Source organism: Streptomyces sp. NPDC002773 (assembly GCF_040295605.1).
In the GTDB taxonomy this organism is placed as follows: Bacteria; Actinomycetota; Actinomycetes; order Streptomycetales; family Streptomycetaceae; genus Streptomyces.
Genome location: NZ_JBEOVO010000024.1, coordinates 1 through 114,374 on the forward strand (window position 1 = coordinate 1; position 114,374 = coordinate 114,374).

Sequence of the window (114,374 nt, forward strand, 5' to 3'; positions counted from 1 at the left end):
CGTGGGGGGGGGCCGCCGGGCCACCCCCCACCCCCCCCCCCCGGGCCGGCGCGGGGGCGCGGGGGGCCCCCCCCCGCCGGGGGGGGGGGGGGGCCCCCCCCCGGGGGGGGGGGGCGGGCCCCCCGCGGCGGTGAGGGACGGCGGCCTCAGTCCTCGTCGTCGTCGGCGGGGTGGTTGCTGCCCAGGTGGACGACCTCGTTGATCCAGCGGCGGGCCTGCTCGCCGAAGTCCACCCGGCCGACCTCGTGGTGGGCGGCGGTGAAGCGGCGGGCCGGGGGCTTCTCCCTCCAGTACCGCTCGTCCAGGGCGGCCTCGCGGAGGAAGATCTCGCAGCCGACGGCGTTGGTGTGGAAGTGCAGCTCCAGCTTCCGGGGGCGCTCCTGGTCGCTCAACTGGTCGACGAGCAGGAGGCCCTGCCGGCGGTAGACGTGGTACTCGGTGCGGGGGATGTTCCCCGTGTGGATCCGGGAGGTCTCCAGGGCGTAGCCCTCGGCGGCGAAGGCGTCGAGGACGGCCTCGTGCAGGGGCAGTGCGGTGATGTGCACGAGGTCGTCGTCGGTCTGGGCCTTGATCCCCTCGGCGTCGACCTCGGTGTGCAGACCCAGGTGGACCCCGAGCTTCTGCCCCTTCACCTCGGTCAGCGGGGTCTCCCACTTCAGGCGGTGGCGGATCGGGAGCCGCTTCTCCTCGCCCTTCTCCAGGGTGAAGTAGCCGCTCACGCTCGGGTAGTCGAAGGTGTCACCGCTGTGGCCGTCGCCATCGCCCTTGTGCGCGACGGGGGCGTCGGTGACGAGCTTCAGGTAGATCGACTTCAGTTCGACACGGCGCTCGGGCGCGCGCGGCTATGGTCCGGGCCCGCGTCAGCTGACGTGTTCGTACTTCCAGCCCGACGCGATCTTGACGCGGGCGGTGAACGTGGCGGTGCCGCGGAGGCCGGTGGCCGTGTAGCGGTACACGTCGCCGCCCGGTGTGACGGCGACCAGGTCGGAGCGGCCGTCGCCGTTCATGTCACCGGGCGAGGCCAGGTGCGCGTACGCGTCCCAGCCCTTGCCGATCAGGACGCGCGCCGCGAACGGCGCGGTGGCCGAGCCGGTGCCCGGGTGTACGTACAGGTTGACGCCGTCCCGGGAGACCAGGTCGGGGCGGCCGTCGCCGGTGACGTCGCCGGTGCCGACGAGGGTGTCCAGCTGCCAGCCCGTGGCGACCTTCACGGCCGGTCCGACGCGCGGGTAGTACTGGTGCTTGAGACCGGAGTGGAGGAACAGGTTGCCCCACACATTCAGGCCGAGGACGTCGGCCTCGCCGTCGTTGGTGACGTCACCGACCGACACCGTCTCGGCGTAGTACTGGTAGAAGGCCGCGCTGTTGGAGACCTCGCCGGTGCGGTCGCTCATCAGACCGGGGTTGTACGAGGTCAGAACGGTGGCCTGGTCGGTGTCGTCGAGCGCGTGGGTGTTGGTCATCCGCCAGTGCGAGCTGTTCGTCCCGGCCTCGCCGTACTGCCTGGCCGCGGCGAGCCCGCCGTTCGCCATCGCCCGGTACGTGAAGGCGGTGCCCGCCGCGTTCACGGTGAAGAGGTTGTGCTTGCCGGAGGCGGGGACGCCGCCCTGGCCGAGGAAGTACGAGAGGTCCTGGCCGCCTCCCCCGTGGTACGTCCGCGCCGCGAACTTCCCGCCGCCGATGGAGAGGTACTTGTAGAACGCGCCGGCGTGCGTGCGGGCCAGCAGGTCGGCCCTGCCGTCGCCGTTCAGGTCGTCGGAGCCGACGATCTGGTTGTACGCGTTCCAGCCGCCGCCCACCTTGACGCGGGCCTTGAACGGTGTGGAGGCGGAGCCGGTGCCCTTGTAGAAGTAGAGGTCGCCCGTCGGCGTCTTGGCGACGAGGTCGGCCATCGCGTCGCCGTCGAGGTCGTTGGTGCCGACGAGCTGGTCGTAACCCTGCCACCCGCCGCCGACCGACACGCGTGTCCTGAACGGGCCCGTGTAGTCCACGCTTCCCTTGCCGGGATACAGGTAGAGCGCGCCCGACGGGGTACGGGCCAGCATGTCCTGGAGGCCGTCCTTGGTCAGGTCCCCGGGAGCGATGAGCTTGTTGTAGACCTGCCAGCCCTGCCCCTGCCAGACGGTCGCGATGTCGGTGGCGGTGGGGCTCACGGTGGCGTGCAGCTGGAGCGTGCCGTCGGAGCGGAGGCTCAGCAGGTCCGGGGCGTCGGTGCCGTACAGGTTGTCCGTCGGCAGGATTTCCACGCTGACGGCGCCGTTGTGGTCGTCGGCGCCGATCGTGAACGGTACGCCGGCCCCTGTCTTCGACAGGACGATCGTCAGCTTGCCGGTGGCGGCCGACCGGTAGATCCGGTCGCTCCGGCCGTCTCCGTCCCGGTCGAACCGGGGCTTCGCGGCGGCGGTGGCTCCGGCCGGGGCCGCGACGGCGGCGGCGACCGGGCCGGCGGACACCAGGCCCACGGCGAGCGCGAAGGCCGTGCAGGCCGCGAGGCGGTGGCCTCGGTGCCGGTGGTCCGTGTGGTGCGTGCGGTGCAAAGTCCCTCCTGGGACGTGGCAGTGGAACGGCGGCCGGGAGCGTCGGGCAGGGGGGTCCCGGGATCGTCCGGATCGTAAGGCCCGCGGGGAGCGGAAAAGAAGATCGGCCGCGTACAACCTCCCACGGCAAGCGCGACCTGTACCCCGACCCGTACACCGGGATCTCGACCACGTACTACAAGTCCGGTGGCTCGGCCGTGAGCGTCCGCCTCGGCTACAGCATGAACGGCTCCACGACGTACTCGTCCTACTTCACCATCAGCTCCGGACAGACGGTGACGAAGTCCTGGCAGAAGTTCGGTACCGACTGGCTGTGCTACAACAGCGTCGGCATCCTCAACTACAGCGGTGGCAACTTCCAGACGCCCGCTGCTCACTGCTGAACCAGCACGCTGGGCCCCGCCTCCTGAAGGCGGGGCCCAGCGGCGTCGTGTTGTCCTGACTCTGGCAAGGAACCGCCCGTGTTTACCGCGATTTTCCAAGACCGCTACGGCTACCTAGCCGTCTGTGTGGTCGTCGCCCTCATCATCGGGGGTGCGGCCTGGCTACTCGCCCGCCGTATCGGCAGCCCCTACGGCCTATGGTTTGCCGGTCTTGCCGCCACGGCCACGGTTGTGCTGGGTGTCACGTTCATGGGCAGCGGCCCGGCTGGTGGCCAATGTGTCATCAACCATGACGCCGTTGAGCCGTTTCGGACCACTCAGGGCCTGTGGAATCTGATCATGACGGTGCCGCTGGGCTTCTTCGCGCTGATGGCAGTGAGGCGCCCGCTGCCCGTCCTTGTCGGTGTTGTCGCCTTCCCCCTGGCCATAGAGTTCACTCAGGCCGAAGTGGATGGCCTCGGACGAGTATGCGACAGTGCCGATGCGCAGATGAACATTCTCGGCGGTCTTATTGGGCTTGCTGTCGCCGCACTGGTACTCGTAAAGCGCGGCTCGATCGTGTGGCAGGGTGCGGCCAAGGCATCTCTGATCGCAGCCGCGGTAATTCTGTTGCTGGGGGCTGGTGTAGCGCGACCTTTGGTGGCCTTTACCCACGTGGACGGCACAGGACTGTCGGATGCGAACTCAGTTCAGCGACAAGCCGTGGAACAGGCTGTTCGGGAGGCGTTCGGCAACCGCTATGAGTTGGGACGCGTGTACGACCAACCTTGCGTCGGAGCGCCCTGCAGGAACGTTGTCTTCACGCTCCTGAGCCGCGACAAAGCCCACCCGGAGGCCTTCGGTAACGGCACCCTGTCGTGGCCGGACAAGAACCGTCTCAACATGTTGCTGGAAGACAGCGACCGCCCCAGCGTGATGGGTTACCCCGTCGTCGGAGCCAAGACGCCGGCCAGCGACAAGGACGCATTCCAGGTCGCACGGATATACATGGAAAAGCACTACCCATGGGGAGCGGACGCCGTCGCTCACAAGACCTACCCCATTGGCGAGAAGGCCGAACTTGGTTGGATAACAAGTTGGCGGTGGGTCGACAAGGGCGTCCTCATGCCCAGTATGTTGGACGTGCAGGTTAATAGGACCGGACGCGTTTCACAGGTAAATGTGACACTCGGTCCCAAACGTCTGAACCTTGAGCCGGCAAAGCTGAATGCCAATCAGGCCGAGTCGCTGGTGCGGGACGCGATGACCAACCAGTTCGCCGATCGGGGTGGGATTCCGAATGATCTCCAGCTCAAGGCGTTCACCCTCAAGGCCGTGGAGAGAGATGGCGCGTGGCGGCCCATGTGGCTCGTGAGCATCTCAACAGGACCGGTAGGCCCAGAACTTGAGGCGGATCCCACCGGAATGTCCGACCTCTGGCGCGTGGATGCCGTGAGCGGACAGGTGTACAACAGTGCCGACGAGCCCATCAAGACCAGGTGACGTGACCCCACGAGCGGCAAGTCCCTGATCCGCTTGATGCAAAGGCAGATCCTCCTCATCGCAGCCGCTGAAAAACCGATCGCTGAAAAATTGCAAGGAGCCGTGATGATTGCACCAATTCGACGCCTGTCCATGGGGGCAGCGGCCCTCGCACTGGCCGCCGCCGCAGCACTCACGGGGTCCAGTCCGGCAGGGGCCGTAGACACCGCCCCCGCCAGCACCCAGGCTCAGTCAGTGCGTGCTGCAGCCCTGTAAAAGGGTGAGCACAAGCTGAGCAGCGGCGAGATCGCCCTGCTTGGATCCGGGAAGGAACTGACGTACGTCCAGGATGCGGCTACCGGCGAACTCATCTCGGTGACGGAATCTTCCAGCGTCATCTCTCCCGCGATCACCCAGGACAACGTGTGCAGCCCCGGCGACGGCTGTTTCGTGAGCGGTCAGACCCCGTACGCGCACCAGGGCTTCTCCGGGACTCCCGGCAAGAGGACAGGTAGCTGGCCGTACCGGTCGTCCTACAAGAGCGGTAACTACACCATCCAGGCTTGCTGGGCCTCTGCGTGCAGCCCGTACAAGTTCCCGCCGGGCGGCACTATCGTCCTCACCAGCATGGTTACGGGGACCTCGTCCCAGATCTTCTAAGAAGTCGTCTCACTTGGTGCGGACCTCACATGCCGCGCTCTGGGCCGTATGTCTGGCGGGTGCGTTCTCCCGGTCCTGTGGGCAGGTACTCCAGCTGGACGGGGCCGGGGTAGAAGGTCGCGCTGTCCCAGCCGGCCATCTCCTCGCCGATCAGATAGCGATACAGCCACTCGGCGAAGGTCATGGGGTGGCCGGCCCATTCTCCCTCTGACCCCTGAACGACCACGCCGTCAGGAAATCCGTGGACTTCTGGGGGGAGGAAGATGGCGGCTCCCTGGTCCGTGCCGGCGAGTGGGATGAGGCCGTCGGGGGTGCCGAAGGCGATCTGCGGGCGGTTGCAGATCACACGGGGGTCCTCGTCGGGAGCCAGGTCGTAGAACTCCCACCGGCTCTCCGCCCAGACTCTCGACGTCGACCGGATCTTCTTGCCCAGCTCCCTTCCTGCGCAAGCCGGATGAGCCGAGAGGTAGAGGTGGCCGTTGAGTTGGACGGGCGCGTAGGCGTCGACGATTGCCTTGTAGTCCGTGGGGAGTTCTCTGCCGAGCTCCTGCTCCAGGCGAAGCCACGCGGCAGGGTCGGCATATCGGTTCTCCGCCGGGCCGAGCATGTCGAAGATGGCTTGCAGGTAGTCGGTCATGGTTCCTCAAGGATGCTGTCGGGCAACGTCTCGGACAGCATCGACCACATCTCATGACTCCGGTCAGCCGGGTCCCTCGTTGTGGTGGCATGGAGATGATGCAGCGGCTGGTGCCGGACAAGTTGTGGGAACTCTTCCTGCGAGTGCTGCCTGAGGCACCGGTCCGTCCCCAAGGAGGTGGACGTCGCAGAGCTGACGACCGTGGTGTTCTGGCCGCGATCCTGTTCGTCGCCACCTCCGGCTGCACGTGGCGGCAGCTTCCACCAGTCTTCGGGGCTTCCTGGCAGACGGTCCATCGCCGGTTCTCTCAGTGGACCGAAGCCCGTGTCTGGGCGAAGCTTCACCGGGTGATCCTCGACGAGCTCGGTTCCGACGGCATCCTCGACTGGTCTCGATGCGCCATCGACTCAGTCAGTCTCCGGGCTCTCAAAGGGGGGCCCTAACGGGACCGAATCCGACCGATCGAGGCAAGATGGGATCCAAGATCCACCTGCTGACCGATCGCAACGGACTGCCTCTCTCAGTCGGCATCTCCGGGGCGAACACCCATGACAGCCAAGGACTCAAGCCCCTGATCCAGGGCATTCCGCCGATTCGCTCGCGTCGTGGACCATGCCGACGCCGTCCTGCGAAGCTTCACGGAGACAAGGGCTACGACTATCCCCACCTTCGACGATGGCTACGAGACCGGAACATCACGCCTCGTATCGCACGCAAGGGCATCGAGTCATCGGAGCGACTCGGCCGGCACCGCTGGGTGGTTGAGCGGACCGTGGCCTGGATGAACGGCTTCCGTCGCCTACATCGCCGCTATGAACGTATGTCAGATCACTTTCTTGGCTTCGTCGGCATCGCCGCAGCACTCATCTGCTACCGCCGAATCACCAACTAAGACGTCCTCTAAGGGGCCCTCAATACCTGAGGCGCCATCATCAGCGCGACCTCCACTGTGGGGCGGGCTCGGTCAGAGGAAACTTCCATCTGAACGAACCCGCCCCACAGTCGGATGGGCCCGGACCTCGCTGCCGGCGGGGGAACGTACTCGTGCGGCACCACCGCCCCGAACGTCGGCAGCATCCGCTGCTCCCGCTGGAACAACTATGTCCCCATCAGCGCCATCCTGAACACCTGGGGCGTCTCGCTCGAAACCGGGTGACCTCACGCACCCAGAGCTGAGCCTGCGTCATCGGAGCGCACCGCCGCCCGCGCGACGGTGCGGTCCGCGTCCCACCGGAAAAGTAGTGCCTGGACTGACGACATCACCGAAGGAGTCGGATGCGATGCCCGAGAACCGCGATCGACACGCCGAGGCAGCCCACGACACGTGGGGGGCGGGACAGAGGCGAAGCCCCGTACTCCGTGGCATCACTGCCTTCGCGGGTTCCCTGCTCCTCGCTGCCGTGATCACCGCGTGCGGAGGAACCGGCACGGAGGGCAAGAAGGCGGAAGACCCCGCACCGGTGAAGGCAGCGAGCGCAGACTCGCCGGTCGCCGCGAACGAGAAGTCCGCCGCAAAGATCATCACGCGCGGTGCGAGTGACAAGTTCCCCGGCCTCTACGCCCACCTCTCAGGGACTCTCGTCGTCACGGACGACAACTGCATCGCAGTGGCCACCGTCAAGAGCGACAAGCCGACAGCCATTGCCTGGGGTCACGGCTGGTCGGTCCGCGAGGCGAACGGCAAGGCCGCCGTGTACGACACCGACGGCAAACTCTTCGCCCGGGAAGGCGACAAGGTCGGGCTGGGCGGAGGAGACTCCGACCGGTTCGACGGCAAGCCGTGTGCCACCGGCACGGTCTTCGAAGCCAACGACGCTCAAGCTGCCTCGTAGGGGGCGAGAAGTCTCACCGAGATCTCCCAGTGCCGAACCAGGCGAGGCGAGCAGTACCTTGCTCGCTGATCGCTTCAGGATGAGTTGAGCTACGGGCGCCTCACGCCCGACGGTCTCGGTCGGCAGAGTGTCCGTCGTGCGTGCTGATCTTGTTCCTGACGACCTGTGGGAGCGGGTGGCCCCGCTGCTGCCGCCCGCCCCCGAACGCCACCGTCGCCACCCCGGGCGGCTGCGTGTCTCCGACCGAGTGGCACTCGCTGGCGTCGTGCTGCGAACCGGTGCCGCGTAGCGGGATGTCCCCTCGGAGACCGCCGGCTGCTCCGGGGTGACAGCCTGGCGCCTGCTCGCTGGCCTGCAGCCTGATATGCCTCCGCCGCCTGCGAACCTCATTCTGAAACGATCGGTCGTTCCACCCTGACGAGAGACGTCTCAACTGTCTTCGTTTCGGGGGCAGATACGTCTGGGCCGGGATGTCAAGGTGGAGCCATTCCGGAGCACGCCCCACAAGGAGGGAGCAGCCGATGAGCACGTCGCCGACTGCGCCGCGCACGCGCCGCAGATCCGCCCCGTGAGCACCGTCGGAGCGGCGGCTCCACCCCCCACCCCAGTAGCTCAGTCAGGTAGAGCCCAACGGCGGAGCACCAACGGCTTCCCGTCGCACGCCGTTGGAGGCCCCGGATCGACTCCGGGCATGGGGGCTCGGCCTCCGGTTTCGGGGATGGCCGTTCCGAGCACCACCCAACCGAAGGAGCAACCACCATGTCGGGTAAGCAGGGCGGCGGTTCGGGCAGCGGCTCCGGCGGCAGTCAGCAGGACGACGGCAGCAGCGGCCGGGGGCACGGCGGCGGCGGCTCGGAGACGAGCGGCGGCAACTCCTCCGACGGCTCCGGCCCCGCGAAGAAGTAAGAGGCGTAGGTGAACACACGAGTAGAGGAGGTGGGCCCCGAGGGGCTCGCCTCCGCGCTCGTCGCATCGGGCGCTCTGCCGGGGGCGGAGTGGCTCCGGTAACTGCCTCGAACACGACGAAACCATGCAGGCGTGCTTGATTGTTTTGGTGGAGTACTGCCAGGGTCTCCCCAAGCCGTACCGGCACGCGCGATCCTGGCGACCACCTTTCACCGCTCAGGCTCAGGGGGCAACGCATGGTGTTCCGCAGTGAGTACGAGAACGTGTCCGCCGTCTCCCTCCCCATCTACGACGTGGTGCTCGGGCGCGCCGCCGAGCGCGGCGACACGCCCGCGCTGATCGACGGGACCGGGGAGTTCACCCTCACGTACGGACAGGTCGACGCCTTCCACCGGCGGGTGGCCGCCGGGCTCGCGGAGGCCGGGGTGCGGAAGGGGGACGTCCTCGCGCTGCACAGCCCCAACACCGTGCTGTTCCCCGTCGCCTTCTACGCCGCCACGCGCGCGGGTGCGTCCGTCACGACCGTGCACCCGCTCGCCACGCCCGAGGAGTTCGCCAAGCAGCTCCGGGACTCCGCCGCGCGCTGGATCGTGACGGTGTCGCCGCTGCTCGCCTCCGCCCGCGCGGCGGCCGAACTCGCGGGCGGCATCGAGGAGATCTTCGTCTGCGACCAGGCGCCGGAGGGGCCCGAGGGTGACGGTCCCCACGGCGGGCGCATACGGTCGTTGCAGGCCTTCCTCGGCTCCACCGGGCCCGTGCCCGAGACCGGCGTCGACCCCGACCGGGACATCGCCGCCCTCCCGTACTCCTCCGGCACCACGGGCGTCCCCAAGGGCGTGATGCTGACGCACACCTCCATCGCCACCAACCTGGCCCAGCTGGAGCCGCTCATCCCGATGGGGCCGGGTGACCGGATTCTCGCGATCCTCCCGTTCTTTCACATCTACGGGCTCACGGCTCTCATGAACGCGCCCCTCCGCCAGGGCGCCACCGTCGTCGTCCTTCCCCGCTTCGAGCTCGACACCTTCCTCGGCGCCATCCAGAAGCACCGCATCAACGGCCTGTACGTGGCCCCGCCGATCGTGCTCGCGCTCGCCAAGCACCCGGCCGTCGCCGACTACGACCTGTCCTCCCTGACGTACATCGTCAGCGCCGCCGCCCCGCTCGACGCCGCCCTCGCCGAGGCCTGTTCGGCGCGGCTCGGGCTGCCGCCGGTCCTCCAGGCGTACGGCATGACGGAGCTGTCCCCGGGCACCCACGTCGTCCCGCTCGCCGCCGAGAACCCCCCGCCCGGCACCGTCGGCAAACTGCTGCCCTCCACCGAGATGCGCATCCTGTCCCTCGACGACCCGTCGAAGGACGCCGCCCCCGGCGAGGACGGCGAGGTCGCCATCCGCGGTCCGCAGGTCATGAAGGGGTACCTGGGCCGTCCCGACGCCACCGCCGCCATGATCGACGCCGACGGCTGGGTGCACACCGGCGACATCGGGCGGGTCGACGCCGACGGCTGGCTGTTCGTCGTCGACCGCGTCAAGGAACTCATCAAGTACAAGGGGTTCCAGGTCGCCCCCGCCGAACTCGAAGCGCTCCTCCTCACCCACGAGGGCGTGGCCGACGCCGCCGTCATCGGCGTCACCGACGCGGACGGCACCGAGATACCCAAGGCCTTCGTCGTACGCCAGCCGGCCGCGCCCGGCCTCACCGCCGAGGACGTCATGGCGTACGTCGCCGCCCGGGTCGCCCCGTACAAGAAGATCCGCGCCGTCGAGTTCATCGACGGCGTCCCGCGGGCAGCGTCCGGGAAGATCCTCCGAAGGGAACTGAGGGACCGCACATGACCCTGGTCGCCATCACCGAGGAGCGGGGCGTCACCACGCTCGCCCTGGACTCCCCGGCCACCCGCAACGCGCTCTCCGCGCCGCTCGTCGCCGAACTCGCCGACGCCCTCACCGCCTGCGGCAAGGACCCCTTGGTCCGGGCCGTGGTCCTCACCCACACCGGCGGCACGTTCAGCGCGGGCGCCGACCTGAAGGCGCCACCGAGCCCATACGCCTTCGTCGACCTGCTCCGGCAGGTCGTCGAGCTGCCGAAGCCGGTCGTCGGGCACGTGACAGGACACGTACGGGCCGGTGGCCTCGGCCTGCTCGGCGCCTGCGACATCGTCGTGGCGGGGGAGGCGGCGGACTTCGCCCTCACCGAGGTACGGATCGGGGTCGCGCCCGCCGTCATCTCCCTCACCCTCCTTCCGAGGCTGGAACCGCGCGCGGCGGCCCGGCACTATCTGACGGGCGAGCGGTTCGGCGTCCCCGAGGCGGTCGCCATGGGCCTGGTCACGGCCCCCGACGCCGAACTCGACGGCATCGTCGACGCGCTGCGCGCCGCGTCCCCGCAGGGCCTGCGGGAGGCGAAGCGCCTGGTCACCGCTAAAGTCCTGGAGACCTTCGAACGGGACGCGGAGGACCTCGTGCAGAGGTCGGCCACGCTCTTCGCCTCCGCCGAGGCGCGCGAGGGGATGACGGCCTTCCTCGAACGACGGGACCCCGCATGGCGGCTGTGACCGCACCCAAGCCGGACCGGAACCCGAAGCAGGACCGGAGCCGCGCCACCCGGCAGCGGCTCCTGGAGGCGGCCGTGGCCTGCCTGGCCGAGCACGGCTGGGCGGGTTCCACGGTCACCGTCGTCGCGGAACGGGCCGGCGTCTCCCGGGGCGCCGCCCAGCACCACTTCCCGACCCGCGAGGACCTGTTCACGGCGGCGGTCGAGTACGTCGCCGAGGAACGCTCCCAGGCGCTGCGGGCCCTGCCGTCCCGCGACCGCCACGAGGCCGTCGCCGCCCTCGTCGACCTGTACACCGGGCCCCTCTTCCGGGCCGCGCTCCACCTGTGGGTGGCCGCCGCCAACGAGGACCAGCTCCGCGACCGGGTCGCCGACCTGGAGGCCCGCGTCGGCCGCGAGTCCCACCGCGTCGCCGTCGAGGTTCTGGGCGCCGACGAGTCACGCCCCGGCGTCCGCGAGACCGTCCAGGGCCTCCTGGACATGGCCCGCGGCCTCGGCCTCGCCACCCTCCTGTCGGACGACCGCGCCCGCCGGGAGCGGGTGGTGGCGCAGTGGGCGCGGCTCCTCGACGAGGCGCTGGCCTAGGGGCTTGCACCGGCCCGGCATGTGACCCGGGCCACAGTAGTTCCGCGTCCGCCGCAGTACGCTGGTCGCATGCCTACGCTCGTACGCCGTCGCCACGTGGACTTCGTCCGCGTCACGAGCATGAGCTGTCGCCGCTCCGCCTGACCCTCCCGGGCCCCACCACAGCCCCCCAGGGTCCCTCGTCAGAGCCCAAGCCGACCGGCACCCGTGGCCCCCGCCCCACCCCTGGCGGCCGCCCCGGGCACCCGTAGACCCCGCGGACGCATCCATGGCAAGCACCACCAGCTTCAGGACCGGCACCACGACCCGTACCGGCGCCGACACCACGACCCGTACCGGCGCCGACACCGGCTCCTACCCCTCGCAGCTCCCCATCGTCGACCTCTCCGCCGCCGACCGGGGCCCCCAGGCGCGCCGGCTGCTGCACGCGCAGCTCCACTCGGCCGCCCATGACGTCGGGTTCTTCCAGCTCGTCGGGCACGGTGTGACCGAGGCCGAGACCCGGGCCCTCACCTCCGCGATGCGCGCCTTCTTCGCGCTGCCGGAGGCCGACCGGCTCGCCCTCGACAACATCAACTCGCCGCACTTCCGCGGCTACACCCGCACCGGCGACGAGCGCACGGCCGGCGCGCGCGACTGGCGCGACCAGCTCGACATCGGCGCCGAGCACCCCGCGCACACCCCCGCGCCCTGGGAAGCCCCGTACTGGTGGCTCGAAGGCCCCAACCAGTGGCCGACCGCGCTGCCCGAGCTGCGGACGGCCGCCCTGCACTGGATCGAGCGGCTCAGCGGTGTCGCCGAGCGGCTGCTGCACGAGCTGCTCGCCTCGATCGGCGCGCCCGCGGACTTCTACGACGGCATCTTCGGCCCGCGCGCCCACCCGCAGCTCAAGCTGGTGCGGTACCCGGGCAGCAGCGGCGAGGGCGACGACCAGGGCGTCGGCGCGCACAAGGACTACGGCTTCCTCACGCTGCTGCTCCAGGACCAGGTGGGCGGGCTCCAGGTGCAGCGGGAGGACGGGAGGTTCCACGACGTGCCGCCGCTGCCGGGCGCGTTCGTCGTGAACCTGGGCGAGCTCCTTGAGGTGGCCACGAACGGCTACCTGCTGGCGACGAACCACCGGGTGGTGTCCCCGCCCGGGGCGACGGAACGGTTCTCCGTGCCCTTCTTCTACAACCCGCGGCTCGACGCCCGGATCGCGCCGCTGGAGTTCCCGTACGCGGCGACGGCGCCCGGCGTCACGCACGACCCGGCGAACCCGCTGTTCGCCGAGTACGGTTTCAACGCCTTGAAGGGGAAGCTCCGCGCGCATCCGCTCGTGGCGGCACGCCATCACGCGGAGCTCCTCCTCCACCCGGAGGCTCAGCCGGCGATGTCGGCGTAACCCTCGATGTCGCGCGGGTCCCGCTTGCCGGGGCCCGTGTAGCGGGCGGACGGGCGGACGAGCCGTCCGGTGCGCTTCTGTTCCAGGATGTGCGCCGACCAGCCGGCCGTACGGGCGCAGCTGAACATCGACGTGAACATGTGCGCGGGGACCTCGGCGAAGTCGAGGACGATGGCCGCCCAGAACTCCACGTTCGTCGCCAGGATCCGGTCGGGGCGCCGGCTGTGCAGCTCCTCGAGGGCGGCCTTCTCCAGGGCGGCGGCGACCTCGTAACGGGGGGCGTCCAGCTCCTTGGCCGTGCGGCGCAGCACGCGCGCGCGGGGGTCCTCGGCGCGGTAGACGCGGTGGCCGAAGCCCATGAGGCGCTCGCCCTTGTCGAGGGCCTGCTTGACGTACGCGGTGGCGTCGCCGGTCCGCTCGATCTCCTCGATCATGCCGAGGACGCGGGAGGGCGCGCCGCCGTGCAGCGGGCCCGACATGGCGCCGACGGCGCCGGAGAGGGAGGCGGCCACGTCGGCGCCGGTGGAGGCGATCACGCGCGCGGTGAACGTGGACGCGTTCATGCCGTGCTCGGCGGCGGAGGTCCAGTAGGCGTCGACGGCCTTGACGTGCTTCGGGTCGGGCTCGCCGCGCCAGCGGATCATGAAGCGCTCGACGACGGACTCGGCCTTGTCGATCTCGCTCTGCGGGACCATGGGCTGGCCCTGGCCGCGGGCGGACTGGGCGACGTACGAGAGGGCCATCACGGCGGCGCGGGCGAGGTCGTCGCGGGCCTGCTCGACGGAGATGTCGAGGAGCGGTTTGAGGCCCCACACGGGCGCGAGCATGGCGAGCGCGGACTGGACGTCGACGCGGATGTCGCCGGAGTGCACCGGGATGGGGAACGGCTCGGCGGCGGGCAGGCCGGGGTTGAAGGCGCCGTCGACGAGCAGGCCCCAGACGTTGCCGAACGAGACGTGACCGACGAGGTCCTCGATGTCGACGCCGCGGTAGCGGAGGGCGCCGCCTTCCTTGTCGGGTTCGGCGATCTCCGTCTCGAACGCGACGACTCCCTCGAGCCCGGGTACGAAGTCGGACATCAGGCGGCTCCTCTATCGATGATCGATCAACCGAGTGGTGGTCGATGGTGGGGTTTCAACAGTCGTCCAGCCCAAGAGTCTGTACGGTTCCGATGATGCGGGGAAGCGTGACATCCGGCACACTCCGCCGATCCGGCGACTCAGGGTTGGCGGCACGCGGTGCCGGGCAAACTGAGGCGCTGCGGCAGGATGGCCCTGTGACCGATCCCGCGACCGATCCCGCGAACGATTCTGTGACCGATCCCGTGAACGAGGGCCTGGATCCCGCCGACATGCGCGAGCAGTACCGCACCACGGAGCTCTCGGCGGCCGAACTGGCGCCGGAGCCGATCGCGCAGTTCGCCCGCTGGTTCAAGGAGACCGCCGCGAGCCCGGCGATCCACGAGCCGAACGCGATGATCGTCTCCACGGCCACCCCCGACGGCCGGCCGTCCTCCCGGACGGTCCTCCTCAAGCACTACGACCGGGCCGGCTTCGTCTTCTTCACCAACTACGACTCCCGCAAGGGCGCGGAGCTCGCGGCCAACCCGTACGCCTCGCTGCTCTTCCCCTGGCACCCGCTGGCCCGCCAGGTCGTCGTCACGGGCCGTGCCGAGCGCGTCGGCCGGGACGAGACGGTCGCCTACTTCCGTACCCGCCCGCACGGCTCGCAGCTCGGCGCCTGGGCCAGCCGCCAGTCCTCGGTGATCGCCTCCCGCGCCGAGCTCCTCGCCCGTTACGAGGAGCTGGCCGCCCGCTACCCGGCGGACGCCCAGGTCCCGGTCCCCCCGGAGTGGGGTGGGATCCGGGTCGTCCCGTACGCGGTCGAGTTCTGGCAGGGACACGAGAACCGCCTCCACGACCGGCTCCGCTACGTCCGTGAAGAGGCCCGTGAAGAGGCCCGTGAGGTGGGGGAGGACGGCGGGGAGGGCGAGACCTGGCGGGTGGAGCGCCTGGCTCCGTGACCCTGTGGCCGGACGCGTCTGTTTCCGCGATGCAACATTTTCGGCGAAGGTGATGTGCTCTGCGTCACGTTCCAGTTGAATGGCCGCAGCATGGGGGGTGCCGGGATGAGTGCTTTCACGGAGTCCGCGAGCGAGACCGCTTCCGTTTCCGGGGCGGGAGCCGATCTGCTGGCCGCGCTGCTCGACGGGATGGACGCGGCGCTCTGCGCCTTGGACGCCGACGGGACGATCACGCACTGGAACCGCGAGGCCGAGCGGATCCTCGGCTGGTCCGCGGAGGAGGCCGTCGGGCGGCGCGGCTTCGAGGGGTGGGCCGCGCGCACCGCCGACGCCGAGGAGACGCTGCGCCGGGTGATGGGCGCCATGACCGGTTCCGGCCGGCAGGTCCACGAGCTGGCGCTGCTCCGCAAGGACGGCGGCCGGGTGCTCGTACGGAGCCAGGCCGCGGGGGTACGGGGGGCGGACGGGGGCCCGGCCGGCGTGTACTGCGCGTTCAGCGAGGTGCACGTCCAGCTCGATCTGGAGCGGTCGGTGGCCCTCAGCGAGGCCCTGTTCGACGACGCCTCCTGGGGGGTCGTCCTCGTGGACGCCGATCTGCGTCCCGCCATGGTCAACGGCCACGCGGCCCGTGCCTTCGGGACGGCCCGTACGGCGCTGCTCGGGCGCCCGCTCGGCGATGTCGTCGTGCAGGGCGCGGAGGACCTGGAGGCCGCTCTCCAGCACGTCCTCGCGGAGGGCAGCCCGCCCGCGCCGGTGGAGGTGTGGGTCACGCTCCGGACGGCCGCGGGGGAGCGGCGCCGGTGCTGGAGCAGCGGTTTCCTGCTGCTGTCGTCGCCGATGGCGGAGGAGCCGGTGCCGCTGGGTGTGGCCTGGCTGTTCCAGGACGTGACGGAGGAGCGCCTTGCGGCGCGGGAGGCGGACCGGCTGCGGTTCCGCTGGAGTCAGCTGCACCGGGCGGGTGCGGCGGCGGCGGAGTGCGAGGATCCGGCGGAGGCGGCGGCGGTGCTGCTCGACTTCGCGCTCGCCGGGTTCGCCGACCACGCCCTGGTCGACCGGATCGCGGGCGAGCGGCGCCTGACCCGGGCCCTGGCCACACCGGCGGGCGCCCCGGGGCCCGCCTCGCCGGTCGTGGGCGGTGGCATCCCGCTGCGGTACGGCCCGAGGCACCCGGCGCTCCAGGCCTGGGACCGGGTGGGCACGGTACGGGCGAGCGCGGGCCGGACCGCCGAGGTGTGGGCGGAGGCCCACCAGTGGCCGGGCGACGCGGCGCACGCGGTGTGCGTGGTGCTGCGTTCCCGTGGCCGGACCCTCGGCGTCCTGACCTTCCTGCGGGCCGCCTGCCGCGCGCCCTTCGAGCGGGAGGACGTGGTGTTCGCGGAGGCGGTGGCGTCGCGGGTGGCGGCGGCCCTGGACCTGGGGGACCGCCCGGAGACCCCGTAGGGGTCCTAGTAGGGGTCCTAGTGCCGGTAGAAGATCCGGTCGCCGTACTCCGTCATCACGCGGCCGTTCCACTCGTGCCCGCCGTCGACGTTCCCGGAGCGCAGCAGCGGCGGCTCGATGCCGCGCTGGACGAGTTCCTCGGCGGCGGCGGCCATCATGGCCTGCATGAGGGCGCTGGTGACGACGGTGGAGGCGGGCGCGAACGGGGCCTCGATGCCGTCGTGGGTGAGTTCGGCGTCGCCGACGGCGATACGGGAGTCGAGGACGATGTCGCAGTGGTCCTTGAGGTACGTCCCCGACACGTGCCGGGACTTCGTCTCCGTCGCGTACGCCACGGAGGTGACGCCGATGACGGTGAGGCCGAGCGCGCGGGCGTTCATCGCCATCTCGACGGGCAGGGCGTTGCGTCCGGAGAGGGAGACGATGACCAGGACGTCCCCGGCCTTGGCGGGGGAGGAGTCGAGGACCGCCGCGGCGAGGCCGTCGACGCGCTCGAGGGCGGAGCCGAGCGTCGCGGGCATGACGTCGACGCCGACGACGCCGGGGACGGCGAGCAGGTTCATGAGGGCGAATCCGCCGGCCCGGTAGACGACGTCCTGGGCGGCGAGGGAGGAGTGGCCCGCGCCGAACGCGAAGAGCCGGTTGCCGGCCGCGACGGCCCCGGCGATCGCGGCGCCCGCCGCGGCGATCTCGGCGGAGTCGCCGTCGCGGACCTGCTTGAGCAGGTCGATCGCGGCGTCGAAGAACTGTCCGGCCAGCTTGCTCTCGCCCGCGCTGTCGCCCATTCCAGAAGCTCCTTCTCGTCGCCGTCGTGTCGTGGTCGTGCCCTGGTCGCCGATCACGGTGCGGTCTGGACCATTGCTCTGTCAATACCGCCCTTCGGTCGGTGAGGCCCGGTTGTCCGCCCGATGCGTCAGTATTGGTGCAGGGCCAGCGCACGACTCATCGAGGGGCACGTATGTCCGGACTGATCGACACAACGGAGATGTATCTCCGCACCATCCTCGAGCTTGAGGAGGAAGGTGTGGTCCCCATGCGTGCCCGGATCGCCGAGCGGCTCGACCAGAGCGGTCCGACGGTGAGCCAGACGGTGGCCCGGATGGAGCGCGACGGTCTGGTGGCCGTCGCCAGCGACCGGCACCTGGAGCTCACGGACGAGGGCCGCCGCCTCGCCACCCGCGTCATGCGCAAGCACCGCCTCGCGGAGTGCCTGCTCGTCGACGTGATCGGCCTGGAGTGGGAGCAGGTGCACGCGGAGGCCTGCCGCTGGGAGCACGTGATGAGCGAGGCCGTGGAGCGGCGGGTCCTGGAGCTGCTGCGCCACCCGACGGAGTCGCCGTACGGAAACCCGATCCCGGGGCTTGAGGAGCTCGGCGAGAAGGCGGAGGCGGAGGCCTTCCTCGACGACTCGATGGTGTCGCTGGCGGAGCTGGACGCGTCCGGCGGCAAGACGGTGGTCGTGCGCCGGATCGGCGAGCCGATCCAGACGGACGCCCAGCTGATGTACACGCTGCGGAGGGCGGGCGTGCAGCCCGGCTCCGTGGTGTCGGTGACCGAGTCGGCCGGCGGCATCCTGGTGGGCAGCAGCGGCGAGGCCGCCGAGCTGGACGCGGACGTCGCGGCCCACGTGTTCGTCGCGAAGCGCTGACGCTGCCCGCAGCGGGCACGGAGCAGGGAGTACGGAGTGAGGGGCGCCCGGTCGGGCGCCCCTCACGCGTTTCGGGCGGGGGCGCCGTCCGCCAGATGTACGCAGCGAGGACTCCCCGCAGCCCCAGCGCGAGGATCGCGAGCGAGATGCCCCCGCCGAAGAGGAACAACGGGTGCGGTGACCCTCGTGCGCCCCGTTTACGCCGGAATGGCCACGCGCGCGCCCTCGCCGTGCCACGCTGGGCTGAGCGGGGCGCGAGCGCGGGGAGGGTGGGGTCATGCGGCGGAGATGCGGAGAGCCCCGGCGCCCGAGGGCGCCGGGGCCTGACCTCCCCAGTTCCGACCTGGAGCCCCGAGCTCTCAAGGTCGTCCCCGTCGGACCGATTTCCCCGAGCGGTCCGCCTCCCGTTGAAGATCTCCCCTCGGCAACGGGAGTCAATCCTTGAGCCCTGTCACTCGAACGAGGGGTGTTGGGTGGCAGGAGAGTATTTTCGAATACGAGTTCGATAGTCTGGCGTGGTTCGACGGGAAGCAGAGGGGGTGCCAGGGATGGCGCGACGACTCGACGTCACCGGGGCCGGCGGCGTACGGCTGGCGGCCTGGGACTTCACGCCCGGCCCCGGGCCGACCGCACCCCCGAGGATCGCCCGCCAGGCACCTCCGGGCACGCCCCAGGCCCTCGTACCGCAGCCCCCCGGGCAGCCGGCCAGGCAGAGCGCGGGCCCAGCCGCCGTACCGCGCCCGCCCGCGCCGCCGACAGCCGGTTCCGCCGCCGTACCGCCGCCCGCCCGGCAGGCCGCCGGCCCGGGCCCGGGACCGCTCGCGGCCTCCCAGGCCCCCGGCCCCGGCCCCGTACCGCCCCCGGCCCCGCAGGCCGCCGTCCCCGGTGTCTTACTCCTCCACGGTCTGATGGGTCATGCCGGGCACTGGGCCCCCGCCGTACGCAGGCTCACCGGCGGGCACCGGGTCGTCGCGCTCGACCAGCGCGGGCACGGCGCGAGCGGGAAGCCCCCGGCGGGCTCCTTCACCCGCGAGGCGTACGTCGCCGACGCCGCGGCCGCCATCGAGCAGCTCGGCCTCGGCCCGGTCACCCTCGTCGGCCACTCCATGGGCGCCCTCACCGCCTGGCAGCTCGCCGCCGACCGCCCCGACCTGGTCCGGGCCCTCGTCATCTGCGACATGCGGGCCTCCGCCCTCGGCGCCGCCTCCCAGCGCGCCTGGCAGGACTGGTTCCGCAGCTGGCCCGCCCCCTTCCCGTCCCTCGACGCCGTCCGCCGCTGGTTCGGCGAGGAGGACGCGTGGGTGGAGCGCCCCAACCCCGCCAGGGGTGCCTTCTTCGCCGAGGTCATGACCGCGCACGCCGACGGCTGGCGCCCGGTCTTCGACCCGGCGCAGATGCTGACCTCCCGCGAGACCTGGGTGCACGACGCCCACTGGGACTCCCTCGCCCAGGTCCGCTGCCCGACCCTCGTCGTCCGGGGCCTCGACGGCGAACTGGGCCGCGCCGAGGCCCAGGAGATGGTCCGGGTGCTGCCCCACGGGGCGTACGCGGAGATCCCCGACGCCGGCCACCTCCTCCACTACGAGCACCCGGAGGCCTGGGCGGAAGCCGTGGAGCCCTTCCTGAACGGCGTCCTGACGCCGTAGCCGGCCGGTGCGGCGACCGGGCATCCCAAGGAGCGGGCAAGCGGGCACCCCAGCCAGCGGGGTAGCGGGCAAAGCGGGCCGGAGTCCAGCATTCCGGGCGACGGGTGCCCCCGGTGCGGGCGTGCGCCCCGTGGCCGGATACGGTCTCCCTCTCGCGGCGCGTCCGAGGTCTTCTCCGCGCCGCCTCAGAGAGGAATTGCATGCGCACATCCATGCTGCGGCGCCTGGCCACGGTAGCCACCGCGCTGGGGCTCACGTCGGCCGGCTTTCTCGGTGCGGGCGCGCCCGCGCAGGCTGCGATCAGCGACTGCCCGTCGGGCTACTTCTGCGCCTGGAAGACCGACAACGGCACCGGCACGATGTACAAGACGAACGTGAACGCTCCGACGCTCGGGACCTGGGACAACACGTTCCGCTCGGTCGTCAACCGCACGACCAAGGTCGCCTGCCTCTACGACGGCGCGAACTACGACGACGAGTACGCGGGCGCCAGCGTGATCCCCGCCAACCCCTCGGGCAGCGAGTGGGGCGGCCCCGGCAGCAACTCGATCAGCTCGCTGAAGTTCGTCTCCACCGACCGCGAGTGCGTCCTGCCCGCGTACCCGGAGTGGCACGCCACGACCGCCCCCAAGGCGGCGGGCTTCGGCGACATGAACGCCGACAAGAAGTCGGACGTCCTCGTCCGTGACCAGGCCGGGCGCCTCTGGTTCCTGCCCGGCGACGGCTCGGGCACGCTCGTCGGCGCGGGCGGCTGGAACGTCATGAACGCCCTCACCCGGCACGGCGACCTCACCGGCGACGCCCGCGAGGACGTCATAGCCCGCGAGGCGGCCACCGGCAAGCTGTGGCTGTACCCGGGCACGGGTACGGGTGCCCTCGGCGCCCGCAAGCTCATCGGCAGCGGCGGCTGGAACGCCATGGACAAGATCACCGCCTTCGGTGACCTGTCCGGCGACGGCCGCGCGGACCTCCTCGCCGTCGAGAAGGCCACCGGCAAGCTGTGGCTGTACCCGGCCACGACGACGGGCACCCTCGGCGCCCGCAAGCTGATCGGCAGCGGCGGCTGGAACATCATGAACACGCTGGTCGCGACCGGCGACATGAACGGCGACGGCCGGGCCGACCTGACCGCCCGCGAGGGCGCCACCGGCAAGCTGTGGTTCTACCCGGCCACGAGCACCGGTGGCCTCGGCGCCCGCGTGCTGATCGGCGCCGGCGGCTGGAACGTCATGGCCACGATCCTCGCGGTCGGTGACATCAACGCCGACGGCCGCAACGACGTGGCGACGATCACCGGCCCCAGCTACTCCTCCGCCGAGTGCGAGGGCGAAGGCTGCCTGCTCCTCTACCCGGGCAAGGGCACGGGCGCGCTCTACCCGGGCTCGCTGGCGGACCCCAACTGGTGGGACCTGAACGGCGCGTTCTGACCCCGCTGGAGCGGTAAGTGAAGTGAGGGCCTCCACCCAGGACGGGTGGGGGCCCTCACGCCGTCACACGGCAGAGACGAAGACGGCCCAGGCGGTACACGCCTGAGGGGTACGGCTCAGGGGCTCGCCCGGCCGTTCGACGCGATACCCGTTGTGCTGCATTCCGTGGGATGGGCGCATCCATACCGCGCCCGTGGGCCTTGCTCGCAGAGGGGCTCCGTGTCCGGGGCCCCCTGTGCGAAGGGGAAACGCGTGCGTATCACTGACATCCAAGCGTGCGAGGTCCGGCCCGGACGGCTCGTCGAGTGGACGCTGAGCCCGGCCGCCGTGAAGGCGGCGGCGCGGACGGAGGACGCCCGGCCGCCGGCGTACATCCAGGAGATGCACATCCGCAGGGCCAAAAGGCTGCGGGACAAGGGACTGTTCGTACCGACGTGGATCGGCATCGTCTTCGACATGGACGGCCCCGTCGACCTCGACGTGCTCCAGGAGGCGCTGCGGGCCTGGACCGCGCGGCACGAGACGCTGCGCAGCGGGTTCCGCTGGGCCGGTGAGTCGGGAGACGAGCTGCGCCGGTTCACGCTCGACGCCGGCGAGGTGGCCCTGCACCGCGAGGACGCCGGGGACTTCCCTGACGGAGGCAGGCTGTCGCGGCATCTGGAGAACCGCTTCCACACGGTCGCGGACGCACTGCGCTGGCCGAACCTGATCTACGCGGCGGTCCTCCGGGACGACTCGACCAGCGTGTACATGGCCTTCGACCACAGCAACGTCGACGCCTACTCCCTCTTCCGGCTCCCCGCCGACGTACACGAGCTGTACACGGCCGGGCTTGAGGGACGGTCGCCGCAGGAGCCCGCCCCGGTCGCGAGCTACGTCGACTTCTGCGAGCTGGAACGGGCCGACGCGGACCGGGTCGACGACGGGCACCCCGCCGTGTCGCACTGGAGGGAGTTCATCCGGCGGTGCGGCGGGCAGCTGCCGGGCTTCCCGTTGGACCTCGGACTGACGGCGGGCGCCCCGCCGGCCCGGCAGCGGGTGCTGTGCGAACCGCTCGCGGGCCCGTCGGAGGCGGCGGCGTTCGAGGCGTACTGCCGGCCGTACGGCGGCAGCCTGGCCGGGGTGCTCGCAGCGACCGCCCGGATCGTCGGTGAACTCGGCGGGCCCCAGGTGTACCGGACGGTGGTGCCGTTCCACACGCGGACGAAGTCGCGGTGGAGCGAGTCGGTGGGCTGGTACGTGGGAGGCGTCCCGATCGAGGTGGAGACCGACCTCTGCCGCAGCTTCCCCGACGCGCTCCGGACGGTGCGCGCCGAGCTCAAGGCCCACCGGGCGCTCGCGGGTGTTCCCATGAACCGGGTGCTGAACCTGCTCGGTGCGGACCGGTCGACCGACCCGGACCTGTTCTCGTCCGTCTCCTACATCGACACCCGTGCGATTCCGGGCGCCGACCGGTGGTCCGAGCAGCGGGCCCACGGCCTGATCCGGCCGTCCCACAGCGACCAGGTGTTCATGTGGGCGAACCGGCTGCCCGACGGGATCTGGCTGACGAGCCGCTTCCCGGACACCGATGTGGCGGACAAGGTGATGCGGCTGTACACCGAGCGGTTGCGCGACCACATCACCTCGACGCTCTGACGCCCTGCGTCGGGCGACGCCCCTCCTGGCCGCGACCCGCCGCACACGCTCCTCGATGCCGTGCTCAGGCCTTGCGGGCGAGGAGCTGGACCTCCTGGAACTGCCGGCGGTCGGTCGGTTCGGGCTCGCGGACCAGCCGGGCCACCTCGGCCAGGCCGGACTCGCGCAGCAGCGAGGCGAGGTGGTCGGGCGACCAGCGGTAGGCCGTCGCGACGGTGTGGTCGAAGGCCTGCGTCGGGTGGGACGGGCCGTCGGTCGCCGAGAAGCAGATCAGAAGATGGCCGCCGGGCGCCAGGACGCGGTGGAACTCCACCAGGATCGGCGGGAGTTCGTGCGGCGGGGTGTGGATGACGGACCAGCGCGAGAGTACGCCGCCCAGCTCGCCGTCGGCGATGTCCAGCGCGGCCATCGAGCCCACGTCGAACCGCAGGCCGGGGTGGTCCCGCCGGGCCGACGCGATCATCACCGGAGAGGCGTCGACCCCGAAGGCCGACAGACCGAGCTCGGCCAGATGGGCCGTGATGTGGCCGGGCCCGCACCCCAGGTCCGCGACCCGACCGCCCCCCTCCGCCCGCACGACCTCGGCGAAGGCGGCCAGGATCGCGCGGTCCAGTGGCCGGTCCCGCAGCGTGTCGCGGAACATGTCCACATACGTCGCGGCGACGGCGTCATAGGCCTCGGAGGTGGCGCGGAGAGCATCGTGTTCGACCATGCCCGCGACAGTAGTTCCCGGCACGGGGCGAGGCGACCCGCCCCCGGTCGTCCGGGCTCCGGCCGGCTCATCCTGCGGCCGGAAGAGCACCCCGCCCTCACGTCACCCCGTCAGGTCCGCCGCCCGCAGGTACCAGACCTGTACCTCTCCCGTCTCGGCCGGGGCGAGGGCCTCGGCGGGGCGACGGGTGCCCTTGGTGAAGCCGAGGCGGGCGGCGACGGCGCCGCTGTTGACGTTCGCCGGGTCGTGGACGATCTCGACGCAGGTGATCCCGGGGAGGCGGAAGGCCTGCTCGGCCATGGCACGGGCGGCCCGGGTGGCGACGCCGCGGCCGGTGGCGGCGGGGTGCAGCCAGTAGCCGATCTCGCGGGTGTCGGCGGGGGTGTCCTCGTACCGGAGCAGCCCGCAGGCGCCGACGACGGCGCCGTCGAGGACGATCGCGTAGCTGTACTCCTCCCCGCTCGCCCACCGCCCGGCGCGGCCGGCCAGGAACTCGGTGGTGCGGTCGAAGTCGTGCTGGGCGACCCACGGCATCCAGGGGCGCAGGTGCGCGCACGACTCCTCGATGACCCGGAAGAGCTCCGGCAGGTCCGCCTCGGCGTCCCACGCGCGGAGCGTGAGGCCGTCGTCGAGGGTGATCACGCGCTGCGGCTGTGCGAGAGGGAGGGTCATGGAAGGGAGGATCGTACGCACCGGCCGCGCGGAGCAAGGGAATTCCGCCCCCGCGCCGACGACTCCCGCCCCCTCCGGCCTTCCGGCCCTCCGTGACGCAGGTCACGTTCCCCCCATGTCACATCGCGGCGGCCCCGTTCCGTCCTGGGTGTGTAACCGAGCACCGCCGACCACGATGGAGGAGCCCGCCATGAGCGCTCGCCTGAACATGTTCGAGAACCAGATCGCCGGCAAGGTCTGGAAGCACATCATCGCGGCCGGCAAGGCCCTTGAGGGTTCGTCCCTGCCCGTCGCGACGCAGGAGCTCGTGAAGATCCGCGCGAGCCAGATCAACGGCTGCGGCTTCTGCCTCGACATGCACACCAAGGACGCCACCGCCGCCGGCGAGAGCCCCCAGCGCCTCCACATGGTCGCCGCCTGGCGCGAGGCCACCGTCTTCACCGACGCCGAGCGGGCGGCCCTCGAACTGACCGAGCAGGGCACCCGCATCGCCGACGGCGGCCGGGTCACGGACGAGGCCTGGGCGGACGCCGCCAAGCACTACGACGACGAGCAGCTCGCCGCCCTCGTCGCCGCGATCGCCATCATCAACGCCTTCAACCGGGGCAACGTCATGATCCAGATGCCCGGCGGCGACTACAAGCCCGGCCAGTTCCACTGATCGCGCCCCCCACCCCGTAACCGCCCTACGCCGCAAAGGACCGTGCCATGAACCTCGCCCTGTGGATCGTCACCGGACTGCTCGCCCTCGCCTTCCTGGCCGGTGGCGGCTACAAGGTGGTCACGCCGAAGGCGAAGATCGCCGCCGCCGGGGCAAGCGGGCGGTGGGTGGAGGACTTCAGCGCCGGGAGCGTCAAGGCCATCGGAGCCCTGGAGGCCCTCGCCGCCATAGGCCTGGTCCTGCCCGCCGTGCTCGACATCGCACCGGGCCTGGTACCGGTGGCGGCCCTCGGACTGCTGCTCATCATGGTGGGCGCGGCGATCACCCGGATCCGGCGGCACGAGCTGAACCTCGTGGGGGTGGACGTCGTCTACATCGTCCTGATCGGCTTCGTGGTGTGGGGCCGCTTCGGCCCCGAGTCGTTCACCGGCTGAGGCACGGTGCTGGGGGACGGCGGTACGCGCGCGCGTACCGCCGCCCTCATTCCTACCCCTTGCTCACCGCCGCCAGGATCTCCGGCAGCCGCCTCGCCGTGCGCGGAGCCGCCACCTTCAGGCCCGCCCACATGAGGAGCGCGCCGTACAGCGTCCCGGCCGGGAAGAGCAGCCAGAGCTGCGCCTGCTGGTCGGAGAGGTGCAGGTACACCGTCCCGCCGATCAGCGGCGCGCACAGCAGCGGGGCCGTGAGCATGCCGCCGAGGATCGAGATCCAGGCGAGCCCGGCCTGCCCCGGCGCCACGTTCTTGTAGCCGCTGTCCTGCGGGATCGAGTACGGGAAGTAGGCCGAGGCCACCGCACCCGTCGCCAGCATCGCGCCGAGCAGGGCGAACGCGAGACCCATGGCCTCCGCGAGCCGCGACCAGTCACCCAGGACGGCCGTCGTGAGCACCGTGACGAGCGCCGCGTACGGCAGGGTGATGGCGAGCAGCGCCAGGGCACGCGCGCGGAGTTCGGCGTACGCGTCGGCCGTCGTCGAGAGGGTCTGGGCGACCATCCAGAACGCCGAGGAGTCCTGGCCGAACTGGTTGTACATCAGCATGCCGAGCATGCCGGACGCGAAGCACGCCCAGTAGATCGAGCCCGTGCCCTGGAAGGCGTTGAACAGCGGCACGATCAGGCCGAGGGCGAGCGAGGTCACCCACGAGGCCTTCGTCTTCGGGTCGCGCCACATGTAGCGCAGGCTGCGCTCCATGACGGCGCCGTCCCGCCCGGCCGGCAGCATCCGGGCGAGCCGCCCCGTACCGGCGGACTTCTCGCGCGCCTCGGACGCCGCGCCGATCGTCGAGCCGTCCGGCTCGACCATCAGCCGCACCAGGCTCCGCCGCCACCAGTACATGAGCGCCACGAACACGCCGGCGGTGAGCAGCAGCCGCGCCGCCGCCGACACGTGGTCGCCCTCGCTCGCCGCGTCGACCGCGCCGATCGCAGCGGCGGGCGGCAGCCAGTCGACGACGGCCGCCGCCGGTTCGAGCGCGGTGAGGCCGCCGGGCCGGGAGAGGCGCTGGGCGCCGAAGTTCACGACCTGCATGCCGACCGCGATGACGAGGCCGCTGAGCAGCGCCAGGTCCCGGCCCTTGCGGGAGGTGAGCAGCCGGATGTTGGCGGCGGCCACGGCCCGCGACAGGGCCACGCACACGGCGACCGTGAGCGGGACGGCGACGACGGCGGCGACCGCTCCGGCCGCGCCGTGCGCGACGGAGAGCGCCGCGCCGAACGCCAGGAACAGGGTGAGGACGGGGCCGACGCCGACGAGGGAGGCCACGAACAGGGCCCGGATCAGCGGCCGGGGCCGCAGCGGCAGCATCACGAGCCGCGACGGGTCGAGGGTCTCGTCGCCGCCGGGCACGAACAGCGGCATCACCGCCCACGCGAGCGCGGTCATCCCCGTCATGAGGACCGCGATGGTGTCGGCGGAGGCACTGCCCCGCAGCAGGACGAAGGACAGCACCATTCCCGCGACGAACAGCAGCCCGAACACGATCGAGACGATGTACGCGGCGGTCCGCCCGCCCGACTGCCGCAGCCCGTTCCGCAGCAGCGACAGCTTGAGCCGTACGAAGACGGACGTGAGCGACGGTACGGGGGAGGCGGCGGCGGTCGTCGGGGTGGTCGTCACGGCGCTCATCGCTGCGCCCCGCCGCCCAGCCAGTCCAGCGAGTCCCCGGCCGCCTCGCGCCCGTTCGCGCCGACCAGTTCCAGGAACGCCGCCTGGAGCGAGGGCGCCTCGCCCCGTACCTCGGCGAGCGGCCCCTGCGCCCGGATCTGGCCCGCCGCCATCACGGCGACCCAGTCGCACAGCGACTCGACCAGTTCCATGACGTGGCTGGAGAACACGACGGTCGCGCCGGAGGCGGTGTACCGCTCCAGGACGCCGCGGATGGTCTGCGCCGAGATCGGGTCGACGCCCTCGAAGGGCTCGTCGAGGAAGAGGACCTCGGGGTTGTGGAGCAGCGCCGCCGCGAGCCCGATCTTCTTCCGCATGCCGGTCGAGTAGTCGACGACCAGCTTGTTCTGCGAACCGGTCAGGTCGAGGACGTCGAGGAGCTGGGCGGCCCGCTTGTCGACCTCGGCGCCGGGAAGGCCCCGCAGGCGGCCGCTGTACGCGAGGAGTTCACGGCCCGAGAGGCGCTCGAAGAGCCGCAGTCCCTCCGGCAGGATGCCGATCCGGGCCTTGACCTGGGCGACCGACTCGGGGTCGGCCCACACGTCGTGCCCGGCGACCAGGATGCGGCCCTGGTCGGGGCGGAGCAGTCCGGTGATCATCGAGAGGGTGGTGGTCTTGCCGGCGCCGTTGGGCCCGACGAGGCCGATGAACCGGCCTGCGGGCAGGACCAGGTCGATCCCGTTCACCGCGATCTGCTGCCCGAACCGCTTCCACAAACCCTCGACGCGCACGGCGGGCGCCGCACCGTCCGCCGGTGCGGCGCCCGCCTTGTCGAACGCTCCGTCAAATGCCTGGTCAGGCATGGTCTTGTCAACCCCTAGGTCGTCCCCGTGTGTACGGGCCCCACCCTAAGGGCGGGCCCGCCGGGGGCCCAGGGTCACGCCGGCGTCCCCAGGTCCGGGGGACCCGGCGTCACTGCGCGGTCCGGCTTCGCGCCTCCGCCGCCTCCCGGCCGCACGCGTACGCGAGGGCGCTGATCAGCTCCTCCGCGTCGGGCAGCCAGCGGTTCGCCGGGGTGGGGCGACGGGCCCACTGCACCGCGCCGCAGCCGCCGATCCGGGTGGGCGGGGCCGCCACGTAGTGCCCCTCGCCGCGCGTGACGAGATCGATGGAGGCGGGGACCCAGCCCAGCTTCCGGACGAGGTCCGGCACCTTCGCGGCCGCGCCGGGCAGCACGAAGAAGTACATCCGGCGGTCCGGGGTGCAGGTCACCGGGCCGAGCGTCAGCTCCATCCGCTCCATCCGGGCGAGCGCCAGGAAACCGGCCGACTCGGGCACCTCGATCGCGTCGAACGTGCGGCCCGTCGGCAGCAGGATCGACGACTTCGGCTGCTTCGTCCACATGCGGCGCGCCCCGACCCCGCTGCCGGTCGCCTGGGTCGACCAGTCGGGCCTGACCGCGTGGGCGCCGGGCACGGCGCACGCGTCCGCGCCGCAGGAGCAGCGCTCCCTGCCCTCGACGGCCTCCAACCAGGTCCCGGGAAACACGTCCCAGTGCCGCTCTTCCGCGTACCGCACGGCGCTGTCCAGCAGCTGCTCGCCCCGCTGCTTGGGGATCTGTGCGGCTTCCGTGACTCCGATGGTCTCTTCCACGGTGAACACAACTTCCCGCGCCACCTGGGGTTACGGGCGGGGCGCCGAGCGGTGTGAGGCATCGATCCTGCACGCGGGGCGCATCGGTGCACGAGCGGGGGCGCGCGGGGAGCCGGGGAGCGGGGGTGGGTACGCACAGGTGGGGGCGCCGGCGGTGAACTCGCGGCCGACGTGTCCGGTTTCGCGTGTTCACATCGGCATTGACCGGATATTCACCGGGCAGTGATCACTTCTCGTGATCACTGCTCGGCCTCAGGGGGCACTCATGGCAGCCAGGCCACTCATCCCGCGTCAGCTCAACGAACGGCTCCAAGCACTCATCCAGGAGGCGGCCTGTTCCAACGCCGGCCTCGCCCGCAGGGTCAACATGGTCGGCGCGGAGCGCGGCCTCGACCTGCGGTACGACAAGACGTCCGTGGCGCGCTGGCTGCGCGGGCAGCAGCCGCGCGGGCGCGCCCCGGGCATCATCGCCGAGGCACTCGGCCGCAAGCTGGGCCGCACCGTCACGATCGACGAGGTCGGCATGGCCAACGGGCGCAACCTCGCCGCGGGCGTGGGGCTCCAGTTCGCGCCGACCGTGCCCGGGGCGATCGAGCAGGTCTGCGAGCTGTGGCGCAGCGACGTCGGCCGCCGCGACTTCCTCGCCGGCTCCACGGTCGCGGCGTCCGCGCTCGTCGAGCCCAGCAGGGACTGGCTGATCACCGGCCCGGACCCGCATGTGGCACGGATGGCGGGGGCCCGCGTCGGGGTCGCGGACGTGGCGGCCGTACGGGAGATGACGGCCGCGCTCGTCGACCTCGACCGGCGGTTCGGCAGCGGGCACGTACGCCCGGTGGTCGTCCACTACCTCAACAGCGTCGTCTCGGGCATGCTGTCCGGTTCCTACCGGGAGGCGATCGGCCGCCAGCTCTTCGCCGCGGTCGCCCGACTCACCGAACTCGCCGGGTACATGGCGGTGGACACCGGCGAACCGGGGCTCGCCCAGCGGTACTACATCCAGGCGCTGAGACTCACGCAGGCGGCCGGGGACCGGGGCTACGGCGGATACGTGCTGGCCGCCTCCATGAGCCATCTCGCGGCGCAGCTCGGAAACCCGCGGGAGATCGCCCAGTTGGCGCGGGCCGCGCAGGAAGGGGCGCGGGGGAAGGTGCCGCCGAGGGCGGAGGCGATGTTCTTCGCGGCGGAGGCGCGGGGGCACGCGCTCCTCGGGGACGTCCGCGCCTTCGAGGAGGCGGCCGGGAGTGCCGTACGGGCTCTGGAGCTGGCCGATCCGGAGGCGGGCGACGACCCGGCGTGGATCGCCCACTTCGACCAGGCGTACCTGGCGGACGAACTGGCGCACTGCTACCGGGACCTGGGGCAGGCGGAGGCGGCGGCGCGGGCGGCCGAGGAGTCGATCGCGGGGCATCCGGAGACGCGGGCGAGGCGGCGGGCGATCGGGCTCGCCCTGCTCGCCTCCGCGCAGGTCCAGCAGCGGGAGGTGGAGCAGGCCTGCCGTACGGGGACGCGGGCGCTCGAACTCCTCAGCACGCTGCGGTCGTCGCGGGGCGCGGAGTACCTGGAGGACCTGAGGGAGCGCCTGGAGCCGTACGCGGGGGAGCCGGTGGTGCGGGAGTTCGGGGCGCGGATGGAGCTGTACGCGGCGTAGTCCCAGGTGGGGGCCGCGAGGTGCAGGAAGGTTGTGTAATCGGGCTCACACGTGTGTGCGGAGCCCCGCGCGTACCCGGTAGCGTGGGCCGACGATGCCGTAGGTCCATCAGTAGGAGTCCCGGTGACGCAGAACGGACAGGGTCCGGAGCCGCAGTACCCGGCGGTGCCCCCCGCGCAGGACGGTCAAGGGGGAGCACAGCCGTGGGGTGGCGCCTGGGGTCCCGCCGGCGCCTCGCCGGGCGGACAGCCGCTGCCGCCCGCCCAGCCGCTGCCTCCTGAGGCGACCCCCGGCGGCCCCGCCGACATGCAGTCCACCCAGTACCTGCCGCCGGTCCCGCCGCAGGGCGCGGCGCCGCAGCCGGGCTACGGCTACCCGGGCCCGGGCGCGCCGGGCGCCGCCGACATGCAGGCGACCCAGCACATCGCCCCGGTCGCGGGCGGCGGGATGCCGCAGGGGCCGGGTGGGATACCGCAGGGGCCGGGCGGAATGCCGTCGGCCCCGGGCGGGATGCCGTCCGCTTCAGGCGGGATGCCGTCCGCTTCGGCTCCGCCGCCGGGGTACGGCTACCCGCCGCCGGTGGCGGCTCCGCAGCCCGGGTACGGGTATCCGCATCAGGCCGCGGGGGACATGCAGGCCACCCAGCACATCGCCCCGGTGCCGCCGCAGCAGGGTGGGGGCGCGCACACCCAGTTCCTGGGCACGGGGCCGCTCCAGGCGCAGGGCCCCGGGCCCGCGGGCGCCTCGGACGCGACCCAGTACATCGCCCCCGTACCGGGGCAGGAGCCCGGCGAGCGGCAGCCGCCCGCCGAGTTCGACAACCTCTTCCGTACGGAGGCCCCCCGGGCGCCGCAGCAGCCGCAGCAGCACCAGCCGCGGCCGCACACGCAGGCGTACCAGCAGCCCGCTCCGGCCCCGTACCAGCCGCCGACCCCGGCCCCCGCCCCGTACCAGCAGCATCACCAGCCTCCGGCGCCCCCGCAGCAGTACGGCTACGACGGCGCCTACTACGACGGCGGCGAGCCCGAGCCGCCGCGCCGCAAGTCGCCGGTCGCGCTCATCGCCGCAGTCGTCGTCGGCTGCGCGGTCGTCGGCCTCGGCGCCGGCGCGTTCCTCAGCGGCGGGGACGAGGAGAAGGACCCCCAGGCGGACGGGCAGAAGGTGGCGGCGACCTCCTCCGTGCCGCCCACAACCCAGGCGCCCACCGAGAAGCCGGCCGACCCGGCGGAGCCGCAGGCGCAGGAGCTGAGCAAGCTCCTCGCGACCAGCAGCAGCAGCCGCGACACGGTCATCAGCTCGGTCGAGTCCATCAAGCAGTGCAAGAACCTCGACAAGGCGGCCGCCGACCTGCGCGGCGCCGCCGACCAGCGCCGGGGCCTGGTCGCCAAACTCCGGACGCTGTCGGTCGACAAGGTCCCGGACAACCCCGCGCTCACGGCGGCGCTCACCAAGGCCTGGCGGGCCTCGGCGGCCGCCGACGACCACTACGCCGCCTGGGCCGTGCAGATGAAGGACAAGAAGGCCTGCAAGGGCGGCAAGGCCCGCTCGACCAACCACCTGGTCGAGGCGGACAAGCAGAGCCGCGTGGCCACCACCGCGAAGAAGGAGGCGGCCGCGCTGTGGAACCCGACCGCCGCCAAGTACGGCCTGGAGAAGCGGAGCTACTCCCAGCTCTGACCGGGGCTACGGGGCGCTGAGGACGGTCTCGCCGACGTCGACGAAGCCCGGCTTCTGCGCCACGAGCTGCCCCTGGCGCACCACCTGGAACGTCACCTCGTGGTTGACGATCCTGGGGAAGCCGGGGGCGCCGAGCAGGTCCTCGTACTTCCAGCGCAGGGTGGGGGTCAGGCCCCCGGTGTCGATCTCCTCGCCCCGGTCGAGGGCGTGGGCGATCTGCGTGGCCGTGATCCGGTCGTCGTCGAGGGCCTCGACGACCTCCTTGAGGACCGTGTACGCGATCCAGGTGGTCTGGACGCCGGCGTCGGCCGGGTCGACCCGGTTGTCGGCGAACGCGTGGTCCTGGATGACCTTGCGCATCGGCGCCCAGCTCTTGTCGGAGGCCTCCGGGTACCAGCCGGTGACGAACGCGCCCTCGAAGGGGCTGCGGGCGCCGCCGGTGCGGTCGATCACGGGCTGGCCGACGCTGCCGAGGACGGACGAGATCCGTACGGCGGCGCGCTTGCCGCCCGAGTCGCCGTCGCCCTCGCTGCCGCCGTCGCTCCTGTCCTCGGCCGCCGGGAGGCGGCGGAAGGAGTCGAAGAACGTCTGGGTGCGCTCCCCGAGGACGGCGGTGACGCAGCCGTCCTCGTCACCGGCCTTCTCGCGGGCCCGGTCGGCCTGCGCGGTGTACTCGGCCGCGTCCTCGACGGCCGGGATGTCGACGGCGCTCCGGTGACTGGCCTTGCGCAGCCCGGAGTTGAGGAGCTCGGGAAGCTTGTCGCCGGCGAGCGTGTCGGGCCGGACGAGGGAGACGGTGCGGCAGGACTCGGCGAGCTGCATGCCGTGACCGGCGATGAGGGAGGCGAGGCCGCCGTTGACGGGATAGGAGAGCGGGCTGGTGAACTCGTCCTCGGAGATGCCGTAGCCGCCGATGTACGGGATGCCGGCGGCCTCCAGGGGGGCCATGAAGGCGCGGCCGTTCTGGCTGTACGAGCCGACGACGGCGACCGCCTTCTCGCGGACGGCCCGTCGGGCGCAGGCCGCGGCGCCGGTGCTGGTGTTGTGTTCGTTACAGGTGAGGACGCGCAGTTCGTGGCCGTCGATCCCGCCCTGGGAGTTGATCCAGCGGGCGTAGGCCTGCGCCATGGCGGGCATTCCGGGCATGTTGGTCGCCCGCGTCTGGTCGGGGGCCCACGTCATCACCGTGACGGGCTCCCTGGAGCCCCCCGTGGCCCCAGGGAGCATGCCACAGCCGGTGAGCAACGAGGCTCCCGTCGCCGCGGTCGTGACGTACGCGAGGAGTGAGGTCAGTCGCCTACCGGTCATGGCGTGCACATTTCCGCCTCATGGGTAACGCGGGAGTGAGCATGGTTCAACGGTGGGTGACCTGAAGGTGAATTGCAGGGGCTGCGAGGGGCGGACTCCGGTTACCGGACAAGGGAACGTACGATCGAAACGTGTCCAGTCCAGTCTCCGGTTCGGTGAACTCTTCCCGTCGCGGCCGTCGCTCCTCCACCATGGGCGGCATGCCGCTCAACGACATGCCGTGGTGGCGCTGGCGCAGCAACGTGCGCTCGGCGCTGCACATGCTCTCCGATCCCGGGTTCCACGAGACGACCTGGCTCGCCGGCCTCGACGGGTACGGCGACGTCACCGACGCCGTCTACCGCCTCGTCGAGGACACCTGGCTCGACAACTGGTCCGCCGAGAAGTACGTCGGCTCGATCTTCCGCGACACCGGCGAGGCCGCCCTCGTCGACGTCGCCGTCCTCCGGGTGCTGCGCATCATGCACCAGGTGGGGCCCGACGCCGCCGTCTCCGCGTACCTGGAGCACCCCGGGTGGCCCGAGGCCGTACGGGCCGCCCGCGAGGCCCACGTACACCTGGCCAGGGCCGACGGCGAGGATCCGGACACGCCGCCGCGCTCCCTGGACGTGCTCAGCATCATGACCCGTTCCGTCTGACGGACGGTGGGTCATCCGGCCCGCCCGGGTATGGCAGGCTGACAGGATGACCGACCAGTACGTCCTCACCCTTTCCTGCCCGGACAAGCAGGGCATCGTGCACGCCGTGTCGAGCTACCTCTTCATCACGGGGTGCAACATCGAGGACAGCCAGCAGTTCGGAGACCGTGACACCGGTCTCTTCTTCATGCGGGTCCACTTCTCGGCCGAGGCCCCGGTGAACGTCGAGAAGCTGCGGGCCAGCTTCGCCGCGGTCGGCGACTCGTACGCGATGGACTGGCAGATCAACCGGGCCGACGAGCGCATGCGGGTCGTCCTCATGGTGTCGAAGTTCGGCCACTGCCTGAACGACCTGCTGTTCCGCTCGCGCATCGGCGCGCTGCCGGTCGAGATCGTGGCGGTCGTCTCCAACCACACCGACTTCGAGGAGCTCGTCGGCTCCTACGGGATCCCCTTCCGGCACATCCCGGTCACGAAGGACACGAAGGCGACGGCGGAGGCGGAGCTGCTGGAGCTCGTCCGCTCGGAGAACGTCGAGCTGGTCGTCCTCGCCCGCTACATGCAGGTCCTCTCCGACGACCTCTGCAAGCAGCTGTCCGGCCGGATCATCAACATCCACCACTCCTTCCTCCCCAGCTTCAAGGGCGCCAAGCCCTACCACCAGGCGCACACGCGGGGCGTGAAGCTGATCGGCGCGACGGCCCACTACGTGACGGCCGACCTCGACGAGGGCCCGATCATCGAGCAGGAGGTCGAACGGGTGGGCCACGAGGTGACCCCCGACCAGCTGGTCGCGGTGGGCCGCGACGTCGAATGCCAGGCGCTGGCCCGCGCAGTCAAATGGCACGCAGAACGCCGAATCCTCCTGAACGGCCGCCGCACGGTCGTCTTCGCGTAACGCCCCGCCCCCGCGTGGGCGCTCGGGGACGTGCGCGGGAGCTACAAGCGGCTCAGTGACGCTGCTGCTGCCAGGACGTCTCGGATTGCTTCTCGGTCGCCGTCCTGGCCTGCCGCTGCCTCCTCCGGGGAGACGTGGCCCGCCACCAGTTGGCAGAACTCCACACCGTCCATCGCCACCTGCGCCACCGCCCGCTCCGGTGACCCGATCGCCGCCGGGGAGTCGAGCGCGATGTACCAGTGGCCCCCGCCCGCGCCCTCCACCTCCAGGTGGAGCGAGCGGCCCGGGGCCCCCGCCGCGACCAGATGCCGGGCCGGTGCCGCAAGGCCCGCGCGGCGGCGGTTCGCGAGCGCGCCCGGCAGCAGGCGGGCCGTCAGGTCGATCATGTCGTGCAGATGCGCGCCGCTCGGCGGCGCGTACGGATACGCCACCGCCTGCGCGATGTCGTCCGCGTGCACCCAGCACTCGAACGCCCGCTCAAGCAGCGAGTCCCGCAGCGGCAGCGCGAAGTCCTTGTAGGTGACCGTCAGGTCCGCCACCCCGCGCCCCGCGAACGAGACCGTCCGGATCAGCGTGTGGCTCTGCTCCCGCCAGGGCCCCCGCAACGCCCGGTTCGGCGGCCGGTCGAGGCCCGACCAGAACGCCTCCGTCCGCTCCGCCGGCGACAGCTCCGGCGTCCCCGCGCCCAGCGGATCGTCGAGCCCGAGCGCCGCCGACACCAGGCCGTCCACCGCCAACAGGTGCCCGATGACCCCCGCGACCGTCGCCTTCCGGCGTACGATCCGCTCCTCCTCGTACCACTTGAGCCGTACCGGCGCGTGCCACTCCGACTCGCCGATGTCCCGCAGCAGCGCGTCGAGCCGCGCCGTCTCCGCGTCGTACGGCGTGACCCAGCCGGGGATCGGGATGCGGGCCGGGCGCCGGCCCAGGCAACTCTCCAGGACCCGGGACCGCAGCAGCGGGTCGAGGTCCAGGTCCCGGTCCTCGTGCAGCAGCGCCACGGCGTCCCGCAGTCGCAGCGCCTCGTCCGCGCACGGCGCGCAGCTCGTGAGGTGGTCCTCGACGGCCCTGGTCTCCCCGGTGGAACACGCCGAGAGCGCCCACGCCCCGAGCAGGGACTTGAGCACACTGTGGGTGAGGACCGGCACCTCCGGTTCCGAGAACTCCGCGGCCCCGGAGGCCTCCGCGACCTCCACGACCTCCGCCGTCAGGTCCGCGTGGTCGTCCGCCGCCCGGCGCGGCCCCGGCACCCACGGGGCGCGTGCGACGCCGTCCGCGTCGCCGTTCGCCCCCGTCACAGCGCCCGTCCGTAGCCGGGCGGCCCGCCGCCCTCGGGGTGCCGGGTGTTCGCCGAGGACAGCAACTGGAGGCCGAGGCGGAGGCGTCGCCGCGCCTCGTCCTCGGTGACGCCGAGGTCGGCGGCGGTCTGGCGGTAGTCCCGCCGCTGGAAGTACGCCAGTTCGAGCGCGGCCCTGAGCGGCGTCGGCATGGACGTCACGATGTAGTCGGCGCGGGCCGCGACCGACGCCCTGCGCACCTTCTGCTCCAGCTCCTCGACCGAGCCCCGGCCGGTCTCCGCGTACGCCGTCGCCTCGGCCTGCCGCAGCCGGTGCACGGCCTGCGACTGCGTCAGCCTGGCGATCCACCCGCGCATGCTGCCCTGCTTCGGGTCGTACGCGTCGGGGTTCTCCCAGATGTAGCCGAAGACCTCACGGGTGACCTGGTCGGCCGCGCCGTCGTCGTCGAGGACCCGGTGGGCGAGGCTGTGCACCAGCGAGGCGAACCGGTCGTACAGCTCGCCGAGCGCGGCGGCCTCCCCGCGCGCGAGCCGCTGCTGCATCCTGCGGTCCCAGCGCGGTGGTGTGTCCATCGCCATCCGACCCTCCGCCCCTCCCGGCTCCCTCCGGCACCCCGGCTCCCCGGCTCTCCTCCAACGTAGTGCGCCGTACCGACAACGCACGACTGTTTGCCGCAAGTGCGCCCTTGACGTGGATCCGGGTGGTAAGGAACGCGTCATCCTCCGGCCCTGTGGTTTCGGAGGTGCGGGGCGGGGCAGGCGGCGTCCGTGACGACGATCGAGGTCGACGAGAACGAGTACGGCTCCTGGACGCTGTTCCGCGTGCGGGGGGAACTGGACCTGGTCACCTCCCCCCGGATACGTCGCCGCGTCCACGACGTGGTCGCGGGCGGCCGCCACGATCTCGTGCTCGATCTGTCCGCCGTCCGGTTCTGCGACTCCAGCGGGGTGGGCATGCTGATCGCTGCCCGCAGGCTGCTGCGTTCCTGCGGCGGCCGGCTCCGCCTCGTCCTGCCCGAGGACCGGGAGGGGCACGTCGGCCGGGTGCTCGCCGCGCTCGGCGTCCGGCGCCTCTTCGAGGTGTACGAGGACGGGGCGGCGGCGCTCACCGGGAAGGATCCCCTGCCCGTCGAGCTGCCCTCGCCCACCAGCCCCGGCGACGACGCCGCGGAGGCCGACCCGGCCGGTGTCACCCGGGCGGACCTCCTGACGACCGGCCTCAGTCCGAGCGGTGCCGGTCCGACGGGCCTCGGCGCGACCGGCCACAGTCCGACCGGCCTCGGTCCGACGGACCGAATCGTTCCCTGAGCTTGTACTTGAGCACCTTCCGCAGTGTCTCGTTGCGGGGGAGCGCGTCCACCACCTCCAGCTGTTCCGGCAGCTTGTGGACGGAGAGGCCCGCCCCCCGCAGGAAGGCCGTCACCGCCGGAAGGGTCAGCGGGGCGGCCCCCGGCGGCTGTTCGACGACCGCGCAGACGCGTTCGCCGCGCTCGGCGTCCGGGAGGCCTATGACGGCCGCGTCGCCCACGTCCGGGTGTTCGTGGAGGAGGTCCTCGATCTCCTTGGCCGAGATGTTCTCTCCCTTGCGGATGATGATGTCCTTCACGCGGCCGGTGAGGACGAGGTGCCCGCCCGGGGTCAGATGTCCGACGTCCCCGGTGACGAGGAAACCGTCCTCGTCGAACGCGGCGGCCGTCTGGGCCGGATCCAGATAGCCCCGGCAGACGGCCTCGCCGCGCAGCCGCACCTCGCCGGTGTCCGTGATCCGGATCTCCATGCCGGCCGGCGGGCGGCCCTCGGTGGTTGCGAGGTTCTCCGGGGTGTCGTCGGGGTCGCCCATCGTGATCATGGGGACCTCCGTCATGCCGTACCCGTGGGTGAGCTGGCAGCCCAGCTCCTTCCGTACGGCGTGGTAGATCTCCGGCGGCTTCGGCGCCCCGCCGCCCGCGAGCAGCCGCAGGGTGGGGATGACCGGCTCCTCGGGCCGTTTGCGCTGCTCGGCGAGGAACATTGCGTAGAAGGCGGTGGAGCCGCCGGCCACGGTCACCCCGTGCCGCCGGTACTCGTCCAGGGCGTCCGGCAGCGCGAACTGTTCGAACATCACCGCGGGGAACCCGTAGAGCAGCAGCATCACCGTGTAGTCGGGCCCGGCGATGTGCGCGTACGGGAAGGCCATCGAGCCGACGTCGTCGGCGGTGAGCCGGAGCGCGTGCGCGAGGCAGGAGCCGCCGGCGAGGAGCGAGCGGTCGGTGTGCAGGACGCCCTTGGGGTCGGAGGTCGTGCCGGAGGTCCAGTAGATCCAGCGGACGTCGGTGCCGGAGGCGGGCGGCGGGGGCAGCACGGCCGGGTCGCCGTCGGGGAGGGAATCGGGGGCGTACGCCTCGAAGACGCCGCGCGCGCCGAGCCGCCGGGCCATCTCCGTGTGGTCGAATCCGCGCCATTCTCCGGGGACGGCGAAGAACTCGGCCTGGGACTCGCGCAGCGCGAAACCGACCTCCTTGTCCCGGTAGAAGGGGATGACCGGCGTCTGTACGGCTCCGATGCGGGCGAGCGCGAAGGAGAGCACCGCGGTCTCGATCCGGGTGGGCAGCTGCCAGGCGACGACCGTGCCGGGGCGCACGCCCAGGGCGTACAGGCCGGCGGCGCAGCGCTCGGCGCGGTCGCGGAGTCCGCCGAAGGTGAGGACGCGGTCCCCCTGGAGGAGGACGGGCCGCTCGGGGGTGAGCGCGGCGCGCCGCTCGACGAGCTCCCAGAGCGTGCGGGACGCGCCGAGCGTGTGTGCGGTCTCTTCCATCCCGTACTCCTCCTGGCTGACGTTCCGTCAGATCGTGCGGTGAGCGTAGAGGTCCGCCGCTTGTCGGTCCAGGGGTGCGGGGCTAGCCTGGACCCGTCAGATCTGACGGGTCATCAGAAAATGGAGAACGCTCCATGACGGAACTGCCCCGCATCATCAGCGTCGACGACCACGTGATCGAGCCGGCCCACCTCTTCGAGACCTGGCTCCCGAAGAAGTACCGCGACCGCGGCCCCCGGCCCCTCACGGCCGGTATCGGCGAGCTCGCGTACGTCGCCGGCAAGTACCAGATCACGATGGACCCCGAAGGGCCGCCGACGGACTGGTGGATCTACGAGGACCTCAAGTTCCCGTACAAGCGGAACATCGCCGCCGTCGGCTTCGACCGCGACGACATGACCCTGGAGGGGATCACCAGGGAGGAGATGCGGCGCGGCTGCTGGGACCCGGTCGCCCGCCTCAAGGACATGGACCTCAACCACGTCGAGGCCTCCCTCTGCTTCCCCACCTTCCCCCGCTTCTGCGGCCAGACCTTCGCCGAGGCCCACGACAAGGAGGTCGCCCTCGCCTGCGTCCGCGCCTACAACGACTGGATGGTCGAGGAGTGGTGCGGCGGCAGCGGCGGCCGGCTCATCCCGCTCTGCATCATCCCGCTGTGGGACATCGACCTCGCCGTGGCCGAGATCCGGCGCAACGCCGCCCGGGGCGTCAAGGCCGTCACCTTCTCCGAGATCCCCACCCACCTCGGACTCCCCTCGATCCACTCCGGCTACTGGGATCCCTTCTTCGCCGTCTGCCAGGAGACCGGAACGGTGGTGAACATGCATATTGGATCCAGTAGCCAAATGCCGGCGGCCTCCCCCGACGCCCCGCCCGCCGTCCAGGCCTCCCTCAGCTTCAACAACGCCATGGCCTCGATGATGGACTTCCTCTTCTCCGGCGTCCTCGTCAAGTTCCCGACGCTCAAGCTCGCCTACAGCGAAGGCCAGATGGGCTGGATCCCGTACGCCCTCGAACGCGCCGACGACGTCTGGGAGGAGCACCGCGCCTGGGGCGGCGTCCGCGACCTGATCCCCGAGCCCCCGTCCACGTACTACTACCGGCAGATCTTCTGCTGCTTCTTCCGCGACAAGCACGGCATCGCCTCCCTGGACGTCGTGGGGAGGGACAACGCCACCTTCGAGACCGACTACCCGCACGTCGACTCGACCTTCCCGCACACCAAGGAGGTCGCCCTCGACCACGTCCAGGGCCTCGACGACGAGACCGTCTACAAGCTGATGCGGGGCAACGCCATCCGCATGCTCGATCTCGACTTCGACCGAGGCATCGGCCCGGGCCTCGTCTGATGGAGCTGACCTGCACCGACGAGGAGGAGGAATTCCGCGCCCGGCTGCGGGAATGGCTCACCGCGACCCTGCCCGGCCTCCCGCCGAAACCCGACCCGCTCGACTGGCCCGCCCGCCGCGCGTACGACTGCGGCTGGCAGCGCAGGCTGTACGACGCCGGGTACGCCGACACCCACTGGGACGCGTCCCCCACCCAGCGGCTGATCTTCCTGGAGGAGACCGAACGCGCCGGCGCGCCCTACGTCGGCGCCAACTTCGTCGGCCTCCTCCACGCGGGACCGACCATCGCCGCCGAGGGCACGGCCGAACAGCGCGCGCGGTGGCTGCCGCCGATCCTGCGCGGCGACGAGGTCTGGTGCCAGGGCTTCAGCGAACCCGACGCGGGCTCCGACCTGGCGTCGCTGCGGACGAGGGCGGTACGGGACGGGGACGCGTACGTCGTCACCGGCTCCAAGATCTGGACCTCGCACGCCGAGGTCGCCGACTGGTGCGAGCTGCTGGTACGGACGGACCCGGCGGCGGCCTCCAAGCACCGGGGCATCAGCTGGCTCGCCCTGCCCATGGACGCGCCGGGCATCACCGTACGGCCGCTGCGCACCCTCGCGGGATCGGCGGAGTTCGCCGAGGTCTTCCTCGACGAGGTGCGCGTGCCCGTCGAGAACCGCGTCGGCGAGGAGAACGACGGCTGGCGCGTCACCATGGTGACCCTCTCCTTCGAACGCGGCACCGCCTTCGTCGGCGAAGTCGTCGCCTGCCGCCGCCTCCTCGGCGAACTCGCCCGTACGGCCCGGAAGAACGGCACCTGGGACGACGCCGTCCTGCGGCGGCGGCTCGGCAGGCTCTCCGCCGAGTTCCAGGCGCTCTGGCGGCTCGTCCAGGCCAACGTCAGCGAGGCGCAGGCCACCGGCGGAGTGCCCGGCGCGGGCGGCTCCGTCTTCAAGCTGCACTACTCCCACGCCCGCCAGGAGCTGTACGAGGCCGCCGCCGCCGTCCTCGGCCCCGACGCGCTCGACCTGGACCGCGACTGGACCCTGGACCGGCTCTCCTCGCTCTCGTACACGATCGCGGCCGGCACCTCCCAGATCCAGCGCAACATCGTCGCCGAGCGCATCCTCGGCCTGCCGAAGGGCCGGTGACCCCCGCCGTGGACTTCCGACTCACCGAGGACCAGCGGGACCTGCGCCGGGGTGTACGCGAACTCCTCGCGCGGCTCTTCGACCGGGAGGCGCTGCGGGCGGCCGTCGACGCGGGCGGGCGGCTCGACCGGGAGCTGTGGCGGGAGCTCGGCGCCGCCGGGCTCTTCGCGCTGCGGCTGCCGGAGGAGGAGGGCGGGGTGGGGCTCGGGCTGCCGGAGGCGGTGCTCGTGTTCGAGGAGGTGGGGAGGACGCTGGTGCCGGGGCCGCTTGTCGCGACGCATGTGGCGGCGGGGAGTGTGCCGGGTGCGGCGGAGGGGGCGGTCGTGGTGACCGACGCCTCGGAGGGGCTTGTTCCTTGGCTGGACGAGGCCGACGTGGTCCTCGGTGACGTTTCGGGCGCCGTACCGATGCGATCGGTGGATCCGCTGACGCCCCTGCATCGGGTGCGGGGGCTCGGGGGCGCCGACGGCGCGGGGGGTGACGCGGCCGTGCTGCTCACCGCTGCCGAGCAGGTCGGGAGTGCGGGGCGGACCACTGGGGCGGCCGTCGCCTACGCGCGGGAGCGGGAGCAGTTCGGGGAGGTCATCGGGGGGTTCCAGGCGGTGAAGCATCTCTGTGCCGGAATGCTCGTGCGGGCCGAGCTCGCCCGGGCCGCCGTCCGGGCCGCCTCCCTCACCGCCGACCCCGTCGAGATCGCCGGGGCCAAGCTGCTCGCCGACGAGGCCGCGATCGGGAACGCCCGTGACTGCCTCCAGGTGTACGGCGGCATGGGCTTCACCTGGGAGGCGGACGTCCATCTGCATCTGAAACGGGCCTGGGTACGGGCGGAGCTGAGGCTTCCCGCCGCGCGGGCCGAGGAGACGGTGGCCGCCGCCCTGTAGCGTTCCGCGCCGGACAGGTCACGGAACGTCGATATCGGGTTGTGTCCTTCGGCGGGGTCGTCACGGCCCGGAGTCGGCCTCCGGCTCCGGTACGCTCCGTGGGATGCGAGTGCTCGTTGGCCCGGATCGTCCCGGTGTCGCCCCCGAGGTGACCCCGGCTCCGGGAATGCCCGCCGCTCGCACCCGGCGTTCGACTACCCGCAGAGTGCGTCGCACAGTATGGACCACGCGTACTCCTTCGCGCTGGAATATGCCCGAAGCGCTTGTTGCGGTGACTGTACGTCAACCATGCTGTCCCGTAAGGGAATCACGTTCCGTGAAGGTGTGTCCGCCGGTTCGGATGGTGTGAGCGGTGCAGGTGCTTCAGGTGCAGTTGGAGGTCGGGCCGGACCCGGCAGAGGTGGGACGAGCCCGGAGGTGGGCCCGGTCACGGCTCGCCGGCTCGGGCATAGGCGATGACGAGCCGCTGGCCGAGACGCTGGTGTTGCTCATCTCCGAGCTGGTGACCAACGCCGTGGTGCACACCGGCTGCCCGGCGGTGCTGCGGATGCTGTTCGCGGCGGAGGGCGGGGTGCGGGTGGAGGTGGCCGACGCGAGCGACTGCCCGCCGCGGCCCCGGCACGCGGAGGGCGAGGACACCAACGGGCGCGGCCTGGAGCTGGTGGACGGCCTCGCGGACCGGTGGGGCTGGCAGCCCGAGGGGGTGGGCAAGAGCATCTGGTGCGAGGTGGACCGGGCTTCGGCCCCTGTGTGCTCCTCGGCCCCCTTGCCTTCCGCTCCTTCCGCTCATTCCCCGACCCCCGTGCCCGCGCCGGTCCCCGTGCCCGCGCCGGTCCCCGGGGCGACGGTGACTCAGGGACCTCCGGGGGCCTCCGTGTCACCCGGCCGGGTGCCCTGTTGACGTTTCGTGGCGTTTTGCCCACCCTGGGGTGAGCGATTCGTGGCGAGGGGAGCCGAGGGCCGTGTGCCCTCGGCGTGTGCGGGTCGTGGCTGGGTGGCGGCGGCCGTGCCGTGCTCGGGGCGCGCGCGAGCGCGCCGCCGCCCGTAAGTCCTCGGGGGATCGCGATGGTCCTCAGAGGATCGCGACCGGCGCCACCGGTGTCCCGGTCGCGCCGACGAACGGCTCGGGCATCGCGGAGAGCAGGAACGCGTACCGGCGCTCTTGTGCACAGGCTGTGGACAGAGTTTCGAGATTCCAGTTCTGTCCCTGGAGCATCCCCATCTCGACCAGGTCGAGGGCGTGCACGGGCAGCCACAGGTCCTCGATCTCCGGCGGGAAGATCTCGAAGGTGAGCGTGTCGTTGGCGACGGCCGCGACGTCGTGGGCGTGGAACCACTCCGGCGTCCGGACCGAGAGCCCGGGGGACGGGAAGGCGTACCCGTGCCGGTCGCCCGCCAGGTACGACTGCATCTGACCCGTCCGTACGAGCACGATGTCGCCGGACCGGACGGTGACCCCGCCGAAGTCGGCCGCCTCGTCCAGGTCTTCCGGGGTGACCGCGTGGTCGCCGGGCAGCCGGTCCAGGCCCTTCGCGGCGGCCACGTCCAGGAGGACCCCGCGGCTCACGAGGTGCCGGGCGGTGTGGATGCCGCTGAACTCGGAGCGGCCGTGCGGGGTGATGGAGGCGGCGGGGCGGCCGTTGTAGATGCGGCCCGAGTGCGAGGCGTGGGTCAGGGCGTCCCAGTGGGTGCCGGCCTGGAGGCCGAGGGTCACGGCATCGTCGCTGGTGGCGACCGTGCCGGGGCCGAAGAGCTCCTGGTTGATCTGGACCATGACGTGGAGCGGGTTGACCCGGCCGGGGATCATGCCGGTCTGTACGCCGTCCTGCTTGAGGTCGACGGCGAGCGGGATCCGGAGGCCGGTGCGGACGGTGGTGACGGCCTCCCGTACGACCTCGTCGGTGACGAGGTTGAGCGTGCCGATCTCGTCGTCCTGGCCCCAGCGGCCCCAGTTGCTGACGCGCTTGGCGATCTCGTGGAATGCGGCGGGCAGAGACATCGGGGCCTCCGGGGTCTTGTGGACCGGTATCTGACGGACCGTAGAATCCTGACGACGAACGAATCTAACGGACCGTCAGAAAATGCGGGAAGGGGCCGGGCGTGGGGAACTTCTTGGCTGACAAGGTCGTCGCCGTGACGGGCGCGGGGCGGGGCATCGGCCGCGCCGTCGCCCTCGCGTGCGCGGCGGAGGGCGCGAAGGTCGTCGTCAACGACTACGGGGTGTCGATCGAGGGCGGGGAACCGACCTCCGAGATCGCGCTCGCCGTGGTCAAGGAGATCGAGGCAGCGGGGGGTACGGCCGTCGCCGTCGCCGACGACATCTCGACGATGGCGGGCGGGCAGCGGGTCGTCGACGTCGCGTTCGCGGAGTACGGGCGGATCGACGGGGTCGTGTGCGTCGCCGGGATCCTGCGCGAACGGATGCTCTTCAACATGTCCGAGGAGGAGTGGGACCCCGTCGTCGCGACCCATCTGAAAGGCACGTTCACCGTCTTCCGGGCGGCGTCGGCGGTGATGCGGCGGCAGGGCGCCGGGACGCTCATCGGCTTCACGAGCGGCAACCACCAGGGGTCGGTGGCCCAGGCCAACTACTCCGCCGCGAAGGGCGGGATCATCTCGCTGGTACGGAGCGCGGCGCTCGGGCTGCACAAGTACGGGGTGACGGCGAACGCGGTGGCGCCGGTCGCGCGGACCCGGATGTCCGCGAACGTACCCATGGAGCTGGCGGAGATCGGCGAACCCGAGGACGTGGCGGCGCTCGTCGTCTACCTGCTCTCCGAGCGGGCCCGGGAGGAGAAGATCACCGGGCAGGTGTACACGATCGCGGGACCCAAGATCGCGGTGTGGGCGCAGCCGAGGGAACTGCGGGCGGGGTACGCGGAGGGCGGCGCGTGGACACCGGAACGGATCGCGGACTTCCTGCCGGGGACGGTGGGGGTGGATCCGATGCCGATGCTGGCGCGGCTGGAGGAGATGGCCCGGGCGGCGGCCGAGGGCGCCCGGCCGAACGCGGCCGAGGGCGCTCGCCCCAACGTGGCCGAGGGCGCCCGCCCGAACGCGGGCGAGGAGAGCGGCTCATGAGGGGCGTGGTGTTCGACGGGAAGCAGGTCCAGGTCGTCGACGATCTGGAGGTGCGGCCCCCCGGCCCCGGCGAGGTGCTCGTCGCCGTCGCCGCCGCCGGCCTCTGCCACAGCGATCTGTCCGTCGTCGACGGCACCATCCCCTTCCCCCCGCCCGTCGTCCTCGGCCACGAGGGCGCCGGCGTCGTCGAGGCGGTCGGCCCCGGCGTCAGCCACGTCGGCCCCGGCGACCACGTCGCCCTCTCCACCCTCGCGAACTGCGGCGCCTGCGCCGACTGCGACCGGGGGCGGCCCACGATGTGCCGGAAGGCGATCGGGATGCCCGGGCAGCCGTTCTCGCGCGGCGGGCGGCCGCTCTACCAGTTCGCCTCCAACTCCTCCTTCGCCGAGTGGACCGTCGTCAAGGCCGTGCAGGCCGTGAAGATCCCCCCGGACATCCCGCTCACCTCCGCCGCCCTCATGGGCTGCGGCGTCCTCACCGGCGTCGGAGCCGTACTCAACCGCGCCAAGGTCGGCCGGGGCGAGACCGTCGTCGTCATCGGCACCGGCGGCATCGGCCTCAACGTGCTCCAGGGCGCCCGGATCGCCGGCGCCCTGACGATCGTGGCCGTCGACACCAACCCGGAGAAGGAGGAGACGGCCCGGCGGTTCGGCGCCACGCACTTCCTCGCCTCCGCCGACGGCGTCCGGGACATCCTGCCCACCGGCGCCGACCACGTCTTCGAGTGCGTCGGCCACACCGGCCTCGTCCGTACCGCGATCGACCTGCTCGACCGGCACGGCCAGGCGATCCTGCTCGGCATGACCGCCCCGAAGGCGGAGGCGAGCTTCCCGCCGGCCGCGATGTTCCTGGACAAGTCGATCCTCGGCTGCCGTTACGGCTCCTCCCGGCCCCAGCGGGACATCCCCCTCTACGCCGAGCTGTACCGCTCGGGCCGGCTCCTCCTCGACGAGCTCGTCACCACCACCTACCCCGTGGAGGAGTTCGCGCGGGCCGTGGAGGACGCCGAGCGGGGGAAGGTGGCCCGGGGCGTCCTCACTTTCTGACCGCTCCCGGCGAAACCTGCTGGGCTCCAGGGGCGTTCGGCCGTACGGTCCTGTGCATGTCCTACCGCGAGCTCGCCACCCGCCCCGTCCTCGCCTGGTCCGTCGTCACCGTCGCCGGCCGGCTGCCGGTCGCGATGGCGCCGCTCGCGCTCGTGTTCCTCGTACGGGAGCGGCCCGGCGGCTACTCGCTCGGGGCCGCGCTCGCCGCCGCGTACGTGCTCGGCGAGATCATCGCCTCCCCCGTCCTCGGCCTGCGCATGAACGCCGAGCGGGCCCGGCCGCACCTCGTCGCCGGACTCGCGGCGGGGACGGCCGGGTTCGCCGGGCTCGGACTCCTGCCCGACGCCCATCCCGTCGTCCTCGCTGCCCTCGCGCTGCTCGCAGGCGCCGGGCCCGCCGCCGTGCCCGGCGGGCTGCGCGCCCTGCTCACCAGCCTCGTCCCGGAACGGTCCGTCACCCAGGCGATGAGCATGGAGTCGGTGCTGACCTTCGGGATCTGGGCCGCCGCGCCCGCCCTCGCCACCAGCCTGGCGCTCGGCGTCGGCCCCGCCGTACCGCTGCTCCTCCAGGGCGCCTTGATGGGGCTCTCGGTGGCCGGGATGTGGCTGCTGCCGGTCGGCTGGGCGGCCGAGCCGCCCGAGAAGGGCGTCTCGGTGCGGCGGGAGCTGCTGCGGGCCTGGCCCGTGTACGTCCTCGGGGCCGGCGCCCTGACGCTGCTCGCGCTCGCCGAGCTGATCCTGCCCGCCCTCCTCGAACAGCGCGGGATCGGCATCGGCTGGGCCGGACCGCTGCTCGCCGGGTTCTCGATCGGTTCGGCCGTCGGCGCGTTCCTGTACGGCCTGCGGGGCAGCGGCTGGCCGGGGCCGCTGCCGGTGCAGTCCGTCGTCCTGGTGCTCGGCGTGACCGCCGGGGTCGCCCTCGTCGCCGTCCTGCCCTGGACGGTGGGCATCGCCCTCACCCTCGCCGCGTCCGGGCTCCTCATGGCTCCTGCCATGCTCACCCGGAACCTGGCGCTGCGGGAGATCCTCCCGCCGTCCGCGCTCGCCGCCGGGTACTCGGTCATGTACGCGGCGGTCGGCGCGGGTTACGCGGCGAGCGGCACCCTCGCGGGCGGGCTGCTCAAGGTGGTCGCCCCGTCGACGGCGATCCTGTGCGGGGTCGGCCTCACCGTGCTCCTGACGGCGGTCGGCGCGGTGGGGGAGCGGCGGATGGCCCGCGCCCGCGCCAACGACGCCGCCACCGCCGCCGCCTCCGACACGGGTCAGGACGTGGACGAGGCCGCGCCGGTGCGGAACGTGCGCCGGTAGGACGTCGGGGTCACCCCGATCGCGCTCATCAGGTGCGTCCGCAGCGACTGCGCCGTGCCGAAGCCCGCGTCCCGCGCGACCCGGTCGACGGGCAGGCCGGTGGATTCGAGCAGGTGCCGGGCGCGCTCGACGCGCTGCTGGGTGAGCCACTGGCCGGGGCTGACGCCGACCTCGTCGCGGAAGCGGCGGGTGAACGTCCGTACGCTCATCGCCTCCTGCCCGGCCAGGTCCCGCAGCTGGATCGGCTCGTGGAGGTGGGCGAGCGCCCACGCGCGCGCGGTGGTCGTGGTGTGGGTGCCGGCCTCCGGCAGGGGCCGCTCGATGTACTGGGCCTGGCCGCCGTCCCGGTGCGGCGGTACGACGGTCCTGCGGGCCACGTCGTTGGCGACGGCCGTGCCGTGGTCGCGGCGCACGATGTGCAGGCACAGGTCGATCCCGGCGGCCACGCCCGCCGAGGTGAGGACGTCGCCGTCGTCGACGAACAGGACGTCCGCGTCGACCCGTACGCGCGGGAAGAGGCGCTGGAAGTGCTCGGCGGAGGACCAGTGGGTGGTGGCCGGGCGCCCGTCGAGGAGACCGGCGGCGGCGAGCACGTACCCGCCGGTGCAGATGGAGACGAGCCGCGTCCCTGGCCGTATGTGGGCGAGGGCGGCCGCCAGCTCCTCGGTGAGCCTGCCCTCGTCGTAGACGGGGCCGAGTTCGTACGAGGCGGGCACGACGACCGTGTCGGCGGTGGCCAGCGCCTCCGGGCCGTGCTCGACGTGGATGGAGAAGTCGGCGTCGGTCCGGACGGGCCCGGCGACCGGGGCGCAGGTGACGATCTCGTACAGCAGCCGGCCCCCGGCGTCGCGGGCGCGGCCGAAGATGCGGTGCGGGATGCCCAGCTCGAAGGGGAGGAGACCGGGCAGCGCGAGAACGACGACGCGGTGCGGTGGGGGCGGCGGCGACGGCGGCACGGGCGGTGATCCTCCGGAAATTCACTGGTGGTCCAGACCACGCGGGTGGTAGTCCAGCTGTCCGTGACGGACAACAACACGTACAAGTCTGAGGCCGCCGAACGGATTCCCGCCCCACCGGAGCCGCCCGCCCCGCCCGCCCTCTGGAACCGTGACTTCCGGCTGTTCTTCGTCGCCCGGGGCGTCGCCGTCTTCGGCGAGGGCATGGTCCCCGTCGCCTTCGCCGCCGGACTCCTCGGCGCCGGCCACCCCGGCTCCACCGTCGGCTACGCGCTCGGCGGCTGGACGGCCGCGTTCGCGCTCTTCGTGCTCTTCGGCGGTGTCCTCGCCGACCGGTTCACCGCCCGCCGCATGATGATCCTCGCCGATCTGCTCCGCCTGCCGGGAGCCGCCGTCCTCGCCGTCTCCTTCACCCTCGGCAGCCCGCCGCTGTGGGCGGTGTACGCCCTCTCCGTCGCCGCCGGCATGGGCGCCGCCCTCTTCCAGCCGGGCGTCGCCTCCACCATCCCGCGCATCGCCCCCGACGTGCAGCGCGCCAACGCCGTCCTGCGGGTCGTCGAAGCCCTCATGACCATGGCGGGCCCGGCCGCCGCCGGACTGCTCGTCGCCGTGTGGAACGCGGGCGCCGCCTTCGCCGTCAACGGCGTGACGTTCGCGGTCAGCGCGCTCTGCCTCGCCCTCATGCGCGTCCCGCCCCTCCCGTCCGACTCCCTGCGCCGCGACTCCCTCGGCAGCGAACTCGTGGGCGGCTGGCGCGAGTTCCGATCGAGGAGCTGGCTCTGGGGGGTCATCTCCATCTGGACGGTGTACGGGCTGACCGTCGCGGGGCCCATGGTGCCGCTCACCGCGAGCCTGGTCACCGCGGACCACGGCTCGGCGACGTACGGCGTGCTCATGGCCGTCAACGGCGCCGGCAGCGCCGTCGGCGGCCTGCTCGCGCTCCGGCTGCGCCCGCGCGCACCGCTCGCGGCCGGCGCGGTGGCGCTCCTCGGCCTCCCCGTGAACCTCGCCCTGCTCGGTCTCGGCGCGCCCGTGGCGCTGCTCGGCGCGGGCCAGTTCATCGGCGGGGCGGCCTTCGCGTTCTGGCTGGTGATGTGGTCGACGGCCGTCCAGACGCACGTACCGCAGGAGGCCTTGAACCGGATGCACGCGTACGACGTGGCCGGCTCGCTCCTGATGATGGGCGTGGGCCGCACCCTGTCGGGGCCGGTGGCGGTGGCGGTCGGCACGGAGGAGGTGCTGCTCGCGGGGGCGGGGGCCGCGGTGCTCGTGGTGGGGGCGTTGCTGGTGGTACGCCCGATCAGGACGCTGCCGAGGGTGTAGACCGTCGGTCGGCCATGGTGTCCCGATCCTTTGCAAAGCTGTCATTCGGGCCAATGGCGGGGGCGCGGCGGGGACGGGAGGCTCGGTGGCATGGCCCAGACAACCGAGACGCCCGACCGTACGCCCGACGGCGAGGCCCCCCGTACGCCCGAGGACAAAGCCCCCCGCGCCCCCAGCACCCTCCGCACCCCCCGGATCCACCGCGCCTGGTTCGTCGCGGCGGTCACCTTCGTCACGATCATCGGCGCGGCGGCCTTCGCGTCCCTGCCGGGCCTGCTGATCGAGCCGCTGCACGCCGAGTTCGACTGGTCGCGGGGCACGATCGGCTTCGCCGTCTCGGTGAACCTGGCCCTGTACGGCCTGACGGCCCCCTTCGCCGCCGCCCTCATGGACCGCTTCGGCATCCGCCGGGTCGTCGCCGTCGCGCTGACGATCATCTCCGTCGGCTCGCTGCTCACGGTGTGGATGACGGCCGCCTGGCAGCTGGTCCTGTACTGGGGTGTCCTCGTCGGCCTGGGCAGCGGCTCGATGGCCCTCGCGTTCGCCGCGACCGTCACCAACCGCTGGTTCGTCGGCCGCCGGGGTCTGGTGACCGGCATCCTCACGGCGGCGGGCGCCTCCGGGCAGCTGGTCTTCCTCCCGCTCCTGTCCTGGCTGGTCGAGAACCAGGGCTGGCGCCCGGCCGCCGTGACCGTGGCGCTCGCCGCGCTCGCGGTCGTCCCCTTCGTATGGCTGCTGCTCCGCGACCACCCGGCGGACATCGGACTCGCCCCGTACGGCGGGGAGTACGCCGAGAAGCCCGCCCCGGTGACGGGCGCGGCCCGCCGCGCGGTCACCGTCCTCTTCAAGGCGGCCCGCACCGGCCCGTTCTGGCTGCTCGCCGGCTCCTTCGCGATCTGCGGGGCCTCCACGAACGGCCTGGTCAAGACGCACTTCGTGCCCGCGGCCCACGACCACGGCATGCCGCTCACGGCGGCGGCCGGACTCCTCGCGGTGATCGGCGTCTTCGACGTCGTCGGCACGATCGCCTCCGGCTGGTTCACGGACCGCTTCGAGGCCCGCCGCCTGCTCGCCGTCTACTACGCGCTCCGCGGCATCTCGCTCCTCTTCCTGCCGATACTGCTGGCCCCCACGGTCCACCCGCCGATGCTGTTCTTCATCGTCTTCTACGGCCTGGACTGGGTGGCCACGGTCCCGCCGACGATCGCCCTCTGCCGCGAGCACTACGGCGAGGACTCGGCGATCGTCTTCGGCTGGGTCCTCGCCTCGCACCAGATCGGCGCGGCGGTCGTCGCGTTCGCGGGCGGGGTGGCCCGCGACGTCTTCGGCTCGTACGACGTCGTCTGGTACGCGTCGGGCGCGCTGTGCGCGGCGGCGGCCCTGATGGCGCTGGTCATCCGACGCAGACCGCATGATGGTGTGGATAGTCGACAAAGGAGGTGATCGCACGTGGGTGATGTGGACGGCGGCCGGACGGTGGGCCGGATGGTGCGGGTGTCGGTACTGGTGCTGCTGGTCGAGGCGGCCCTGACGACGGTGGTGAGGACGGCCCTGGCCGAACCCGGTGAAGGACCCGCGGGTCTCCTCGCGATGTCGACGTCGATGCCGATGTGGCTGCTGGGCCTGGTGGCGGCGGCCGTGCTCCTCGTGCTCCCCGTCGTGTGGCTGAGCGAGGAGCTGGAGCGCCGCCTCGGCGGGCGCGCGGACATCTGGGTGCCGGTCGTGGCGGCGGCGGGCGCCATGGTGCCGGTCCTGTCCCGCACCCTCTCGGCGGGCGCGGGACCGACGGGCACGCCCGGGGAATGGCTGACCGCGGCGGCGGCCCTGACGGCGGCGGGACTGATCACCCGCCGCTCCGGCCGACGCGGCTTCCGGAGGAAGACACCGGCACGATGATCGCCGGGGGCTGATCGCGTGAGCGGCCCTGACACGGGGCGGACGCACGCCCCTACCCGCTGAACCGCCCGAACCGCCCCCGGTGGAACAGCAGCGGGTCCCCCTCCTCCGTCGCGCCCAGGGACTCCACCCGGCCGACCACGATCAGGTGGTCGCCCCCCGTGTGGACCGTGGTGATCGCGCAGTCGATCCAGGCGGGGGCGCCGGGCAGGCGGGGGGAGCCGGTGGAGGGGGACGGGAGCCAGTCCACGCCCGCGAACTTGTCGGCGCCGCTCACCGCGAACGAGCGGCAGAGGCCGCCCTGGTCGGCGCCGAGGACGTTGACGCAGAAGGTCCCGGTCGCCGCGATCCGGGGCCAGGTCGTGGACGTACGGGCGACCATGAAGGCGACCAGGGGCGGGTCGAGGGAGAGCGAGGCGAAGGACTGGCAGGCGAAGCCCGCCGGGCCTTCGGCGTCGAGGGCCGTCACGATCGTGACCCCGCTCGCGAAGTGGCCGAGGACGCGGCGGAACTCGGCCGGGTCGACGGGCGGCCGCTCGTCCTCCCGTACCGCGCGCAGGGCCGGCCGGGGCAGTGGTTCCACGGCCGTCGGCGAACCGGCCGCTCTCAGGTGTCGGACGGCGGTGGCCGCCATCCCCGCGTGTCCCATCACCCAGTCATTGAAACTGACGAGCCGTCAGATAGGAAGCCCCCGGGGGCGACGGACGACCGTCGCCCCCGGGGGCCGTGGAGCAGGGTGGGTCAGCCGGCGACCGTCCCCGTGGGGCGCGTCCACGCGGCACCGGCGTAGTGGCCGGTCCGGTAGGCCGTCACCTTCACGGTGATCCGCGTCCCGCGCTGCGCCGCCGTCGGCGTGAACCAGCCCTTGGTGGCCCCGCTGATCACCCGCCCGTTCGCGTACCACTGGTAGGCGTACGAGGTCGGCGCCGGCGTCCACGTCCCCCGGTTCAGGGTGAGCGTCCGCCCGACCCTGACCGTGCCGGTGACGTACGGCGCGCCGGTCGCCTTCGGCGCGAGGCCGGCCGCGACCGTGACCCCGGCCGACGTCGCCGCGCCGCTGAGGTGCCCGGTGCGGTGCGCGGTGACCGTCACGCTGAGCTTCTTGCCGAGGACGGAGGCGGCGGGCACGTACGAGGACGCCGTCGCCCCGTAGATCGCCACGCCGTTGGCCCGCCACTGGTAGGTGTACGAGGTCGGCGCGGGCGACCAGGCCCCGACCACGGCCGTCACCTTGCTGCCGACCCGGGCGGCGCCGTAGACGTACGGCGCCCTGGTGGCCTTGGGCGCGACGCCCTTGACGACCACGGCGCTGCTCGCCGCGGTGACGACGGGATGCCCGGCCTTGCGGGCGGTCACGGCCAGGGACAACTGCTTGCCGAAGAGCGTCGACGGCAGGGTGTACGTGGAGGCCGTGGCCCCCGCGATGGCGACACCGTTGGCCCGCCACTGGTACGCGAGCGAGTCCACCGGCAGCGACCACGTGCCGACCTTCGCCGTGACCTTGCCGCCGATGACGGGGGTGCCGGTGATGCCGGGGGTGGCGGTGTTGCGGAGCGGGGCGACGACGGTGAACGTGCCCTTGGCGTACTCCCAGCCGTTGTGCGTGAATACGCTCAGGCCGCGCGCGCCGAGGCTCACACCCGTCAGATCGAGGGCCGCCGTCAGGCTGCGCCGGTCCGGCGCGACCGACACCGTCGTGGACCGGCGCCACCTGCCGTCCGTCCCGAGGACCGCCACCTGGTCGTTCTCGTGGAGCGCGGTGCCGGTGAGGGTGACAGTGATCTTTCCCGCGCCACCCGTGGTGGGGCCCACGGTGCCGATGGTCGGCTTGTCCGTGCCGCAGATCGTGTCGGCGCACGTGAACGAGGCCCGCACGGCCGTGGTCGCCCCGGCGGGCTGCACGGGGACGGTGAGGAGCAGCGTCGTCGGAGTGGCCACCCGGGGAGACTCCCTCGTGACGGAGCAGGAGTACTTCTCGCCCTCGTCGGTGTACGACCCGTGGCAGAGGTTCGGCGAGCCCGACTGCCGGTAGAGCCAGGGCGTCGGGGACTGCGCGAAGGAGCCCGTCGGCGTGAACGTCAGGTCGAAGCTGTCGCCCGAGGCGGTGGGCAACACCGCGCAGATCGCGGTGCGGTCCTCGCTCAGGGTGCCGACGAGCGGGCCGAAGCCGTAGCTGACGTTCGGGACCTTGACGCACTCGGGCGCGGGCCCGGCCGCCGTACCGATGCGCAGGGCGTCGAGGCGGTAGGAGGGTGCGGCCGTCGTGCTCTGAGGGGCCTCGAAGAGGACCTGGTAGCGGGTGGAGCCGCTGGGGGAGCAGCCTTCCGAGTAGGAGCCGCAGACGAACGCGCCGTTCGCGTCGTACGCCTCGAACCGTGCGTCGCCCTGCGCGTCGCGGATGTTGAGATGCAGGGTGTCCCCGGCGCCCGCCGTGGACACCTGATGGCACAGGAGGGTCCCAGGCGGGGCCGTGACCCCGCTGATCGACGGGCCGCCGACGGCCTTGGCCGGGCTCGGGACACAGCCGCGCGCGGTGGCGGTGACGTCGCGGCGGGACAGGGTGTGGGTGGCGCCCCAGGAGACGCCGGAGAGAAGGACCGTATGGGCGAGCCCCGGCGTGAGGTCGCACGAGATCCGTCCGGCCGACTCCATGGAGCAGACCCGCTGCCCGGTCGAGTCGAAGACCGACATGGTCTTCGACCAGCCGGAGCCGTCGAACGCGAAGATCTCGCCGGTGGTGTGGTCGTCAGCGGGGACGGAGAGACACTGGGCGAAGCCCTCCTCCCCGATCGTGACCCGTGCCCGAGGACTGTCAGCCGTGAAGTCGCCCGCCGGGAGCACGGGACAGGCGCTCTCGGCGTCGGTGCGGTGGAAGGCGACGTGGTAGGTGCCCGTCATGGTCGGCGAGCCGATGAGGGTGCCGTACATGGTGACCAGAGCACGGTACGGAGCGGGGCCGGTCAGCTCGCACACTCCCGCTTCCACGGATTCCGAGCCGCATACGTCCTTGCCGGTCGCGTCGACGACCGTCACCTCGGGAGACGGCGCGGGGCGGCCGTACGACCGCAGAGCGGCCAGGTGTGCGCCTTCGGGCAGCGGCAGCGTCAGACAGTCGATCTCGCCGACCGCGTCGAACGTGCCCTCCGTGGTCCCGCCGAGGGTGGCGGTGGTGCAGCCGGCGCCGGACGAACGGTCGAAGATCACGACCGGCTTCTCCGTGACGACGGTATAGCGGGTGCCGGCCGTGAGGGAACAGGTCTCCGACCAGGCCTGGCAGACGGTGCTGCCGTCCGGCCGGTACACGGCGAGCCGCTGTGCCCAGGAGTCGCCGACGCCGAGGACGTTGTGCGGGGCCGTGGCGGTGGGGGTGAAGGTGGCGCACGCCGTTCCCGGCGACGTGCCGGGAACGGAACCGAAGTCGTGGACCGCCAGCGTGGCGCACCCGACGGGGTCGGAGAGCCGGCGGATCTTCTGCGTGTACGTGACGGGGAAGACGCCGCTGTCGCTCCCCACCGTGGTCAGAACCCGGTAGGGCCCGTGGCCGGGGAGCACGCAGCCGGTGCTGTCGTCCGAGTTGAACCGGGGGCAGATCCGCTCCCCGGTCTCGTCGGTGATCCACGAACCCGCCCGGCCGCCTTCGGCCTTGGTCTCGACAGTGATCCGCTCGCCCGGCTGCCCGGCGAAGCTCTGGCAGAGGACGGCGAGCGGGCTGACCGCCCGGCCGGTCACGGGCTCCGCGTCGTATCGGGTGCTCACCTCGGTGCCGCACGCCTCGGTCGGCGCGAGGGGCACGACGGCGAACGCGGCGGACACCTGGGACGAGCCGTTGTTGGTGACCCGCAGCGTGTGGGCACCTGCCCGGGTCGGGCGGCACCAGTCGCGCCTGTAGGTGGCGGGATCGAAGCAGTCCAGTTCGGTGTCGGCGTCGTAGAGCTCAAGGCCCACGCCGGAGCCCTGGAGACTGAGCTGGTGCGGGCCCGGCTTCTCCACGGTGATCGTGAAGCAGGCGGCCTCGCCCGGCGCCAAGGTCGCGTGGCCGATCGCGTCGCCCGGGTCGCCGAACGGGGCGAGCGGCAGGGCGGGGCAGGGGCCGGCGGTGGGTTCCGTCGGGTCCGGTGACGGCTCGACCGTCGGCGTCGGTGTCGGGCCCGTCGTGGACGGTTCGGGCGCGGGAGTCGTCGGCTCCGGTTCCGGCGCGGGTGCCGCGCTCGCCGTCGGCGGCGGTGCCGGCGTCGCCGCAAGGGCCGTGCCCGTCGGGAGCAGAGGGCCCAGGAGGGCCGTCAACAAGGCCGGGACGAGCAGAAGGGATCTACGGGATCTTCCGGATCTGTGGGATCTTCCAGAACCTTCGGATCTATCGCGCGAGCGCGCGGAGTTGGGCATCCGTTCCCCCCGGAGCGGCAGTGTGTGCATATGTGCGACACACCATAAGGCCCAGGTAAGACAGCTCTTCCCCCTACCCCCTCACCGCCCCTCGAACCCAGCCTCCCGCCGCTCCACGAAGCTCGCCACCCCCTCCCGCGCGTCCCTCGTCGCCATGTTCAGCTCCTGCGCCGCCGCCTCCGCCGCGAAGGCCGTCGCGCGGTCCACGTCCAGGGACGCGTTCACCAGCTGCTTGGTGAGGGCCAGGGCGCGCGTGGGGCCCCGGGCCAGGCGTTCGGCCCACTCCCGGGCCGTCTTCTCCAGCTCCTCCGCCGGGACGACCCGGTTCACCAGGCCCAGCTCCCGCGCCTCCGCCGCCGCCACCGCGTCCCCGAAGAACATCAGCTCCTTCGCCCGCTGCGGCCCGATCAGCCTCGGCAGCAGATACGCCCCACCCCCGTCCGGGACGAGCCCCCGCCGTACGAACACCTCGATGAAGCGCGCCGAATCCGCCGCGAGCACCAGGTCGCACGCGAAGGCGAGGTGCGCCCCGATCCCCGCCGCCGTACCGTTCACCGCCGCGATCACCGGCTTCTCGCAGTCCAGTACGGCCCCGATGAACCGCTGCGCCCCGAGCCGGATCATCCGGGCCACGCCCCCCGCGACCTGCTCCGCGACAGCCGGGCCGCCCCGCAGGTCCGCGCCCGCGCAGAAGCCCCGGCCCGTGGCGGTGACGACCACCGCCCGGACGTCCGGGTCGGCCGACGCCTCCGCGAGCAGGGCGATGATCCGCTCCCGCTGCTCCCAGGTGACCGCGTTCATCGCCTCGGGGCGGTTGAGCGTGATCCACGAGACGCCGTTCTCGACGGCGTGCAGGACCTCGTCCACAAAGTCCTCCTATCGGCAGACCGCGAGCGCGTCCAGGGCCACCGCGCCCTGCCCGCGCGGCAGCACCATCAACGGGTTGATGTCCAGCTCCGCGAGGTCCCCGTCGAGTTCGAGGGCCATCCGCTGCACCCGGAGCACCACCTCGACGAGCGCGTCGACGTCGGCCGGCGCGGCTCCCCGTACCCCGTCGAGGAGCGCCCGGCCCCGCAGCTCGGCCAGCATCGAGCGGGCCTCCCGCTCACCGAACGGCGGCACGCGTACGGCCGTGTCGTTGAGGACCTCCACCAGGACCCCGCCGAGCCCGACCGTCACCGTCGGACCGAAGAGGTCGTCGCGGGTCACGCCCACCACCATCTCGACCCCGCGCCCCACCATCTGGCAGACCAGGATGCCGTCGAGGTCGATCGACTCGAAGCGGGCGATGTCGGTGAGTTCGCGGTAGGCGTCCCGCACCTGGCTGGCCGAGGTCAGGCCGACCTTGACGAGCCCCAGTTCGGTCTTGTGGGCGAGCTGGGTGCCCGACGCCTTCATCACCACCGGGTAGCCGACGAGCCCGGCGGCCCGCACGGCCGCCGCCGCGCTCGTGACGAGCTGCTCGCGCGGCACCCGTATCCCGTACGCCCGCAGCAGCTGCTTCGCCGCGTGCTCGCTGAGCCGCCGGCCGGGCCGCATGAGGGCCTGGGCCTTGCGGAGGGACGGGGAGGGGGTGCGGGGCGCCTCGTCGAAGGGGGAGCGGTAGCCGGTGGTGAAGCGGTGGTGGTCGAGGTAGGCCTTCACGGCCCCGATGCAGTTGGAGAACGTACGGAAGGTGGCGAGGCGCGAGGAGCCGAGGAGGGTCGTGCGGTACGCGTCCTCCGTACCGACCGGCGAACCCCAGATCACGCACACCAGCTTGTCCGTCGCCTCGGCGGCGTCGGCGAGGTCCTGGGCGAGCCTGTCGCTCATGGGCGGGAACGGGCCGGTGATCGGACAGATCAGGACGCCGACGGAGGGGTCCGCGAGGATCGCGTCGATGATCTTCCGGCCGCGCCAGTCGCCGACCGGGTGCCCGCCGTTGTCGACGGGGTTGGCGACGTTCAGGTACTCCGGTATCCACTGGTGCAGCTCGTCCTGCTTGGCCTGCGGGAGGGTCGGGAGTTCGAGTCCCGCCGCCGTGGCCAGGTCGGCGAAGTGGGCACCCGTACCGCCGGAGATCGAGTAGACGACGACCCCGTCCGCGACCGGCCGGCGCGCGCGGGCGAGGAGCGTCGCCGTGTCCTGGAGCTGGTCGAGCCCGTCGACGCGGATCACCCCGAACTGGCGCATGGCCGCGTCGACGACCTGGTCGGCGCCGGTGAGCTTGCCGGTGTGGGAGGCGGCGGTACGGGCCCCGGTCTCCGTGCGGCCGACCTTCACGGCGACGACGGGGACGCCGTTGCGGGCGGCGCGGTCGGCGGCGAGGAGGAAGGAACGGCCGTCCTTGAGCCCTTCGACGTAACAGGCGATGGCACCGACCTCGGGCCGTCCGGCGAAGTACGAGAGGAAGTCGGCGGTCTCCAGATCGGCCTCGTTGCCGGTGGGCGCCCAGTGGGAGAGGCGGACGCCCAGCTCCTGGAGGGTGAAGACGGGCCGCCCCTGGTGCCCGGACTGGGTGATGAGCGCGACGGCGGGGCCGTCGAGGTCCTCGCGGAATCGCTCGAAGGCGTTGAGGTTGGTGTTGGGGCCGAGGAGCCGGAGCCCCGAGCGGCGTACGGCGGCGGCGAGACGTTCCTGCGCGGCGGCCCCGGCCTCCCCGGTCTCGGCGAATCCGGAGGCGAACGCGACCGCGAACCTGACCTTGGTTGCGGCGAGTTCCTCGATGACGGGCAGCGGGTCCGCGACGAGCAGCACGGCGAGGTCGACGGGCTCGGTGAGGGCGCCGACCGAGGGCACGCAGTCGATTCCGAACACGCTGGTACGGGTCGGGTGGACCGGATGGATCCGCGCCCCGACCCGCTCGGCCCAGGCGAGCAGCTGCCGGGTGATCCCGGTGTTGGGCCGGCCCTCGGTGTCGGAGGCGCCGACGACGGCGACGGACTCGGGCCGGAAGAACCGGTCCAGGTCCGGTACGGGGGCGTGCAGCGGGCGCCCGCTGACGTCCAGGTCGCCGGCGACGGCGGTGACGCCGTGCACGGCGGACAGGGGAGGCTCCCCGCAGGCGACCACGCGGGCGCGGAGACCGGTGGTGAAGGTGCCGTGAGTCGATCCGAGCATCGTTCCGCTCCACCCTTCCGCCCATGACAACAGAGCTGACGCTCAGTCAGATTAGCGAACTGACGGCCAGTCAGGAATGGGTGTGCGCGGACGGACCTGCCTCACGTCCCCTGGGGAATGGCCTCGATGCGCTCCATGTGCTCCTCGCCCCACTCGCCGAGCGGCCCGAGCGCGGTGTTGAGGGAACGGCCGAACTCCGTGAGCGAGTACTCCACCTTCGGCGGGACCTGGTGGTACACCTCCCGGTGGACGAGCCCGGCGGCCTCCATCTCCCGGAGCTGGAGGATCAGCATCCGCTCGCTGATCCCGGCCACCGCCCGCCGCAACTCCCCGAAACGCAGCGGCCCCTCGTCGAGAGAGAACAGGATCAGCCCCTTCCACTTGCCGCCCATCACGGCGACGGCGGCGTCGAGACCGCAGGTGTAGCGGGGTTTGGTCATGGCCGGACCTCCTGACAAAAGTGTGAGTACCCCACAAAAATGTAGGTACTTGAGGGAATGTGTGTGGCGTCCCAGTATGGAGCTCCGGGACAGATCACGGACGGACTGGAGCGATACATGAACGAGAACGAGAACCCGAATCACTACGACCGCGAGCGCCCGGCCGGCCTCACACCCGTGACCGTCATCGGCTTAGGGGCGATGGGGCGGGCACTGGCCGAGGCGTTCGTCCGCGCCGGGCACCCGACGACCGTGTGGAACCGCACGCCGGAGAAGGCCGCGCCACTCGTCGCCGAAGGCGCGGTCCTGGCCGGGTCCGTGGAGGCCGCCGTCGCCGCGAGCCCGCTGGTCGTCACCTGCCTGACGACCTTCGAGGCCACTCGCCAGGCCCTCGGACCCGCCACCGAGGCGCTCTCGGGCCGCGCCCTCGTCACCCTGAACAGCGGCACCCCCGCCGGAGCCCGCGAGACCGCCGCCTGGGCGGCCGGCCACGGCGCCCGGTTCCTCGCCGGGGCCGTCAAGAACGTGCCCTCCGCCGTCGGCGCCCCCGACACGCTCCTGTACTACAGCGGTGACCGGGCGGTCTTCGACACGTACGCCTCCACGCTGAAGGTGCTGGGCGGAGACACCGTGCACCTCGGCGCGGAGACCGACCTCGCCGCCCTGTACGAGATGGCGGTGGGCGCCATGCTGCTGCCCGCGCTCGTCGGTTTCTTCCAGGGCGCCGCGGCCGTCCGGTCGCGCGGCCTCGAAGCGGGCAGCATGGTGCGGTTCGCCGAGAAGTGGCTGGACATGATCAAGTCCCTGCTTCCGGTGTACGCCGAGGAGATCGACAGGGGCGACTACTCCGAGGCCGCGTCCTCCGTGAACCTCTTCCTGGAGGGCGCGGCCTACGACGAGGAGCTGAGCCGGGAGACGGGCGTGGACGCCACCTGGCTCGCGCCGCTGTACGACCTGGTGGAGCAGGCGGTCGCGGCGGGCCACGGAGAGCACAGCGTCTCGGCCCTGACGGAGGTACTGGCGAAGCGGCCGTAGCGCCCGCCACCTACTTCCGGCGGCGACCGCGGCCTACTTCCGGCGGCGACCGCGGCCTACTTCCGGCGGCGGGCAGTCCGGCGCGCGATCCGGCGCGCGATCCTCTCCGCGTCGATCGCCAGCTCCCGGAGCATCCCGCTGATCGGGTTCGTGAACCCCGTGAAGTACAGACCGGGCGCCTCGCGCGGGCAGCGTGCCCCTGCCACCACCGGCCGCCCCTGCCCGTCGAGCACGTCCAGGTGCCCGAGGAGCGGCTCAAGGGCCCGCCGGTAGCCGGTCGCCGCGATCACCGCGTCCGGGGCGATCCGGGTCCCGTCCGCGAGGACCACCTCGCCGCCCTCGAAGGCTTCGACGGCGGCGACGATCTCGACCTTCCCGGCCCGTACGGCGTCGATCAGACCGACGTCCTGCACCGGCACCGCGCCCTCCCGCTGCCGGGTCGCGAGGCCGGTGTCCGGTCGGGGGAGCCCGTACGCCGTGAGGTCGGGCGTCGCGAACCGGGCGAGCAGGGCGCCGAGACGGTCGACGAGGGCCGCCGGCAGCCGCCGTATCAGGATGCCGGAGCGCTGGGCGGGCCAGCCGGCCGTCGTGCGGCGCACGATGTGGGGCACGGTCCGGACCGCGAGCCGCACCCGGGCGGCGCCGCCCTCGGCGAGATCGGCGGCGATCTCGGCGCCGGTGTTGCCGATGCCGACGACGAGCACGTCCTTCCCGGCGTACGGCTCCGGATTGCGGTACGCGCGCGCGTGGCTCAGCTCGCCCTTGTACGCGTCGCGGCCGGGCCACTCGGGAACGTGCGGGGTGTGGTTGTAGCCGGTGGCCACGACCACCGCCCGCGCGGTGAGCCGCCGCCCGCCGGTGGCGTGCAGGACCCACTCCTCGCCGGCCCGCTCGACGCGGAGGACCTCGACGCCCGTCACGACGTCCAGCTCGTGCTTCTCGGCGTACGTCTCCAGGTAGCGCACCACGTCCGCGCGGGCGACCCAGCGTCCGGACGAGCGCGGGATCCGCAGACCGGGCAGGGCGGAGAGCCGCCGGGTGGTGTGCAGCCGCAGCCGGTCGTAGTGGGCGCGCCAGGAGGCGCCGACGGCGTCGGACTTCTCCAGGACGACGGCCCGGACGCCTCGTGAGCGCAGAGCGGCGGCGACGGCGAGTCCGCCGGGCCCGCCGCCGATCACGTACACGGGGTGGACGGGCGGTTCGTGGTGGGTGGTGGCCATGAATGCTGAGCGTAATGACGTGTACACGTAGTGGGTCTCGACCGGGAGGGGTTTCGGTTGCGAATCGGTCACGCGTGCCCACCTCTTGCGCTGCACGGCGGAGCTGCGCTGAACTGACGTACCGTCAGATCCGGCTCGCCGAGAGGACGCGCGCATGCAGACGCAGGCGCAGCTGCAGACCGTCTGGCTCACCGGCGCCGAATGGCTCGCCGTCCTCCGCATCGGCCTCGGCCTGTGGTGGCTGGAGAGCTGGCGCCACAAGGACAGGAAGGGCTGGTTCGAGCGCGGCACCGGCATCGCCTGGGCCGCCGACATCGCGGGCAAGCACAGGTGGCCCCCGGTGAAGAGGGGATTCGACGCCGTCGTCGCCCCGCGCCCCAAGCTCATGGCGTACGTCGTCGTCTACGCCGAACTCGCCCTCGGCCTGGGCCTGATCCTCGGCTTCCTCACCCCCGTCGCCCTGGTCGGAGGCCTCCTCCTCAACCTCCTCTACCTCGTCCTGATGATCCATGACTGGGCCGAACAGGGGCAGAACGCGATGATGGCGCTCATCTCCCTCGTCGCGCTCCTCGCGATGTCCTGGCAGACCTGGTCCCTCGACTCCGCGATCGGACTCTTCCTGTGACGGCCGCTACCCCCGACATCGACGCCTTCACCCGCCCCTACTGGGACGCCGCCGCCGAAGGGCACCTGCTCCTGCGCCACTGCGCGGCCTGCGACCGGCCGCACCACTACCCGCGCGAGTTCTGCCCCTACTGCTGGAGCGAGGACGTCCGCTGGATCCGTGCGAGCGGCCGGGCCACCCTCTACACCTGGTCGGTCGTCCACCGGAACGACCTCCCGCCGTTCGGCGAGCGGGTGCCGTACGTCGCGGCCGTCGTCGACCTGGCGGAGGGGCCGCGCATGATGACGGAGGTGGTGGGGGTGCCGGAGGTCGACCTCCGGATCGGGATGGACCTGGAGGTCGCCTTCCGGCGGGAGGGCGAGGTCACCGTCCCCATCTTCGGCCGACCCCGCTCACATGGCTGAGATGTTCCGCCAGAGGTGGCCCTGGTCGCCCGAGTTGCAGGTATACGTCATCACGAACGGCGGCCCCGAGATCAGGCAGTAACCGTTGCTCATGTTCTTGATGGTCCGCCCGGAGGACGTCGAGGTGCCGATCTTCCAGGACTGGGCGGTGGAGCCGCTGCAGGGGGCGACGGTGACGGCGGAGCTCGACGGCTGCATGCACTTCCCGGAGATCTTGCTGATGAGGCGGAAGGTGCCGTTCGCGCCCGGGGAGTACGTCCAGGAGTAGGCGAGGTAGCCGCCGTTGGTGGCCTTGGAACCGCACTCGTACGTGTCGACGAGGACGGCGTAGCCCGCGTCGTTCTCCGCCAGGCAGTGACCGCTGGAGACGTTCTGCAGGGAGTACGTCCCCGAGGTCGACGAGCCGCCGCCGGTGGCCGGCGGGGGTGCCGGCTTGGTGGTCGTGGGCCGGGGAGCGGGACGGGTCGTCTGTCCGCCGCCGGAGGGGGTGGTGGGGTTCGACCCGGCGTCGGGCACGGTGCCGGTGCCGGAGTCGGTGCCGGACCCGCTGTCGGAGCCGGTGTCCGACCCGCTGTCCGAACCGCTTCCGCCCCCGCCGCCCACGGCACCGCCGCCGCCCACTGCGCCACCGCCCACGGCACCGCCTCCGCCCACAGCGCCGCCGCCGCCGTCGGCGGGCGGGGGCGGGAGCGGTGCGCCGGGGGAGGACCCCGGCGGCTTGGCGCCCGGCTTGGAGGGCGGCGGCTTGGCGCCGGGGGTCTTCGCCGACGGCGACCCGGTTCCGGCGGTCGACGGGGGTACGTTCGCCGGCTGCGAGGCCACCGATGACGGCGTCCCCGAGGTGCCGGGGGCCGCGCCGAGGCGGCCGATCTCGTACGGGCCGAGGGCGACGGTCAGGGTGGTGCCGGTCGCCACGACGACGGGCACGGCGAGCATGACGAAGCGGTTGCGCCGCCGCGGCGGCTTGCCGGGCGTGGCCTGCCCGGTGACGGACACGGGGTCGGGCGAGACGGTCGCCGGCTCGCGGCCGCCCTGCGGGGTGAGGGGGGTCGTCGCCACGTCCTGGGCGGGCTCGGCCTTCTCCAGCTCCGCGAGCTGCTCGGCCGTGGGCGCCCCGGCCGCGAAGGTGGCCCGCTCGTCGATCCGCTCGGTGACGGCGGCCGGCCACACGACACCGGATGCCTGCTCCTCGGCGAGTGCGACGAGTTCGTCGGCGGTGGGCCGGTCCGCCGGGTCCTTGGCGAAACAGGTCCGTACGAGCGCCGCCAGCTCGGGCTCGGTCTCGGTGAGCCGCCCGAAGTCGGGCTCGCCGTGGACGACGCGGTAGAGCAGGCCGGGCCCGGAGCCGTCACCGAACGGCGGGCGGCCGTTGGCCGCGTAGAGGACGAGGCTGCCGAGGGCGAAGACGTCGGCGGCGCCGGTCAGCTGCCGGTCGGCGATGGCCTGCTCGGGGGCCATGTAGGCGGGGGTGCCGATGACCATGCCGGTCTTGGTGAGGCGGCTCTGGTCGGCGGCGCGGGCGACGCCGAAGTCGATGAGGGAGAGGCCGGAGGTGGTGAGCATGACGTTGGACGGCTTGAGGTCGCGGTGCACCATGTCGGCGCCGTGCACGACGCGCAGTCCGGCGGCGGCCTCGCGCAGGAGCCGCCAGAGGGCCTCACCGGGCAGCGGGCCGCCGTTCAGCCGGATGGCCTCGTTGAGGGTGATGCCCGGAATGAACTCGGTGGCGAACCACGGCGGCTTCGCCGTGCGGTCGCTCGCGAGGAGCTTGGTGTTGGCGCCGGCGGGCAGCCGGGCGAGGTTGTCCAGCTCGTGCCCGAAGTGGCTCAGGAAGTCCGCGTCCTCGGCGAGGACGGGAAGGACCCGCTTCACCGCTGCGAACTTTCCGGGCACGGCCCCGAGGTAGACCCGCCCCATACCGCCGGACCCGAGCACGCCGAGCAGCCGGAACGCCCCGATCTGACGAGGATCCCCCGTCTCCAGCGGCATGGCCCCGCTGCCGATCAGATTGTCCGGACTGGAATTGTTTTCCGGTTCCCCCTGCATGGGCGACACAGTAGCTGAGGGGGTTGACGAACTGAACGGCGGTCAAGTGCCTGTTGCAAAGCTGTGGTTGCGGGGCGGATGAGGTTCGGGCCGCACGTGCGGGGCTAGCCTGTCCGGTCAGGACGTACGTGTGTCGATGTCTCTGAGGGGAGCCGTTCATGAGCACGGCGAAAGACCTGTTCATCATCGCCATGGACCCGAGCCCGGGGCCGGCCGTGGGGCAGGGCGACCTGTCGCTCGCACTCGCGGGAGCCGAGCTGATCGATCTCATCGGGGCGGGGGCAGCAACCGTGGAAGACGACCGCATCGTCCCGGGTGGGCCGTCGACGTCGGATGACCGGCTCCTCGCCGAGGCTGCGGAGCAGCTCACGCGGGAGTCGCCCCACGAGCAGATCGAGGACTGGCTGTGGCGCAGGGGCCGCGACCTCTCGGCCGCGTACCGGGCCGCGATGGAAGCGGACGGTGAGGTGACACGGAAGCGGAGCGGCCGGTTGCCCTTCGCCCCGGAACGCGTGGAACCGGCCGACACGCCCACCCGCCGCCGGGCGGCCGCCCGCTGGGAGGAGAGGGAACCCGTCCTGGCCGCCCTCGCCTCGGCGGTGGGCATCGACAGCGGCCGCTCCGACGAGGAGCCCGGCTTCGACGACGAGGCGGTGACGGCCGTGGTGGCCGCCGTCCACGACGCGGTGATGGAGCTGGAGGCCGTACGCCAGAGGCGGACCATCGAGAACACGGCCTTCGCCAACCTCTGGCGCGGCCCGTGACGCCTGCGAAAGCGGGAATGAGACGGCCTACGACCTGCGCCCCACCAGCGCCAGGATCTCCGGCGCCGCCCCCGCCAGGGAGGTGAAGTGCCGGTGGGCGCCGGCCGCGGGGGCCTCGGTGTTGACCGTCCACACCGTCATCCCGGCCGCGAGACCGGACCGTACCCCGGACGGCGCGTCCTCGATCACCAGGCAGTCCGCCGGGTCCGCGCCCAGCTTCTCGGCGGCGGTGAGGTACGGGACGGGGGACGGCTTCCCCTCCACCACCGAGGCCGCGTCCACGATCAGACCGGGGAGGGGGAGCCCGGTCCGCTCGAACCGGCCCCGCACCCGGTGCTCGTAGTTCGACGTCACCAGCGCCCACCGGTCCTCCGGCAGGCCGGTGAGCAGCTCGGCGGCCCCGTCGAACGCCGCGTACGTCCCCGTACGGACGTCCTCGTCCTCCAGCGCGTGCAGGAGGGCGAGGCACTCGTCCGGGTCGCGGCTCGGCGCGACGGCCGCGAACGTCTCCACCGGCCGCGTCCGGAGCGCGACGGCGTACACCTCGTCCCCGTCGAGCCCATGCCGCGCAGCCCACTCGTGCCAGACGCGCCGCTGGTTGGCGACGGCGTCCATGAGGGTGCCGTCGACGTCGAAGAGAACGAACTTCTTGCTGGTCACGCGCCCGATGCTACGTCCACGAACGCGGCCCAGGCCGCCGGGGCGACGGCGAGCTGGGGGCCGTGGGGGTTCTTGGAGTCGCGGATGTGGATGGTGGTGGGGTGGGCGGCTACCTCGATGCACTCGCCGCCTTCACTACTGCTGTAGCTGGACTTCCGCCAGTCGTAGGCGATCTCGATGCAGTTGCCGCCCTCGGAGCTGCTGTAGCTGCTCTTGAACCAGGCCAGATCCGTGGTGTTCATCGTTCTCCCAGCAGTTTCTCGATCCAGTCCAGGGACTCGCGCTTGGTGAGTGCCTGCGCCCGGATGATCCCATAGCGCTCCGCGTGTTGGCGGACCTCTTCAGGGTCGGTGATCAGCCGGGAGTGACCGTAGATCTCGGTATACGCGACCTCCCGCCGTCCCTTCGGCGTGAGCAGGGTGAAGGCGCCGTCCAGATAGGGGTGTTCGGCCTTGTCCTGCGGCATGATCTGGAAGTCGACCGTTCGTCGCTGGGCCACGTTGCGGATGCGCAGCAACTGCTCGCGGTGCACTTCCGGTCCGCCGAACGGGCGGAGGAGCACGGCTGCCTCCAGGACGAAGCTGATCGTCGGAAGGGGCCACTTGTCGAACAACACCTGCCGCGAGATCCGATCCGCCACCCGCTTCTCGATGGTCGCCTCGTCCAGCATGGGGCGGCGGTGCTCGAAGAGGGAGCAGGCGTACGCCTGCGTCTGAAGGAGGCCAGGCACTGCCTGCACGGCGTAATAGTGCAGCGCGACCGCCTTCGCCTCCTCCTCCGCGAAGTCCCGGAACCAATCCGGATGCCGCACCCGCGCCCTCGCCAGCGCATCCCGCACGTCATCCACCGCCGCGATCAGCACGCCCCCCGCCCCCACCACCGGGTCCGCCCGGGTCAGGAAGTCCGGTTGGGGTGTCCGTACTCCCCGCTCGACCGAGGAGACGAGGTCCTCGCTGCAATGAGTGGCGTCCGCCATTTCCGCCTGGCTCAGGCCCGCGTTCTTCCGCAGCACCTTGATGATCTTCCCGAGCGCACGGAACAGGTGCGCCGTACCGTCCACCTCGGAGGGCCGTTCCGGCCGCTCCTCCACGTTTCCCGACATCCGTACCGCCCTCTTGGCGTGCCCGTACAGTCACTCAGCGTCGTCGCGTCGCTGCTGGTCAGCGTACGGCCGACGGGCCAGTCTCGGGGGCATGAAGTCCGAAACCACCACTCCGACCGGTGAGTTCACGCTCCGGCTCTCGGCCACGCGCCGGGGCGCACGACTCGCGCGGTTGCTCGCTGTGCAGCAGCTCCACGACTGGGGGGTGACGGGCTCGGCCGCCGAGGCGGCCGAGCTGGTCGTGGCCGAGCTGGCCAGCAACGCCGCCCTCCACGGCCGGGTGCCGGGGAGGGACTTCGAGGTGCGGATGGCGCTCGACGACGACCACGTACGGATCGAGCTGTCGGACGCGCGCGGCGAGCGCCGGCCGTTACCGTCCGCGAACCCCGACGAGGGCGGCTACGGGCTGCTGCTCGTCGCCGCCCTCGCCACGACGTGGGGCGTGAAGGACCGCTGTGTCGGCAAGACGGTCTGGGCGGCCGTCCCGGTTCAGAAGAGGTCTACCGCGCCTTCGCCGAGGCCGGGGTTGTAGGGGGCCCAGCGCTTTCCGAAGGGGGCCCTCCAGTCGCCCGTGCCCAGGTAGGTGAACAGGGAGGCGTAGAGGCCGCCGTCCGCGTCGTACGCGACCAGGTCGTTCCGGCCGTCGCCGTTCACGTCGCCGGCCCCGACGAGGCTCACGTACGCGTTCCAGCTGGAGCCGGCCTTGATGCGGGGCGCGAAGGTGCCGTCGCCCTTGCCGAGGTAGAGCCAGAGGACACCGGCCGTGTCGCGGGCGAGGAGGTCTCCGGCGGCGGCGCCGCCGATGTTCCCGGTGGCGGTGATCTGGTTGTAGGCGCCCCAGCCGCCGCCGACCCGCACCCGCTGGGCGAAGGGTGCGGCGGTGTCGCCGGTGGACTTGTAGAGCCAGAGGGAGCCGAGGGTGTCGGTGGCGAGGAGGTCGGGGCGGCCGTCGCCGGTGACGTCGGAGCCGGCGGTGAGCGTGTTGTAGACCTGCCAGCCGCCGCCGATCCTCGTCCGAGGGGCGAGGCCCTTGCCGTTGCCCTGGTAGAGCCAGAGGACGCCGGTCCTGTCGCGGGCGACGAGGTCGGGGGCGGTCGTGCCGGTGATGTCGCCGGTGGCGGTCATCCGGTCGTACGCGGACCAGCTCGTCCCGAGGTTCACCGGTTCCAGCTCGCGGATCGTGGAGGAGCCCACGATCTGGTTGATGTCGTACGAGCGCAGGCGGCCGAGACCGTCCCGGGCGAGCAGGTCCGGCGAGCCGTTGTCGTCGAAGTCGTGGGGCCTCGGCGCACGGGTGAGGGTGAAGGTGCCGGTGCGGACGACGTCGGGGCCGATGCCGTTGAGGGGCGTCGCCGTCAACGACCAGGTGTAGGCGCCGTTGTAGGCCGGGACGCCGTTGGTGAAGTTCCCGTTCCAGGTGAGGGCGAAGCCGGTCGTCCCCGTGCGCGGGATGGCCCCGTCGCCGCCCTTCAGACCGGACGCGGTGTGGGTGAAGGTGAGGCTCACCTGTGCGTTGGAACGGCTGAGGTCCCCCCATGCCTTCAGCGCACCACCGGCGCGGTCGAAGTCGACGACACCGGTCGGCGGGAGGGTCTCGTTCTCCATGGTGAGGGCGGTCGGCCGGCCGGCGCTCGTCACCAGCGTGGCGACGGGGGTGCCGTCGGCGCCGGGGGCGACGCGGTAGAGGCCCTCGCCGTGCTCGATCGTGCCGCCGAGGACCAGCAGGTTGCCGTCCGGGTCGACGGTGCTGGACTGGACGTGGTCGAGGAGCTCGACCGTGTCGCCGGTCTTCAGGGAGCGGGCGGTGAGGGAGTGGAGGGCGTCGGTGAACGTGGCGGTGCCGCCGCCGTTCCGGTTGTACGTCAGCCAGTCGCCGACCACCCGGAGGAGGATGTTGTCCGCGTTCCTGAGGGGGTCGATCGGCGTCCGTACGACCTGGGTCTCGCCCCGGCGGGCGACGGCGAGGGTCGCCTTGCCGCCGGAGGGCGTCTCCGCCCAGGCCACGTGGGTCGGGGACAGGACGGTGGAGCGGGTCTGGGTGGACGGCAAGGTGTCGTACGTCTCGGTGACCGCGCCGGTGGCGGGGTCCACCACGCCCACGAACTTCGTCCAGACCTCGCCGACCACGCGGTTGTAGTGGAGCACGAAGGTGCCGGGGCCGTTGGAGTGCATCAGCAGGGGCTGCGCGCCCTGGGGCAGGACGACCTTGCGGTCGACCACCCGGCCGTCCTCCTTGGAGACCAGGTGGTACTCCGCGGTTCCGGACACGGTCGCCGTCATGACGAGGGTGGAGCCGACGACCCGTTGGAGGGTGTACGGGGTGGCGGCCGTGTTGAAGGCGGAGGTGTCGATCACGACGGGGTCCGAGCCCCCGCTCATGTCGGTGAGCGTGATGACGCTGCCGTTCTCCGTGGCGACGGTGTCCGTGCCCGGGACACCCCGCGGCTTGCCGGAGAGCTGGGTGGTGACACCGTCGGAGAAGCGCGTCCAGCGGTAGACGACGCTCGACCCGTCGGTGGCGCTCAGCATGCCGGTACGGCCGGCGCTGATGAGCTTCGAGCCCTCGGGGAGCGTGAGCGGCGTGTCCTGCGCGGCCGTGACCGACTGCACGGCGGCGGGCGGGGTGGCGGCCAGGGCGGCCGGGGCCGCGAGACCGGCGGCGGTGACGACGGCGAGCACGGCCGAGATGGCTGCGGCCTGCCGTCTCCGGCGTACGGGCGTGTGGTTCAAGGAAGCCATTCTTTCCTGGGAGAGGACGAGCTCAGGAGACGTGGTGCGGGGGCGGCCGGGACGCGTGGTCCCGGCCCGCCCCGGTTGCCCGGCCGGGTGTCCGGACGGGTCAGACGATCGGGTGGCGGGGCGTCGGCGTCGCCGGGTAGACGGAGCTGGACTCGCGCGTGGCGAACGGCGTCGCGGTGGTGCCCGTGCCCCGGTAGACGAACGACCCGCCCTTGCCGTACGCGAACAGGTCGTTGCGTCCGTCGCGGTCCACGTCGCCCATGCCGACGAGATGGGTGTACGCGCCCCAGCCCGCGCCGACCCTGACCGGGGCGGAGAACGAGGTGGCGGTGGCGCCCTGGTGGAGCCAGAGGACACCGGCGGCGTCGCGGGCGAGGAGGTCGCCCTGCGGCGTACCGGCGACGTTGCCGACGGCGGTGATCTGGTTGTAGCCGCCCCAGCCCGTACCGGCCTTGGCGCGGGTCCGGAAGGGCGCCGACCAGCTTCCCGTGCCCTGGTACGTCCACAGGAGGCCGGCGGCGTCGGTGGCGATCAGGTCGGCCCAGCCGTCCCCGTTGAGGTCGCTGCCGCCGGTGATCTTGTTGTACGCGTTCCAGCCGGAGCCGATCCTGGTCCGGCCGGCGAAGGTGCCGTCGCCCTTGCCGAGGTACAGCCAGAGGATGCCCGCGGTGTCACGGGCGACCAGGTCGGCGGGGGCGGCGCCAGCGACGTTGCCGACGGCCTCGATCTGGTTGTACGCGTTCCAGCCGGGGCCGAGGAGCTTGCTCTCCAGCGACCAGTAGTCGGGGGAGGAGGCGGTCTTCCTGACCTCGTCGAGCCACAGGCGGCCGGAGGCGTCGCGGGACAGCAGGTCCGGGGCGCCGTTGTCGTCGTAGTCGTGCAGGCCCGCCTTGCGGGTCACCTTGAAGGTGCCCGTCTTCCTCAGGTCCGGGCCGATGCCGTTGAGCGGCTTGGCGTCGAGCTCCCAGACGTAGTCGCCGTTGGGGGCGGGGCCGCCGGGGAGGGTGCCCGGCCAGTCGAAGCGGATCGCGCCGGTGTTGCCGAAGGGGAACTCCGTGGTCCTGCCGGTGCGGACGTGGCGCAGGGTGACCTTGCCGGCCGCGTTGTCCCGGGACAGCTGCCAACGGAGCGTCGCCTTGCCGCCGTTCAGGTCCAGGTTGACCGTGGGCGCGACGTCGGTGGAGGTGAGGGCCAGCGCGGTCGGGGCGTCGGTGCTCGCCACCAGGGTGGCGACCGGCGTGCCGTCGGCACCGGGGGAGATCCGGTAGATGCCCTCGCCCTGGGCGACGGTGCCGCCGCGCGCGTAGAGGTCGCCGTTGGGGGCGGTCGCCGAGCTGGAGACGTGGTCGAGGAGCTTGACCGTGGTCCGGGGGTCGCCCAGGCGGCGGGCGGTGAGCGGGAAGAGGGCCGACGTGACGGTGGCGGTGCCGCCGTTGAGTTCGGCGGTGGTCACCCAGTTACCGACCAGGTTGACGTCGACGTCGGAGCCGGTCGCCGCCTGGCCGAGGTCCGTGGCGACCGGGTCGACGTCGACGCCGCGGAGGGCCGTGAACAGCTGGACGCGGTTGGCCGCGGTGCGCTCGATCCAGGCCACGTGGGTGCGGGAGAGGGACGCGTCGGTGCCGGTCCGCTCGGAGTACGTCTGGCGCGGCCCGTCCACGGCCTGTCCGGTGGCGGTGTCCACGGCGACGAGGAAGGTGTTCAGGCCGGTGCCGGTACCGGTGGAGTACTGGAGCAGCGCGATGCCGGGGGAGCCGGCCCAGACGCGGCCCAGGCGGGCGTCGTCGGGGATGGCGGCGACGTCGCGGGTGGTGGTGGAGCCCGTGGCGCGGCTCAACAGGTCCACGTCGAGCACACCGGTGTCTTCGTCGGTGTGGGACATGACCAGCGTCTCGCCGACGGCGCCGGAGACCACGTAGCGCTGGTCGTTGTGGGACAGGCCGTACCGGAAGGAGCTGGTGCTGGTCATGTCGTTCAGCCAGTAGACCACCTGCGTCGCCTCGCGGGAGAAGACGATGTCCGACTGGGCACCGAAGAAGCTGGTGCGGGGCGCGGTCAGGGACTTGGTGGTGCCGTCGGCGTAGTTCGTCCAGCGGTACTCGGCGCCCGACGGGTACACGGCGCGGGTGAGGTATCCGGTCGCTCCGGCGCTGACGATCTCCGTGGGGTGGGGCAGGGTGACCATGTCGGCCGCCTGGGCGGGCGCCTGGACGGCGGTCACCGGGGCGGCGGTCGCGGGGGTGGCCGTCAGGGCCCCTCCGGCGGTGACGGCCAGGACCGCGGTGACGGCGGCGATGACGTGTCGGCGGGGCGCACGGGGCACACGGGATGCACGAGACACACGCGAGTGAGTCAAGAAACGTTCCTTCATAGGTGTGGAGGTGCGGAACGCCGTGAGAGGCCGTGCGCGTGCACGGAACGGACGCCCCCCATGGCAGTCGAACGGCGCGCAGTCACGGCCGCGCCGTTCGATCAGACTCATGGAGGGCTCGGTTGGTTGTACGGATTCCGGCGAACGCCGGTCGGCCGGGCGGAGTTGGCCGCAGCTGCGATCCCCGCACGGAGCGGAACGGCTTCTTCCGGCCGCCCCCGCCGCCCGCCGCGCTCAGCCCCGCCGCTCCACCACACCCCGTACGTACCCCGCCTGCCCCGCGTGCTGGAGCGCGTCCGCGATCACCGACACCAGGCGGACGCCGAGCGTGACCGGTGGGTCCCAGGCGGTGTCGACGACCCGGTCAAGGTCCGCGTTCGTCACCGTCCCGATCAGCTCCACGGTGCGGGCGTGCACGGCGTCGTGGTAGCCGAGCAGCAGCTCCGCCGGGGCGCGGACCTGGCCGGCCTGGGCCCGCGACTGGCCGTAGCCGGTCGCTTCGGCCGGGAACGGGAGCTTGAAGCGGTCCCGCCAGCCGTCCCCCGTCCACAGCTGCTCCGTGCCGTACGCGCCCGCGAGGTGGTCGTCCTGGATGCGGGTGAGGTGCCAGACGAGCCAGGCCACCGAGTTGGCGTCGGGATCGATCCGTACGGCGAGCTGGTCCTCGGTGAGGCCCTCCACGGCCTCGTGGACGGCCTCACGGATCCGGCCGAACGAGTCGGCCAGCAGGGCGGCGCTGTTCACGGGTGGCTCCTTCAACGGCTCGAGCTGACTCCGGGCGGCTTGCGTTCGGTCATGCGTACCAGACTTCGAGCCCCCGCCCCGCCGGACGCGGCGGGAAAAAGGGCAGGAGCCCCGCTCGTGCCCGGAGGCACGGAGCGGGGCTCCTTGGGTACTGCTCTAGAGGTGCGCGTTCGCCGACCCGGGCAACTTAGGCCGGGGAGACGTTCTCCGCCTGCGGGCCCTTCGGGCCCTGCGTGACGTCGAAGGTCACGACCTGGTTCTCCTCGAGCGAACGGAAGCCGTTCGCGTTGATCGCGGAGTAGTGGACGAAGACATCCGGGCCGCCGCCGTCCTGGGCGATGAAGCCGAAGCCCTTTTCAGCGTTGAACCACTTGACGGTTCCGGTAGCCATAAGCCCTCCTTGGGCCAAAGGGTTGCCCTGCTCCAGAACCTGCAAACAAGTCTGAAAACTACAAAAGCCTGCGGGTCACATGCTCCGCAGGCTCTGTACTGCAAGGGAAACCAAACTGCAACTTGCGTCGAGCCTAGCACGCAGGACGCTCGGGGCGGAAGAGCGAAAGATCACGTCACTCGCATGTTTGATCCCGCTCCCCGCGCTCACGCGCGTGCCCCGCCGATGCCCACGGTACGAGACGGGTCTAGCCTCACTATGTGGACAATGCAACCGACGAGCAGCAGCGCAGCCGGCCCCGCGTCGGGCACATCCAGTTCCTGAACTGCCTCCCCCTCTACTGGGGCCTGGCCAGAACCGGAACGCTCCTCGATCTGGAGCTGACGAAGGACACCCCCGAGAAGCTCAGTGAGCGGCTCGTCCGCGGTGATCTCGACATCGGCCCCATCACCCTCGTCGAGTACCTCCGCAACGCGGCGGACCTCGTGGCCCTCCCCGACATCGCCGTCGGCTGCGACGGGCCCGTCATGTCCTGCGTGATCGTCTCGCAGCGTCCGCTGGAGGAGCTGGACGGGGCGCGCGTCGCCCTCGGCTCCACCTCCCGCACGTCCGTACGCCTCGCCCAGCTGCTGCTCGCCGAGCGGTACGGGGTGGCGCCGGACTACTACACCTGCCCCCCTGACCTGGGCCTGATGATGCAGGAGGCCGAGGCGGCCGTCCTCATCGGCGACGCCGCGCTCCGGGCCTCGCTGCACGACGCGCCCCGGCTCGGCCTCCAGGTCCACGACCTCGGCCTCATGTGGAAGGAGTGGACGGGCCTCCCGTTCGTCTTCGCCGTCTGGGCGGCGCGCAAGGACTACCTGGCGCGCGAACCGGAGACGGTCCACGAGGTGCACCAGGCGTTCCTGGCCTCGCGCGACCTCTCCCTCGAAGAGGTCGCCAAGGTCGCCGAGCAGGCCGCCCGCTGGGAGACCTTCGACGCGGAACTCCTGGAGCGGTACTTCCGTACGCTCGACTTCCGCTTCGGTCCCGAGCAGCTCGCCGGAGTCCGCGAGTTCGCCCGCCGCACCGGCCCCACGACCGGCTTCCCGGCGGACGTCACGGTCGAACTGCTGCCGCCGAGTTCTCATTAGGTATCCCGAAATTCGCCGCCGCTTTCCCACTGCTTCCCCGCAGCTTCCCCGCCCGGTAATGCATTCGCCTATCCGTTATCCGTTGACCGGGTCCGTGGAGCCCGTACGCCACCCCACGGAAGCCGCGGGGACCCCTGGCGTACGCTGGTTCGGTCTGCAAGAACCCCTCCGAAAGGGACACAACCGGTGACCGAGAAGGCCGAACTCCAGTCTGTTCTCGACCGCGCTGCCGCGGGTGGCCGGATCACCCCCGAGGAGGCGCTCGACCTCTACCGCTCGGCGCCCCTGCACGCCCTCGGCACCGCCGCCGACGCCGTACGCCGCCGCCGGTACGCCGGGACCGAGCACATCGCGACGTACATCATCGAGCGGAACATCAACTACACGAACGTCTGCGTGACGGCGTGCAAGTTCTGCGCCTTCTACGCGGCCCCGAAGGACACGAAGAAGGGCTGGACCCGCGACCTCGACGACATCCTGCGCCGCTGCGCGGAGACCGTGGAGCTCGGCGGCACCCAGATCATGTTCCAGGGCGGCCACCACCCGGACTACGGCGTCGAGTACTACGAGCAGCACTTCGCCGCGATCAAGCAGGCCTTCCCGCAGCTGGTCATCCACTCCCTCGGCGCCTCCGAGGTCGACCACATGGCGCGGATCTCCGGTGTCTCCGTCGAGGAGGCGATCACCCGCATCCACGCCGCCGGGCTCGACTCCTTCGCGGGCGCCGGCGCCGAGCTGCTGCCCGCCCGGCCGCGCAAGGCCATCGCCCCGCTCAAGGAGAGCGGCGAGCGCTGGCTGGAGATCATGGAGATCGCCCACAACCTGGGCGTCGAGTCCACCTCCACCATGCTGATGGGCACCGGCGAGACCAACGCCGAGCGGATCGAGCACCTGCGGATGATCCGTGACGTGCAGGACCGGACGGGCGGCTTCCGGGCCTTCATCCCGTACACGTACCAGCCCGAGAACAACCACCTCAAGGGCCGCACGCAGGCGACGATCTTCGAGTACCTGCGGATGATCGCGGTCGCGCGGCTCTTCATGGACAACATCGCCCACATCCAGGGCTCGTGGCTGACCGTCGGCAAGGAGGCCGGCCAGCTCTCCCTGCACTACGGCGCCGACGACCTGGGCTCGATCATGCTGGAGGAGAACGTCGTCTCCTCGGCCGGTGCCAAGCACCGCTCCAACCGCATGGAGATCATCGACCTGATCCGCAAGGCGGGCCGCGTCCCGGCGCAGCGCGCGACCACGTACGAGCACCTCCTCGTCCACGACGACCCGGCGAACGACCCGGTCGACGAGCGCGTCGTCTCGCACATCTCGTCCATCGCGATCGAGGGGGGCACGGCCCACCCGGAGCTGAAGCTCCTCGACGCCAACTGAGGCCCGCGTGCTGACCATCCACGTCGCCGAGGCGACGCCCGAGACCGCCGTCCTGGTCGACGACGGCCTCATCGCCGCCGTCGGCCCGTACGACGACCTCGTCGCCGTACGGCCCGAGGCGCGGGTCCGGCAGTGGCCGGGCATCCTCACCCCCGGGCTCCTCAACCCGTTCGGGCCCGAGCTGCTCGAAGGCATGTACCACCCGGACCCCCGGGAGGCCGCGGGGTTCGGCACCGAGCCGATCGGCGGGGAGCGGGCGCAGCGGATCTTCCGGGCCGACCCCGCCCGGCGGGGTGCCTCCGCCCGCCGGGCCGTGCAGCGGCTGCTCGCGCACGGAACGGTCGCCGTCGCCGGCGAACTGCGCGAGAGGGCCGCTGTGGACGCCGTGCGCCGGGCCGGACTCGCCGTCGGCCGCCGCCCGGAGCGGCTCCCCGGCGCCCCCTCGTTCTCTCCGGCACCGCTGGTGCTCCTGCCGGGCCTCGTGCCGGGAGCCCCGGCGCGCTTCGCCGTCTTCGACGTGCCCGACCGCGCGGCCCTGGTCCGCCTCGGCCCGTCGACCTGCGTCGCCACCGTCCTCGGCGGCCGCCTGGTGTTCCGGCAGCAATAGCCACCGGAACACCCCGGCTCAGCCGCCCTCGACCGCCGGCGGCGCCTTCGTCTCGACCGGGTTCTCGTCCGCGTACCGCACCAGGTCGAGGAAGCGCGGGTCCTGGGCGACGGCGAGCAGCTGCCGCGGTGTCACCGGCGCCGACACGCGCTCGGGATCGACGGAGAGCTGGACGCGGCTGTCGCCGTAGCGGAAGTCCAGGTACGACCCGGACGTCTCGTCCCCGTTGACCAGCATCGAGACGAGCTGCGCCTCGCGGTTCCCGTCGAACGTGACCTTCTCGCAGTGGAAGCCCCTGACCGGATCGTCCACGCAGGGCTTGAGACGGTTCTCGTCGGACGGCCGAACCGACACCGTCATCCGGAAGGTCTCGCCGCCCGAGGCGATCCGGTAGACATACACCTTGTCCTTGACCGGCCGGATCTCGGTCACCGTCGCGGGCAGCAGTTCGTCGAGCAGCGCCGCCACCCGCTGCTGGTGGGCCGCGTGGCGCGCCCGCTCGGCCTCGGACAGGCCGTCCGGGTTGTCGGGCGGTGTGACGCCCGGGGTCTCCTCGATCGTGACGGGGGCGTAGGTCGTGCTCGGGCCGGTGCTCGCGCTCGCGGTCGCGCCGGGCGACGACGGCACGGCGGCGGGCATGGTGACCGCCGGGCTCGAACCCGGCAGCAGCGTGAGGCCGAGGGCCCCGGCCGTGACCGCGCCGAACGCGGTCGTGACGATCGCGACCCGGGCCCGCAGCCGCCGTCTGCGGCCCTCGCGCGCCGCGAGCGGGGCGAGGTCGGGGAGCGGGGGAAGGTCGTCCACCGTACGTTCCATGGTGCTGCGGAGCAGGGTGATGTCGTCGGTTTCCACGGCGGGCCTCAGCTTCCTGTGGTGGCGAGCCCGGCGTCACCCAGGCGTACGCGGAGTCGGGCGAGGGAGCGCGAGCACTGGCTCTTGACGGTCGCCTCGCTGCACCGCAGCAGGGCGGCCACGGAGGCCACGCTCTGGTCGTCCCAGTAGCGCAGGACGACCATCGCGCGGGCCCGGGGCGGCAGCTCGGCGAGCGCCGCGAGCAGGGTGACGCGCAGATCGGCGTGGTCGGCGGTGGGCGCCGGGCGCATGCCGCCGGTGCGGGTGAGCGCGAGCAGATCGCGCAGGCCGCGGCGCCGCTCGGCCAGGAAGGTGCGGGTCAGCACCGTCTTGGCGTACGCGTGCGGATGGTCGGCGGCGCCCGCGCGCCGCCAGTGCTGGTACAGCTTGGCCAGCGTGGTCTGGGTCAGGTCGCGGGCGGTCTCGGCGTCGCCGCAAAGGAGGTACGCCGTGCGGTACAGGCGCTGCTGCCCCGCCCGGGCGAACTCCTCGAACGCGCCGTCCGCCGCGTCGGCCGACACGCCGACCGGAGGGCCGGATCCCACGTCGTCCCGCCCGGCTGCCGGGGAGCCGGGTCTCACTTCCGTCGGTACCGCCATCGCGTTCCTGCCTTCTCTCACCGTTGGTGTCGGCCGGTGTCCCACACCCATCCGTCCTTGAGCGCGGCCGCGCCGAAAAGGTTGAAGCGGTACGAGGAGAGATTTCGGCGACTGCGACAATGACGGGGTGACCCGAGCATCCCTGGACAAGCAGCCGCACGAAGTCGCCTCGATGTTCGACGACGTGGCGGCGAACTACGACCTCACCAATGACGTGCTCTCCCTGGGGCAGGACCGGCGCTGGCGCAAGGAGGTCGCGAAGGCGGTCGACGCGCGCCCCGCGCAGAAGATCCTGGACCTGGCGGCGGGTACGGCGACCTCGTCGCAGCCCTTCGCCCGCGCGGGGGCGTACGTCGTGCCCTGCGACTTCTCGATCGGCATGCTCCAGGTCGGCAAGAAGCGGCACCCGTGGATGCCGTTCACGGCCGGCGACGGTACGAAGCTGCCGTTCCGCGACGACGTCTTCGACGCCGTCACCATCTCCTTCGGGCTGCGCAACATCCAGGACACCGAGCAGGCGCTGCGCGAGCTGTACCGGGTGACGAAGCCCGGCGGCCGGGTCGTCATCTCCGAGTTCTCGCACCCGACCTGGGCGCCGTTCCGCACGGTGTACGAGGAGTACCTGATGCGCGCGCTGCCGCCGGTGGCCCGTGCCGTGTCGTCCAACCCCGACGCGTACGTGTACCTCGCGGAGTCCATCCAGTCCTGGCCGGACCAGCCGACCCTGGCGGGCCTGCTGCAGAAGGCCGGCTGGTCGAGGGTGGCCTGGCGGAACCTGACCGGCGGGATCGTCGCGCTCCACCGCGGCTTCAAGGCCTGACGGCTCTTCGCGACCGGGGACCAGGGACCGGGGACCGGGGGCAGCCTGGTGGTGACCCTCCGGTCCGGCGGGGTGGTGACCCTCCGGTCCCGCCGGGACCGCCACCCATAGACTGACGACACGTCCTCATCATCCTCGTCGCCGAACTTCGGGAGACCCCGCCGTGACCGAGCAGCCCCTCTCCGAGCACACCGCAGATGTGATCGTCGTCGGGGCAGGCCCGGCCGGTTCCACCACCGCGTACTACCTGGCCAAGGCGGGACTCGACGTCCTGCTCCTGGAGAAGACCGCGTTCCCCCGCGAGAAGGTCTGCGGCGACGGCCTCACCCCCCGCGCCACCAAGCAGCTCGTCTCCATGGGCATCGACATCTCCGAAGAGGCCGGCTGGCTGCGGAACAAGGGCCTGCGGATCATCGGCGGCGGCGTCCGCCTGGAGCTCGACTGGCCGGAGCTCGCCTCGTACCCGGACTACGGACTCGTCCGCAAGCGCGACGACTTCGACGAGCAGCTGGCCCGCCAGGCGCAGAAGGCCGGCGCCCGCCTGTACGAGCGCTGCAACGTCGGCGCCCCGATCATCGACGACCGTACGGGCCGGATCACCGGCGTCCACGCGAAGCTGGGCGAGGAGAAGCGCGAGGTCACCTTCCACGCCCCGCTCGTCGTCGCCGCCGACGGCAACTCCACCCGCCTCTCCCTCGCCATGGGCCTGCACCGGCGCGAGGACCGGCCGATGGGCGTCGCCGTCCGCACGTACTTCACCACCCCGCGGCACGAGGACGACTACCTGGAGTCCTGGCTGGAGCTGTGGGACCGGCGCGGCCCGCAGGACCGCCTCCTCCCCGGCTACGGCTGGATCTTCGGCATGGGCGACGGCACCTCCAACGTCGGCCTGGGCATCCTCGACTCCTCCTCCGCGTTCAAGGAGCTGGACTGGCGCGAGGTGCTCAAGGCGTGGTGCGCCTCGATGCCGGAGGACTGGGGCTTCACCCCGGACAACATGACGACCACGATCCGCGGCGCCGCCCTCCCGATGGCCTTCAACCGCCAGCCGCACTACACCAGGGGCCTGCTGCTCGTCGGTGACGCGGGCGGCCTGGTCAACCCGTTCAACGGCGAGGGCATCGCGTACGCCATGGAGTCCGGCCAGATCGCGGCCGACGTCATCGTCCAGGCCCACGCCCGCGCGACCCCCGCCCAGCGCGAACTGGCCCTGCGGAACTACCCGCAGGTCCTCAAGGACACCTACGGCGGCTACTACACGCTCGGCCGCGCCTTCGTGAAGCTCATCGGCAACCCGAAGATCATGAAGATCGCGACCCAGCGCGGCCTGACCCACCCGCTCCTGATGAAGTTCACCCTGAAGATGCTGGCGAACCTCACCGACCCGACCGGCGGCGACGCCATGGACCGCATCATCAACGGCCTGTCGAAGGTCGCGCCGAAGGCCTGAACGACCTGCGGTAGTCGGTGGGGGAGACCCCGACCGTACGGGTGAAGTGGCGGCGCAGGTTCGCCGCCGTGCCCAGGCCGCTGCGCTCACCGATCTGCTCCACGGGCAGGTCGGTGGCTTCGAGCAGCGTCTGGGCGCGGGCCACCCGCTGCTGGAGCAGCCACTGCAACGGGGTCGTCCCGCACGTCTCCTGGAGCCTGCGGTGGAAGGTCCGCGGGCTCAGCCGCGCCCGGCGGGCCAGGGACTCGACGGTCAGCGGCTCGGCCAGGTGCTCGGTCGCCCACTGGAGTACGGGCCCCAGGCTGTCGCCGTCGCTCGGCGGCAGCGGCGCCTCGATGAACTGGGCCTGGCCGCCCGCGCGGTGGGCCGGCACGACCAGGCGGCGGGCGAGCTGGCCGGCGACGGTCGCGCCGAGGTCCCTGCGGACCAGGTGCAGACAGAGATCGAGGGCGGCGGTGGCCCCGGCGCTGGTCAGCACCGAGCCCTCGTCGGTGTAGAGCACCGAGTCGTCGACCACGACGCCCGGGTGGCGGGCGGCGAGCTGCGCGGTGTGCTGCCAGTGCGCCGTCGCCCGGCGTCCGTCGAGGAGTCCGGCGGCGGCGAGCGCGAAGGCGCCCGTGCACAGCGACACCATCCGCGCGCCGGACGCGGCCGCCGCGCGCAGCGCCTCGACCAGCTCGGCCGGCACGTCCTCGCCGTCCTCGACGACCGCGTCCGGGACGGACGGCACGATGACCGTGTCCGCGCCGACCAGCCCGTCGAGACCGTGGTCGATCCGCACGGAGAACACCCCGGCCCCGGACCCGGCCCCCGCCTCCCCGCACATCCGCAGCTCGTACCAGGGGTCGACCAGGTCCGGCTGCGGGTTGCCGAACACCGCGCAGGCGATGGCGATCTCGTACAGCTCCCACAGCGACGTCCCGGTCCGCCGGTCCGGTACGACGGCGATGGCGACCACTCCCGCACTCATGGAGCCGACCCTACGACACCCCTGGCAGGAATGGTGCGGACGTCGTCAGTCCTGCCACTGTCGGCCGGATTCCGCCGCTGCGAGCGTGGAGCCCATGAACAGCATGGACAGAGAGAACGTCACCGTCGTCGGGCTCGGACAGATGGGCGCGGCCCTCGCCGCCGCCTTCCTCGGCGCCGGACACCCCACCACCGTCTGGAACCGCACCCCGGAGAAGGCGGACCCCCTGGTCGCCGCGGGAGCCGTCCGCGCGGCCGACGTCGCCGAGGCGGTCGCCGCGAGTCAACTGGTCGTGGTCTGCGTCCTCGACTACGCGGCCGTACGCGAACTCCTCGACCCGGTCGTGGAGTCGCTGCGCGGCCGGGTGCTCGTCAACCTCACCACGGGCTCGCCCGAGCAGGCCAGGGAGAGCGCCGACTGGGCCGCCGCCCACGGCATCGGCTACCTCGACGGCGGCATCATGACGACCCCGCCCGGCGTCGGCGACAGCGCGAGCATGTTCCTGTACGCGGGCGGGCCCGAGCTGCTCGCCCGGCACCGCGCGACCCTCGCCGTCCTGGGCGACCCGATCGACCTCGGCGCGGACGCGGGCCTCGCCTCGCTCTACGACGCCGGGCTGCTCGGCATCATGTGGTCGGTCTTCGGCGGCTGGCTGCACGCGACCGCCCTCGCGGGCGCCGACGGGGTGGCGGCCCGGGACTTCACCGCGGTCGCGGGCCGCTGGCTGTCCACGGTCTCCTGGTTCATGTCCGGGTACGCCGAGCAGATCGACGCGGGGGAGTACCCGGGAGCGGACGCCACGATCGACGTCCAGGTGGTGGCGATCGGGCACCTTTTGGAGGCGGGGGAGGCGCGGGGCGTCGACGGGCGGCTGCCGCGACTGCATCTGGAGCTGATGCGCGGCGCGGTCGAGGCGGGGCACGGCGGCGACAGCTACGCCCGGATCATCGACGCGTTCCGGAAATGACGAAATAACCGCATATCACCGGATATGACGAAGGGCCGTCCCTCCCCCGAGGAGTGACGGCCCTTCGCCATGAAGCGTGGAGCGCGAAGAATCAGAGGATGCGCACGGCGCCCGACGGGGTGTCCCAGTCGAGGGAGCGCTCGACGACACCGGTCGACGTGTTCTGCGCCCCGACGTACATGCCGCCGCCCACGTAGATGGCGACGTGGTACGAGCCGCTGCGGCTGCCCCAGTACAGGATGTCGCCCGGCTGGAGGTTGCTCAGGGAGACGGAGGTGCCCATGCTCGACTGGTCGCTGGAGATGCGGGGCAGGTCGATGCCGGCCTGGCGGTAGGCGGCCTGGACGAGGCCCGAGCAGTCCCACGAGTTGGGGCCGGTGCCGCCCCTGACGTACGCGTCGCCGACCTGGGCGCGGGCGAAGGCCACGATCGAGGCGGCGGAGCCGGAGGGGGCCTGCGTCTCGCTGTCGCCGGAGCCGGCCGAGGACCCGCTGTCGGAGGACGACGAGGAGCCGCTGTCGGACGACGAGGACGACGACGAGGAGTCGCTGTCGTCCGAGGAGTTCGACGCGCTCGCGGACGCGACGGCGAGACGGGTGCGCTCACGGTCGCGGGAGGCGCGCTCCTCGGCTTCCTGGCGCTCCTGCTCGGCCTTCAGGCGGGCGGCCTTCTCGGCGCGCTCGGCCGCGGCCTTGCGGTCCGCCTCGGCCTTGGCCGTCTTGGCTTCCTTGGCGGCCTGCTGGAGCGCCGCGTTCTCCTGCGTCTGGAGGCTCTGGTCGAGCGCCTCCTGCTGGGAGGCCTCGGCGGAGGCGGCGACGGCGCTGGCGAGACCGGCGGTCTCCAGGGAGCCCAGGGTGGGCATTTCGATGGTCTCGGTCACCGGCTCGGCATTCGCCGGCCCGGCAGCACCGGCCACCGCGATGGTGCCGAGGACGCCACCGGCGACTCCGGCTCGCAGCGCGAGCTTCGAGGCGCTGCGGCGGGGCTTCCGGTGGCTGGGTATGTGAGCGGTGTGGGACATGGGTACAACCGCTATCAGGGCTTCACGGTTCCCTTCAAGAAACGTGGGTTGCGCCACAGTTACGTTCGGAACCTCCTAATCCGCTTCTGTGGCGCCCTTATTGACGCCGTAACGGGCAAAACGGTCACGGCCCATCTGGCCCTTGATCACGGGTTTTCATTGAAACGCCCGAATTGACCGACCCTTACCACCTCTTGACACCCTTGGCCAAGCCCCGTTTTTCCCGGGCCCCCGATGTGTGGTGCAGGTCACATCGGCGTCTCATGAACGCCCCCGCAGCGCCCCCGCGCGCTCGTGAAAGCGCGCACGCGTCCACCGCCGTCCGCCGGGCTCCCCCGACCGGGCGACGGACGGTTCCCTTACCACTTGGATGCGTCCACCACCAATTTGCTTGTAGTGGCCACCGCTTGATAGTGCGCACCCCCTCCGATCAGCGATTTCCGGTCTGGATGTCACATCTGGTGATCACCTGGGCGCTTCGCGCAACAAGATCACCGCTCATCCGACTTCATGATCCTTCGTCAGGTGGTGGAGATCACAAAGTCGTTGGCGTACCCCGTGTCGCAGATCACAGAGGGGCAGGCATAAGATGCGGGGCAGCCGGGCTTGTGAACTGCCTCACATGGGGGCGATCTTTCACGGTCCGGCCGTGCGGTCCAACGGTCAAGGACGACTGGAAGGAGCGAGGAGCGTGAATGCGTACGCGCCCGTCCTCGTGCTCGGTGCCCTGGGTGCGGGGTTTGCGATCTTCTCCGTGGTCATGGCCACGCTTATCGGTCCAAAGCGGTACAACAGGGCAAAACTTGAGGCGTACGAGTGCGGCATCGAGCCGACGCCCACTCCCGCCGGCGGCGGCCGCTTCCCGATCAAGTACTACCTGACGGCGATGCTCTTCATCGTCTTCGACATCGAGATCGTCTTCCTCTACCCCTGGGCCGTCACCTTCGACGCCCTGGGGCTTTTCGGGCTCGTGGAGATGCTGCTCTTCGTGCTCACCGTCTTCGTCGCCTACGCCTACGTGTGGCGTCGCGGCGGCCTGGAATGGGACTGAGGGGCTGAGGGGCACCTATGGGACTCGAAGAGAAACTCCCGAGCGGCTTTCTGCTGACGACGGTCGAACAGGCCGCGGGCTGGGTGCGCAAGGCGTCCGTGTTCCCCGCGACCTTCGGCCTCGCCTGCTGCGCCATCGAGATGATGACCACCGGAGCCGGCCGGTACGACCTGGCCCGCTTCGGCATGGAGGTCTTCCGCGGCTCGCCGCGCCAGGCCGACCTGATGATCGTGGCCGGCAGGGTCAGCCAGAAGATGGCGCCCGTCCTGAGGCAGGTCTACGACCAGATGCCCAACCCCAAGTGGGTCATCTCCATGGGCGTCTGCGCCTCCTCGGGCGGCATGTTCAACAACTACGCGATCGTCCAGGGCGTCGACCACATCGTGCCGGTCGACATCTACCTGCCCGGCTGCCCGCCGCGCCCGGAGATGCTGCTCGACGCGATCCTCAAACTCCACCAGAAGATCCAGACCTCCAAGCTCGGCGTGAACGCCGAGGAGGCGGCCCGGGAGGCGGAGGAAGCGGCGCTCAAGGCGCTGCCGACGATCGAACTGAAGGGTCTTCTGCGGTGAGTGACGAAACGCCGAAGGGTGACAAGACGCCGAAAGGCGACGAGACGCCCAACCCCGAGAAGGAACTCAGCGCGCAGAACCTGCCGGGTCAGCGCGGGGACCACGGCGAGGAGGTCCGGGTCCAGCGCGGCATGTTCGGCGCCCAGAGCGGCGCCGACACCTCCGGCTACGGCGGCCTCGTCCGCTCGATCCGGCTCCCCGGCCCGGCCACCCGCCCGTACGGCGGCTGGTTCGACGAGGTCGCCGACGAACTCGAAGGCGCCCTGGAGGAGCAGGGGCTCCTCCCGGACAACGCCATCGAGAAGACGGTCGTCGACCGCGACGAGCTCACCTTCCACATCGAGCGCGAGCACCTCGTCCGCGTGGCCCGCACCCTGCGCGACGACCCGGCGCTCCGCTTCGAGCTCTGCACCGGCGTCTCCGGCGTCCACTACCCGGGAGACAAGGGCCGCGAGCTGCACGCCGTCTACCACCTGCGTTCGCTCACCCACGGCCGGCTGATCCGGATCGAGGTCTCGGCGCCCGACGCCGACCCGCGGATCCCGTCCCTCGTCGCCGTCTACCCGACGAACGACTGGCACGAGCGCGAGACGTACGACTTCTTCGGCATCGTCTTCGACGGCCACCCCGCCCTCACCCGGATCATGATGCCGGACGACTGGCAGGGCCACCCGCAGCGCAAGGACTACCCCCTCGGCGGCATCGCCGTCGAGTACAAGGGCGCCCAGATCCCGGCTCCGGACCAGCGGAGGTCGTACTCGTGACCACCCACCCGTCACCCGACCACCGCCCCTCAACGACTCCCTCCGGGAGGCCCCAATTGAACGCGTCTCCCCGCGAGACGACAGAAGGCGCCGTCTACACGGTGACCGGCGGCGACTGGGAAGAGGTCGTCCAGTCCGCCGCCAAGGCCGACGACGAACGCATCATCGTCAACATGGGCCCCCAGCACCCGTCCACCCACGGCGTGCTCCGGCTCATCCTGGAGATCGACGGCGAGACCGTCACCGAGGCCCGCTGCGGCATCGGCTACCTCCACACCGGCATCGAGAAGAACCTCGAGTACCGGACCTGGACGCAGGGCACCACCTTCGTCACGCGCATGGACTACCTCACCTCGTTCTACAACGAGACGGCGTACTGCCTCGGCGTGGAGAAGCTGCTCGGCATCACCGACCAGATCCCGGACCGGGCCAGCGTCATCCGGGTGCTCCTCATGGAGCTCAACCGGCTCTCCTCCCACCTGGTGTGCATCGCCACCGGCGGCATGGAGCTCGGCGCCACCACGATCATGATCTACGGCTTCCGGGACCGCGAGATGATCCTGGACCTGTACGAGCTGATCACCGGGCTGCGCATGAACCACGCGTTCATCCGCCCCGGCGGCCTCGCCCAGGACCTCCCGCCCGGCGCCGTCGACGCCGTGCGCGAGTTCGTGAAGACCATGAAGAAGAACCTGCCGGAGTACGACAAGCTCGCCACCGGCAACCCCATCTTCAAGGCCCGCATGCAGGACGTCGGCTACCTCGACCTCACCGGCTGCATGGCCCTCGGCGCCACCGGACCGATCCTGCGCTCCGCGGGCCTCCCGCACGACCTGCGCAAGACCGACCCGTACTGCGGCTACGAGGACTACGAGTTCGACGTCCCGACCGCCGACACCTGCGACTCCTACGGACGCTTCCTCGTCCGCCTGGAGGAGATGCGGCAGTCCCTCCGGATCGTCGAGCAGTGCCTCGACCGGCTGGAGCCGGGCGACGTCATGGTCGGCGACAAGAAGATCGCCTGGCCCGCGCAGCTCGCGCTCGGCGCCGACGGCCTCGGCAACTCGACCGACCACATCGCGAAGATCATGGGCACCTCCATGGAAGCCCTGATCCACCACTTCAAGCTGGTCACCGAGGGCTTCCGGGTCCCCGCCGGGCAGGCCTACGCGGCCGTCGAGTCACCCAAGGGCGAACTCGGCGTGCACGTCGTATCGGACGGCGGCACGCGTCCCTTCCGGGTCCACTTCCGCGATCCGTCCTTCACCAACCTCCAGGCCATGGCAGCGATGTGCGAGGGCGGCCAGGTCGCCGACGTCATCGTCGCCGTCGCCTCCATCGACCCCGTGATGGGAGGCGTCGACCGATGACCGACCAGATCAGCCTGGGCATGCCCCAGCTCCCCGCCCCCGCCTACCCGGCCGAGGTCCACGCCCGGCTGGCCGCCGACGCCGAAGCGATCATCGCCCGCTACCCGGACTCCCGCTCCGCGCTCCTCCCGATGCTGCACCTCGTGCAGTCGGAGGAGGGCCACGTCACCCGTACCGGCATGCAGTTCTGCGCCGACCTCCTCGGCCTCACCACCGCCGAGGTCACCGCCGTCGCCACCTTCTACACGATGTACCGGCGCAAGCCCTCCGGCGACTACCAGGTCGGCGTCTGCACCAACACGCTCTGCGCGGTCATGGGCGGCGACGCCATCTTCGAGGAGCTCAAGGCCCACCTCGGCGTCGGAAACGACGGGGACAACGACACGACTGCGGACGGCACGATCACCCTCGAACACATCGAGTGCAACGCCGCCTGCGACTTCGCGCCCGTCGTGATGGTCAACTGGGAGTTCTTCGACAACCAGACCCCCGAGTCCGCCAAGAAGATGGTGGACGACCTGCGGGCCGGCCGGACCGTCGAACCCACCCGCGGCGCCCCGCTCTGCACCTTCAAGGAGACCGCCCGCATCCTCGCCGGCTTCCCCGACGAGCGCCCCGGCGCCGTCGAGGCCACCGGCGGCGCGGGCCCCGCCTCCCTCGTCGGCCTGCGCCTGGCCAAGGGCGAGAACCCGTCCCACCGAATCGTCCACCCGCGCGGTGAGTCCTCCGGTCAGGAGGGGAAGTGATGACCTTGGCCGCCGAGATCAACAACAGCAGCCCCGAGAAGCTCCTCTCGCCCGTCCTCTCGGCCTTCTGGGACCAGCCCGACTCCTGGACCCTGGAGACCTACGAGCGGCACGACGGCTACCGCGGCCTCAGGCGGGCCCTCGCGATGAGCCCCGACGACCTCATCGCGTACGTCAAGGAATCCGGCCTCCGCGGACGCGGCGGCGCCGGCTTCCCCACCGGCATGAAGTGGCAGTTCATCCCGCAGGGCGACGGCAAGCCGCACTACCTCGTCGTCAACGCCGACGAGTCCGAGCCCGGCACCTGCAAGGACATCCCGCTCCTCTTCGCCAACCCGCACTCCCTCATCGAAGGCATCGTGATCGCCTGCTACGCGATCCGCTCCAACCATGCCTTCATCTATCTGCGCGGCGAGGTCGTCCCCGTCCTGCGCCGCCTCCACGAGGCCGTCCGCGAGGCCTACGCGGCCGGCTACCTCGGCACCGACATCCTCGGCAGCGGACTCGACCTCGAACTCACCGTCCACGCCGGCGCCGGCGCGTACATCTGCGGTGAGGAGACCGCGCTGCTCGACTCGCTCGAAGGACGCCGCGGCCAGCCCCGGCTGCGACCCCCCTTCCCCGCGGTCGCCGGTCTGTACGCCTGCCCCACTGTCGTGAACAACGTCGAGTCCATCGCGTCCGTTCCCGCGATCCTCCAGCGCGGCAAGGAATGGTTCACGTCCATGGGCAGCGAGAAGTCCCCGGGCTTCACGCTGTACTCGCTCAGCGGGCACGTCACCTCACCCGGCCAGTACGAGGCGCCCCTCGGGATCACCCTGCGCCAGCTCCTCGACATGAGCGGCGGCATGCGCGCCGGCCACCGCCTCAAGTTCTGGACCCCCGGCGGCTCCTCCACCCCCATGTTCACCGACGAGCACCTCGACGTGCCCCTCGACTACGAGGGCGTCGGCGCCGCCGGATCCATGCTCGGCACCAAGGCACTCCAGTGCTTCGACGAGACCACCTGTGTCGTCCGGGCCGTCACCCGCTGGACCGAGTTCTACGCCCACGAGTCCTGCGGCAAGTGCACCCCCTGCCGCGAAGGCACCTACTGGCTCGTCCAGTTGCTCCGCGACATCGAGGCCGGACGAGGACAGATGTCCGACCTCGACAAGCTCAACGACATCGCCGACAACATCAACGGCAAGTCGTTCTGCGCCCTCGGCGACGGCGCCGCCTCGCCGATCTTCTCCTCGCTCAAGTACTTCCGCGAGGAGTACGAGCAGCACATCACCGGCCGGGGCTGCCCCTTCGACCCCGCCAAGTCGACCGCCTGGGCGGACAACCACAAGGAGGTGACCGCATGACCGTCATCGCGTCCACCCCCAGCGGCGGCGGCAGCGCGCCCGTCCCGCCCGAGGACCTCGTCACGCTGACCATCGACGGCGCCGAGATCTCCGTCCCCAAGGGGACGCTCGTCATCCGCGCCGCCGAACAGCTCGGCATCGAGATCCCGCGCTTCTGCGACCACCCGCTCCTCGACCCCGCGGGCGCCTGCCGCCAGTGCATCGTCGAGGTCGAGGGCCAGCGCAAGCCGATGGCCTCCTGCACCATCACCTGCACCGACGGCATGGTGGTGAAGTCGCAGCTGACCAGCCCGGTCGCCGAGAAGGCCCAGCACGGCGTGATGGAGCTGCTGCTCATCAACCACCCGCTGGACTGCCCGGTCTGCGACAAGGGCGGCGAGTGCCCCCTGCAGAACCAGGCCATGTCCCACGGGCAGTCCGAGTCCCGCTTCGAAGGCGTCAAGCGGACCTACGAGAAGCCGATCCCGCTCTCCACCCAGGTGCTGCTCGACCGCGAGCGGTGCGTGCTCTGCGCCCGCTGCACCCGCTTCTCCAACCAGGTCGCCGGCGACCCGATGATCGAACTGGTCGAGCGCGGCGCCCTCCAGCAGGTCGGCACCGGCGTCGGCGACCCCTTCGAGTCGTACTTCTCCGGCAACACCATCCAGATCTGCCCGGTCGGCGCCCTCACCTCGGCCGCCTACCGCTTCCGCTCCCGCCCCTTCGACCTGGTGTCCTCGCCTTCGGTGTGCGAGCAGTGCGCGGGCGGCTGCGCCACCCGCACCGACCACCGGCGCGGCAAGGTCATGCGGCGGCTCGCCGCCGACGACCCGGAGGTCAACGAGGAGTGGATCTGCGACAAGGGCCGCTTCGGCTTCCGGTACGCGCAGCAGCGCGACCGGCTCACCACCCCGCTCGTCCGGAACCCCGACACCGGTGAGCTGGAGACGGCGTCCTGGCCGGAGGCCTTGGAGGCCGCCGCCCGCGGCCTCGTCCGCGGCCGCACCGGCGTCCTCACCGGAGGCAGGCTCACCGTCGAGGACTCCTACGCGTACGCCAAGTTCGCCCGGGTCGCCCTCGACACCAACGACGTCGACTTCCGGGCCCGGATCCACTCCGGCGAGGAGGCCGACTTCCTGGCCTCCGCCGTCGCCGGACGCGGCCGCGACCTGGACGGCACGGGGATCACGTACACCTCGCTCGAAGCCGCCCCGGCCGTCCTCCTCGTCGGTCTCGAGGCCGAGGAGGAGGCGCCCGGCGTCTTCCTGCGGCTCCGGAAGGCCTGGCGGAAGAAGGGCCAGCGGACGTACGCGGTCGCCGCCTACGCCACCCGGGGCCTGGAGAAGACCGGCGGCACCCTGCTGCCCGCCGCCCCCGGCACCGAGACCGAGTGGCTCGACGCGCTCACCTCCCGGGTCGGCCTGGAGGGCGACGGACTCGCCGCCGCCGAGGCCCTCCGGCAGGAAGGCGCCGTCCTCGTCGTCGGCGAGCGCCTCGCCGGCGTCCCCGGCGCCCTCACCGCCGCCCTGCGCACCTCGGCCGCCACCGGCGCCCGGCTCGTGTGGATCCCGCGCCGCTCCGGCGAACGCGGAGCCGTCGAGGCCGGGGCGCTCCCGGCGCTGCTGCCCGGCGGCCGGCCCGCGACCCACCCCCGCGCGCGTGAGGAGGTCGCGGCCGCCTGGGGCGTCCGCGAACTCCCGCTCCGTTACGGGCGCGACACCGGCCAGATGATCGAGGCCGCCGGCACCGGCGAACTCGGCGCCCTGCTCGTCGCGGGCGTCGAGGTCGCGGACCTGCCCGACCCGGCACGCGCGCGTGAAGCCCTCGAAGCGGCCTTCGTGGTCTCCCTGGAGCTGCGGCCCAGCGAGGTCACCGCGCGCGCCGACGTCGTCCTGCCGGTCGCCGCCGTCGCCGAGAAGTCCGGCACCTTCCTCAACTGGGAGGGCAGGGCCCGGCTCTTCGAGGCCGCGCTCAAGCCCGAGCAGATGACCCGGCCCGTCGCCCCCGGGGACGCGCGCGTGCTCCACATGCTCGCCGACGCCCTCGACGTCCACCTGGCGCTGCCCGACCTCAGGGCCGTACGGCGGGAGCTGGACCGGCTCGGCGGCTGGACCGAGGAGCGGGCCTCCGAGCCCGTCGAACCCGGCCAGGCCGCGCCCCGCGCCGGGGACGGCGAGGCCGTCCTCGCCGGACACCGGCTCCTGCTCGACCTGGGCCGGCTCCAGGAGGGCGACACCGCCCTCGCCGGCACCCGGCACGCGGCCGTCGCCCGGCTCTCCGCCGCCACCGCCGCCGACACCGGCGTCAAGGACGGCGACGTCCTGGAGGTCACCGGCCCCGCCGGCTCGGTCGCCTTCCCGCTCCAGGTCACCGAGATGCCCGACCGGGTCGTCTGGGTCCCGCTGAACTCGGCGGGCCGGGGCGTCCTCTCCGACACCGGCGCCCACCCCGGCGACCTGGTCCGCATCGGCGCGGCCACCACGACGGAGGTCCAGGCATGAACACCCTCGCCGCCGAAGACCTGTCCATGTTCGGCACGGACCCCTGGTGGCTCGTCCTGATCAAGGCCGTCTTCTGCTTCGCCTTCCTGATGATCACCGTGCTCTTCTCCATCGTGTGGGAGCGCAAGGTCGTCGCCTGGATGCAGCTGCGCGTCGGCCCCAACCGGCACGGCCCCTGGGGCCTCCTCCAGTCCCTCGCGGACGGCATCAAGCTGATGCTCAAGGAGGACGTGATCGTCAAGAAGGCCGACAAGGTCGTCTACGTCCTCGCCCCGATCGTCGCCGCGATCCCCGCGTTCATGGCGATCGCCGTGATCCCCTTCGGCCCGGCGGGCAACGAGGTCTCGATCTTCGGCCACCGCACCGCGATGCAGCTCACCGACCTGCCGATCGCGATGCTGTACGTCCTCGCCGTCGCCTCCGTCGGCATCTACGGCATCGTCCTCGCCGGCTGGTCGTCCGGCTCCACGTACCCGCTGCTCGGCGGCCTGCGCTCGTGCGCGCAGATGATCTCGTACGAGATCGCCATGGGCGCGGCCTTCGCCTCCGTCTTCCTCTACTCCGGGTCGATGTCGACCTCGGCGATCGTCGAGGCGCAGGCGGACCGCTGGTTCGTGATCCTGCTGCCGGTGTCGTTCATCATCTACATCGTCACGATGGTCGGCGAGACGAACCGCGCCCCGTTCGACATGCCGGAGTCCGAGGGCGACCTCGTCGGCGGTTTCAACACCGAGTACTCGTCCATCAAGTTCGCGATGTTCATGCTCGCCGAGTACGTGAACATGGTGACGGTCTCGGCCGTGTCGGTGACCCTCTTCCTGGGCGGCTGGCGGGCCCCGTACCCGGTCTCCACCTTCTGGGAGGGCGCCAACCACGGCTGGTGGCCCATGCTCTGGTTCGTCCTCAAGGTGCAACTGCTGCTCTTCTTCTTCATCTGGCTCCGCGGCACCCTGCCCCGCGTCCGCTACGACCAGCTGATGAAGCTCGGCTGGAAGGTCCTCATCCCGGTCTCCCTGGTCTGGCTCATGCTGGTCGCCACCGTCCGGGCGCTGCGGAACGAGAACATCGCCTTCACCAACGTCGTCCTGTACGTGGCGGGAGCCGTCCTCGGACTGCTGCTGCTCTCCTTCGTCGTCGACGTCTTCCGCGACCGGAAGGCGAAGGCGGAAGCGGCCGGGCCCGCCGAGGAGCCCGCCTTCGACCCGATGGCCGGCGGCTTCCCCGTACCGCCCAAGCCCGGACAGTCCCTGCCGACCGTGCCCCGGCGCGGGCCGCGGCGGGACCGGGACCTCGTTGTCAGTGGCGCCCCCGATACTGCTACTGCGAGTGATGGAAAGGAGACGGACGGTGTCTGACTTCCAGAATCCGGTGGCCGGCTTCGGCGTGACCTTCAAGGCCATGTTCAAGAAGCGGCTGACGGAGCAGTACCCGGAGCAGCAGAAGACGACGGCGCCCCGCTTCCACGGCCGGCACCAGCTCAACCGTCACCCCGACGGTCTGGAGAAGTGCGTCGGCTGCGAGCTGTGCGCCTGGGCCTGCCCCGCCGACGCCATCTACGTGGAGGGCGCGGAGAACACGGACGAGGAGCGCTACTCGCCCGGCGAGCGCTACGGCCGCGTCTACCAGATCAACTACGCCCGCTGCATCCTGTGCGGGCTGTGCATCGAGGCCTGCCCCACGCGGGCGCTGACGATGACCAACGAGTTCGAACTGGCCGACTCCTCCCGCGCGAACCTGATCTACACCAAGGAGCAGCTCCTCGCGGGACTCGAGGACACCATGGTCGACACCCCGCACGCGATCTTCCCCGGCATGACCGAGCAGGACTACTACCTGGGTCTCGTCGAGAAGGCCGCGCCCGACACCGTCCGTCAGGTCGCCGTGTCCAAGGGGGAGACGGGCGAAGAGGAGGAGGTGGACGCATGAGCGCGAACCTCGCCGCCTACACCACGTCCAGTGGTGAGGCCTTCCAGTTCTGGGTCCTCGGCACCGTCGCCGTCATCGGCGCCCTGTGCACGATCCTGATGAGGCGGGCCGTCCACTCGGCGCTCTGCCTCGCCGGAACCATGATCATCCTGGCGGTCTTCTACCTGGCCAACGGGGCGTACTTCCTCGGCATCGTCCAGATCGTCGTCTACACCGGCGCGATCATGATGCTCTTCCTCTTCGTCGTCATGCTGGTCGGAGTCACGGCCGCGGACTCGCTGAAGGAGACCCTCAAGGGCCAGCGCTGGTGGGCCGTCACCTGCGGTCTCGGCTTCGGCATCCTGCTCGCCGCCGGCATCGGGAACGCGTCCCTGACGGAGTTCGCCGGCCTCGGCGCCGCCAACAGCGCGCACGGCGGGAACGTCGAGGGCCTCGCCGCCCTCATCTTCACCAAGTACGTCTTCGCGTTCGAGATGACCGGCGCGCTCCTCATCACCGCCGCCGTCGGCGCGATGGTGCTCACCCACCGCGAGCGCACCGAGCGGGCCCGCACCCAGCGCGAGCTCTCCGAGCAGCGCGTACGCGAAGGCAAGCACCTGCCGCCCCTCCCGGCGCCCGGCGTCTACGCCCGGCACAACGCCGTGGACATCGCGGGACTGCTGCCCGACGGCACCCCGGCGGAGCTCACCGTCATGCAGACCCTGCGCAAGCGGGGCCAGATCCGGGACGTGTCCACCGAGGCCCTCGCCGACCTCAAGGCCCTTGAGCAGCGCTCCGAGGAGCGGCTCGGCCGGGACCGGGACGAAGAGGAGGCCACCCGGTGAACCCCGTCAACTACCTGTACCTCGCCGCCCTGCTGTTCACCATCGGCGCGGCCGGGGTGCTGATCCGGCGCAACGCGATCGTGGTCTTCATGTGCGTCGAGCTGATGCTCAACGCCTGCAACCTCGCGTTCGTCGCCTTCTCCCGCATGCACGGAAACCTCGACGGCCAGATCATCGCCTTCTTCACGATGGTCGTCGCCGCCGCGGAGGTCGTCGTCGGGCTCGCGATCATCGTGTCCGTCTTCCGTGCCCGCCACTCGGCCTCGGTCGACGACGCAAGCCTGATGAAGCTGTGAGGGGCTGACCGTGGAACATCTCATCGCTCTGCTCGTCGGGGCACCCCTGCTCGGCGCGGCCGTCCTGCTCTGCGGCGGACGGCGCCTCGACAGGGTCGGGCACTGGATCGGCACGCTGCTCGCGGCCGTCTCCTTCGCCCTCGGCCTGGTCCTCTTCGCCGACATGCTCGGCAAGGGCGCCGAGGACCGCGCCCTGCACCAGCGGCTCTTCTCCTGGATCCCCGTCGAGGGCTTCCAGGCGGACATCGCCTTCCAGCTCGACCAGCTCTCGATGACGTTCGTCCTGCTGATCAGCGGGGTCGGCACGCTCATCCACGTGTACTCCATCGGGTACATGGAGCACGACGAGCGCCGCCGCCGCTTCTTCGGCTACCTCAACCTGTTCGTCGCGGCGATGCTTTTGCTCGTCCTCGCCGACAACTACCTGCTCCTGTACTTCGGCTGGGAGGGCGTCGGCCTCGCCTCGTACCTCCTGATCGGCTTCTGGCAGCACAAGCCCAGCGCGGCCACCGCCGCGAAGAAGGCCTTCCTGGTCAACCGGGTCGGCGACATGGGCCTCTCCATCGCCATCATGATCATGTTCACCACCTTCGGCACCTTCGCCTTCGGGCCGGTGCTCGGAGCGGCGGACACGACCTCCCAGGGCACCATGACCGCGATCGGTCTGATGCTGCTCCTCGCCGCCTGCGGCAAGTCGGCCCAGGTGCCGCTGCAGTCCTGGCTCGGGGACGCCATGGAGGGCCCGACCCCGGTCTCGGCCCTCATCCACGCGGCCACGATGGTGACCGCCGGTGTCTACCTGATCGTCCGCTCCGCGAACATCTTCAACGCGGCCCCGGACGCGCAGACCGTGGTCGTCGTGGTCGGCGCCGTCACGCTCCTCTTCGGTGCGATCGTCGGTTGCGCCAAGGACGACATCAAGAAGGCCCTCGCCGGCTCGACGATGTCGCAGATCGGATACATGATCCTGGCGGCCGGACTCGGCCCCATCGGCTACGTCTTCGCGATCATGCACCTGGTGACGCACGGCTTCTTCAAGGCCGGGCTGTTCCTCGGCGCCGGCTCGGTCATGCACGGCATGAACGACGAGGTCGACATGCGGAAGTACGGTGGCCTGCGGAAGTACATGCCGGTCACCTTCATCACCTTCGGCCTCGGCTACCTCGCGATCATCGGCTTCCCCGGCCTGTCCGGCTTCTTCTCCAAGGACATGATCATCGAGGCGGCCTTCGCCAAGGGCGGCACCCAGGGCTGGATCCTCGGCTCCGTCACCCTGCTCGGCGCGGCCATCACCGCGTACTACATGACCCGCGTGATGCTCATGACCTTCTTCGGCGAGAAGCGCTGGCAGGCCGACGCCGACGGCCATGAGCCGCAGCCGCACGAGTCGCCCAAGTCCATGACGATCCCCATGATCCTGCTGGCCTTCGGGTCGGTCTTCGCGGGCGGGATCTTCGGCGTCGGCGACCGGTTCGTGCACTGGCTGGAGCCCGTCACCGGCTACGCCCACGGCCACCCGCCGATCAGCGCCGCCGCCGTCACCTCCGCCACCGTGGCCGTCATGGTCATCGGCGTCGGCCTCGCCTACCTCCAGTACGGGCGCAAGCCCGTCCCGGTCGTCGCCCCGCGCGGCTCGCTCCTCACCCGGGCCGCCCGCCGCGACCTCCTCCAGGACGACCTCAACCACGCCGTCTTCGTCCGCGGCGGCACCCACCTGACCCGCTCGCTCGTCTACGTCGACCACTCCCTGGTCGACGGCGTGGTCAACGGCACCGCCGCATCCGTCGGCGGCCTCTCCGGCCGGCTGCGCAAGCTGCAGAACGGCTACGCCCGCTCGTACGCGGTCTCCATGTTCGGAGGTACTGCGGTGCTGATCGCCGCGACCCTGCTGATGAGGGCGGTGTAACTCCCATGTCTGCAATCAACACAGGCTTCCCGCTCCTTACGGTGACAGCGGCGGTTCCGGCGATCGGTGCGATCCTCACCGCCGCCGTCCCCGCCGCCCGCAGCACCGCCGCCAAATGGCTGGCGCTGCTCGTCTCCCTCGCCACGCTCGTGCTCGCCGCCGTCGTCTTCGTACGGTTCGAGCCCGGCGGCGAGCGGTACCAGCTGACCGAATCACACGCCTGGATCAAGGACTTCGGCGTCCGCTACGAGCTCGGCGTCGACGGCATCGGGGTGGCGCTGATCGCGCTCACCGCGCTGCTCATCCCCTTCGTGATCCTCGCCGGCTGGCACGACGCCGACCCCCTGGAGACCACCTCCAAGCGCTGGCGTCCGACGCAGGGCTTCTTCGCCCTGATCCTCATGGTCGAGGCGATGGTGATCCTCTCCTTCGAGGCCACCGACGTCTTCCTCTTCTACATCCTGTTCGAAGCCATGCTCATCCCGATGTACTTCCTCATCGGCGGCTTCGGCGACCGCGCCCACGCGGGCTCCGACGAGAACGCGGCGGCCCAGCGCTCCTACGCGGCGGTCAAGTTCCTCCTCTACAACCTGGCCGGCGGCCTGATCATGCTGGCCGCCGTCATTGGCCTCTACGTGGTCGCGGGGAACTTCTCGCTCACGGAGATCGCCGCGGCCCGGGCCAACGGCTCCCTGGAGATGGCGACCAGCACCGAGCGCTGGCTGTTCCTCGGCTTCTTCCTCGCCTTCGCGGTGAAGGCCCCGCTCTGGCCGCTGCACACCTGGCTGCCGAACGCGATGGGGGAGGCGACCGCCCCGGTCGCCGTCCTCATCACCGCCGTCGTCGACAAGGTCGGCACCTTCGCGATGCTCCGCTTCTGCCTCGGGCTCTTCCCCGAAGCGAGCAAGTGGGCCACCCCCGCGATCATCGTCCTCGCCCTCATCAGCATCGTGTACGGGGCGCTGCTCGCGGTCGGCCAGCGGGACATCAAGCGCCTGGTGGCGTACGCCTCGATCTCGCACTTCGGCTTCATCATCCTGGGCATCTTCGCGATGACCAGCCAGGGCCAGTCCGGCGCCACGCTCTACATGGTCAACCACGGCATCTCGACGGCCGCCCTGATGCTCGTCGCCGGATTCCTGATCTCCCGGCGCGGCTCGCGGCTCATCGCCGACTACGGCGGGGTGCAGAAGGTCGCCCCGGTGCTCGCCGGCACCTTCCTGATCGGCGGCCTCGCCACCCTGTCGCTGCCCGGACTCGCCCCGTTCGTCAGCGAGTTCCTGGTCCTGGTCGGCACCTACGCCCGCTACCCGGTGGCCGGGATCATCGCCACCACCGGCATCGTCCTCGCCGCGCTCTACACCCTCGTCCTGTACCAGCGGACGATGACCGGTCCGGTGAAGGAGGAGGTGCGCTCGCTGCCCGACCTGCGGGCGCGTGAACTGGCGGTGGTCGTCCCGCTGATCGCCGTCCTGATCTTCCTCGGGGTCTTCCCGAAGCCGCTCACGGACGTCGTCAACCCGGCGGTGCGGCACACCATGTCCGACGTACAGCAGAAGGACCCGCAGCCAGCTGTGCCTGTCCAGAACGCGGAGGCAGCCAAGTGAGCACATCCGCCGTCGCATCCTCTGTCCACACCCTGTGGACGACCGCTGCGGATCCGCTGACCAAGATCGAGACGCCGCACATCGAGTACACCCAGCTTTCACCCGTACTCATCGTCATCGGCGCGGCGATCCTCAGCGTCCTCGTCGAGGCCTTCGTGCCCCGCAAGGCCCGCTACCACAGCCAGCTGTTCCTCAGCGTGGTGGCGCTCGTCGCCGCCTTCGCCGCGATCGTCGGCCTGGCCGCCGGCGGCTACGGCTCCACCAAGGCCCACATCGCGGCCATGGGCGCCATCGCCGTCGACGGACCCGCCCTCTTCCTCCAGGGCACCATTCTCCTCGCCTCGATCGTCGCGATCTTCACCTTCGCCGAGCGCAGGCTCGACCCGGCCGACCACGGCCACAAGGTCGACTCCTTCGCCGCCGAGGCCGCCGCCGTCCCCGGCAGCGACCAGGAGAAGGCCGCGGTCAAGGCCGGCTTCACCACCACCGAGGTCTTCCCCCTCGCCCTGTTCGCCATCGCCGGCATGATGGTCTTCCCGGCCGCCAACGACCTCCTGACGCTCTTCGTCGCCCTGGAGGTCTTCTCCCTCCCGCTGTACCTGCTCTGCGCCGTCGCCCGCCGCAAGCGGCTGATGTCGCAGGAGGCGGCCGTCAAGTACTTCCTGCTCGGCGCGTTCTCCTCGGCCTTCCTGCTCTTCGGGATCGCCCTGCTCTACGGCTACGCGGGCTCCGTCTCGTACGCCACCATCGCCGACGTCGTCGACGGCTCGGTCACCGCCGTCAACCCGGCGCTCGCCGACACCATGGGCAACGACGCACTGCTGCTCATCGGCTTCGCCATGGTCCTGATGGGGCTCCTCTTCAAGGTCGGCGCCGTGCCGTTCCACATGTGGACCCCCGACGTCTACCAGGGCGCCCCGACCCCCGTCACCGGCTTCATGGCCGCCGCGACCAAGGTCGCCGCGTTCGGCGCGCTGCTCCGCCTGCTGTACGTGGTGCTGCCCGGCCTCACCTGGGACTGGCGGCCCGTCATGTGGGGCGTCGCCATCGTCACCATGCTGGGCGGCGCGATCGTCGCCATCACCCAGACCGACATCAAGCGGCTCCTCGCGTACTCGTCCATCGCGCACGCGGGCTTCCTGCTCGCCGGTGTCATCGCGGCCACCCCGAGCGGCATCTCGTCGGTCCTGTTCTACCTGGGCGCGTACTCCTTCGTGACGATCGGCGCGTTCGCGGTCGTCACCCTGGTGCGGGACGCGGGCGGGGAGGCGACGCACCTGTCCAAGTGGGCCGGTCTCGGCCGCCGTTCACCGCTCGTCGCCGCGGTCTTCGCGGTCTTCCTGCTCGCCTTCGCCGGCATCCCGCTGACCTCCGGGTTCTCGGGCAAGTTCGCGGTCTTCAAGGCGGCGGCCGACGGCGGCGCGGGAGTCCTCGTCGTGGTCGGCGTGATCTCCTCGGCGATCGCCGCGTTCTTCTACATCCGGGTGATCGTGCTCATGTTCTTCAGCGAGCCGAAGGCGGACGGCCCGACGGTCGCCGTGCCCTCGGCCCTGACGACCGTCGCGATCATGGCGGGCGTGGCGGTCACGCTGGTGCTCGGCGTCGCACCGCAGTACTTCCTGGACCTGGCGAACCAGGCGAGCGTGTTCGTGCGGTAGCGCTTCCCGTACGACACCGAGGGCCCGGTCTCCGTCGCTGGAGGCCGGGCCCTTCGTCGTACTCCTACGCCTTCGGGTGGTCCTCAGGGCAGGGGGTGCAGTGCACCCGCGGGTTGTACGGGGTGAAGACACCCTTCGGGTTCTTCTTGTAGATCCACGCGTGCAGCGAGTAGTGGGGTCCGACGGGCGCGAAGTCGAACGGTCCGTCGAAGCCCCGGTCGAAGAGCCGCGGCCTGGGCAGGTTCCCGTTCGGGTCGGGGACGACCCACTCGACCGCGACCAGCTCGCGCTTGCCGGTCTTGTCGTCCTCCTCGTACAACATTGCGGCGGGCCTCCTCGGATCCGTCGAGCCGATGTTCGCCGGATTCACGTAGTGGTAGCCCATACCGCCGAGCTCCGGGTCCTCGACGCACTCGTCGGTGCGCAGGAAACCGTCGTCGATGGCCCTCTGCTCCGACCTGTACTTCACCGTGGCGTCGTACGTCTTCTTGAGGTCCGGGTGCGGGAAGTCGGTGACCGGCTTCGCGACGGGGGCGGCCGAGACCGCCGGGGCGGCCCCCATGGCCAGTGCGGCGGTGGCGGCCAGGGCCAGCGCGGTTATGAAGGGGCGGGGTCGTGCGGACATGTGGGTCTGCTCCTCGGGAGGGGGCGCCCCGGTGCGGGGCGCCAGGTGTGGGCGGGCTCTCCCCTGCTCCCGCCACCTCCAGCAGCATCGGCCCGCCCACCCCGCCCCGCACCCGGGACTGGCCCAGAGGGGTGGACACGTGGCGTGACCAGGATCTTCCTGCTGCCGCCGCCGCTCCCCGCCGAGTCGCCCTGTGCTGCTGACACGGCGCGACGGTCGTGGCATCGTGGAGGCGCCGAATGGTCTGTACCAGCTGTCGGAGGTGGCGGGGGCATGCGCGGTACCACGGTCCTTCCCGGCACGGCCGCTGCCGTTCCCCGGCAGGGGGAACCGCCGGTGCACCGCCTGGAAGTACGGCTCCCGGACCAAGTGCCCTTCGCCGCCGGAGGGTTCGACGCCATGGGGCCGCTGTCCCGAGCCGCCACCCCGCACCGGCACACCTTCTACGAGATCGTGCACGTCGTCGAGGGGAGCGGGACACACGTGCTCGACCTGGAGCGGTACCAGGTGCGTCCGCCGCAGTGGGGGGTGATCCTGCCAGGGCAGGTGCACCACTGGGAGGGCGTGCGGGGCCTCGAAGGGTCGCTCGTGCTGTTCACTCCCGAATTCCTGGTCGGCGGGGCCCGGGACGAGGAACTGCTGCGCCGGCTGGGAGAGCGGCCCTGGGTGGACCTCGACGCCGCCACGCACGAACGCACGGGCCGGCTGATGGCGGAGCTCGCCGAGGAGTACCGGTACGGGGCTGACGGGTTCGCCGGGGTGCTGCGGTCCCTGCTCCACGTACTCCTTGTGCGGGCCGCCCGGCTGCCCGGAGGCGTCGCCCGGCCGACACCCGTCCGGGGGGTCGCCGAGGAGTTCGTACGGCTCGCCGGACGGTCCGCGGCCGACGGACTGTCCGTACGGCGATGTGCCGGCCTCCTCGGCGTCACCCCCGGCCACCTCGCGGAGGCCGTCCGGGCCGCCACCGGGCGCACCCCCGCCGCTCTGCTGCGCGAGGCCCGGACCCGCGAGGCCCAGCGGCTGCTCGTCAGCACCGACCTGACGGTCCGGCAGGTCGCGTCCCGGGTCGGCTTCGGTGACCCCGCGTACTTCTGCCGCTTCTTCCGGCGTGAGACGGGACGGAGCCCCGGGGACTTCCGAAAACACCACGACCGCCGTGATCCGTCCCTCGAAGGCGGCGGCGTGCCCGCCTAGGTTCGTTGCCGACCCCAGCGCCCCCACGAGGAGCAGGCATGGACATGGAGAACGAGACCAGCACCGGGCACGTCACCCGGAAGACCGTGCTGCGGGCCGCGCTCGCGGCCGGCATGGCGGCGCCCGCCGTGCTCATGGGCGTACCGGCACTCGCCCGTACCCTCACCGTCGGCGAGGCGGCGCCCGCCCTCACCCCCGAGTGCGACGACGGTGACGACCCCACCCCGCCGCAGACAGAAGGCCCCTACTTCAAGCCCCGCTCACCTCAGCGGACCAGCCTCCTGGAGGCCGGCACCGTCGGCGTACGGCTGACCGTCAGCGGCTACGTCTTCGGGCTCGCCTGCCGGCCGATGGCGGGCGTCCTGCTCGACTTCTGGCAGGCCGACGTCAACGGCGCGTACGACAACACCGGATTCCGTTTCCGCGGCCACCAGTTCACCGACTCCCGGGGCGCCTTCGCGCTCACCACGATCGTGCCCGGCCTCTACCCGGGCCGCACCCGGCACATCCACGTCAAGGTGCAGGCCCCCGGCCGCCCGGTGCTCACCACCCAGCTGTACTTCCCCGGCGAACCCCGCAACAACACCGACAGCATCTTCGACCCGCGGCTGCTCATGGCCGTGCGGGACGCGGGCGGCGCCAGGGAGGCCGCCTTCGACTTCGTCCTGAACGTGCCGCAGGACCCCGGCCCGAGCCCCACCCCGACCACCCCGCCGCCCGGGGGCAGCTGGACGGCCGGGACCGCCTACCGGGCGGGGGACAGGGTCACGTACGGCGGGCCGGGCTATGTGTGCCTCCAGGCGCACACGGCCCAGGCCGGCTGGGAGCCGCCGAACGTTCCCGCGCTCTGGCGGCTCTCCTAGGCCGAGGGAACGATCCGGCCCCTGACCTCGCCCAGCGCCACGCGGGTGCCGTCAGGGCCGGGGGCCCAGGCCGTCAGGACGACCTCGTCGCCGTCCTCCAGGAACGTCCGCTTGCCACCGGCCAGTTCGAGCGCGTCCCGGCCGTTCCAGGTGAGCTCCAGGAGCGAACCGCGCTGGTTCGCCTCGGGCCCCGAGACCGTCCCGGAGCCGTACAGGTCACCCGTGCGCAGCGAGGCGCCGTTCACCGTCATGTGCGCGAGCTGCTGCGCCGCCGTCCAGTACATGGAGGAGAACGGCGGCTCCGCCACCACCTCGCCGTTGATCTCCACCGTGATCCGCACGTCGAAGCCGCCCGGCTCCTCCTCGGCCGCGTCGTCCAGATACGGCAGGAGGGGGAAATCGCGGGCCGGGGGCGCGGTCCTGGCCGCGTCCAGGGCCTCGAGAGGTGTCACCCACGCCGAAACCGAGGTCTGGAACGACTTGCCGAGGAACGGGCCGAGCGGCACGTACTCCCAGGCCTGCACGTCCCGCGCCGACCAGTCGTTGAGCAGCGTCAGACCGAAGACGTGCTCCCGGAAGTCGGCGAGCGCGACCGGCCTGCCCAGCTCCGACGGGGCGCCGACGAGGAAGCCGACCTCCGCCTCGATGTCCAGCTTGACCGAGGGCCCGAAGACCGGGGCCGCGTCCGTGGGCGCCTTCCGCTGCCCGGAGGGGCGTACGACATCGGTCCCCGACACCACGACCGTGCCCGCGCGACCGTGGTAACCGATCGGCAGGTGCTTCCAGTTCGGGGTCAGCGCGTCGCCGTCGGGGCGGAAGATCCGGCCCACGTTCGTCGCGTGGTGCTCGCTCGCGTAGAAGTCGACGTAGTCCGCGACCTCGTACGGCAGGTGCAGCGTCACCCCGTCCAGTGGGTGCAGCAGCGGCTCGACGTCCGCCCGGTGCGCCGGCACCGTCACCCAGGCCGTGAGCGCCCGGCGCACGTCACGCCAGGCGGTCCGCCCGGCCGCGAGGAGCGGGTTCAGGCTCGGCTGCGCGAGGAGCGCCGCGTACGGGGAGCCGAGCGCGTGCGCCGCGGCACCCGCGTCCAGCACGTGCCCGCCGATCCGGACGCCGAGCCGGCGCCGGTCGGGCTCGTCGGCGGTGGAGAAGACGCCGTACGGGAGGTTGTGCGGGCCGAAGGGATCGCCCTCGGCCAGGTCGAGCGGGCTGTGCTCGGACATCGGTACGTGCCTCGCTTTCCAGGTGTGTGGAGGACACGTTACGGGTCGGGCCGCCGGGCGCGGATGACATGGATCACAGAGAAAGTGCGGCCTCCGTGGGCAACTGTCCGGCTTCACGTGGTTTAGGTACCGGGTGGGGTCGGGGCCCGGTCCGGAGCTGCGAAAACGGGTCTCCCGCGGGGGCGTTCACGGCCATACGATCTCGGTGGTAGCGCGCCGCGTGAAGTCGCCGCTGGCGCGCGCCGCACTTTCTTTCCTTTCACCCTGACCAGGAAAAAGGTCCCGCACTGTGAAGATTCGTCGCATTCTCGCGACCGCCGTGGCCGCCGCCGTGACCACCCCGGTCGTGTTCCTCTCCGCCACGCCGGCGTTCGCCGACACCAAGCCGTCTTCGGCGTCGACGCAGAAGCCCACGTCGAACGAGGACCCCAAGGACGAGACGCCCTCGCTTGAGGAGCTGAAGGCCGCGGTCGCGCTGGCGCAGAAGGCGTTCGACGAGGCCGAGGCCGACGTCGCCAAGGCCCTGGCCGGCCTGGAAGCCCGCGACAAGCCCGACCACCCTCTCAGGGTCGCGGTCACCGAGGCCAAGACGGCCGCCGACGCCGCCGCGGCGGCCAAGACCGCCGCCGACGCGGCGCTCGCCACGGCCGTGCAGGCCGAGAAGGACCTCCTCCCCGAGGCCACCGAGGAGGAGAAGACGGCCGCCGCCGCTGCCGTCACCGCGGCCAAGGCGACCGCCGACGAGGCGGCCACCGCCAAGACCGCCGCCGACGAGAAGCTCAGCAAGGCCTCCAAGGCCCTGGCCGACGACAGCGTCGCCGCGTTCCAGGTGCTCGCCCTCGCCCAGAAGGTGCAGAAGGCCGCCGCCAAGGACCTCGCCGAGGCCAAGGAGGAGCTGAAGTTCTTCGAGGAGATCGGCGGGGACTGCAAGGAGGACCCCTCCCTCAAGCTCGCGCTGAGCGGTCCGAAGACGCTCACCGCCGGCCAGTCCGCCGTCTTCTCGCTGCGGTTCACCAACACCTCCGACCGCACCCTGGACACCGTCGCCGCCTTCGTCGACGCGATGCAGTCCGGCGACGACGAAGAGGTCATCGACGAGGAGTCGGACGTCGCCGACCGGCTCATCCCCATCGAGTGGTCGTCCCCGGACGTCCTCGAGTGGACCCCGATCACCGAGGAGTTCGACTCCATCGAGGTCGGCAAGCTCGCCAAGGGCGCCAGCTACGACGTGAAGGTGCGTCTCACGGTCGCCGCCGACGCCCCCGCCGGTGAGGGTGCGGCCTTCGCCTACGCCGGGTACGAGAACAACGACGGCTCGTGCGGCCTGGGCGGCTTCTCGGAGGCCTACTTCGACATCGCCGCCGCCAAGGGCGACAAGCCGAAGCCGACGCCGGAGCCGACCCCGTCGGAGACGACCGCGACGCCCACCCCGGCGCCGACCGCCTCCACCGGTGGCAACAGCAACACCACCCAGCAGGGCGGCTCGTCCCGCACCCCGGTGAACGGCTCCCTCGCCGAGACCGGTGCGAACGACAACGTGACGCAGATCGGCCTCGCGGCCGGCGCGGCCGTCGTCCTCGGCGCGGGCGCGCTGTTCGTCGCCCGCCGCCGCAAGGCCGGCGCGAGCGCGTAAGTCCTCCGGATCCCCCGTACGGCGCGGCTCTCAGCCCGCCGTGCGGGGGATCCGCTTTTCCCACGTCCGGTGGAAGACGACCTCCGAGCCCTCCTTGCACACCACCTCGTTCGTGGTGAGGAAGGAGTTCGCGTCGCAGGTGATCTCCGAGCGGGTGTCCACCGTGACGTCCCAGGCGTCCTCCGGCCGGTGCAGCCGGATCGCCCACTCCGAGCGCGTCCGGGCGGACAGGGGCCCGCTCTCGTCGATCGTGTACGTCTCCACGGCGTCCTCGGAGAACTCCAGGCCGTCCGGGTACACGCGCGTACCGCCGTATCTCGGGTCGACCTCCAGGGTCCACTCGCCCTTCGCGACGTCCCTGACCACCAGCCGCTCCGGGCGGGGCTCCTCCAGGGTGGCCGGATAGGACACGCCCAGGGGCTCGGACTGCTCCGGCTCCTCCCAGGTGACGGCGTCCTCGGTGGGGCGGCGGACCGGCAGGGTGAGGGAGGAGCCCGCCGGGTCGAGGGTGAAGCCCGCCGCGTCCGGCTGGGGCCAGATCCACGGCCAGTACGTGGACGAGACGGCGAGGCGGACCCGGTGGCCCGGCGGGAAGCTGTGCCCGATGCCGTTCAGTTCGAGGACGAAGCTCTCCGTCTCGCCGATCTGGGCCTCCACGGCCCGGTCGCGGCCGTAGCGGGCGGAGAAGTTCAGCGCGCCCCGGGTGACGAGGGTGGAGGAGCCGTCCGGGGCGATGTCGCAGAGCCGGGCGACGACCTGCCCGGTCGGGGCGGCCGTGCGCAGGGCGAGGCTCACCGACGGGCGGCCGAGGATCTCGATCGCGGGACCGTCCTCCGGGACGGCGAAGTCGAAGCAGGCCGAGTGGGCGTCCTCGTCGCGCTGGTCGGGCGGCAGGTCGGCCTCGTTGCCGAAGGGGAAGAAGCGGCCCGCGTCGAGGCCCGTCTGCTGGGGCGAGTCGACGACGACGGGGGCGCCCTGGAAGGCGTACGTGACGGGGGAGACGTTCGGCGAGGGCCAGGCGGGGTCGGCGACCCAGCGGCCCGGCAGCTCCTCGTACACCGTGGCCGGGAGGTGCGACTCGCTGATCCAGGAGCGGAGCAGCGGCTCGGCCATGACGTCGTTCTCGACGCCCTTGAGGTGGTGGTCCCACCAGCGGAGGGTCTCCTGGAGGAAGCCGATCGCGGGGCCGGGCGGAAGGCCGCGGTCCGGGTACTGGTGGGACCAGGGGCCGATGATGCCGCGCACCCGGTCCTGGGGGAGGTGCTGGGCGAGCCGCAGGACGGTGTCCCGGTACGGGTCGTGCCAGCCGCCGACGGCGAGGACGGCGGCCCCGATCGCGGAGTAGTCCTCGCAGACGCTGCCGTGCTGCCAGTAGGCGTCCCGGGTCTGGTGGGCGAGCCAGGTGTGGACGAAGGGTTCCACGGCCTCCAGGCGGTCCAGCCACATCGGGCGCCACTCCTCGCCCACGTACCGGGGGTCGGGCGGGCGGCAGACGAAGGCGAGCATGGTGGCGGCCCAGGCGTGCATGTCGACGGCGAGGACGGAGCCGCCCATGTAGTGGACGTCGTTGTCGTAGCGGTCGTCGGTGGAGCAGACGGTCACGATCGCCTTGAGCGGTTCGGGGGCGAGGGCGGCGATCTGGAGCGAGTTGAAGCCGCCCCAGGAGATGCCGAACATGCCGACCTTCCCGGTGCACCAGGGCTGCTCGGCGAGCCAGTTCACGACGGCCACGCCGTCCGCGAGCTCGACCGGGTCGTACTCGTCGCCGGGCAGGCCCTCGCTGTTGCCGTGGCCGCGGACGTCGACGCGCACGGAGGCGTAACCGTGGCCCGCGTACCAGGGGTGGCGCTGCCAGTCGCGGGGCGCGGTCCAGTCGGTGAGGCGGTAGGGCAGGTACTCCAGGAGGGCCGGTACGGGCTCCTCGGTGAGCGGGCGCCACACGCGCGCGTACAGCCTCGTCCCGTCCGGCAGCGGGATCCGGACGTCCTCGTGCCGGGTCTCGTACGGGAAGTCGGTACGGATCTTCATCTCGGACACCTCACGGCTTCCTCAGTGGACGGGGTGCATGGTGCGGCGCAGCCAGGGCGCGAGGGCGATCACGGCGAGGCCGACGGCGACGGCCACGGCGCCGTTCACGCCGAAGTAGACGGGCTTGGACACGTCGTCGTAGAGCTTCACGGTCTGGGCCTGGATGCCGTTGGCGAGGGCGAGGGAGAGGAACCAGAGCGACATCGTCTGGCTGGAGAAGGCCTTCGGGGCGAGCTTGCTGGTGGCGGACATCCCGGAGGTCTCCAGGAGGACGTCGCCGAGGCCGAGCAGCAGGTACGAGCCGACGATCCACCAGGCGGCCATCCGGTACGTGTCGTCGGCGTGCCCGGAGGTCGGCAGGACCATCAGGAGGAAGGAGAGACCGCCCAGGATCACCCCGAACGCGATCTTGTTGGAGGCGTGCGGCTGCCTGTGCCCCATGCGGGCCCAGACGGCGGCCACGACCGGCGCCAGGGCCACCTCGAAGGCGCCGAGGGCGGAGGCGTACCAGCTGGCGGGGAAGTCGAAGCCGAGGATGGTCGTCCGGGCGTTGGTGGAGGCGAGCAGGATCATCGTCGAGTACGCCTGGAAGAGGATGAAGTTGAAGACGACCGAGGCGAGGAACAGCACGATGTACGGCTTCAGCCGCCCGCGCTCCGCGGTGACCCGGGGGCTCTTGAACATCACCCAGAAGTAGACGACCGGGGCGATCACCGACACGATCGTCAGCAGGTCGACGAAGCGGTCCATGGTCAGCCAGCCGACCCCGGCGAGGAGCCCGCCGAGGGCCGCCACGACGACCACGCCCAGGACGATCAGCTTGACCGCCCTCCGCATGGCGTCGGGGGCGAGCGCGAATTCGGCCGAGTGCTTGCGCCCGGCCAGGTGACGCCGGCCGGCCACGTACTGGATCAGGCCGAGGGTCATGCCGAGCGCGGCGGCCGAGAAGCCCCAGTGGTAGCCCTGGTGGTCGGCGAGCCAGCCGGTGATCAGCGGGCCGGCGAAGGCGCCGATGTTGATCGCCATGTAGTAGAGCGCGAAACCGGCGTCGCGGCGGTCGTCGTCCGTGCGGTACAGCTTGCCGACCATGGTCGCCACGTTCGGCTTGAGCAGTCCGGTGCCCGCGCTGATCAGGCCGAGGCCCACCCAGGTCATCGCGGCGGTCGGGACCGCCATGGCGTAGTGGCCGCAGGCGATCAGGACGCCGCCCCAGAGGACCGCCCGGTACGAGCCGAGGATGCGGTCCGCGAGCCAGCCGCCGGCCACCGACACCAGATACACGAGCGTGCCGTACGCGGCGGAGACGGAGGCGGCGGTGCCCGCGGCCATGCCGAGGCCGCCGTCGGAGACCGCGGCCGCGAAGTAGAGGACGAGGATCGCCTGCATGCCGAGGAACGAGAAACGCTCCCAGACCTCCAGGCCCGAGAGGGTGAGCAGGCCCCGGGGGTGGCCGACGAACGCGTGGTCGTCCTCCGGCGGTGGCTGCTCGCCGTCCGTGTCGCTGTCGATCGATGTTCGGGACAAAGCGCCTACTCCTGGTCGTATGAGCTGATCACGAACATACCGGGGGTGACGGGAAGGCGCCCACGGTGATCGAAAGGTGACCGGATACGCTGGCTTGAGTGAATCCAGCGACACATCGACAATCCGTGTGATCCTCAACAGTCCATGTGAACAATCCGTGTGATCGTCAGCAGGCGTCAGCAGACAGGAGACCCCCTCGTGACCGTCGTCGGGCCGTTCGGTCTTAGCGTGCGGGACCAGGCTCTTGAGGCCGATGTGCAGACCGGGTTGGCGGCTGTGGAGGCGGGCCTCCTGGACGCCACCAAGAGCGATGTCCCCTTCATCACGGAGGCCGCGCAGCACCTCGTCCTGGCCGGTGGCAAGCGGTTCCGCCCCCTGCTCGTGATGCTCGCCGCGCAGTTCGGCGACCCCTACGCGCCGGGCGTCGTGCCCTCCGCCGTCGTCGTCGAGCTCACCCACCTGGCGACGCTGTACCACGACGACGTCATGGACGCGGCCGACGTGCGACGCGGGGTCCCCAGCGCCAACACCCGCTGGAACAACTCGATCGCCGTCCTCACGGGTGACTTCCTCTTCGCCCGCGCCTCGCACACGCTCGCGGACCTCGGCCCCGAGGCCGTACGGATCCAGGCCGAGGCGTTCGAACGGCTCGTGACCGGCCAGATCCTGGAGACCGCGGGACCCGGCGAAGGCCGCGACCCCGTCGCCCACTACCTCGACGTCCTCGGCGGCAAGACCGGCTCGCTCGTCGCCGTCTCCTGCCGCTTCGGCGCCATGATGGCCGGCGCCGACGAGAGCGTCGTCGACACCCTCACCCAGTACGGCGAGCGGCTCGGCGTCGCCTTCCAGCTCGCCGACGACGTCCTCGACATCGCCTCCGACTCCCACGAGTCCGGCAAGACCCCCGGCACCGACCTCCGCGAGGGCGTCCCGACCCTGCCCGTCCTCCACCTGCGGGCCGCCGCGGCCGCCCACGGGCGCCCGGAGGACCTGGAGCTCGTCGCCCTCGTCGACGGCGACCTGAGCGACGACGAGCGGCACGCCGAGGCCTTGCGCCGGCTGCGCGCCCACCCCGCCCTGGAGCAGGCCCGCCGGGACACCGTGCGGTACGCGGAGGAGGCCCGCGCCCTGCTCGCACCGCTGCCCGACGGGTACGCGAAGGCGGCCCTGGCGGAGATGTGCGACGCGGTGGTCCACCGGGCGGGCTGAGGCCCTTTCCGCCGGGCGGTGCGCCGATCCCGTCCACCGGGCGGGTTAGCCGGTCTCAGGGTCGGGTCATCCCGAAGCAGTACATGAGGTTGATCCCGGGGGCTGACGCTTCCGAGCCGCCGCCTTGGTGAGATGGAGTCATCGTCCACGGAGGGCCCGCGAAGGGCACGGAGGTAGCGGAGACCATGGCAGAGACCCGTAAGGCGAGCCGGTTCATCGTCCCGGTCGCGGTGGCAGGAGTGGCCGCGGCCACCATCGGACTCGTCCCGGCGCTTGCGGCGTCCGGCGACCCCGACCTGCCGGACATCACGGCCCAGCAGCTCATCGAGAAGATCGCCGCATCGGACACCCAGACCCTGTCCGGCACGTTCAAGATCTCCACCGACCTGGGCCTTCCGGCCTTCGGCAACCTGATGCCGGGCCTCGGCGGCGGCGGTGAGGGCGGCGGCTCCTCGGCCGACCCGTCGGCGAAGCTCACCGAGCTCGTCTCGGGCACCCACACCCTGCGCGTGGCCGCCGACGGCCCCGAGCGCCAGAAGCTGACCCTGCTCGACGGCTCCGACGAGTACAGCCTGATCCACAACGGCGACGACGTCTGGGCGTACGACAGCAAGTCGAACGAGGTCTTCCACGAGAAGGCCCCCGAGGGCGCCGGCGCCCCGGCGGAGAAGGACCTCCCGAAGGGGACGGACGTCCCCACCACGCCCAAGGAGCTCGCGGACGAGGTCCTGAAGGCGGCAGGCGACACGACGTCGATCACCGTCGACGGTACGGCCAAGGTGGCCGGCCGGGACGCGTACCAGCTGGTGATCAAGCCGAAGCAGGCCGGTTCGACGGTCGCGTCGGTGAAGATCGCCGTGGACGCGGCGAGCGGCACCCCGCTGAAGTTCACCCTCGCCTCGGTGGAGGGCGGCAAGCCCGTCGTCGACGCCGGCTTCACGAAGGTCGACTTCGCCAAGCCGGCCGCGTCCGAGTTCGCCTTCAAGGCCCCGGCGGGCGCGAAGGTGACCGAGGGCGGCGCGGAGAAGGCCGCGGGCGAGGAGAAGCTCCCCGAGGAGTTCGAGAAGGGCCTCGGCGACCTGGAGAAGAGCTTCGGCGACTTCGGCGAGGGCATGAACGTCATCGGCGAGGGCTGGACGACGATCGCGAAGCTCGACACCGGCGCTCCGGCGCCGAAGACCGAAGAGGCGCCGAAGGAGTTCCAGGGGCTCCTGGACTCCCTCGGCGACAAGGTCACCGGGAAGTTCGGCTCGGGCACCGTCTTCAAGACGAAGCTGGTGAACGCGCTCCTCACCGACGACGGCAAGGTCTACGTCGGCGCGGTCACGAAGGACGCGCTCGTGGACGCGGCGAACGCCGGCAAGTAGCCGGTACGGCAGGGCTGGTTGGGACCCCGGGCGGGTCGGGGGCGATGGTCACCGACCCACCCGGGAGCTTTTCGGGCGGTTACGGGAAGGTCAGCTTGAAGCCGCTGATGTAACCGGTGTCGGCCGAGGCCCTGTCCTGGGCGCGGAGCTTCCAGGCACCGTTGGCGACCTCGGAGGAGGCGTTCACGGTGTAGGTGGCCTTGATGTTGTCGGCGCTGCCGCCGGAGCGGTTGCTCAGGCTGTAGACCGAGCCGTCGGGGGCGACGAGGTCGACGATCAGATCACCCCGGTAGGGGTGGACGATGTCCACGTCCACCTTGAGGGTGGAGGGCGCGTTGCCCGCGATGCCGGTGACGTTGACCGTCGAGGTCACCGCGGCGCCGTTGTCCGGGATGGAGACGTCGGCGGTGTTCTCGAAGACCGTGCCGGTGGGCGGCGGGGTGGAGGTCCCGGACAGGGCCCAGACCGCGTGCGCGACCGCGTCGCTGTTGCGGTCGAGGGCGGTGTCGTTGATGTTCGCCGTCGTGTCGCAGGACGAGTGGTAGCAGCGGTCGAAGGCCGTGGCCGTGCCGCCCCACTTGGACACCTGGGCGCTGGTCTTGACCCGGCTGGCGCCCGTGAAGAGACCGCCGACGGGTATGCCGACGTTCTTGAACGAGGCGTGGTCCGAGCGGCCGTCGCCCTCGGTCTCGATCTCGGTGGGGACGCCGAGACCCGCGAAGTAGTTCTTGAAGGTCGTCTCGATGACCGGGTCGTCGTCGTAGACGAAGTAGCCCGGGTTGGGCGAGCCGATCATGTCGAAGTTCAGGTAGCCGGAGAGCTTGGCGCGCTCGGCCGTGGGCAGCTGGCTCACGTAGTACTTCGAGCCGACGAGGCCGAGTTCCTCCGCGCCCCACCAGCCGAACCGCAGGTGCTTGGAGGGCTGGTAGCCGGAGCGGGCCACGGCGAGGGCGGTCTCGAGGACGGCGGCGGAACCGGAGCCGTTGTCGTTGATGCCGGCGCCGGAGGAGACGGAGTCGAGGTGCGCGCCGGCCATGAGGACCTGGTTCGGGTCGCCGCCGGGCCAGTCGGCTATCAGGTTGTAGCCGGTGGCGCCGCTGGTGGTGAAGGTCTGGAGGGTGGTGGTGTAGCCGGCGGCGTCGAGCTTGGCCTTCACGAAGTCGATGGACGCCTTGTAGCCGGTACGGCCATGGGCACGGTTGCCGCCGTTGGAGGTGGCGATCGACTGGAAGTCCGTCAAGTGCTGCTTGACGTTGGCGAGCGGGATGTCGGGGGCGGCGGCAGCGGCGGAGGCGTCGGCAGGGTGGGCCGAGGCGGTGGTACCGGTGAGTCCGCCGAGGGCGAGCGCCGCGAGGGCGGCGACCGCGGTGACGCGTCTGGGCACGGAGAGGTTCATCTGTGGGGGCTCCGGATTCCGAACGGGGATGGGACGGAACGTGCGAGACGCCTCGGGCTTGGGTGCCACGAGGCGCGGGAGCTGTGCGAGTGCTTGTGCGGTGTTCAGTTGTTCTGGCGTGCTGGCGTGCTGTTGTGCGTGCTGAATGTTCAGCGAGAATTTGACTCCACGTCAAGAGCGAAAACCGGTCGGGGGTGTTCGGGTAGCGGACGTGGGGGGATGGCCTCTGAGGTTCTGGGGGCGGGGGTTTCCGGCGGGCTTCTGGTGCGGCCGCCCTCCGAGTGTGAAAAGGCGGCCGCCAGGCCGGCGGGTGGGGAGGCCGGGCATCGCTCCGGCTTCTCTCTTCTGTGCGGCGGGGTGGGTGGGGGCTTGGTTTGTGGCGGGGGCGGGTGGGACTGTCTCCCTCGGTTCGGGGTGCGCGGTAGTTGAATGGGGCGGCCCGGCTTGGCTTAGCGGGCCACGGCTGTGGGGTGGTTGGGCTTCAGGCCCCGCTGGTCTGTCTGAGTGGGTGGTGGGGTGGGGTCGGGGTGGATTTCCTGCACCAACTCGGGGATTTACGTCTCCAGGCTTCCCTCCGGGGCTAGTTACCGGGGGTAGGTCGGAGTTGTCTACGTGCGCGGCCTCTTTGGGGCCTCTTCCCCCCACCGGGAGTGACCAGCGGGGCCTGAAGCCCGGCAAGAGGACCGACCGCAATCCGCTAAGCGCCGCCGGGCTGCCCCATTCAACAACCGCGCACCCCGAACCCACCGAACTGCGCCCACCGTCCTAGGCCACAAGCCGAGCCCCCACCCACCCCGCCGCACAGAGGAAAGATGCCGGAGCGATGCCCGGCCCCCCACCCACCGGCCTGTCAGACCCACGCCGGCCCCGGACACTGCCCGAAGCCCCGGCGACCCCGGCCCCCGGACCGCCCTCCGAGAGTGTTTTCGCTCCTGGAGGTGGTGGGTCAAGGGTGGAGCGAAGCGGAATCGGCGCAGCCGACGCGACGAAGGAGCGCCCTTGACGCGCCGCCGGAAGGAGCGACTCTCGGAAAGAGGGCGGTCCCACCAGAAGCCCACCAACCCGGCCCACCCCCAGGACCCCCCACCCGAACCCCGCCCCACCCGAACCCCGCCCCACCCGAACCCCGCCCCACC

Annotated in this window: 101 protein-coding genes and 1 pseudogene; 63 read left to right on the plus strand and 39 right to left on the minus strand. The window is 71.6% G+C overall.

What is annotated here, in order from left to right; translation table 11 throughout:
• Positions 1-146 precede the first annotated feature (146 nt).
• Positions 147-815, minus strand: a complete 669-nt coding sequence (locus ABT034_RS25230; protein ID WP_351219095.1) for a sporulation protein — start codon at positions 813-815, stop codon at positions 147-149.
• Between the two features lie 45 nt (positions 816-860).
• Positions 861-2,537, minus strand: a complete 1,677-nt coding sequence (locus ABT034_RS25235; protein ID WP_351218926.1) for an FG-GAP repeat domain-containing protein — start codon at positions 2,535-2,537, stop codon at positions 861-863.
• 197 nt (positions 2,538-2,734) lie between these two features.
• Between ABT034_RS25235 and ABT034_RS25240 the strand changes: the two genes are divergently transcribed.
• Together ABT034_RS25240 and ABT034_RS25245 are read left to right on the plus strand one after the other, a co-directional pair.
• On the plus strand, positions 2,735-2,920 hold the full coding sequence (locus ABT034_RS25240; protein WP_351218928.1) for a hypothetical protein: 186 nt from the start codon (positions 2,735-2,737) through the stop codon (positions 2,918-2,920).
• A 78-nt stretch (positions 2,921-2,998) separates the two neighbouring features.
• Complete coding sequence (locus ABT034_RS25245) at positions 2,999-4,402, plus strand: VanZ family protein (protein ID WP_351218930.1); 1,404 nt, start codon at positions 2,999-3,001, stop codon at positions 4,400-4,402.
• A gap of 664 nt (positions 4,403-5,066) precedes the next feature.
• Here the strand turns inward: ABT034_RS25245 and ABT034_RS25250 are convergent.
• Positions 5,067-5,678, minus strand: coding sequence for an SMI1/KNR4 family protein (locus ABT034_RS25250; RefSeq protein ID WP_351218932.1), 612 nt, complete (start codon positions 5,676-5,678; stop codon positions 5,067-5,069).
• Positions 5,679-5,773: 95 nt separating this feature from the next.
• Here ABT034_RS25250 and ABT034_RS25255 point away from each other — a divergent pair.
• The 8 genes from ABT034_RS25255 to ABT034_RS25290 all read left to right on the plus strand — a co-directional run bounded on the left by ABT034_RS25255 (position 5,774) and on the right by ABT034_RS25290 (position 12,941).
• A protein-coding gene (locus tag ABT034_RS25255) for an IS5 family transposase (protein ID WP_351219096.1) occupies positions 5,774-6,570 on the plus strand; the annotation gives its coding sequence in 2 pieces (ribosomal slippage) (positions 5,774-6,119 and positions 6,119-6,570; 798 coding nt in all).
• A gap of 388 nt (positions 6,571-6,958) precedes the next feature.
• Positions 6,959-7,510, plus strand: coding sequence for a hypothetical protein (locus ABT034_RS25260; RefSeq protein ID WP_351218934.1), 552 nt, complete (start codon positions 6,959-6,961; stop codon positions 7,508-7,510).
• Positions 7,511-7,646: 136 nt separating this feature from the next.
• A complete protein-coding gene (locus ABT034_RS25265; RefSeq protein ID WP_502973050.1) occupies positions 7,647-7,799 on the plus strand; it encodes a hypothetical protein in 153 nt (50 codons plus the stop codon).
• 470 nt (positions 7,800-8,269) lie between these two features.
• Positions 8,270-8,416 (plus strand): hypothetical protein, encoded by a 147-nt coding sequence (locus ABT034_RS25270; protein ID WP_351218936.1) that lies wholly within the window; start codon positions 8,270-8,272, stop codon positions 8,414-8,416.
• Positions 8,417-8,652: 236 nt separating this feature from the next.
• Entirely contained in the window at positions 8,653-10,254 is a 1,602-nt protein-coding gene (locus tag ABT034_RS25275) for an AMP-binding protein (RefSeq protein ID WP_351218938.1), read from the plus strand.
• Positions 10,251-10,973, plus strand: coding sequence for an enoyl-CoA hydratase family protein (locus tag ABT034_RS25280; protein WP_351218940.1), 723 nt, complete (start codon positions 10,251-10,253; stop codon positions 10,971-10,973). Before ABT034_RS25275 ends, ABT034_RS25280 begins: the two co-directional genes overlap by 4 nt.
• Entirely contained in the window at positions 10,961-11,557 is a 597-nt protein-coding gene (locus ABT034_RS25285; RefSeq protein WP_351218942.1) for a TetR/AcrR family transcriptional regulator, read from the plus strand. The genes ABT034_RS25280 and ABT034_RS25285 overlap by 13 nt, the downstream gene beginning before the upstream one ends.
• Before the next feature lie 268 nt (positions 11,558-11,825).
• Entirely contained in the window at positions 11,826-12,941 is a 1,116-nt protein-coding gene (locus ABT034_RS25290; RefSeq protein ID WP_351218944.1) for an isopenicillin N synthase family dioxygenase, read from the plus strand.
• Here ABT034_RS25290 and ABT034_RS25295 read toward each other — a convergent pair.
• Positions 12,920-14,020: a citrate synthase 2 gene (locus ABT034_RS25295; RefSeq protein WP_351218946.1), complete on the minus strand. Its 1,101-nt coding sequence runs from the start codon at positions 14,018-14,020 to the stop codon at positions 12,920-12,922. The genes ABT034_RS25290 and ABT034_RS25295 overlap by 22 nt on opposite strands.
• Positions 14,021-14,265: 245 nt before the next feature.
• Between ABT034_RS25295 and pdxH the strand changes: the two genes are divergently transcribed.
• Together pdxH and ABT034_RS25305 are read left to right on the plus strand one after the other, a co-directional pair.
• Positions 14,266-14,964, plus strand: coding sequence for a pyridoxamine 5'-phosphate oxidase (gene pdxH / locus ABT034_RS25300; protein WP_502973052.1), 699 nt, complete (start codon positions 14,266-14,268; stop codon positions 14,962-14,964).
• Positions 14,965-15,069: 105 nt separating this feature from the next.
• Entirely contained in the window at positions 15,070-16,404 is a 1,335-nt protein-coding gene (locus ABT034_RS25305; protein ID WP_351218948.1) for a PAS domain-containing protein, read from the plus strand.
• 17 nt (positions 16,405-16,421) lie between these two features.
• On the opposite strand, the gene ABT034_RS25310 is transcribed toward ABT034_RS25305, so the two are convergent.
• Positions 16,422-17,189 carry an SIS domain-containing protein gene (locus ABT034_RS25310; RefSeq protein WP_351218950.1) on the minus strand — a complete coding sequence of 256 codons (768 nt, stop codon included), beginning with the start codon at positions 17,187-17,189 and terminating at the stop codon, positions 16,422-16,424.
• A 173-nt stretch (positions 17,190-17,362) separates the two neighbouring features.
• Between ABT034_RS25310 and ABT034_RS25315 the strand changes: the two genes are divergently transcribed.
• From ABT034_RS25315 to ABT034_RS25330, 4 genes are all read left to right on the plus strand, one after another.
• A complete protein-coding gene (locus tag ABT034_RS25315) occupies positions 17,363-18,052 on the plus strand; it encodes an iron-dependent transcriptional repressor DtxR (protein WP_351218952.1) in 690 nt (229 codons plus the stop codon).
• 548 nt (positions 18,053-18,600) lie between these two features.
• A complete protein-coding gene (locus ABT034_RS25320) occupies positions 18,601-19,698 on the plus strand; it encodes an alpha/beta fold hydrolase (RefSeq protein ID WP_351218954.1) in 1,098 nt (365 codons plus the stop codon).
• Positions 19,699-19,898: 200 nt separating this feature from the next.
• A complete protein-coding gene (locus ABT034_RS25325; RefSeq protein ID WP_351218956.1) occupies positions 19,899-21,125 on the plus strand; it encodes an FG-GAP-like repeat-containing protein in 1,227 nt (408 codons plus the stop codon).
• A gap of 252 nt (positions 21,126-21,377) precedes the next feature.
• Positions 21,378-22,763 (plus strand): condensation domain-containing protein, encoded by a 1,386-nt coding sequence (locus tag ABT034_RS25330; protein WP_351218958.1) that lies wholly within the window; start codon positions 21,378-21,380, stop codon positions 22,761-22,763.
• Between the two features lie 64 nt (positions 22,764-22,827).
• Here the strand turns inward: ABT034_RS25330 and ABT034_RS25335 are convergent, their stop codons facing one another.
• On the minus strand, positions 22,828-23,475 hold the full coding sequence (locus ABT034_RS25335) for a class I SAM-dependent DNA methyltransferase (RefSeq protein ID WP_351218960.1): 648 nt from the start codon (positions 23,473-23,475) through the stop codon (positions 22,828-22,830).
• A gap of 102 nt (positions 23,476-23,577) precedes the next feature.
• Positions 23,578-24,147 (minus strand): GNAT family N-acetyltransferase, encoded by a 570-nt coding sequence (locus ABT034_RS25340; RefSeq protein ID WP_351218962.1) that lies wholly within the window; start codon positions 24,145-24,147, stop codon positions 23,578-23,580.
• 190 nt (positions 24,148-24,337) lie between these two features.
• On the opposite strand from ABT034_RS25340, the gene ABT034_RS25345 reads away from it, so the two are divergent.
• A complete protein-coding gene (locus ABT034_RS25345; protein ID WP_351218964.1) occupies positions 24,338-24,808 on the plus strand; it encodes a carboxymuconolactone decarboxylase family protein in 471 nt (156 codons plus the stop codon).
• 47 nt (positions 24,809-24,855) lie between these two features.
• The gene (locus ABT034_RS25350) at positions 24,856-25,242 is read left to right on the plus strand and encodes a DoxX family protein (RefSeq protein ID WP_351218966.1); all 387 of its coding nucleotides are present in this window, start codon (positions 24,856-24,858) and stop codon (positions 25,240-25,242) included.
• A 52-nt stretch (positions 25,243-25,294) separates the two neighbouring features.
• On the opposite strand, the gene ABT034_RS25355 is transcribed toward ABT034_RS25350, so the two are convergent.
• The 3 genes from ABT034_RS25355 to ABT034_RS25365 all read right to left on the minus strand — a co-directional run bounded on the left by ABT034_RS25355 (position 25,295) and on the right by ABT034_RS25365 (position 28,573).
• Positions 25,295-26,932: a transporter gene (locus tag ABT034_RS25355; protein ID WP_351218968.1), complete on the minus strand. Its 1,638-nt coding sequence runs from the start codon at positions 26,930-26,932 to the stop codon at positions 25,295-25,297.
• Complete coding sequence (locus tag ABT034_RS25360; protein ID WP_351218970.1) at positions 26,929-27,774, minus strand: ABC transporter ATP-binding protein; 846 nt, start codon at positions 27,772-27,774, stop codon at positions 26,929-26,931. The genes ABT034_RS25355 and ABT034_RS25360 overlap by 4 nt, the downstream gene beginning before the upstream one ends.
• A gap of 109 nt (positions 27,775-27,883) precedes the next feature.
• The gene (locus ABT034_RS25365; protein WP_351218972.1) at positions 27,884-28,573 is read right to left on the minus strand and encodes a bifunctional DNA primase/polymerase; all 690 of its coding nucleotides are present in this window, start codon (positions 28,571-28,573) and stop codon (positions 27,884-27,886) included.
• 256 nt (positions 28,574-28,829) lie between these two features.
• On the opposite strand from ABT034_RS25365, the gene ABT034_RS25370 reads away from it, so the two are divergent.
• Together ABT034_RS25370 and ABT034_RS25375 are read left to right on the plus strand one after the other, a co-directional pair.
• Entirely contained in the window at positions 28,830-30,212 is a 1,383-nt protein-coding gene (locus tag ABT034_RS25370) for an NsdA family TPR-like regulatory protein (RefSeq protein ID WP_351218974.1), read from the plus strand.
• A 123-nt stretch (positions 30,213-30,335) separates the two neighbouring features.
• Positions 30,336-31,889, plus strand: coding sequence for a hypothetical protein (locus ABT034_RS25375; protein ID WP_351218976.1), 1,554 nt, complete (start codon positions 30,336-30,338; stop codon positions 31,887-31,889).
• Between the two features lie 6 nt (positions 31,890-31,895).
• Here the strand turns inward: ABT034_RS25375 and ABT034_RS25380 are convergent, their stop codons facing one another.
• Entirely contained in the window at positions 31,896-33,197 is a 1,302-nt protein-coding gene (locus ABT034_RS25380) for an ABC transporter substrate-binding protein (RefSeq protein WP_351218978.1), read from the minus strand.
• A gap of 191 nt (positions 33,198-33,388) precedes the next feature.
• Here ABT034_RS25380 and ABT034_RS25385 point away from each other — a divergent pair, with 191 nt between their 5' ends.
• Together ABT034_RS25385 and purU are read left to right on the plus strand one after the other, a co-directional pair.
• The gene (locus ABT034_RS25385; protein ID WP_351219101.1) at positions 33,389-33,835 is read left to right on the plus strand and encodes an SCO4402 family protein; all 447 of its coding nucleotides are present in this window, start codon (positions 33,389-33,391) and stop codon (positions 33,833-33,835) included.
• Between the two features lie 46 nt (positions 33,836-33,881).
• Complete coding sequence (gene purU / locus ABT034_RS25390; RefSeq protein WP_351218980.1) at positions 33,882-34,733, plus strand: formyltetrahydrofolate deformylase; 852 nt, start codon at positions 33,882-33,884, stop codon at positions 34,731-34,733.
• A gap of 41 nt (positions 34,734-34,774) precedes the next feature.
• Here purU and ABT034_RS25395 read toward each other — a convergent pair whose 3' ends face one another.
• Positions 34,775-36,031 (minus strand): maleylpyruvate isomerase N-terminal domain-containing protein, encoded by a 1,257-nt coding sequence (locus ABT034_RS25395; protein WP_351218982.1) that lies wholly within the window; start codon positions 36,029-36,031, stop codon positions 34,775-34,777.
• Complete coding sequence (locus ABT034_RS25400) at positions 36,028-36,609, minus strand: sigma-70 family RNA polymerase sigma factor (protein WP_351218984.1); 582 nt, start codon at positions 36,607-36,609, stop codon at positions 36,028-36,030. The genes ABT034_RS25395 and ABT034_RS25400 overlap by 4 nt, the downstream gene beginning before the upstream one ends.
• Positions 36,610-36,798: 189 nt before the next feature.
• Here ABT034_RS25400 and ABT034_RS25405 point away from each other — a divergent pair.
• A pseudogene (locus tag ABT034_RS25405) lies at positions 36,799-37,137 on the plus strand (STAS domain-containing protein); the annotation flags it as partial.
• A gap of 112 nt (positions 37,138-37,249) precedes the next feature.
• Here ABT034_RS25405 and ABT034_RS25410 read toward each other — a convergent pair.
• On the minus strand, positions 37,250-38,824 hold the full coding sequence (locus tag ABT034_RS25410; RefSeq protein WP_351218987.1) for a class I adenylate-forming enzyme family protein: 1,575 nt from the start codon (positions 38,822-38,824) through the stop codon (positions 37,250-37,252).
• A gap of 134 nt (positions 38,825-38,958) precedes the next feature.
• On the opposite strand from ABT034_RS25410, the gene ABT034_RS25415 reads away from it, so the two are divergent.
• From ABT034_RS25415 to ABT034_RS25430, 4 genes are all read left to right on the plus strand, one after another.
• The gene (locus ABT034_RS25415) at positions 38,959-40,173 is read left to right on the plus strand and encodes an amidohydrolase family protein (protein ID WP_351218989.1); all 1,215 of its coding nucleotides are present in this window, start codon (positions 38,959-38,961) and stop codon (positions 40,171-40,173) included.
• Positions 40,173-41,309, plus strand: a complete 1,137-nt coding sequence (locus tag ABT034_RS25420; protein ID WP_351218991.1) for an acyl-CoA dehydrogenase family protein — start codon at positions 40,173-40,175, stop codon at positions 41,307-41,309. Before ABT034_RS25415 ends, ABT034_RS25420 begins: the two co-directional genes overlap by 1 nt.
• 8 nt (positions 41,310-41,317) lie before the next feature.
• Positions 41,318-42,190 (plus strand): acyl-CoA dehydrogenase family protein, encoded by an 873-nt coding sequence (locus ABT034_RS25425; protein WP_351219103.1) that lies wholly within the window; start codon positions 41,318-41,320, stop codon positions 42,188-42,190.
• Positions 42,191-42,542: 352 nt separating this feature from the next.
• Positions 42,543-43,091 (plus strand): ATP-binding protein, encoded by a 549-nt coding sequence (locus tag ABT034_RS25430; RefSeq protein WP_351218993.1) that lies wholly within the window; start codon positions 42,543-42,545, stop codon positions 43,089-43,091.
• Positions 43,092-43,262: 171 nt separating this feature from the next.
• Here the strand turns inward: ABT034_RS25430 and ABT034_RS25435 are convergent, their stop codons facing one another.
• Complete coding sequence (locus tag ABT034_RS25435) at positions 43,263-44,189, minus strand: cyclase family protein (protein WP_351218995.1); 927 nt, start codon at positions 44,187-44,189, stop codon at positions 43,263-43,265.
• 101 nt (positions 44,190-44,290) lie between these two features.
• On the opposite strand from ABT034_RS25435, the gene ABT034_RS25440 reads away from it, so the two are divergent.
• Genes ABT034_RS25440 through ABT034_RS25450 form a run of 3 tightly spaced genes read left to right on the plus strand, consistent with a single transcriptional unit; the run spans position 44,291 to position 47,624 of the window.
• On the plus strand, positions 44,291-45,271 hold the full coding sequence (locus tag ABT034_RS25440) for an SDR family NAD(P)-dependent oxidoreductase (protein WP_351218997.1): 981 nt from the start codon (positions 44,291-44,293) through the stop codon (positions 45,269-45,271).
• The gene (locus ABT034_RS25445) at positions 45,268-46,317 is read left to right on the plus strand and encodes a Zn-dependent alcohol dehydrogenase (protein WP_351218999.1); all 1,050 of its coding nucleotides are present in this window, start codon (positions 45,268-45,270) and stop codon (positions 46,315-46,317) included. The genes ABT034_RS25440 and ABT034_RS25445 overlap by 4 nt, the downstream gene beginning before the upstream one ends.
• A 56-nt stretch (positions 46,318-46,373) precedes the next feature.
• A complete protein-coding gene (locus ABT034_RS25450; RefSeq protein WP_351219001.1) occupies positions 46,374-47,624 on the plus strand; it encodes an MFS transporter in 1,251 nt (416 codons plus the stop codon).
• Here the strand turns inward: ABT034_RS25450 and ABT034_RS25455 are convergent.
• Positions 47,579-48,580, minus strand: a complete 1,002-nt coding sequence (locus tag ABT034_RS25455; RefSeq protein WP_351219003.1) for a GlxA family transcriptional regulator — start codon at positions 48,578-48,580, stop codon at positions 47,579-47,581. The genes ABT034_RS25450 and ABT034_RS25455 overlap by 46 nt on opposite strands.
• A gap of 57 nt (positions 48,581-48,637) precedes the next feature.
• Here ABT034_RS25455 and ABT034_RS25460 point away from each other — a divergent pair, with 57 nt between their 5' ends.
• The 3 genes from ABT034_RS25460 (at position 48,638) to ABT034_RS25470 (ending at position 51,799) form a co-directional block, all read left to right on the plus strand.
• On the plus strand, positions 48,638-49,903 hold the full coding sequence (locus ABT034_RS25460) for an MFS transporter (protein WP_502973053.1): 1,266 nt from the start codon (positions 48,638-48,640) through the stop codon (positions 49,901-49,903).
• 90 nt (positions 49,904-49,993) lie between these two features.
• Complete coding sequence (locus ABT034_RS25465) at positions 49,994-51,346, plus strand: MFS transporter (protein ID WP_351219005.1); 1,353 nt, start codon at positions 49,994-49,996, stop codon at positions 51,344-51,346.
• A 6-nt stretch (positions 51,347-51,352) separates the two neighbouring features.
• Positions 51,353-51,799 carry a hypothetical protein gene (locus tag ABT034_RS25470; protein ID WP_351219007.1) on the plus strand — a complete coding sequence of 149 codons (447 nt, stop codon included), beginning with the start codon at positions 51,353-51,355 and terminating at the stop codon, positions 51,797-51,799.
• Positions 51,800-51,851: 52 nt separating this feature from the next.
• Here the strand turns inward: ABT034_RS25470 and ABT034_RS25475 are convergent, their stop codons facing one another.
• From ABT034_RS25475 to ABT034_RS25495, 5 genes are all read right to left on the minus strand, one after another.
• Entirely contained in the window at positions 51,852-52,433 is a 582-nt protein-coding gene (locus ABT034_RS25475) for a flavin reductase family protein (RefSeq protein WP_351219107.1), read from the minus strand.
• A 107-nt stretch (positions 52,434-52,540) separates the two neighbouring features.
• Positions 52,541-56,086, minus strand: a complete 3,546-nt coding sequence (locus ABT034_RS25480) for a hypothetical protein (protein WP_351219009.1) — start codon at positions 56,084-56,086, stop codon at positions 52,541-52,543.
• A 177-nt stretch (positions 56,087-56,263) separates the two neighbouring features.
• Positions 56,264-56,983, minus strand: a complete 720-nt coding sequence (locus tag ABT034_RS25485) for an enoyl-CoA hydratase/isomerase family protein (RefSeq protein WP_502973054.1) — start codon at positions 56,981-56,983, stop codon at positions 56,264-56,266.
• A 75-nt stretch (positions 56,984-57,058) separates the two neighbouring features.
• Positions 57,059-59,281: an acetate--CoA ligase family protein gene (locus ABT034_RS25490; protein ID WP_351219013.1), complete on the minus strand. Its 2,223-nt coding sequence runs from the start codon at positions 59,279-59,281 to the stop codon at positions 57,059-57,061.
• Between the two features lie 101 nt (positions 59,282-59,382).
• A complete protein-coding gene (locus tag ABT034_RS25495) occupies positions 59,383-59,721 on the minus strand; it encodes a winged helix-turn-helix transcriptional regulator (protein ID WP_351219015.1) in 339 nt (112 codons plus the stop codon).
• A 117-nt stretch (positions 59,722-59,838) separates the two neighbouring features.
• Between ABT034_RS25495 and ABT034_RS25500 the strand changes: the two genes are divergently transcribed.
• Positions 59,839-60,756, plus strand: coding sequence for an NAD(P)-dependent oxidoreductase (locus tag ABT034_RS25500; RefSeq protein ID WP_351219017.1), 918 nt, complete (start codon positions 59,839-59,841; stop codon positions 60,754-60,756).
• A 56-nt stretch (positions 60,757-60,812) separates the two neighbouring features.
• Here ABT034_RS25500 and ABT034_RS25505 read toward each other — a convergent pair whose 3' ends face one another.
• Positions 60,813-61,976: a flavin-containing monooxygenase gene (locus ABT034_RS25505; protein WP_351219019.1), complete on the minus strand. Its 1,164-nt coding sequence runs from the start codon at positions 61,974-61,976 to the stop codon at positions 60,813-60,815.
• Positions 61,977-62,148: 172 nt separating this feature from the next.
• On the opposite strand from ABT034_RS25505, the gene ABT034_RS25510 reads away from it, so the two are divergent.
• Together ABT034_RS25510 and ABT034_RS25515 are read left to right on the plus strand one after the other, a co-directional pair.
• Positions 62,149-62,601, plus strand: coding sequence for a DoxX family membrane protein (locus tag ABT034_RS25510; RefSeq protein WP_351219109.1), 453 nt, complete (start codon positions 62,149-62,151; stop codon positions 62,599-62,601).
• A complete protein-coding gene (locus ABT034_RS25515) occupies positions 62,598-63,005 on the plus strand; it encodes a Zn-ribbon domain-containing OB-fold protein (RefSeq protein WP_351219021.1) in 408 nt (135 codons plus the stop codon). Before ABT034_RS25510 ends, ABT034_RS25515 begins: the two co-directional genes overlap by 4 nt.
• On the opposite strand, the gene ABT034_RS25520 is transcribed toward ABT034_RS25515, so the two are convergent.
• Positions 62,994-65,051: a protein kinase domain-containing protein gene (locus ABT034_RS25520; RefSeq protein ID WP_351219023.1), complete on the minus strand. Its 2,058-nt coding sequence runs from the start codon at positions 65,049-65,051 to the stop codon at positions 62,994-62,996. The genes ABT034_RS25515 and ABT034_RS25520 overlap by 12 nt on opposite strands.
• Before the next feature lie 158 nt (positions 65,052-65,209).
• Here ABT034_RS25520 and ABT034_RS25525 point away from each other — a divergent pair, with 158 nt between their 5' ends.
• On the plus strand, positions 65,210-65,815 hold the full coding sequence (locus ABT034_RS25525; RefSeq protein WP_351219025.1) for a GOLPH3/VPS74 family protein: 606 nt from the start codon (positions 65,210-65,212) through the stop codon (positions 65,813-65,815).
• Between the two features lie 27 nt (positions 65,816-65,842).
• Here the strand turns inward: ABT034_RS25525 and ABT034_RS25530 are convergent, their stop codons facing one another.
• From ABT034_RS25530 to ABT034_RS25540, 3 genes are read right to left on the minus strand one after another with little or no spacing between them, the layout of a single operon-like run.
• The gene (locus ABT034_RS25530; protein ID WP_351219027.1) at positions 65,843-66,475 is read right to left on the minus strand and encodes an HAD family hydrolase; all 633 of its coding nucleotides are present in this window, start codon (positions 66,473-66,475) and stop codon (positions 65,843-65,845) included.
• On the minus strand, positions 66,472-66,717 hold the full coding sequence (locus ABT034_RS25535; RefSeq protein ID WP_351219029.1) for a DUF397 domain-containing protein: 246 nt from the start codon (positions 66,715-66,717) through the stop codon (positions 66,472-66,474). The genes ABT034_RS25530 and ABT034_RS25535 overlap by 4 nt, the downstream gene beginning before the upstream one ends.
• The gene (locus ABT034_RS25540; protein ID WP_351219031.1) at positions 66,714-67,577 is read right to left on the minus strand and encodes a helix-turn-helix domain-containing protein; all 864 of its coding nucleotides are present in this window, start codon (positions 67,575-67,577) and stop codon (positions 66,714-66,716) included. The genes ABT034_RS25535 and ABT034_RS25540 overlap by 4 nt, the downstream gene beginning before the upstream one ends.
• Before the next feature lie 91 nt (positions 67,578-67,668).
• Here ABT034_RS25540 and ABT034_RS25545 point away from each other — a divergent pair, with 91 nt between their 5' ends.
• Positions 67,669-68,109, plus strand: coding sequence for an ATP-binding protein (locus ABT034_RS25545; RefSeq protein WP_351219033.1), 441 nt, complete (start codon positions 67,669-67,671; stop codon positions 68,107-68,109).
• On the opposite strand, the gene ABT034_RS25550 is transcribed toward ABT034_RS25545, so the two are convergent.
• From ABT034_RS25550 to ABT034_RS25565, 4 genes are all read right to left on the minus strand, one after another.
• Positions 68,067-70,307 (minus strand): FG-GAP repeat domain-containing protein, encoded by a 2,241-nt coding sequence (locus tag ABT034_RS25550; RefSeq protein WP_351219035.1) that lies wholly within the window; start codon positions 70,305-70,307, stop codon positions 68,067-68,069. The two genes, ABT034_RS25545 and ABT034_RS25550, sit on opposite strands and share 43 nt — an antisense overlap.
• Positions 70,308-70,416: 109 nt before the next feature.
• The gene (locus ABT034_RS25555) at positions 70,417-72,639 is read right to left on the minus strand and encodes an FG-GAP repeat domain-containing protein (protein ID WP_351219037.1); all 2,223 of its coding nucleotides are present in this window, start codon (positions 72,637-72,639) and stop codon (positions 70,417-70,419) included.
• A gap of 282 nt (positions 72,640-72,921) precedes the next feature.
• Positions 72,922-73,431: a mycothiol transferase gene (locus ABT034_RS25560; RefSeq protein WP_351219039.1), complete on the minus strand. Its 510-nt coding sequence runs from the start codon at positions 73,429-73,431 to the stop codon at positions 72,922-72,924.
• Between the two features lie 187 nt (positions 73,432-73,618).
• A complete protein-coding gene (locus ABT034_RS25565) occupies positions 73,619-73,822 on the minus strand; it encodes a cold-shock protein (protein ID WP_041130679.1) in 204 nt (67 codons plus the stop codon).
• A 260-nt stretch (positions 73,823-74,082) separates the two neighbouring features.
• Between ABT034_RS25565 and ABT034_RS25570 the strand changes: the two genes are divergently transcribed.
• The 3 genes from ABT034_RS25570 to ABT034_RS25580 all read left to right on the plus strand — a co-directional run bounded on the left by ABT034_RS25570 (position 74,083) and on the right by ABT034_RS25580 (position 76,948).
• A complete protein-coding gene (locus tag ABT034_RS25570; RefSeq protein ID WP_351219041.1) occupies positions 74,083-74,955 on the plus strand; it encodes a menaquinone biosynthetic enzyme MqnA/MqnD family protein in 873 nt (290 codons plus the stop codon).
• Positions 74,956-75,141: 186 nt separating this feature from the next.
• Entirely contained in the window at positions 75,142-76,341 is a 1,200-nt protein-coding gene (mqnC, locus tag ABT034_RS25575) for a cyclic dehypoxanthinyl futalosine synthase (RefSeq protein ID WP_351219043.1), read from the plus strand.
• A gap of 7 nt (positions 76,342-76,348) precedes the next feature.
• Positions 76,349-76,948 carry an imidazolonepropionase-like domain-containing protein gene (locus ABT034_RS25580; protein WP_351219045.1) on the plus strand — a complete coding sequence of 200 codons (600 nt, stop codon included), beginning with the start codon at positions 76,349-76,351 and terminating at the stop codon, positions 76,946-76,948.
• Between the two features lie 18 nt (positions 76,949-76,966).
• Here the strand turns inward: ABT034_RS25580 and ABT034_RS25585 are convergent, their stop codons facing one another.
• The gene (locus ABT034_RS25585) at positions 76,967-77,800 is read right to left on the minus strand and encodes a hypothetical protein (RefSeq protein ID WP_351219047.1); all 834 of its coding nucleotides are present in this window, start codon (positions 77,798-77,800) and stop codon (positions 76,967-76,969) included.
• Between the two features lie 8 nt (positions 77,801-77,808).
• Positions 77,809-78,399, minus strand: a complete 591-nt coding sequence (locus ABT034_RS25590) for a SigE family RNA polymerase sigma factor (protein WP_502973051.1) — start codon at positions 78,397-78,399, stop codon at positions 77,809-77,811.
• Positions 78,400-78,526: 127 nt separating this feature from the next.
• On the opposite strand from ABT034_RS25590, the gene ABT034_RS25595 reads away from it, so the two are divergent.
• Together ABT034_RS25595 and ABT034_RS25600 are read left to right on the plus strand one after the other, a co-directional pair.
• The gene (locus tag ABT034_RS25595; RefSeq protein ID WP_351219049.1) at positions 78,527-79,219 is read left to right on the plus strand and encodes a demethylmenaquinone methyltransferase; all 693 of its coding nucleotides are present in this window, start codon (positions 78,527-78,529) and stop codon (positions 79,217-79,219) included.
• Positions 79,220-79,382: 163 nt separating this feature from the next.
• Positions 79,383-80,669: a geranylgeranyl reductase family protein gene (locus ABT034_RS25600; protein ID WP_351219051.1), complete on the plus strand. Its 1,287-nt coding sequence runs from the start codon at positions 79,383-79,385 to the stop codon at positions 80,667-80,669.
• Here the strand turns inward: ABT034_RS25600 and ABT034_RS25605 are convergent.
• Positions 80,635-81,639, minus strand: coding sequence for a helix-turn-helix domain-containing protein (locus tag ABT034_RS25605; protein WP_351219053.1), 1,005 nt, complete (start codon positions 81,637-81,639; stop codon positions 80,635-80,637). The two genes, ABT034_RS25600 and ABT034_RS25605, sit on opposite strands and share 35 nt — an antisense overlap.
• A gap of 103 nt (positions 81,640-81,742) precedes the next feature.
• Between ABT034_RS25605 and ABT034_RS25610 the strand changes: the two genes are divergently transcribed.
• Entirely contained in the window at positions 81,743-82,606 is an 864-nt protein-coding gene (locus ABT034_RS25610; protein WP_351219113.1) for an NAD(P)-dependent oxidoreductase, read from the plus strand.
• Positions 82,607-82,697: 91 nt separating this feature from the next.
• Here the strand turns inward: ABT034_RS25610 and ABT034_RS25615 are convergent, their stop codons facing one another.
• Positions 82,698-83,627 (minus strand): C40 family peptidase, encoded by a 930-nt coding sequence (locus tag ABT034_RS25615; protein WP_351219055.1) that lies wholly within the window; start codon positions 83,625-83,627, stop codon positions 82,698-82,700.
• Positions 83,628-84,318: 691 nt separating this feature from the next.
• On the opposite strand from ABT034_RS25615, the gene ABT034_RS25620 reads away from it, so the two are divergent.
• Genes ABT034_RS25620 through nuoN form a run of 14 tightly spaced genes read left to right on the plus strand, consistent with a single transcriptional unit; the run spans position 84,319 to position 100,176 of the window.
• The gene (locus ABT034_RS25620; protein WP_019888619.1) at positions 84,319-84,678 is read left to right on the plus strand and encodes an NADH-quinone oxidoreductase subunit A; all 360 of its coding nucleotides are present in this window, start codon (positions 84,319-84,321) and stop codon (positions 84,676-84,678) included.
• Between the two features lie 17 nt (positions 84,679-84,695).
• Positions 84,696-85,250, plus strand: coding sequence for a NuoB/complex I 20 kDa subunit family protein (locus ABT034_RS25625; protein ID WP_024756031.1), 555 nt, complete (start codon positions 84,696-84,698; stop codon positions 85,248-85,250).
• The gene (locus ABT034_RS25630) at positions 85,247-86,014 is read left to right on the plus strand and encodes an NADH-quinone oxidoreductase subunit C (protein WP_351219057.1); all 768 of its coding nucleotides are present in this window, start codon (positions 85,247-85,249) and stop codon (positions 86,012-86,014) included. The genes ABT034_RS25625 and ABT034_RS25630 overlap by 4 nt, the downstream gene beginning before the upstream one ends.
• Before the next feature lie 56 nt (positions 86,015-86,070).
• Positions 86,071-87,384, plus strand: coding sequence for an NADH-quinone oxidoreductase subunit D (locus ABT034_RS25635; RefSeq protein WP_351219059.1), 1,314 nt, complete (start codon positions 86,071-86,073; stop codon positions 87,382-87,384).
• Complete coding sequence (gene nuoE, locus ABT034_RS25640) at positions 87,381-88,130, plus strand: NADH-quinone oxidoreductase subunit NuoE (protein WP_351219061.1); 750 nt, start codon at positions 87,381-87,383, stop codon at positions 88,128-88,130. The genes ABT034_RS25635 and nuoE overlap by 4 nt, the downstream gene beginning before the upstream one ends.
• Positions 88,130-89,479, plus strand: coding sequence for an NADH-quinone oxidoreductase subunit NuoF (gene nuoF / locus ABT034_RS25645; RefSeq protein WP_351219063.1), 1,350 nt, complete (start codon positions 88,130-88,132; stop codon positions 89,477-89,479). The genes nuoE and nuoF overlap by 1 nt, the downstream gene beginning before the upstream one ends.
• Positions 89,476-91,959: an NADH-quinone oxidoreductase subunit G gene (locus tag ABT034_RS25650; protein WP_351219065.1), complete on the plus strand. Its 2,484-nt coding sequence runs from the start codon at positions 89,476-89,478 to the stop codon at positions 91,957-91,959. Before nuoF ends, ABT034_RS25650 begins: the two co-directional genes overlap by 4 nt.
• Entirely contained in the window at positions 91,956-93,314 is a 1,359-nt protein-coding gene (gene nuoH, locus ABT034_RS25655) for an NADH-quinone oxidoreductase subunit NuoH (RefSeq protein WP_351219067.1), read from the plus strand. The genes ABT034_RS25650 and nuoH overlap by 4 nt, the downstream gene beginning before the upstream one ends.
• Complete coding sequence (gene nuoI / locus ABT034_RS25660; RefSeq protein ID WP_351219069.1) at positions 93,289-93,885, plus strand: NADH-quinone oxidoreductase subunit NuoI; 597 nt, start codon at positions 93,289-93,291, stop codon at positions 93,883-93,885. The genes nuoH and nuoI overlap by 26 nt, the downstream gene beginning before the upstream one ends.
• Entirely contained in the window at positions 93,882-94,709 is an 828-nt protein-coding gene (locus ABT034_RS25665; protein WP_351219071.1) for an NADH-quinone oxidoreductase subunit J, read from the plus strand. Before nuoI ends, ABT034_RS25665 begins: the two co-directional genes overlap by 4 nt.
• On the plus strand, positions 94,706-95,005 hold the full coding sequence (gene nuoK / locus ABT034_RS25670) for an NADH-quinone oxidoreductase subunit NuoK (RefSeq protein ID WP_030214504.1): 300 nt from the start codon (positions 94,706-94,708) through the stop codon (positions 95,003-95,005). The genes ABT034_RS25665 and nuoK overlap by 4 nt, the downstream gene beginning before the upstream one ends.
• 10 nt (positions 95,006-95,015) lie before the next feature.
• Positions 95,016-96,911: an NADH-quinone oxidoreductase subunit L gene (gene nuoL, locus ABT034_RS25675; protein ID WP_351219073.1), complete on the plus strand. Its 1,896-nt coding sequence runs from the start codon at positions 95,016-95,018 to the stop codon at positions 96,909-96,911.
• 5 nt (positions 96,912-96,916) lie between these two features.
• Entirely contained in the window at positions 96,917-98,518 is a 1,602-nt protein-coding gene (locus tag ABT034_RS25680) for an NADH-quinone oxidoreductase subunit M (RefSeq protein ID WP_351219075.1), read from the plus strand.
• Positions 98,515-100,176, plus strand: coding sequence for an NADH-quinone oxidoreductase subunit NuoN (nuoN, locus tag ABT034_RS25685; protein ID WP_351219077.1), 1,662 nt, complete (start codon positions 98,515-98,517; stop codon positions 100,174-100,176). Before ABT034_RS25680 ends, nuoN begins: the two co-directional genes overlap by 4 nt.
• A gap of 64 nt (positions 100,177-100,240) precedes the next feature.
• On the opposite strand, the gene ABT034_RS25690 is transcribed toward nuoN, so the two are convergent.
• On the minus strand, positions 100,241-100,801 hold the full coding sequence (locus tag ABT034_RS25690; RefSeq protein ID WP_351219079.1) for a hypothetical protein: 561 nt from the start codon (positions 100,799-100,801) through the stop codon (positions 100,241-100,243).
• A 273-nt stretch (positions 100,802-101,074) separates the two neighbouring features.
• Here ABT034_RS25690 and ABT034_RS25695 point away from each other — a divergent pair, with 273 nt between their 5' ends.
• On the plus strand, positions 101,075-101,995 hold the full coding sequence (locus ABT034_RS25695; protein WP_351219081.1) for a helix-turn-helix transcriptional regulator: 921 nt from the start codon (positions 101,075-101,077) through the stop codon (positions 101,993-101,995).
• Positions 101,996-102,039: 44 nt separating this feature from the next.
• Positions 102,040-102,858 (plus strand): dioxygenase family protein, encoded by an 819-nt coding sequence (locus ABT034_RS25700; RefSeq protein ID WP_351219115.1) that lies wholly within the window; start codon positions 102,040-102,042, stop codon positions 102,856-102,858.
• Here the strand turns inward: ABT034_RS25700 and fahA are convergent.
• Positions 102,855-104,081 (minus strand): fumarylacetoacetase, encoded by a 1,227-nt coding sequence (gene fahA, locus ABT034_RS25705; RefSeq protein ID WP_351219083.1) that lies wholly within the window; start codon positions 104,079-104,081, stop codon positions 102,855-102,857. The genes ABT034_RS25700 and fahA overlap by 4 nt on opposite strands.
• A 289-nt stretch (positions 104,082-104,370) precedes the next feature.
• On the opposite strand from fahA, the gene ABT034_RS25710 reads away from it, so the two are divergent.
• Positions 104,371-105,714: a peptidase gene (locus ABT034_RS25710; RefSeq protein WP_351219085.1), complete on the plus strand. Its 1,344-nt coding sequence runs from the start codon at positions 104,371-104,373 to the stop codon at positions 105,712-105,714.
• A 30-nt stretch (positions 105,715-105,744) separates the two neighbouring features.
• Here ABT034_RS25710 and ABT034_RS25715 read toward each other — a convergent pair whose 3' ends face one another.
• Together ABT034_RS25715 and ABT034_RS25720 are read right to left on the minus strand one after the other, a co-directional pair.
• Positions 105,745-107,742, minus strand: coding sequence for a CocE/NonD family hydrolase (locus tag ABT034_RS25715; RefSeq protein ID WP_351219117.1), 1,998 nt, complete (start codon positions 107,740-107,742; stop codon positions 105,745-105,747).
• Between the two features lie 21 nt (positions 107,743-107,763).
• The gene (locus ABT034_RS25720) at positions 107,764-109,266 is read right to left on the minus strand and encodes a peptide MFS transporter (protein WP_351219087.1); all 1,503 of its coding nucleotides are present in this window, start codon (positions 109,264-109,266) and stop codon (positions 107,764-107,766) included.
• Between the two features lie 198 nt (positions 109,267-109,464).
• Here ABT034_RS25720 and ABT034_RS25725 point away from each other — a divergent pair, with 198 nt between their 5' ends.
• On the plus strand, positions 109,465-110,475 hold the full coding sequence (locus tag ABT034_RS25725) for a polyprenyl synthetase family protein (RefSeq protein ID WP_351219089.1): 1,011 nt from the start codon (positions 109,465-109,467) through the stop codon (positions 110,473-110,475).
• A gap of 185 nt (positions 110,476-110,660) precedes the next feature.
• On the plus strand, positions 110,661-111,842 hold the full coding sequence (locus ABT034_RS25730) for a LolA-like protein (protein ID WP_351219091.1): 1,182 nt from the start codon (positions 110,661-110,663) through the stop codon (positions 111,840-111,842).
• Between the two features lie 79 nt (positions 111,843-111,921).
• Here ABT034_RS25730 and ABT034_RS25735 read toward each other — a convergent pair whose 3' ends face one another.
• A complete protein-coding gene (locus tag ABT034_RS25735; RefSeq protein WP_351219093.1) occupies positions 111,922-113,238 on the minus strand; it encodes a M28 family peptidase in 1,317 nt (438 codons plus the stop codon).
• Positions 113,239-114,374: the final 1,136 nt, after the last annotated feature.

Bases quoted from the DNA above. Each gene is read 5' to 3' on its own strand.
- ABT034_RS25335 (WP_351218960.1), bottom strand. From the start codon at position 23,475: ATGGTCGAACACGATGCTCTCCGCGCCACCTCCGAGGCCTATGACGCC.
- ABT034_RS25590 (WP_502973051.1), bottom strand. From the start codon at position 78,399: ATGGCGGTACCGACGGAAGTGAGACCCGGCTCCCCGGCAGCCGGGCGG.
- ABT034_RS25730 (WP_351219091.1), top strand. From the start codon at position 110,661: ATGGCAGAGACCCGTAAGGCGAGCCGGTTCATCGTCCCGGTCGCGGTG.
- nuoH (WP_351219067.1), top strand. From the start codon at position 91,956: ATGAACACCCTCGCCGCCGAAGACCTGTCCATGTTCGGCACGGACCCC.
- nuoE (WP_351219061.1), top strand. From the start codon at position 87,381: ATGACCGACCAGATCAGCCTGGGCATGCCCCAGCTCCCCGCCCCCGCC.
- ABT034_RS25310 (WP_351218950.1), bottom strand. From the start codon at position 17,189: ATGGGCGACAGCGCGGGCGAGAGCAAGCTGGCCGGACAGTTCTTCGAC.
- ABT034_RS25500 (WP_351219017.1), top strand. From the start codon at position 59,839: ATGAACGAGAACGAGAACCCGAATCACTACGACCGCGAGCGCCCGGCC.
- ABT034_RS25445 (WP_351218999.1), top strand. From the start codon at position 45,268: ATGAGGGGCGTGGTGTTCGACGGGAAGCAGGTCCAGGTCGTCGACGAT.
- ABT034_RS25280 (WP_351218940.1), top strand. From the start codon at position 10,251: ATGACCCTGGTCGCCATCACCGAGGAGCGGGGCGTCACCACGCTCGCC.
- fahA (WP_351219083.1), bottom strand. From the start codon at position 104,081: ATGTCCGAGCACAGCCCGCTCGACCTGGCCGAGGGCGATCCCTTCGGC.
- ABT034_RS25315 (WP_351218952.1), top strand. From the start codon at position 17,363: ATGTCCGGACTGATCGACACAACGGAGATGTATCTCCGCACCATCCTC.
- ABT034_RS25250 (WP_351218932.1), bottom strand. From the start codon at position 5,678: ATGACCGACTACCTGCAAGCCATCTTCGACATGCTCGGCCCGGCGGAG.
- ABT034_RS25735 (WP_351219093.1), bottom strand. From the start codon at position 113,238: ATGAACCTCTCCGTGCCCAGACGCGTCACCGCGGTCGCCGCCCTCGCG.
- ABT034_RS25525 (WP_351219025.1), top strand. From the start codon at position 65,210: ATGAGCACGGCGAAAGACCTGTTCATCATCGCCATGGACCCGAGCCCG.
- ABT034_RS25695 (WP_351219081.1), top strand. From the start codon at position 101,075: ATGCGCGGTACCACGGTCCTTCCCGGCACGGCCGCTGCCGTTCCCCGG.
- ABT034_RS25305 (WP_351218948.1), top strand. From the start codon at position 15,070: ATGAGTGCTTTCACGGAGTCCGCGAGCGAGACCGCTTCCGTTTCCGGG.
- ABT034_RS25605 (WP_351219053.1), bottom strand. From the start codon at position 81,639: ATGAGTGCGGGAGTGGTCGCCATCGCCGTCGTACCGGACCGGCGGACC.
- ABT034_RS25540 (WP_351219031.1), bottom strand. From the start codon at position 67,577: ATGTCGGGAAACGTGGAGGAGCGGCCGGAACGGCCCTCCGAGGTGGAC.
- ABT034_RS25260 (WP_351218934.1), top strand. From the start codon at position 6,959: ATGCCCGAGAACCGCGATCGACACGCCGAGGCAGCCCACGACACGTGG.
- ABT034_RS25475 (WP_351219107.1), bottom strand. From the start codon at position 52,433: ATGGCGGCCACCGCCGTCCGACACCTGAGAGCGGCCGGTTCGCCGACG.
- ABT034_RS25325 (WP_351218956.1), top strand. From the start codon at position 19,899: ATGCGCACATCCATGCTGCGGCGCCTGGCCACGGTAGCCACCGCGCTG.
- ABT034_RS25450 (WP_351219001.1), top strand. From the start codon at position 46,374: ATGTCCTACCGCGAGCTCGCCACCCGCCCCGTCCTCGCCTGGTCCGTC.
- ABT034_RS25615 (WP_351219055.1), bottom strand. From the start codon at position 83,627: ATGTCCCACACCGCTCACATACCCAGCCACCGGAAGCCCCGCCGCAGC.
- ABT034_RS25370 (WP_351218974.1), top strand. From the start codon at position 28,830: ATGGCAGCCAGGCCACTCATCCCGCGTCAGCTCAACGAACGGCTCCAA.
- ABT034_RS25435 (WP_351218995.1), bottom strand. From the start codon at position 44,189: ATGTCTCTGCCCGCCGCATTCCACGAGATCGCCAAGCGCGTCAGCAAC.
- ABT034_RS25485 (WP_502973054.1), bottom strand. From the start codon at position 56,983: ATGAACGCGGTCACCTGGGAGCAGCGGGAGCGGATCATCGCCCTGCTC.
- ABT034_RS25535 (WP_351219029.1), bottom strand. From the start codon at position 66,717: ATGAACACCACGGATCTGGCCTGGTTCAAGAGCAGCTACAGCAGCTCC.
- ABT034_RS25690 (WP_351219079.1), bottom strand. From the start codon at position 100,801: ATGTCCGCACGACCCCGCCCCTTCATAACCGCGCTGGCCCTGGCCGCC.
- purU (WP_351218980.1), top strand. From the start codon at position 33,882: ATGACCGACCAGTACGTCCTCACCCTTTCCTGCCCGGACAAGCAGGGC.
- ABT034_RS25715 (WP_351219117.1), bottom strand. From the start codon at position 107,742: ATGAAGATCCGTACCGACTTCCCGTACGAGACCCGGCACGAGGACGTC.
- ABT034_RS25340 (WP_351218962.1), bottom strand. From the start codon at position 24,147: ATGACCCTCCCTCTCGCACAGCCGCAGCGCGTGATCACCCTCGACGAC.
- ABT034_RS25345 (WP_351218964.1), top strand. From the start codon at position 24,338: ATGAGCGCTCGCCTGAACATGTTCGAGAACCAGATCGCCGGCAAGGTC.
- nuoI (WP_351219069.1), top strand. From the start codon at position 93,289: ATGGAAAGGAGACGGACGGTGTCTGACTTCCAGAATCCGGTGGCCGGC.
- ABT034_RS25275 (WP_351218938.1), top strand. From the start codon at position 8,653: ATGGTGTTCCGCAGTGAGTACGAGAACGTGTCCGCCGTCTCCCTCCCC.
- ABT034_RS25270 (WP_351218936.1), top strand. From the start codon at position 8,270: ATGTCGGGTAAGCAGGGCGGCGGTTCGGGCAGCGGCTCCGGCGGCAGT.
- ABT034_RS25495 (WP_351219015.1), bottom strand. From the start codon at position 59,721: ATGACCAAACCCCGCTACACCTGCGGTCTCGACGCCGCCGTCGCCGTG.
- ABT034_RS25320 (WP_351218954.1), top strand. From the start codon at position 18,601: ATGGCGCGACGACTCGACGTCACCGGGGCCGGCGGCGTACGGCTGGCG.
- ABT034_RS25355 (WP_351218968.1), bottom strand. From the start codon at position 26,932: ATGAGCGCCGTGACGACCACCCCGACGACCGCCGCCGCCTCCCCCGTA.
- ABT034_RS25700 (WP_351219115.1), top strand. From the start codon at position 102,040: ATGGAGAACGAGACCAGCACCGGGCACGTCACCCGGAAGACCGTGCTG.
- ABT034_RS25290 (WP_351218944.1), top strand. From the start codon at position 11,826: ATGGCAAGCACCACCAGCTTCAGGACCGGCACCACGACCCGTACCGGC.
- ABT034_RS25350 (WP_351218966.1), top strand. From the start codon at position 24,856: ATGAACCTCGCCCTGTGGATCGTCACCGGACTGCTCGCCCTCGCCTTC.
- ABT034_RS25505 (WP_351219019.1), bottom strand. From the start codon at position 61,976: ATGGCCACCACCCACCACGAACCGCCCGTCCACCCCGTGTACGTGATC.
- nuoF (WP_351219063.1), top strand. From the start codon at position 88,130: ATGACCTTGGCCGCCGAGATCAACAACAGCAGCCCCGAGAAGCTCCTC.
- ABT034_RS25400 (WP_351218984.1), bottom strand. From the start codon at position 36,609: ATGGCGATGGACACACCACCGCGCTGGGACCGCAGGATGCAGCAGCGG.
- ABT034_RS25415 (WP_351218989.1), top strand. From the start codon at position 38,959: ATGACGGAACTGCCCCGCATCATCAGCGTCGACGACCACGTGATCGAG.
- ABT034_RS25360 (WP_351218970.1), bottom strand. From the start codon at position 27,774: ATGCCTGACCAGGCATTTGACGGAGCGTTCGACAAGGCGGGCGCCGCA.
- ABT034_RS25465 (WP_351219005.1), top strand. From the start codon at position 49,994: ATGGCCCAGACAACCGAGACGCCCGACCGTACGCCCGACGGCGAGGCC.
- ABT034_RS25545 (WP_351219033.1), top strand. From the start codon at position 67,669: ATGAAGTCCGAAACCACCACTCCGACCGGTGAGTTCACGCTCCGGCTC.
- ABT034_RS25490 (WP_351219013.1), bottom strand. From the start codon at position 59,281: ATGCTCGGATCGACTCACGGCACCTTCACCACCGGTCTCCGCGCCCGC.
- ABT034_RS25665 (WP_351219071.1), top strand. From the start codon at position 93,882: ATGAGCGCGAACCTCGCCGCCTACACCACGTCCAGTGGTGAGGCCTTC.
- ABT034_RS25610 (WP_351219113.1), top strand. From the start codon at position 81,743: ATGGACAGAGAGAACGTCACCGTCGTCGGGCTCGGACAGATGGGCGCG.
- ABT034_RS25380 (WP_351218978.1), bottom strand. From the start codon at position 33,197: ATGACCGGTAGGCGACTGACCTCACTCCTCGCGTACGTCACGACCGCG.
- ABT034_RS25625 (WP_024756031.1), top strand. From the start codon at position 84,696: ATGGGACTCGAAGAGAAACTCCCGAGCGGCTTTCTGCTGACGACGGTC.
- ABT034_RS25385 (WP_351219101.1), top strand. From the start codon at position 33,389: ATGGGCGGCATGCCGCTCAACGACATGCCGTGGTGGCGCTGGCGCAGC.
- ABT034_RS25565 (WP_041130679.1), bottom strand. From the start codon at position 73,822: ATGGCTACCGGAACCGTCAAGTGGTTCAACGCTGAAAAGGGCTTCGGC.
- ABT034_RS25295 (WP_351218946.1), bottom strand. From the start codon at position 14,020: ATGTCCGACTTCGTACCCGGGCTCGAGGGAGTCGTCGCGTTCGAGACG.
- ABT034_RS25520 (WP_351219023.1), bottom strand. From the start codon at position 65,051: ATGCAGGGGGAACCGGAAAACAATTCCAGTCCGGACAATCTGATCGGC.
- ABT034_RS25680 (WP_351219075.1), top strand. From the start codon at position 96,917: ATGTCTGCAATCAACACAGGCTTCCCGCTCCTTACGGTGACAGCGGCG.
- ABT034_RS25410 (WP_351218987.1), bottom strand. From the start codon at position 38,824: ATGGAAGAGACCGCACACACGCTCGGCGCGTCCCGCACGCTCTGGGAG.
- ABT034_RS25420 (WP_351218991.1), top strand. From the start codon at position 40,173: ATGGAGCTGACCTGCACCGACGAGGAGGAGGAATTCCGCGCCCGGCTG.
- ABT034_RS25650 (WP_351219065.1), top strand. From the start codon at position 89,476: ATGACCGTCATCGCGTCCACCCCCAGCGGCGGCGGCAGCGCGCCCGTC.
- ABT034_RS25285 (WP_351218942.1), top strand. From the start codon at position 10,961: ATGGCGGCTGTGACCGCACCCAAGCCGGACCGGAACCCGAAGCAGGAC.